Below are 115,343 nucleotides of genomic sequence, written 5' to 3'. Positions count from 1 at the left end.
ATGAAAGGTGAGCACCACCTGTTCAAAAGGAGAGGTGTGCTCATTTCGAAGGAGATAATCGATAAGGGCCGCATCTTCCCGATAGGTTTTTGTTCCAGCCCCATAAGAAACCCGGGCTGCCTGGACTACCCGTTCATCACTACCAAGATAATCTACCAGGCGGACAAAACCTTTATCCAATACAGGGAATTCCTTATCCAAAATCTTTTCTGCCGCTTCCACAAAACAATGGGCCACTCTTACCTCCAGAAAATTTGTATGTTATTCTAAATGGAGTATACTATTTTTATATCAACTATTAAAAGTGAGTTAAAAGGAGTTGAATTGAAGGATGACAGATCAAAACCCCTTTTATGAAAACCTGCTTGAGTATTATGACGAAATTTTCCCCGTTACTCAACAGCGCATCGATTTTATTGTTTCTCATCTACCACCTCGTTCCTATCCCCAACGAATCCTCGACGTGGGCTGTGCCACCGGCGGAACCGCCATAGCCCTTGCTCGAAGGGGGCTAGAAGTAACAGGGATTGATAGCGACTGGGCGATGATTCAAAGTGCTAACCGAAAAAACCCAGAACCTAAAAGCAATGCCCGGTTTCTTTGCATGGATATGCGGGAAGTGGATTCCTGGTTTCCTCCTCGTTCGTTTGATACGCTCCTTTGTCTCGGTAACACGTTGGTACATCTGGATTCTCTGGGGACTATCGATACCTTTTTTGGCTCCATGGTGCGTCTGTGTCAGACCCCCGCAACGGTGATTTTACAGTTTGTGAATTATAAGGAGATACTTAAAACTCAGAATCCCCACTTGCCTCCTATTAAAACCTCCCGCTGCAGGTTCGAACGGCAATACCAGAAACTGTCCAATGGGAAAATTCTTTTTGAAGGACGCCTCTATTCTTCCACCGAAGAAATGGTATTCGAAGGGAGCAACGAACTGTATCCCCTCTTGTTGGATGATTGTATTCCTCTGCTCGAAAAACATTCTTTTACGAATATTAAAGTATATGAAGATTTTACGGGTGCTCCCTATCGGGATGATGGTCTCGGCGTGCTTGTGGTGGCTCACCTTATGAAATAGACTCTTTTTTCTTAAAGAGATACGGGACTAGTGGCTGTACCTTAGGGGACACCGCCGAAAAGATGCGGTCTTTGGTATAGGGTAAAAGCTTTGGCGAAAGGGGAAAAGCCCCTGGAGAGGAAATGTCCCCTTTCTGTGAATTAAGCGACGGGCTCTCCTTTTATGTTCCAGCGGTTTTCAACCTTCTCGAATACCTCTAAGGGTAACTGGACCAGTCTCCCGTCGTCGGCGGTGAGTTTGATTGTTTCTGCTATGGGATTTACTTCGGTAACCTTCCAGATGCTTCCCTGGTACGATACCTTGCACCCTTCCTGGGGCATCTGGCGGCGCTGCTCACTGTAGAAACCATATTCATAGGCAAGACAGCACAGAAGACGCCCGCAGGGACCGGAAATCTTCATCGAGTTAAGGGAAATGTTTTGGTCCTTTGCCATCTTGATAGAGACCGGTTTTAATTTGTCTGAAACGCTGTGACAACAGTAGGGTCGTCCACAGACCCCCAGCCCACCAATAACCCGCGATTCATCTCGAACACCGATTTGACGCAGTTCGATGCGGGTTTTAAAAACACCTACTAGATCTTTCACCAATTCCCGAAAATCAACCCGGTTCTCGGCAGTAAAGAAGAAAAGAATTTTAGAGTCTTCGAGAAGATAGTGGACCGCCACGAGCTTCATTTCTAGATTGTGGGCGGCAATTTTTTCTTTGCAAATCCGGTACGCTTCCTGTTCCTTCGCTTTGTCCTGTTCTGCCTTTTGGATATCCCGTAACTGGGCAATTCGATCGATCTGGACCACCTCTGCGGTCGTATAGCTCCCTGTGTTAGTAATGGGCCCGATGATCTGGGCCAGATCTTTCCCGTAACGGGTAGGGACCACAACCATCATCCCCGTAGATAAAGAAACCGATTTATCGTACATGGCAATAAATGTCTCGTGGGAGTAGGGAAGACGGGCCCGATAGAGGGGCACCGATGGCTCTATAGGTTTTGTCTCCCCTGTTATGGGTGTGGCAATGCTTATGGTTTCTTCAAAATGATCCTCCGGCGGAAGGTCATCGAAAACTGTATCTCCTTGCATTATAGCTACTCCTGATCTAACAAATGTCTCATTACCTCTATCGCCCCGGCTCCTGTGCCGGGATATTAGTTTCTACTCTAATAAATTTATTAATAAGCCCTTTATTTCATCTAGCTGGGCTAGAATCTGGATTTGAGATATTTGTCCAGAAAGAATTCCTGCTGCTAGTTGTTCTAATCGGGTATCGATTACTTTTAAAAGGGTGTATTTTTTTCGTTTTAAAATATTAAAACCACTGGTTTTCTCTTCTATGTCAAAGCTATGGTGTACTACATAGTGCATAAAACGCCGAACCGCCTCTTTGTATGCTACTATTCGATCAAGGAGGGGCTTTTCTTTCAGGGCTTCCCCCGCCTGGGTGACTTCGTCAAGCAGTTCCTGAAGGGGTTTCTCCGTTTCGCCAGTTTCCAGCGCTTCCGTCGTCTTTTCTTCTTGGGCCTTATCAAGGGTTGTCTTGAAGAGCGGGGGCTTTTTCTTTATGCCCTCCTGTCGGGCCTTACGGGCTTCTCCCTGGGCAACTCCATAGGTGTGGGGATTCAGTGAAAGGCTTCCTTCTGGTACTTCAACCCTGGTCATATACCGCTTCTGCTGGCTTCACGGATGCTCTGGGCATCCCGATAGGTAGTAACCCGTTCTTCCCAATCCTCCGGGCTGCTACTTCCTACGATAGCCCCCTTTATGATAGCTCCATCCTCAATTTTGATTTTTTTTGTATATACAGTACCGATAAGTATCCCTGTGGAAAGAATGACAACTCCCTCCGGGGCTAGAATGTCTCCTATAACTACGCCTCCGAGGGTACAGGCTGTGCACTGAATGTCTCCTTTAATACGGCCACTTTCTCCTATAACAAGTCTCCCTTTCACGGTAAGATCGCCTCGAATACTACCATCGATGCGGGAAAAACCACCGGCTGTTACAGTCCCCTGAATAAAGCTACCACTTCCGATAATAGTATTAACAATGAGGTCATTCCCTGTCTGTCGTGCCATGATGTTATTTTACCGTGTTTCGGGCTAAGGTAGACCGAATGTTAAGATATTTCATGGGATCCACCACATCGGAACCTATATGAACTTCGTAATGGAGGTGAGGACCCGTAGAAAGCCCCGTATTGCCAATATATCCAATTACCTGTCCTTGCTGAACCTTTTGTCCCTTTTGTACCCTAAATGCCTGGAGGTGGGCATAGCGGGTATAAAAACCATGTTTGTGCTTTATAATGATATAATTGCCGAAGCCACCTATATCATAATCTACCGTGACCACCTGGCCATCCGCTGCAGCTACCACTGGATCCCCCTGTCGATAGGTGGAAAGATCTACCCCTTTGTGAATATACCATTGGCCGGTGAAGGGATTGATGTTTTGACCAAAGTACATTGATATATGGCCGATTCCTCCTTGAATAGGCCATATACTGGGGATATCGGTCAGAAGCGTATTCTGGGAATCCAGGAGATTGCCTATCTCTTTCAGCGGATCCACCGCAGAGGAAAGATAGCCTGATAAGCGACGCAATTCGCTCACCTCTTTTAAGGTCCCCTGGGCGGTTTCTTTTATCTCAAAAAAAGAACTGAGATCTCCCTGCTGCGCAGAACTGGTAGTAGCAGGTTTAGAAGTAAGCCCCAGCGTAGAAAGGGTAGAAGAAAGGGCCGCTTCAAAACTCTTGGCAGATCGCAGAAGATTGGCCGTTTCGTCCCGCAGCATATCAAGGTTGGCCTGGGCTTCCTTTAATTTACTTTCGTTTTCAACCAGGGCCCCCCGGGTGCCGCTATACAACGCCCCATACCAGAAAAAGGCCCCCACAATTCCTGCTAACACCAGAAGAACCAGGGCAAAGGAAAAGATACTTATCTGTAAATTGTATACCCGCTTTTCCGAATGAGGTACGACGACAATTGAATACTTCTTTCTCCCAAAATGAAAAAAAGCGCGCAGTGCATCTCCAATACTTCTCCCTAGCCGAACGAAGAAACGCCCTGTTTTTTTGAACAGGGAGTTTTCTAATTTTTTATAACGATGCACCGAAGCCACTCTCTTGCTCCCTTCTAATAACATTATGTACTTAATAAAATCCTGCTTATTATACCAGTTAATTTAAAAATATGTCAAATCATCCATTGTCTCTCCATAGTAATTTTTATTTTTCGTTGACGATTAAAAACTCTTGTGGTATAGTAATAGTATCCAGTTTGGAAGCCCCCTATCATAACACTTTTGGACTAAGCCATGCAGTATTTTGATACTCACGCCCATATAGGGCTCATCTATGATGACCCTATTGAACAACTTATTGTTATTCAAGAAGCCCGGCAAGCTTCGGTGACCCGGATTGTTTCGATTTGTAATAGTTTGCACGACTTTGTCCAGGTATACGAAAACCTGAAATCGGCGACGAATGTCTACCACGCGGTAGGGGTTTCTCCGTCGGAGGTGCAAAATCCAGGTAAAAACTGGATTCAAACAATCGAACAGAGCGTGCGACTCCCGCGGGTGGTCGCGATCGGAGAGATTGGGCTGGATTATTATCGAAAATTTGGGGATAAGAAGTCTCAGATTGAGCTTTTTATCACCCAGCTTGAACTGGCGGCAAAATTAGATTTGCCGGTGATCATCCACAATCGAGAGGCCGGTCAAGATGTGCTGGAGATTTTGCGGGACCGCCTTCCTCCAAAAGGAGGGGTGCTCCATTGTTATTCAGAGGATGCGGCCTATGCGGAAAAGGCCCTGGATCTCAATGTTTATTTTAGTTTTGCAGGGAATCTTACGTATCGCAATGCGAGGAACCTCCACGAGACGGTGAGGATCTTGCCGCTGGATCGAATTTTGATAGAATCGGAAAGTCCCTTTATGGTGCCCGCCGAGTTCCGGGGGAAGCGCAACATGCCGAAGTACCTTCCCAGCACGGCCCGTTACCTTGCGACGATGCTCGATATGGATGAGGAAGAATTAGCGGCTATTCTCTGGGAGAATTCAAACCGCTTCTTTGGTTTGCCCGCATAACGTCCCGGGAAGGGTATGTTTTTTCACTATGGGTGAATGCTTGTACCGTCCCCTGCGGATTGGCTCGGTGAATCTGGAGGGAAATCTTTTTCTTGCTCCTGTCGCCGGTTATACGGACCGGGCCTTCCGTTCTATCTGTGTGGAAGCGGGGGCGAACCTTACCTGTACTGAACTGATTTCTGCGGAGGGCCTTGTGCGGGACTCAAAAAAGACTGCCCAGATGCTCCTCAGGGCCCCCAATGAGCGTTGCTATGTGGTTCAGTTGTTTGGTTCCGACCCCGCTACCATGGCCCGGGCAGTAGCGCTTCTTGAGCCCTATCAACCAGCAATGGTGGATATCAATTGTGGTTGCCCTGTTCCTAAGGTAGTAAAAAGTGGGGCAGGGGCTGCCCTGTTGCGGGATCCAGATCGGCTTGCAAGGGTGGTGGAATCGGTAGTCCTGGCTACTCAAAAATATCTGGGAGGGGTCCCGGTAACGATAAAAATTCGTTCAGGATGGGACGAAGCATCGATAAATTATCCCCTCGTGGCTCAACGAGCACTAGAGGCGGGGGCAGCAGCGATAGGTTTCCACGCGAGAACCCGAGCGCAGGGATATTCAGGAAAGGCGAATTGGGAGTATATTGCTCATCTTGTAAGTCTTGTACCCATCCCCGTTATCGGTTCAGGGGACCTGTTTACCCCAGAAGACGGGAAACGCATGCTTGAATATACGGGCTGCGCGGCCATCATGTTTGCCCGTGGGGCTATGGGAAACCCCTTTATCTTTACCGAGACCCGACAGCTTTTAGAAAAGGGCTATTACGACCCTGTTCCGGTAGAACAACGGCTTCAATGGGCCCTTCGTCAGCTAGAACTGAGGGTTCTGGATGTAGGGGAAGATATAGCATGCCGGGAAATGCGCAAGCAGTTTTGTGCGTACGCTAAAGGCATGCCCGGGGCATCCCATCTGCGAAATGCCGTTGTTCAAGCCAGAACTATAGAAGAATATCGGCAAATTGTAGCTCAGGCCTTCCCACACATGCATTTTTAACTAAAAAATGGTTTCAGACCCTTGCATTTTATTAAAAAATGGAGATAACTGTATAGTAAAATTTTGTACTTTCTAAAAAGGGGTGATATAATAGGGACCATGAATAAATCCGATTCGTCCCAGGAGCTCCCCGCTGAACTAGTGGAACATGTGTATGAGCCCTTCTATGTGGATTACGAGAAACAGATTTATGATTTGAAGCAGCTCCTGGAAATCTCTAAAAGTTTGAATTCTACCCTAGATTACGCGATTCTTATCGATTCTATCCTCTTTATATGTATGGCTCAAATGAAGGTTATTCGGGCGGCTATCTTTGCAAAAAAGAATCTGGACGCTACAGCTTTTTCCTTGCAGCGTAATTACAAAGGCTTTGATGTGGATCACTCTCTTGATTATTCAATCCCGGAAGATCATAAGCTTATCACCTTCTTTTCTCAAAAGTATGGCTGTTATACCCTGGATGATATTCATCGAGAACTGGGGCCCTTAGAAGGTCTTGAGCACATCGAACGGCTGGAACCCAGTTTGCTGGTTCCCTTAAAGGCAAAGGGGCAGATCAATGGTATCCTTATGCTCGGGGAACGGATCGATGATAGTGATTTTGATCCCTATGAGCGGGAATATCTCTTAAACATTGCCACCCTTGCGGCTATTTCAATAAACAACGCCTTCCTGTTTGAAATGACCACCACCGATATGATGACTAAGCTCCGCATGAAGCATTACCTGTTTACGGTGCTTCAGGAACGGTTCAATAATTTTGAAAATCCCCTCCGTAATTTTGGCATAATCATGTTTGATATCGATTTCTTTAAAAAATTCAATGATACCTATGGCCATACCTGTGGAGATTATGTGCTTGTTCAAGCGGCCCATATCATTGCCGACCATATTCGTTCTACTGATATTGCCGCTCGTTTTGGAGGAGAAGAATTTGTAGTATTAGTGGTGGAAGAAAATCCTTCTGCGGAGATTCAAAAGATATCTTTTCAGATTGCCGAACGAATTCGGCAAGCCATAGAACAGGCGCCCCTGGAATTTGAAGGACAGAAACTCCATATCACTATCTCCGGTGGCATCGCTTGTTATGATCCGCTGGTGGATGCATCCCCAAAACAGGTGGTGGATCGGGCTGACCGCGCCTTGTACCGTTCTAAACAAGAAGGGAGGAATCGGATTTCCATCGATGTGCCCCGGAACTGAAAAGCTCCCTGGGATAGCAGCTTCTTAATTAAGGGACAATTTTTTGTTGACCTGAAAAGCGTTCTTGCCGTATCTTTGTATCATGCTTGTTCAGTTTATCCGGAAACCGCTGCGCTATCGATATGATAATGTGGTGTTAATCCTTATCGGAATTAACCTGCTTGTTTTTTTGGTACAGAATCTGATTGCTCAGGCAACTTCGTACCTCGCATTAAATCCCGTGGCGATGGTGCGCTTTGGTATGTTCTGGCAGCCCCTGACGTACATGTTTACCCACGGGAGTATTTCTCATCTCCTTTTTAATATGCTGGGCCTTTTCTTCTTTGGAATCCCCATGGAACGCCATGTGGGCTCCAAGGAGTTTCTGCTCTATTATCTTGTTACGGGTATTCTGGCGGGGCTTTTTTCGTTCGGGGTTTTTTTGCTCACCGGTTCTTATTTTACCTATCTAGTAGGGGCTTCCGGCGCAATTTTTGCCGTGCAATTGGCCTATGCGACCTTTTTCCCTGATTCGGTGGTTTTTCTCTGGGGTATCCTTCCCCTGCGGGCGCCGGTGATGGTCCTTGGTTTTACCGCCCTGGAACTTTTTTCTGCCATTACGGGAACCCAGAATGGAGTAGCCCATGTAACCCATCTGGCGGGTTTCTTGTTTGGCTGGCTGTATTTCCTGGTCCGTTTTGGGGTTAATCCCTGGAGATATCTGGTGCGCCGCTCCTAGAATGTTGAATGGGAATAGAGGGAGTGAGCGGGGGCGTTGAGTCTAAAAACGAGCTACCCCGCTGAGTCCCCAAAAATTGGGTAGGCGCGATAAATACACAGGGCGGGGTAAAAAGCGAAAGATGGTACTCCTCTTTATAGTTTTTTTTGCTTTAATTTTTTCTTCCCCTATAAATGCCCAAGCGGTGGTGCGGGGCGAGGTCCGTATCGATTTAGAACCGGTATATCTTTCGTTTTTAGAGGAACATGGTCCATTAGATACGACCGTTGCGCACCAGCGAGCCCTGGAAGAGGCCTTTCTGAATGTTTCTGCCCACATTTATGGCTGGCGCTTTGCCTATGAGATAGGCGAGCGGGCCCGACAGATTGAAGAAAAGCTCGAGCTATTCTCGGAGGGCACTATCCGCTGGGGGGACCCCCGCTTTTCTGTGACCGATGCGCGGGTAGAGGGATCTACCTTTGCCATCTGGGTAGAGTACCGACCAACCCCCGAAGAAGAGCGCCGGCTTGCTTTCTGGAAATCAGGGCAGATCCTTCTTTTACAAGGGGTGGGGACCGGAGCTCTTTCGGGGCCCGGCCCTGCAGGGGCAGAGGCTGCTCCCAATGGAGGTGGCTTGCCCACAGTACCGGGGGCTTCTCCCGGCGAGGAGGGGGATAACTCTTTGAGGAAAGGCCGCTCCACCGGCGGGGCTAGTTCCGATTCCCCGGAGAAAAGCGCCCTTCCTTCTCAAGATGGGCTTGCCGCCGGAGGTTGGGCGCCCGTTCCGGGACCCTGGTACGACGGTAAGCGCCGGGCCCTGGAGGATGCGGCCCGGGCCGCCATTCGGGCCTACCTGCGAAAGACCGAGCGGAACCGCCCAAAGGAAGCCCACGGATACATTGCCCTCGCTTCCTTTCCCCGCTATTGGATACAGGCGGGACGCTGGACATGCCAGGCCCGCTTCCGGGTTATTATTACCGATGTGGTTCCCTTCGCGGTGCATTAATGGCGCGAGAGACGTAAAGAGGTGGAACTACTCTTCTTTTGGGGCCTGTCGGATTATTCCCCAATGATTTTTACCAGCACCCGTTTTCGGCGCTGACCATCAAATTCACCATAAAAGATTTGTTCCCAGGGGCCAAGATGCAATCTTCCCTGGGTAATGGCGACGACTACCTCTCGTCCCATAATTTGCCGCTTCATGTGGGCATCGGCGTTATCTTCTCCCCGGTTGTGGTAATACGACGAAACGGGCTCATGGGGGGCTAGTTTTTCAAGCCAGATATCAAAGTCGCGATGGAGTCCACTTTCGTCATCGTTAATAAAGACACTTGCTGTGATGTGCATGGCGTTTACCAAGCACAGCCCTTCCTGAACCCCCGAGGCCGCAACGAGGGCTTCCACCTGGTCTGTTATGTTGATAAATTCCCGGCGTTGTTTTGTCTCAAACCACAATTCCTTCGTTAAGCTCTTCATAGGGTAACTATAAAACGCAAGTCCTTAAATGAAAAGCGGCTCCTTGCTTGGCGCGTGGCGGATTAACAGAACCGGGGTTGCCTAGTCTCCAACACCGATTCAGGAGGTGAGGGATGATACTGTGGGGATGAGGTAAGCTGTATCAGGAGGGAGTAAAGCTCCAGGTGGGCTTTCTTCTTCCTCTCTTTACAGAGGCGCCCTTCTAGGATACGTTAGATGGTATAGCACATTGGTACGGGAGTTCTCATGGATATCCAGAACACGGTAAAGAACCTGCATCCCCTGGAGGTGCGGATTATTCGGCACTACAAAAGAGGGGATGAATTAAGTATCGAAAAAGTAGAGGCAGAGCTACAGTTTAAGCCGGGCAATGGGAATCAGGCCCTTTCGTGGCTCCTGGGAAAAGGCTTGATTCAGGAAATCCGGCGGGAACCACTTGTGTTTTTTGAGTTAACCGAATTGGGGGAACTCTGGGCCCGAGAGGGAACTCCGGAGGAACGAATTCTGCGCCTTCTTGCCCAGGAAGGGGCCCTGACGATGGGAGAACTTGCCCAGCGCTTGAAGCTGGAAAACAAGGATGTGGGAAGCGCCTATGGCCTTTTGTCAAAGGCAAACCTGGTAGTAATGGATGAACAGAAGCGGGTTTGCCTTGCTCCAGGCTGTAGCCTCGGGGCGGATGGTTTACCAACCGCAGGACCCGGAAGCCAGCGACTCCGGCTGATTCGGGGGCTCCTCGAGCGGGCGCTAAAGCTCCGGGAGGGAACCGGCAAAGGCGAAGACAGCAGTGGTTTGCTAAAGGAAGAGAACCTCTCGCCGGAAGAGCGGGAACTTATGAAAAGTATCGCCAAAAAGCGGGGGGCCGCCGATAGCGCTTTCCGCATTGTGGAACGGGAAAAGGTGATTTACACCTTTACGGAACAGTGGCAGGCGGTGTTCCAGGCCCTGCAAGAGGCGGGAATCACGGGAGATGAAATTGGCGCCCTCACCCCTGAACTGTTAGCCAGTGGGGCCTGGAAAAATGGCCGATTCCGTTCATATAACATTCAGGTGCCTCCTACCCGTCTTTTAGTGGGCCGCTCTAACCCCTACGCGCGATTCCTGGAAGATGTAAAGGACAAGCTGGTTTCCCTGGGTTTTGAAGAATTTGATGGATCCCTGGTGGAAACGGAATTCTGGAATTCCGATGCCCTTTTTATGCCCCAGTTCCATTCTGCCCGGGATATCCATGATGTGTACTATGTGGCGGAACCACAGAAGGCCCAGTATATCGAAGAGCCCTGGTTAAGCCGGGTTGCGGCGGCCCATGAGAACGGCGGTGATACGGGAAGCCGGGGCTGGCGCTATACCTTTGACCGGGAATTTACCCGCAGGCTTATTTTGCGAAGCCAGGGAACGGTCCTCTCTGCCCGGCAACTTCCCAAAGCGAAAATTCCGGGGAAATATTTTGGTATTGTGCGCTGTTTCCGCTATGACCGGGTAGATGCGACCCACCTTTCGGATTTTTATCAAACCGAAGGGATAGTTCTGGGAGAGGATGTAAATCTCCGCACCCTTCTGGGGATGCTCGAGATGTTTGCCACAGAAGTAGCCGGAGCCAAGGAAGTAAAGTATGTGCCGGGCTATTTCCCCTTTACGGAGCCATCGGTGGAGGTTCATATCAAGCATCCCGTCCTCGGTTGGTTTGAGTTAGGGGGGTCCGGGATTTTCCGTCCCGAGGTAACCCAGTCGCTGGGAGTGAACGTGCCCGTAGCGGCCTGGGGTATCGGTATCGATCGGATGGCCCTGATGGCCCTGGGCCTCAACGATCTACGGGAACTCTTTAGTTATGATATCGAAGCGGTACGGCTGCGCCGGACGAAGGAAAGCCTCTAATCCTCAGGAGTTACTGGTATGCCAAAGATAGAAGTACATGAACAGTTGTTGTATTCCCTCATAGGATATCGATGGGAAGGTCGGGAGGCCTTTGAAGAAGCCCTTACCTGTGCCAAGGCGGAATTGGATGAAGACTCTGACAAGAGCCTTCCCGAATCTGCGCGCATTCTTAAAATTGAATTGAACGATACGAACCGCCCCGATCTCTGGTCCACCGCGGGACTTGCCCGGCAACTCAGGTTGTACCATCGATCGGCGCCGATCCCTGCCTATCCCTTTTTTAGCCGTCCGGGGCAGGCCTTACCCACCACCTATCGGGTGATAGTGGATGGGGCCCTGAAGGATATTCGTCCCTATATCGGTGCCTTTGTGGTAAAGGGTAAAAAGATTGATGAGGCCCAACTGAAAGACGTAATCCAGACCCAGGAAAAGCTCTGCTGGAATTTTGGCCGCAAACGGCGTTCCATTGCCATGGGGGTGTATCGGACTGCCCTCATTCAGTGGCCCGTGCGGTATGTGGCGGCAGACCCCGATGCTACCCGCTTTGTTCCCCTGGGAATGGAAGAAAAACTTTCCCTTCGCGAAATCTGTCAGAAGCATCCAAAAGGCATAGAATACGGCCATATCGTTGCGGGCTTCCCCCGCTTTCCCTACCTTACCGATTCGGCGGGCGAGACCCTCTCGTTTCCACCGGTGATCAACAGCGCCCGCATTGGGGCCGTGGAGGTGGGGGACGATGAACTCTTTGTGGAAATGACGGGTACCGATATGGAGTCCCTGGCCCTGGCTATCAGCATCACCGCCTGCGATTTTGCTGATGCGGGCTGGACGGTTCAGCCGGTGCTGGTGGAGTATCCCTACGATACCCCCTTTGGCCAGCAGGTGACCTTCCCCTACTATTTCCAGGAGACCCTCTTTTGTTCCCTGAGCCGGATCTATCGTTTCCTGGGAGAGGCCCTGGACCAGGAGGCCTGTCTTGGGGCGCTCCGTCGGATGGGGGTGCGGGCCGAGGCCGCAGAGGATCGAGAGGCCCGGGAAGCTCGTTCCGAGCCGGGGATTCGGGTGTATCCGCCGGAGTATCGTAACGACTTTCTCCACGCCGCCGATGTGGTAGAAGAGGTGATGATTGGCCGGGGGCTTAACAATTTTATGCCCCTTAAGCCTCAGGATTTTACCATTGGCCGGCTTACGCCGATAACCCTTTTTAGCCGCAAGGTGAAGGAACTCATGATTGGCCTGGGATACCAGGAGATGATTTATAACTATCTGGGTTCGAAAAAAGACTTTATCGAAAAGATGTGCCGGGATGGCTCTTCCATTGTACGGATCAGTAATCCCATGACGGAAAACTACGAGTATGTCCGGGATTCGGTGCTCCCTTCTCTACTCATGTCCGAATCTGTTTCGGGTCATGCGGTGTATCCCCACAGAATATTCGAGGTAGGCAAGGTGGCCTATCGGGATAGTTCGGAGAACTATGGGGTTGCCACCCGGCAGTACCTGGGCTTTTTGCATGCCGCTCCGGAGGCTAACTTTAATGTGGTAGCCAGTCAGATCCAGGCTTTGTTCTATTACCTTAATCGGTCCTACGAAGTGGCAGAAGTTACGGACAGTCGCTTTATCCCGGGCCGGGTTGCGGCGGTGCTCTGTGGAGGAGTAAAAGTAGGAGTATACGGGGAACTCCACCCTCAGGTGCTTGAGAACTGGGGTATTACGGTACCCTGTACGGCCGCCGAACTAGACCTGGATGTGCTTAAAGATAGTCATTAAGCAGTGGAAGACAGGGGGTGTTCCCCTGGTCATCGCTGGAAGGAGGTTCCTATGGCCCTTTCTTTTGAAGTAGTATCCCTACCGGTCCCGCAGGATAAAAACGTGATTGTGGGACAGGCCCATTTTATTAAGACCGTGGAAGATATAGGCGAAATTCTTGCCGCTTCAGTGCCAGGCATCCAGTATGGGCTTGCCTTTAATGAAGCCTCCGGCCCCTGCCTTATCCGTACCGAGGGGAACGATGAAACCCTGGTTCAGGCCGCCGTGGCCTGTGCCCAGGCGGTGGGGGCGGGACACACCTTTTATCTCATCCTGGGGAATGCCTATCCTATCAATGTGCTGGATAGAATAAAGGCCTGTCCCGAGGTGTGCCGAATTTTCTGCGCCACCGCGAATCCGGTGCAGGTCGTGGTGGGGGTGACTGAACAGGGCCGGGGTATCATGGGAGTAATCGATGGTTCAAGCCCGAAGGGGGTGGAAGAGGCCCATCATAAAAAGGAACGGAAGGAATTACTCCGTCGCTTTGGCTACAAGTTCGCCTAGGAGGTGCTTTTTATGGATGAAAAAACGATTCGATGGGCGGCGATTGCGGCCCAGAAAACGGAACTGACCGAATACTATGTGTACACAAAACTGGCAGATATGGTGCAGGATCCCCATAATGCCCAGGTCCTTCGGGACATTGGGGCGGCGGAGAAGCGGCACTCCGAGTACTGGCAGGGTAAGACGGGGGTAACCGTAAAACCGAATCGATGGAAAATCTGGAGGACCCTTTTTATGGCCCGCCTGTTTGGGCTTACCTTCGTGCTCAAACGGATGGAAAAAAATGAGGGAACCGCCTCTAAACGGTACGAAATCCTTGCCCAGGCCTATCCGGAAGTGCGTCAGATTATGAACGATGAGGCGGAGCACGAAAAAAGTCTCCTCAACCTGTTGGATGAGAAACTCTTACAGTATGTGGGATCCATTGTTTTAGGACTGAACGATGCTCTGGTGGAATTGACGGGAGCCCTGGCGGGTTTTACCCTTGCCCTGGGAAACACTAAAACGATTTCCCTGGCAGGACTGGTGACGGGCGTTTCGGCGGCCTTCTCGATGGCCGCCTCGGATTATCTTTCGTCGAAGGCCGAAGGGGATAGTCGGGCGGCCACCTCTGCCATTTACACGGGGGTAGCCTACCTTATTACGGTCATTTTGATGATTCTTCCCTACCTGCTCCTGGACGCTAAATTTATAAGCCTCGGACTAACCCTGGCCATTGTCATTCTTATCATCATGTTGTTCAATTATTATCTTTCCGTTGCGAAGGACCTGGATTTTAAGCGGCGCTTCTTTGAAATGGCCTTTATCAGTTTGGGAGTGGCGGCCTTTTCCTTTGGTCTGGGGTATGTGCTTAAAATCTGGCTTGGCGTGGATGTGGAGTAAAGCTTAGGAATCAACATGGGTCGTCCTGTTTGGGTTGGTTGATAGGGTAAGGCGCCCAAACAACGAAGACCCACAAAAAGCCCCGAAGCTTAATAAGGGGGGAGCATTTTGAATCTTTTAGAGTTGAAACAGGTTTCTCTTATAAAAGGGGGAAAGGCCCTGTTACGGGATGTTTCGGTGGATATCTGGGAAGGATATGTTCACGCGGTGATTGGCCCTAATGGGGCAGGAAAATCAACCCTTGCCCAGACCATAATGGGCCTTTCAGGATATCGGGATATTGAAGGGGATATTCGTTTCCAGGGAGAGTCTATTAAAGGCCTGTCGGTGGATGAGCGGGCCCGCCGGGGCATTACCCTGGTGTTTCAAGAACCCGCCCGGTTTGAAGGGCTGGGAGTAGTGGACTTTATCCTCGCCGGGGCAAAAAAGAAAGAGCGCCCTGTGGTAGAAGAGGCCCTTTCGATAGTGGGGCTTGACCCGGCTCGCTATATGGGCCGGGCGGTGGATCGTACCCTGTCCGGGGGCGAACGCAAGCGAATAGAGCTTGCATCGGTGTATGCCATGCAGCCCCGTCTCTTGCTGATGGACGAACCCGATAGTGGGGTAGATATCGATTCAATCCAGCATATTTTTACGGTGATTCAAAAATTAAAGGAACAGGGAACAACGGTCCTTCTTATCACCCATAGTCCTGATGTGCTTAAACAGGCCGACCATGCCTTTTTGTTATGTGCCGGGATGGTGGTGGATAAGGGCCCCATGGAACGGATGTATGAATACTTTAACGGGAAGTGTACTCCCTGTACCCATATAGGGTTTCCAGAGGTAGATAAGAATTAGGGGCGAGGTCTCGCCGGTGGGTAAAATATGGCAAATACGGAATTAGTAGCAGAACTTTTAGCGTCCATAAAACAGCATCACTATGGTCCCGATGTGGCCCATGTGGAAATTCATGGGAATGAAGTGCTGGGGGTCCACCTGGTCCCGGGCCTTGAAGTTTCGTCCCGGAGCCTCCCCGATGGGGTGGCGGTGGAAATTCGGGTGCAGCGGGGAGTTCATATTAAAAACCCCGTTCATTTTTGTTTTGGCCTGCTACCGAATCAGGGAGTCCAGAGAATCCTTTCCCACACCGTGATAGAAGAAGGGGCCTCTGCCCGGTTCATCGCCCACTGCACGTTTCCCAATGCGGTGGATGTACAACACCGTATGGAGGCGGAAATCCACATTGGGAAGGGGGCTTTCCTGGGATATTTTGAACGGCATGTCCATGGCCCCCGGGGTGGGGTGCTTATTGTACCTAAGACAAAGGTATACCTGGAAGAAGATGCCCGGTATACAACCGAATTCGAACTTATCGAAGGGGCCGCCGGCACAGTGAAACTCGATTATGAGGGGGTGTGTAAGGCCGGTGCCACATTGGACATGAAGGCCCGCCTCTATGGCCGACTGGAGGATACTATCCACATTCGGGAGGCGGTGCGGCTTGAGGGGGAAGGTTCCACCGGCGTTCTCACAAGTCACATCGCCTTAAAGGACCGAGCCCAGGCCACTATAGAAAACGAGATAATCGCAGAGGCCCCCTTTGCTCGGGGCCATGTGGACTGTAAGGAGATTGTCCAGGGAGAAGCCCAGGCCCGGGCCATTCCTATCGTGTTTGTAAAGGACCACCGGGCCCATGTTACCCACGAAGCGGCCATTGGCTCAGTGGATTCTAAGCAGCTGGAAACCCTCTTAAGCCGGGGCCTTACCGAAGATGAGGCAACGGACCTGATTATTAAGGGACTTCTCAGTTAAGAAAGTGCCCCGCCCAGCGCTGCCTCTTTGAGGGCTCCGTTGGGGCATGAAAGAGAAGGGGCCGCTGTGGGAGCCCTTATCTTGCCATTACGATATGCGAAAAAAGGCAGAACTTTTCACCTTTTTAAGGCTCTTTCAAAATCTAAAAGAAAAAGAGACACCCTGGCGCCTCCCCTGGGTGTCCCTTCGATTCCGATACACGCCCGTGCAATGTCCTTCTGCACCAGCGCTTTTGCCGAAGAAAACCTTTTAGCGAAGAGGAAAGAACTCCTCACACGAATGGGAGCCCTTAACTTGTTTGTGGAGAACAAGGCAGTTCCCCGTCCGGCCCACATCTACTTTGATAAGTTGTTTATCCGCATAATAGGTGCGCTGCCCTTCCCACTGAATACAGGCATAACACCGTTTCATTCCCGCTTTTTTAAGATCCTGTTCCATAGAGAGCTCCTTACTTTTTCGTTTTCCCGAGGTGCTTCGCTGACGTATACTGCCGTGAAGGCCTCTCTTTTCCCCAACGGGGACCCTTAATAAAAAGGGTTATCTTTCTTTGTTGTAACACGCTTTTACCACTTTGGCAATGAATTTTTGAAAGACCCGCTATGGGGAATAAAAGAAGAAAAGAAAAAGATTACCCTCACCTCGTCAGCACTTTGAATTATAGCTCCTGGAGACTGCGGCAGAAGCGGCGGTAGTGGGGGCCCAACAACACCTTATCAGCACTTTGAACTATAGCTCCTGGAAGAACGGCGGGGCCCTTCTGTGATATGCCTTTTATAAAATTTGTATCACCAGGTTTTTCCCATGGGCATCTTTTCTAGCGGCTCCTATCGATAAGTTCATCTAAACGATCATCCTGACGGGGACGATTTTCTTTTCGTCGTTTTCGTTCCACATAGTGGAGAGCCTCTTGGGCGGCAATCTGGGCATGTTCGTACCAGATGGAATAGAGTTCATTATTGATGTTACTGGGGTAGGGGGCCCCTTGAAGGGCTGACACAAGCTGGACGATGATGTCACTTGCTTTTTTACGCATGGGTGGCTCCCATAAGTCTTAGTTAGGTCTTCTGTACTTAATCTTACTACGGTTTTTGTCTTTTTGCAAAAGAACGCTCTGTGAGAACGGTGCATCACAAAAAAAGGCGCTTTCCTGATAAAAGATTTTTTAAAGTCTGGAGGTTATGGATTGCTACTAGGAAGGGTGCCCAGAAAAGGGCAGGGCCCTCTCCAGGGGCTGGTGCCCCGTTTTTCTCTTCCATTTTCAGAGGAAAGGGGGTATACTCATTTTTATGAAGGTCCTTTTTATTGGTGGAACGGGGAATCTTTCCTACGATTGTACCCTTCGGGCCCTTGAGATGGGCTATAAAGTTACCCATCTGAACCGGGGTAAAAGGGTGGACAAACAGCTGGCTCAGGTAGAGCTTATCCAGGCGGATGTGCAGAATGAAGCTCATGTCAAAGATGAGCTTGCCCATCGAACCTTTGATGCGGTGGTGGATTTTATCGCCTATAACCCCGACGAGGTAGAACGGGATATCCGGCTTTTTGCAGGCAAGACCGCCCAGTATGTGTTTATTTCCACCGCTTCGGCCTATCGTAAGCCGCCCCTCCATCCAGTGATTACCGAATCTACGCCGCTGTGGAACCCCTATTGGGAATATTCGCAGAAAAAAATTATCTGTGAAGAAATTCTGTGGCGGGCCTGGCGGGATAAAGCTTTCCCCATGACCATAGTTCGGCCATCTCATACCTATTGCCGGGAGTGGATTCCCACCGCGTGGACCAGTTCTGACTTTACGGTGGCCGCCCGCATGCTCCAGGGCAAAGAGGTGGTGGTTCAGGGAGATGGAACGTCCCTGTGGACCCTTACCCATAGCCGGGATTTTGCGGTAGGGTTGGTTGGCCTTTTAGGGCAACCCGCCGCAATCGGTGAAGCCTTTACCATTACGGGGGACGAAGCCCTTTCCTGGGATATGATTCATCACAATCTGGCGGCCGCCTTAGGGGTGGAACCGCGGATTGTTCATGTTCCTAGTGAGTTCATAGCCCGGGTAAGTCCAGAGTTGGGGCCCCACTTTCTGGGTGATAAAAGTCATAGTGTGTTGTTTAATAATTCTAAGATTAAACGCCTGGTGCCCCAGTTTAAAACGACGATTCCCTTTGCCCAGGGAATTCGTGAATCGGTGGCCTGGTACCTGGAGAATCCAGAGCGGCAGCGAGTTAATTCCCAGATTGATGAGATAATAGAAGAAGTGCTGCGCCGTTGGAAACGAGCCATGGAAGCGGCGTTTTCAATGTAAGGAAAGAGACCGGAAGGGCCTTTAGATGTCTTGGTAGGGGTCAGGCGGGGTTTCTTGAAAAAAATCAACAAACCCCATCTTTTTCTCTTGAAATAATTATCAAATGTATAGTATCCTAAGGGCCTTATGAAAAAATTCGGTCCCTTATCGTTTTATCGAGAAGCGCTCCATATTGCTTTGCCGGTGATGCTCCAGCAACTTATCATGAGCCTGGTATCGCTGGTGGATAATTTTATGGTGGCCGGCCTGGGTGATATTAAAATGGCCGCCGTCAATGTGGCAAATCAGGTGAATTTTGTGTATCTCGTGGCGACCTGGACCCTCTGTGGGGCGGGGGGAATCTACCTTGCCCAGTATCGAGGCGCTCGGGATAGGGCAGGGATGCAGCAGGCCTACCGGTTCAAGGTGATTATGACCTTCCTGGTAACCCTGGTATACATGGTCCTGGTGTGGACCATCCCCGAAAAGCTCATCGCCCTCATGACCAACGGCAATGCGGCCCAGGACGAAATCATTGTGTATGCCGTTCAATACCTTAAACTCGTGTCTTTCACCTTTATTCCTATGGCCCTTTCTACTTCTATCGGGACGTCCTTTCGGGAAGTAGGGCTGCCCACAATCCCGCTGGTCATATCGGTGCTTTCCACCTTAGTGAACACCTTTGGCAACTGGGTTTTTATCTATGGAAACCTGGGGGCCCCCCGACTCGAGGTCGCCGGCGCGGCCTATGCAACTATCATAGCTCGCCTTGTGGAACTTACGGCTTTTTTAACCTATAGCCGATGGAAGCGGGCGGAATTCTTTGTTTCCCTGTGGCATATCTGGCGGGTAAAAATGAGCCTTATGGTTACCATTTTAGGGAAATCGCTGATGATGATTGTTTCGGAACTCAACTGGGTGCTTTCTGAAACGGTCGTTACCGCCCTCTACAATAGCCGGGGTGGCGCGGAGGTCGTGGCTGGTATGGCCGCAGGCTGGACCATCGCGAATATCTTTTTCTTAGTGTTTAATGGCATTCATGCCGCTACTGCGGTGGTGGTAGGTGGGGTCCTGGGGGCCGGACGCCTTGAGGAGGCCCGCAATAGGGCCCGCTGGCTGTTAAGCGGTTCTTTAGTGGCCGGTGTCGTGGTGGGAGTGGGGGCAATCATAGCTACCGGTCTTATCCCCCTCGTTTTTGCCAATTTAACCCCCTCTGCCCGCTCGGTAACCTCTGGTCTGGTGCTTGTTATTGCCCTGTACATGCCCCTCTGGACGGTGTTAAACGCCCAATTTGCCATAAGCCGAGCGGGGGGAGACACTGCCCTGGGAATGTATGTGGATGTCTCGGTGAATACCCTGTTGTTTGTTCCAGGGGCAATTGCGCTTACCCTTTTTACACCCCTTGGTCCGGTCCTCATGTTTGGTATTATTAAAACCACCGACATCGTAAAGTATCTTATCGCCCGATGGTATCTTAAAAAAGAACGCTGGGTACGGAATCTTACGGTTCAGGAACAATAAGAGCCACAGAATAGGTGGACTTGAGGCACAAGAAGGCTAACCAGGCAGGACCCAGTTTGATATATATTCGACGAGGGGCCCTGCGGCCCCATCGCCCGCATCGGCTGTCGAGTAGTAGCTACCCTGTCTTCATAGTTGAAAGACCCGCTTTCTATACATTTCTCCGAGCCGTCTAAGGGTTTCCGGTACAGGCTCGTTATTTGTGCGATGACGGGCCAGATCGATGGTAAATTGATTCATTGAAAAGTGGCGAAAGAGAAACAGCCGGCTATAGGAAAACGGGTCCTGTTCATAAAACCGCAACAGGTGCTCCGTATAGGGCCAGAATAGTTTGCCCTTGCTCATTTCAGAATATCCGATAATCCACAGGGGAATTGCGGGGAAAATTGTCTGGGCCCGATAGGCAAATTCTGCCATTTTTCGAAGGCCTTCGATTAAAAGCGACGCCACGGCGGGTTCTCGGTTCAAAAATTTTAAATCCGTGGTCCGGGGCGTATGAATAGGGGTTTTATTCAAAATAAGAATTTGTTTACGGCTTTGAACACCTAATTCGGGGTGTTTCTGAAAAAACCGTTCTAGAATTTTCCCCGAGGGCCCAATAAGATACCGTCGATTTTTGGCCTCCTGTTCCCGGCGGCCCGGATTGTCTGCTATCAAAATAAGACGAATATCATCCTGGGGGCCTATGTCATCCCATTCACGATTGTACACTACCGGTGTTTCGATAGGATACGCGCTTTCTCCCCGCTGGTCTATAAGTTCCTTTTGGAGAGAAAGAAGATGGGGCAGCCTTTCCTGTAAGGTTTTGCAGTAATTTTTAAAATCTTCCCGAAGTTGATGAAATGCGAGGAACGTTTTTTCGTCCATGGTTCAATATCCCGGGAAAGAATCTATCACGGGGAAAAGAAAAAAGTATAGAGAGGCTTCCCAATGGAAGTAAAAAATACCACTATGAGGTAACCATCCATGTGGAACCTGATACGAAGGAAGGGTGATTTTTTGCTCCCAATTATTGAGTGTCCGTAGAGGACCGTACTATACTACATACTATGGGCCAGGAAAATATCCATACTTATAAGAACGGAGAGATAATCTTTACCGAAGGAGACCCGGGAGAACATATGTACGTCCTGCTCCAGGGGGCGGTGGAGCTTCGCATTAAAGTGAATGGGGCCGAATCGGTAATCAAGGTGATCGAAGAACCCAATGATTTTTTCGGAGAAATGGCGCTTATTGACGGCAAGCCCCGATCTGCTACGGCTGTGGCGATAAAAAACACACGCCTTCTGGAAGTAAACCGGGAAGCCTTTGAAAACATGATTCTTACCAATGGGAAATTTGCCTTAAAGATCATCAAAATTCTGTCCGAACGGATCCGGCAAACCAATGAGCACATCGAAAATCTGTTGAACACTAACCCCCGGGATCGGATTAACCGGGGTATCGTGGATTATGCGCTCCGTGTTAACGAACGAATTCACGATGGAAGTTACAAAGTACGGGTCCTGGACTTAAAAAACTGGCTTAATACAAAATTGGGTATTACCCTGGACGAGATTGATAATCAGCTCTTTCGTCTTTTAAAGGCCCAGACTATTAGCTATGCCCCTACCAGCGCTCAATCGAAGGAATGTATTATTGTGCCGCCCGCTTTCGTGAAAGAATACGATCGCCGGACTTCGCAGGGGGTGCGGTAATGCTGTTGGGGCGGCCCCTTTCTTAGAAGGAGGGGGCCCTTTTTAGCATGAGGGATCCTTTTGCTTCCTTTCACTGAGGGCTTGTCTCGATGAACCATGGGGCGCCTTCCATTGGGAGAAATCCCTCTTTTTTTCGGGGAAGAAGGGCACCCCTTCCCGTGGGGAGAGGGGCCCCTCTCCTTTCGAGAAAGAAGGGCCCCCTTCTTGAAAGAGTCGGTTGCTACTTTTCTGCAAGAAGCTTGTTTATGGCCCGGGCGGCTTCTCGCCCTTCGCCCATGGCAAGGATCACCGTGGCAGAGCCCAGCACGATATCGCCCCCCGCATACACCCGGTCCAGGCTGGTTTTTTGGTCTTCCCCTACTAAGATGCGACCTTTTTTATCTACCGCCAGGCCTTCGGTGGTTTTTATCAAAAGCGGATTGGATTCGTTCCCCAGGGCAACGATGACGGTATCACACTCGAATACATATTCCGAGCCAGGAATAGCCACGGGGCTTCTTCTCCCGGAAGCATCGGGTTCCCCCAGTTCAAATTTCTGGAGTTCCATGGCCACCACTCGGCCCTGTTCGTTGCCAAGAATACGGGTAGGGTTCCGCAGGAAGTTAAATATCACCCCTTCTTCTATGGCGTGGGCCACCTCTTCGGCCCGGGCGGGCATTTCTTCCCGGGTACGGCGATATATTACGTGGACCTGTTCTGCCCCGAGGCGCAGGGCCATGCGGGCCGCATCCATGGCCACATTGCCCCCACCCACCACTGCTACGATGCGGGATTTGTAGATAGGGGTTGCGGCCCGGCTGGTGTCGTAGGCCTTCATAAGATTAGCCCGGGTAAGATACTCGTTGGCGCTGAAGACCCCCACGAGGTTTTCTCCGGGACATCCGAGGAATTTCGGCAACCCTGCCCCGACACCCACAAAGGCCGCATCAAAACCATCTTCTTCCAGAAGTTGCTGAAGGGTCCTGGTTCGTCCTACGAGAAAGTTGGTTTCTATCCGGACCCCCATTTTGGTAAGGAGTTCGATTTCGGCTTCCACAATCCTTTTGGGGAGTCGGAACTCGGGGATCCCATAGACCATCACTCCACCCGGTTTGTGGAAGGCCTCAAAGAGGACGACCTCATGGCCTTCTCGGGCCACGTCGGCCGCGACGGTGATGCCCGCGGGGCCGGAACCTATGACGGCTACCCGTTTGCCCGTCTTTGGCTTTACCGGCGGTGGTGTTACAAGTCCCTGTTCCCGTTCCCAATCGGCCACAAAACGCTCGAGCCGGCCGATAGAGACCGCTTTGTTAATGTCTTTAAGACTTTTGCCCACGGTACATTCAAGCTGGCACTGTTTTTCCTGGGGACATACCCGGCCACATACGGCGGGCAGAAGATTGGTCTCTTTTATTGCGTCAATGGCGGCCTTAAAGTTGCCCTTCTGGATTTCCCCAATAAACCGGGGAATAGGTACCTGCACAGGACAACCCTTCACACAGGGGGCATTCTTGCATTGGAGGCATCGTTCTGCTTCGAGCCTTGCCTGGGCTTCGGTGTACCCCAGGGCTACCTCTTCCACATTATGGGCCCGTTCATGGGGATCCTGAGAGGGCATTTCCTGGGGGGGGATGGCGAGCCGTTCCCGGGGAGTAAGGGTCCCCGCCTGTTTTTTAGCGAGCAGTTCCTGTAAAAGGGTCTGGGCCTGTCTATCTAATAGTTCTTTACTGTGATGTTCCATTAGCGGCTTCCTCCTGCCGGGAGTTGTTCAATCTGGAGTTCCAGATGGCATTTGTGATGATCCTGATCTTCCCTTTCTTTATATGCCCTCAGTCGCTGCATCATGTTATCAAAGTCCACGAGGTGCCCATCGAATTCGGGGCCATCCACACAAACGAATTTGGTTTCTCCCCCCACACTGACCCGGCACCCGCCGCACATGCCGGTTCCGTCGATCATGATAGTGTTAAGGGATACCACCGTGGGAACCTTGAAAGGCCGGGTTGTTTCGGCACAGAATTTCATCATGATAGGGGGCCCAATGGCCACCGCGAGATCGGGGGGCGGGCTTTTTTCGCAGTATTCCTTTAATGGCTCTGTGACCAGGGCTTTCCGCCCGTAGGAGCCATCATCGGTAACGATGATGAGTTCGTCTGCGATGGCCCGCATGCGGTCTTCGAAGATCACCAGGTCCTTTGTCCGGGCTCCGATAATCACTATCAGATAGTTCCCCGCGGCTTTCATTGCCTGGGCAATAGGGTGAAGGGGTGCCACCCCAATACCACCGCCCACGCATACCACCCGCCCAAACCGTTCAATATGGGTAGGGTTCCCCAGGGGCCCCAGGATGTTTTCCACAAAGTCTCCTTCCTGCTTGGCGCCCAGCCGATGGGTACTGGCTCCCACGGTCTGAAAAACCATGGTGATGGTGCCCCGTTTGGGGTCTGCGTCAGCAATCGTAAGGGGTATCCGTTCACCCCATTCGGAATCAATCTGAACAATCACAAACTGACCGGCCTTCCTGTTCTGAGCAATAAGAGGAGCTTCTACCTCAATTTCGAAGACCTCTGCCGAAAGTTGTTTTTTTCGGATAATCCTATTCAATGGAAACCTCCCCTTCATGGGTATATGTAATGCGTTGATGTTAAAAAACGCCTTTGTTCATGTAAGAATTGCCCGTTGGGTTTCCCGGGCTTTTATGTGAGCCATCTATAACGCCTCACTATATCAATCTTTCAATCATCAATAATAATAGATAACCGGTCGTCTTCGTTTTGGAAGGTATTTACGGATTCGGAAAAACCCATATAAGAATCCGCCAATGTGGGCTGCATAGGCTACGCCATCGCCTTCCATGCCTCCAAGGTATCCTAACCCATTGATGAGCTGAAAAATAAACCACATGCCAATTACTACTACCGCACTTACGGTGGTGGGTATGAAATTAAACAGGAGCACCCGGACCCGATTGCCGGGGAACAAGACGAGATAGGCCCCCATGATTCCTGAAATGGCCCCACTGGCGCCTAAGGTGGGGGTCAGGAGGGCGTCCTGGGTAAGCACACAGACCAGGATGTGGGCCGCCGCGGCAACCACCCCGCTTACCAGATAGAAAATAAGGTATCGGATATGCCCAAGCCGATCCTCCACGTTATCCCCAAAGATTGAAAGGAACAGAAGGTTCCCCGCGATATGGGCGATTCCTCCGTGCATAAACATGGAGATAAGAATCGTAAGATAGACGGGAACCGGTGTTGGGGCAAGTCCCGGAATGGTGTACCGTTCCCCCCGCCAACGGTCTACCACTACTTTGGGGGCGGTGACGATATCCCTACCGGTAAGAATTTCCTGAGGCACCATGGAGTAGGCCATGGTGGTTTCTACGTCAGTCCCAAAACCCTGAAAAAACACAAACATCCCGATATTGATGGCAATAAGAAGCCAGGTAATATAGGGAGTCCGAAAGCGGTAGGTGTTATCGTCCCCAATAGGAATCATGGTGCCCTCGACAAAAAAAGGTCTTTTGTAAAAGCATACTATACTGTTGGTCTTTTACTCAAGGGTCATCGACTCAGAAGAAAGTGATAAATTTGAAATATTGTTCCATTTATTTTTTGTTGTCTATATATTACAAAATTAGTAATATATAGACAACAGGATGTTGAAGGGAGGTTTATATGGCTTTTGTATTAGACCCATTACCCTATGCGTTCGATGCGTTAGAACCGTATATTGATGCAAAAACAATGGAAATCCACCATGACAAGCATCATGGTACGTATGTGGCAAAACTCAATGCGGCGCTAGAACAGGCTCCGGAACTCCAGGGGTGGACCATAGAAGAACTTCTACGCCGCCTGGATGCGGTTCCCGAAAAGATTCGTCAGGCGGTGCGTAATCATGGAGGGGGCCACCATAACCATAGCCTGTTCTGGAAAATCCTTACTCCCGGTGGCAGTAAGGAACCCAGCGGCGAGGTCGGTCGTCTAATAGAGAGAGACTTTGGGTCCTTTACCTCGTTTAAAGAACAGTTCTCCCAGGGAGCGGCCAACCTTTTTGGGAGTGGCTGGCAATGGCTGGTGCTCACCCCTGAAAGGGGGCTCAAGCTGGTATCCCTGCCTAATCAAGATTCGCCCCTTTCGTTAGGACTAACCCCGATTCTGGGGCTCGATGTATGGGAGCATGCGTACTACTTGAAATATCAAAATCGGCGAACCGAATACATCGATGCCTTCTGGCACGTGGTAAACTGGGAAAAGGTAGGGGAACTCCTGGAAAAGGCTGGATAAGGGACTGTAAGTAGGTTCTTTTGTGTCGGGTCTTTTTGTCAGAGAGGGCTGCCCCTCAGGCAGCCCCCTTGGAGTTCTGAGTAAATGCGGAATGCCCTCTCACAATTTTTATCAGAAAGGGGGGATTAAGGTTTCAACCTATCATCCCAAAGCCGAAACCGACCAGGGTGGATAGAAGCACCACCAGGCTTACGTAGGTAATCGTTTTTTTGGTCCCCAATTCTCCCCAGATAACGAGCATGGAAGGCAAAGAAAGGGATGGTCCCGCCAGGAGCAGGGCCAGGGCAGGCCCCTGGCCCATCCCGCTGCCTAACAGCCCCTGAACGATGGGAACCTCCGTAAGGGTTGCAAAATACATAAAGGCCCCTGCGAGGGCGGCGAAAAAATTGGCTAGCAGGGAATTTCCCCCCACCAGGCGATTTACCCACTGGGAAGGAATGAGCGCCTCATGGCCTGGTCGTCCCAATAAAAAGCCCGCGACGAGGACTCCCCCAAAGAGAAGGGGAAGAATCTGAAGGGCAAAATCCCGGGTTGCTACTACCCAGATGTGGAGATCATCCTTTGTGAACCACCGGATAAGAGCATACCCCAACATAAGGGCGAACCCTGCGGTTATCCAGTACTTAATTGAATAAATGAAATCCCAGAGGGGAGAATTCCCCTGGGAACTCGCCCAATTAACGAAAACAAGAATACCTATCATCGAGAGCATGTATACGGCCATTTGTCCAAGGCTGCGTTCACCATCGTCTCTGGTATAGGAAAACATCCGTTCATCCGCAAGACGGGCTTCATCTTCTTTTCGAAAGAAAAACTGCATGATAAGGCCTATCACGATTGAAAAGAGGATGGCCCCCACCATTCGGGCCAGGCCAAGTTTCCACCCAAAAACTTTATAGGACATCACAATGGCCAGAATATTAATCGCCGGGCCTGAATAGAGAAAGGCGATGGCAGGGCCGAGGCCGGCGCCCTTCTTGTAGATCCCCTTAAAAAGAGGAAGGACCGTGCAGGAACATACCGCAAGAATGGCCCCCGAAATCGAAGCAACTCCGTAGGCCAGGGGTTTAGGTGCCGAGGGACCTAGGTATCGAATTACCGAACGTTGATTCAGAAAGACCGTGATGGCCCCCGCAATAAAAAGGGCGGGTACCACGCAGAGTAGGACGTGCTGTTGGGCATAGTCACTTAACATGAGAAAGGCTTCCTGAATTGCGGTGACCACCCGGGGAGCGTCAAAGGGAATAAAATAAGCAAACAAAAACACCAGGACCATGTAGCCCAAGGCCCTGTTGGGGGAAAGATTTTTTTGTGCCATGAGAACCTCCAAAATAGGCTAACCGGGCTTTGAAGATGCAATCTCTTAGAGATATAAAAATCCCGTGAGGCACCCTTTTTATGGACTCTAGAAAGCCCTGCGTATATGTTGCAATATATTGCAACATTACAACAAAAGTCAAGGGATGGAACTAATAAACATAAAAGGATGAGTAGCATTCTAAGGTAGTCGCCACGGCCAAGGGGGGGATGTTCTTCATCAAATATTGGTAATTTTTTCATGAACCATTTACAATGAGCACAGATATTTTCTAGGAGATATCAATCTGTTCATAGGGTAAGGAGGAAGTCTATGAAATCGGTACCACGGTATAGCCTGCGGTGGTGGTTAGCTATTGTTTTCGTAGTATGTATCGGCTGTGCTTCAGGTCCCCAGCTGGGACAAAAGGAAGGAGGCCCAAGTAGTGGGTCAGTGGCAAGCACTAATCTTGATGCTAAACCCCTCAGCCTTTCTATCTTTCATGTGAACGATACCCACGCAAAATTGGAGAGCGCCTTTGTGGAATTCCGTATGGACTTGAACCCGGAACTCAAGGCAAAGCGCACCTTTATAGAATTAGGGGGCTTTCCCCGACTCTGGTCGGCGGTGGAAACTCTGCGGGCCCAAAAGCCAAACAGCCTTTTTCTCCATGCAGGAGATGCCTTCCAGGGGACCCTCTATTTTACCGAATTTAAGGGCCTGGCGGACGGAGATTTTTTGAATGCCATGAAGCTCGATGCCCTGGTGGTAGGGAATCATGAATTTGATAAGGGGCCCCAGGTGCTGGCAGATTTTATCAAAACGGTGAATTTCCCTGTTCTGGCCTGTAATGTGGATTTCTCTGCCGAATCAAGACTGAAGGATCTTATTAAGCCCTATGTGATTCGGGAGATTGGCGGAAGTCGGGTGGCTATCGTTGGCCTGGCCAATTCTTCAACCCCCGATATTTCGAGCCCCGGACCTACCATTAAATTCCTTGATTCTCGAAGCAGCCTTGAAAGGGTTATCAAAGAACTGGAAGAAATGGGGATCAACAAAATCATCGTTCTTTCCCACGAAGGTTTTGAACTTGATAAAGAACTGGCCCAGAAGGTCGCTGGCATTGACGTGATTGTGGGCGGCCATTCCCACTATCTGCTTGGGGAAACAAAAGATATAGGATTGAATGCTGTGGGGTCCTATCCTCTCGCGCTTACTACACCCCGAAATGAGCCAGTTCTGGTGACTACCAGTTGGCAATGGGCCTATGTTATTGGGGATCTGGATGTACGGTTTGATGAACGGGGGGTGATAACATCCTACCAGGGAACACCCCGTTTTGTGGCAGGGCTGGATCGATTCAGAGTGTATGATCTTCCCGATCAAGAGGGAAAATTAAAGCGGGTGCAATTCCAGCGAACCCCCGAGGGACGCTACATCTCTTTTGAGTACGATGGGAAAGCCTATAATCAGGAGCCTGCTGCCGCATCTCGCGATTCCTATGGAACTGTGATATCGGCTTTAGTGAACAAATTGACCGCCGATTCCCGCTTCCTATTGGTTTCCCCCAGAGCGGAGGGGCTTGAAAAACTTGCCCGTTATAGCCCTGCTATTAAGGCGCTCCAGGCAAAACTTGCTACCACTACCACGGAGGTGCTGAAACGGGGAAACAACCAGGGACCGGGCCCTATTATCGCAGATAGCATGCGCTGGAAAACCAAGGCCGATGTGGCAATTATGAATCCCGGTGGGGTGCGCATAGATCTCCCCGCGGGGGATATTTCGGTGGCCCAAATTTACGAACTCCAGCCCTTTGCTAACACCTTAGTGACGCTTACCATAACGGGCCAGGAACTGGTGAATATCCTGGAAGATATGGCCGATTTCTGTATTACCAGTTATACCAAAAGCCCTGAAACGGCTTACCTCTATGTGTCAGGTCTTCGCTTGCAATTGTTAGTAAACAATAGTAAGGGAAGCCGGGTGCGCGAAGTAGAGGTACTCTCCGCCGATGGTTCCTATAAGCCCCTTAATCTGGCTGGTTCCTACAGTCTTGTGGTGAATAACTTTATGGCCGATGGGGGCGACAGGAACGAAACCCTTAAGGCGATTCCTAAGGCCCGCAAATACGATACGGGTTTTGTAGATTCAGAAGTAATGCTTGATTATGTCCAGGGTAAGACCCTGCGAGAGACAAAAGAAGAGCGGGTTAAAAATATCCTCTAACTAAAAAATTCCCAGAAGAGGCGGCACCCTATCACAGGGACCTCGGGTACCCGGTGATGCAAGTAGTGCCGCCCCCCTTTCAGTCAGTAAACGTTGCATCCACCGGTGAGGGACTCTCTCCACCGTACCAAAATGTCGAGCCGTGATAGAAAATCTCCAATGTATCTATAATCTCTAGTATCTATAGTCTTGTATTGTAAAAATTTAGCAAAATTGTGTTGTGTATTTAAATATGTGTAAATGTCCTGTGAGGATGGAAAATAAAGCGTGAGAGGTGTTTGTATGAAGAGAAGCGTGATGTTATTCGTAAGTTTTGTGCTTGGGGGACTGCTGTTTGCTCAAGAAGTTAAAATGAGTTTCGGTCTTGCGGGGGGATTTTCGCCGGTGTGGCTCAAATATGAAAGTTCCTCATTAAAATGGGAGAGGACAGATAATACCGCCTCGGTAGGAGTCTTTTTTGATGCTACCTATGTCCAGTTGAGTGTGAGATATGCTTTTACGGTCGCAAAATCAAAAGCTACTGCTACATCGGGGGGAATTACTCTTGAATCGGAAGGGGAAGTGCAAGCGAATTGGTTGGATATCCAGGCCCTCGGAAAGTATCCCTTTAAAGTGATGGAAAATATCCAGGCTTTTCCTCTCGTGGGGATCGAATATTTGTATGCCCTTTCTCGGAAAGAAGAGAGTGTTACTTTCCCAGAAGATTCTTTAAAATACCTGCGGGATTGGTATCTCCTTGTGGGCGCTGGGGTGGATATAGGGCTCGCAAAGAATATTTATATTCGGCCCAGTGTTCTTTACGGAATTAACCTTACCGCGAAGGACGAAAATGTCCCCAGTAGTATTACAGCCAGCGGCTCTACCCTGAAGGTGAATTTAGCTTTTGGGTATACGTTATAAATACCCCTTTAGGGAAAGGTTTTTGGGTGTCTGTGAAGATGTCTCCATCGGCGTAAAAGATTTAATAAAGAGAGCATTTTTTAATAAACTTTAAAAAAGGGTTTCTATCTCATAAAGTTTTTAGAGCCCCGCCACCTTCTGAGGAAGGGTGTGGGGCTCTTCTTTTTAAGGGTTGATTCATCGAGTAAGGGAAGGCGGGGCCCTTTGAGAGAAAAGCTCGCTGAGATAAGGGTAAACCTAGGCGGCGAGGGAAAGGGCCTTTTCTCTAATGGCTCTTCCTAAAGGGCCCTGTGGCTCTGCCGGCACAACATTTTGGGGCCCGCTTTTTTATCTTTTTCTAAACAGCGTGACCTTCTTTCCCGATTGCCAAAAAGGTGTTTTCGGTTCATTATACAAGCATGAAACACACTTTTTTTAAAAGTTTATGGCTTTTCTTATTTTTCATGGCAGTGACGGCTGGCAGCTTTGCCCAGGAAACGGACTCCACGACGCCGGCGTCGCAGCAAAAACCCGATGCCCTGCGAAGCTACCGTATGGGCCGGGATTTAGAAGTACAGGGCCGAATAGATGAGGCCAATCAACGGTACGAAGAGGCGGTGCAAATCTGTAAGCAGGAAATAGCCCAGAACGCCACCAACATGGATTCCTATACGGTGCTTACCTGGGCGCTGTTGCGTCAAAAAAAATATAGCGAAGTACTGGAATGGGGGGCCCAGGGACTGCGGGTAAATCCCAACGATTATCGGGTGATTGAGACCATGGGAGAGGCCCATTTCTTTCTGCGCAATTACGATAAGTGCCTCCAGTTCATGCAACGATACATCAATGGGGCGCCCCAGGGAGAGCGGGTTTCGGTGGCCTATTTTTTCATGGGCGAGGTGTATCGGCTCCAGAAAAAGTGGAACCATGCGGATATGGCCTACTCTATGGCGGTTCGTTTAGAGCCGAACATGCCTATCTGGTGGTTCCGGCTGGGCTTTGTGCTGGAAGCCTTAAACGACTTTCCGAATGCCCAAAAGGCCTACGAACGGGCGGTAAAGTTAAATCCTACCTTTAAGGATGCGCTAGACGGACTGGAACGGATAAAACGACGGGGCTAGGGTGTCCCCCTCGTTGAGTTGTTTGAGTGTGCTGAAGGGCCCGACCCGGGAGATTCTTTCATAGAGGGCTACCATAGTAGGAGGCTACGAGAAAACGGCGCCCCGTTGGTTAGGTTTAAGAAGCTGGTTTTTGAGAAAGGCCCGGAAGAGGGGCTTCCTCTTTGTTCGTTATTTCCCTTTCTTACCAAAAAGGAAGGCCAGCATTTCAAGTGCAAGAGGAAGATAGGCGAGTACAATCGACATACTCAGCACGAGGTGGGAAGTGAATGGTGCAGGGGCTCCCCTGGCAGGGGGGGTAGCGGCGGGAGACGGCGTCTCCTGGGGGAGGGGCTCTTGTTGGTCTCCCTCTGAAAGGTCAAGCAAAAGCTGGTCCAAACTTTTTATGGGCGTGCGCCAGGATAGGTTTTTCCCCCTTTCCAGGAATTCTTCAAAATAATAGATTGATTGGCCTATCAGGGCCCCGAATTTGCCCGGGAATGCCAGATCCCGCTGGATGCTTGCCTTGGATAGAAATACGAGGGTTTCTAATAGAAGGGCCCGTTCCAGTCCCCGCTCCAGAGCTCCCTGGGTAAGAGGAAAGGCCCCTATCTCTATAAGCACTTTCCCCGTTGGAATGAGCAGATTGGCCCCCACGATGCCTGCCATCACCAGAAAGGTGATAAAAAACTTGTTCCGCTTACCCAATAGCCAGCTATATCCCAGGAAAAGGATCCATAAATAGAGACGGGCTTCCAGGGTGTGGACCAAAAATACCGCCGGCAAAGCTATAAGCCCTGCCCAAAAAAGCTGTCGGTTGCTAAAAGGTGGAGTTGCTTTCATGGGTGTCTCTTTTGATAAAAACCGCATGGTACCACCGGGAATGGGATATGAAGAATTCGCAGAACGTGCCGAGAGCAAAACCGGTGACAAGACCGAACAGAAGGACCGGCGGGGCAAGATACAAAGCGCTTTCCCCAAAAATAATGAAACGGGCCATGAAGAGTTGAACCCCATTCGATACGAGGGCCCCTACGGTGCTGATGCCGGTAAAACCCATCAAGGAAGGGGGAATCAATTTCCGGAGACCATACATGCAGAGGGCAGAAGAAAGGGTTCCCCCAACTGAAAAAAGGAATACATACGAAAAAAGACTTCCACTTATGACTGCCTGACCGAGTACTTTGAGAAACACCAGGAGCAAAAAATGGGGGAACGATAGTATATCGATGCCCAGCATAAGCGCCAGATTAGCAATCCCGAGCCGAATGAAAGGCAACGGTTTGGGAATCATATATTCAATTGTTGAAAGAAAATAACTTAATCCCGCAAGAAGAGCTAGCTCCGGGGACACCCTTTTTTCTTTACCAGCTTGAAGCATCAACTCCATCCTGCCGAACATTTCCCGCTATGCGAACAAAGATCCGATTGGGAAGGCAGGCCGCCCAATCACCTGCTTTTTTTAGTTTACCCATGGCCACGCAGAGTTTATCCGGACAGGGTGAATCGCTGATATACGCTTCTCCCTGGTGAATTTCTACAAACGTAGTCCCCAATGGCCCCGGGATAGCGAGATGTTGGATGCTCGAAAGCGGATATACCCACCGGGAACCGCTGGCCTCTATCACCACCTGCAGGTTGTCCTGGGCACCCTCGTAGACCGCCCAAAAAGCAAACCCAACCCCAATCACAGACAACAACACAACGAGCCCATCCAGGGGGCGCAGTAAAAAACGGGTCCGTGATTGTTTCATACTAAAGGATTAGTGACAACCTCCGCAGCCGCATCCGGGTCCGCAATCTTCGCCACAATCATCACCACAGGCATCATCAAAATCTTCGTGGGGATGTCCATGGGCAAGCTCTTCTTCGGTGGCAGGCCGGACAGAACGGATGGTTACCGCAAAGGTAAGGTCCACCCCTGCCAGGGGGTGATTGGCGTCTATGGTGGCCATACCATTGGCAACCCGGGTTACCGTGACGATGCGCGGACCCTCTGCTGTATCCGCCTGGAACTGCATCCCCGCTTCCACCACGTCTACTCCCTGAAAACGATCGAGGGGCACGTTGATAACGAGACTCTCATCCCGTTCTCCATAGGCTTCTGCGGCAGGCACGGTAACGGTAAAGGAATCCCCTTCCTTTTTCCCTTCCAGGGCTTTTTCAAGGCCGGGGATGATGTTATTACTGCCATGCAGATACGAAAGGGGTGCCGATCCCTGGGAGGTATCCAGTACCTGGCCTTCGGCATCGGTTAAGGTGTAGTCAAAGCTGACTACGCAATCTTTAGCTATATTCATACGTACTTGTACCATAAAAAGAGCGTTGGGTAAAGGGTAAAAAATGTGATGGACAAATTACAGTTCCCTCGGTTATACTACAGGATAGTTACATTCCAGTATTGCTTTGTAAAACAAGGAGTATGCCATGGATAACAGAACGAGTATGTTGTTTTTTATAGCCCTCGTGATTCTCTTTGCCTTTACCTTTGTGTTTGGGATCGATGCCCTTGCCCTTCCCAATGTCACCTACGGTATTCTCGCCCTGATTGGCTTTGTGGTTTGCATTAGCTTTAGCCTTTTTCAGTGGGCCCTGCTTAAAAAGGAACGGGGAGCCATGATGCCCTGGTTTATGACCTACGCGGTGGTTATTGGTATTATTTTCGTGTGGTACCTTACCCGCTGTGGTTCTGCCTTTAAGTGGTGGTAAAAGAATCGTATCAATCGAGCGTGTAGCGTTTTTGAAAAAATCGTGCCCCCGGAACAGCCCATGCGTTTTTGGGGGCTCCAGGGACCAGGGCTCCGGGGTATTGTGTGTGCAAGGCAACGTGGAAGGGAATAACCGTTGCTTTCTATAACAAAAGCTGAGTATATTTTTCATTATGAAAATCCCTGTATACCCTCAATTTGCTCCTATATCATTAGAGTTCAAAGATGACCTTTTGCCCCGCCTTAATCTTACCGTAGATGGGGTTTCCGAGTTCACCTTTTCAAATTTGTATCTTTTTAGGCATCGTTATCATTACCAGGTATCCCATGTGCCTAACACCACCGTTATTATTTCGGGGGAATTGGAAGGAAAACGTTTTTTTATGACCCCCTGCAATGTGCCGGAGCGAAGTGTCCTGGAAGACCTCTTTGCCCATCATGATTATTGGAAAAACATCTCCGATTCTCTCATGTGTCATCATTGTATAAATCTGAAAGAATGGGGCATCACTATAATTGAAGACCGGGATAACTTTGATTATCTGTACCTGAGAACTGACCTGGCAGAACTCAGCGGTAAGAAATACCATAAAAAGCGAAACCTCGTGAATGCGTTTATCAATTCCTACTCCTATGAGAAACGTCCCCTTACCAGAGACCTTATTCCCGATGCCCTCTATGTCCTCGAGGAGTGGAAAAAAGAAAAAGGTGTAGAAGGGGATTACCTGGCTGCCCGGGAAGCCCTGGAATTATTCGAAGATATTGGGCTCCGGGGCGCCATGTATTATGTGGATAATGAACCCGCAGGCTGGTGTCTGGGAGAACCAATTGCCAAGGGAAAGATGTTTGCTATTCATTTCGAAAAGGGACTGGAAAAGTACAAAGGAATTTATCAATTTATTAATCAGGCCTTTGCCCAGTCCCTTCCTAAACATATTCTCCATATTAATCGGGAACAGGATCTGGGAGACGAAGGGTTACGGCAGGCAAAGATGACCTATCGTCCTTGTGGCTTTGTCCGAAAATACCGGGGATATCTTGGAGTGCCGGCTCAGTCCTCTAACCCTTCGAGTCCCCTCTCTTTTGAGTAAAGGTACCCCCGCCCCACTTCTAGAATCTCGCACAAGGAATGGGGCGCCCTTTTTTCGAGGGAGGTCTTAAAGGGCCGGGGATCCAGGGAGTTATGGGGAAAAAGGTCATAGTGGGTTGGGATCACCAGACGGGGCTCCGCCGCCCCTGCAAGACAGGCCGCTTCCCAATGGGAAAGATTGCCATAACCGGCGTTGATGCACACCAGCATGAGATCCGGGCGCTGATGAGAAGCTTCTGCTGATGAAAGGGCCGCATGCTGTTCCCCTTTCCCTTCTTGCATAGCCTCTTGAGAGCCCGCCGCAGAATCTTCTTTTTGCCATCGCTGCACCGTTTCTCGCACATCCTTCCCGCCCAGTTCCAGAAGGTGCTCTGACCACGCCGTATCTCCCGTGTTCCAGAGGGTAATGCCCCCCGCAAAACGAATCAGAAAACCCATGTGGTTAAGGTCGGTCGTGTCGGTGGGAATGGCAAAGGTCCCCCGTACGAGCACGCCCTTATCGGCATTGCCGGAACGGAGTCGTTCTGCCGCTGCTAGGATGCCCGGTTTCTTAGAAAAGAAAACCTCTTCTCCCACCTGAATAAGACGGAGCTGTTCTAAGGGGATCCCCGCTTTTCGGGCCACTTCCAGGGCTAGCCGGGGTCCCGCTATACGGAGCCATCCCCCCTGGTGGAGTGGTTTTTTCTCTTTGCTTTGGGGGAGAGGGGCTACCGGATTCTTCGCCGGTGACTCCCCTTGTTTTTGCGATGCTTCAAAGGCATGAGAAAAGGACTGGGCCACCCCTTTCAATGTCTCGGGATCTGCGTGATCACAGTGGGAATGGGTAAGGAGAATGAGATCCACCGCTAATTCTTCCGGCAAAACCGGCGGAGGAAATTTCCGGCTTTTTTCGGTAGGCCCCGGAACTATCCCCCTGGTTGCACAGTAATCGCTGAGGTAAGGATCGATGGCCACCGTAAAGGACTGGCTGTCTTTGAAAATGAAAGAATTCTGCCCTAAAAACCAAATCCCCAGGTGGAACGGAGGGATATGGGCCCCCCGGATCTTTTCCATTAGTGAGGAACTTCCTTGGTGATAAGACGCTGTAGGTATCATAGGGATACGGTTATCATACTCCTTTTTTATGCCCCTGTCATGGGGGCGGAAGAGGGCAAAAAAAATTGATGAAAAGGGGTATACCGGCGGTTCTGCGCCTTTAGGTCCCCTTTTCTGTTTTTAGTTTTATTTAAATATCTTTATATATATTAAAGGCTATTTTTCCTTGCTTTTTTAAAAGAAGAGGGAGTATACTGAACCCTGATGACGTATACGATTCTGGTTATTAATCCCGGCTCTACCAGCACAAAGGTAGGGGTGTATCGCAACGAGGAGACCATTTTCAGTGCCACCGTGGCCCATCCTGTTTCTGAACTGCAGCAGTTTGACACCGTGGCGGATCAACTGGATTTTCGGGAAGGCGCCATTCTAAAGGTCCTGGAAGACCATGTGATAGATCTTAACGCCCTTGATTGTGTGGTTGCCCGGGGCGGTCTGGTGCGTCCTTTGCCCCATGGAATATACCGGGTTAATGAAAAAATGAAACAGGATCTCCGTACTGCCTGTTATGGGGGACATGCGTCAAACCTGGGAGCCCTGATTGCGGATAAACTGGCCACAAAGCTGGGAATCCCCGCGTATATCAGTGATCCGGTGGTGGTGGATGAACTGGATGAGGTAGCCCGTCTTACGGGCATAAAAGAGATAAAGCGACGATCTATCTTTCATGCCTTAAACCAGCGGGCGGTGGCCCTCCGGTATGCCCGGTCAAAGGGGGTACGCTACGAGGACCTGGTGTTAATCATCGCCCACATGGGAGGGGGTGTGACGGTGGGGCTCCATCGACGGGGACGGGTGGTCGATGTGAACAACGGGCTTGATGGCGAAGGGCCCTTTGCGCCTGAACGGGCGGGGACCATTCCCGCCGGAGACCTGGTGACCCTCTGTTTTTCAGGGAAATACACCGAGCATGAGATCCGGAAGCTGCTTACTGGTCAGGGGGGCTTTGTCAATCTGGCGGGCACCAACGATGTGCGGGAACTGGAACGGCGAGCCTCTAAGGGAGATGCGGAGGCGGAACTCCTGTTGCGGGCCTTTGTGTACCGGGTGGCGAAAGAAATCGGAGCCCTGGCGGCCGCTGCGGAAGGAAAGGTGGACGCCATTTTGCTTACCGGTGGTATTGCCCATGACGAAGCCCTGATGGCGGCCCTTACCCAGAGGGTTTCCTGGATTGCTCCGGTAACGGTGTATCCCGGTGAAGGGGAATTGGAAGCCCTGCGGGATGCGGGCCTACGGGTCTTGCGGGGAGAGGAAATTCCTGTAGAATATTGAACAAGTATCGATAAAGAAGGAAAAGGGAAGATAAATGTTACAAACAATAGAAAGTATCATCCAGGAAGCCCATCGGCTTGTGTCGATGAATCCTAGCGGCATGCCGGTGCTTGCCGTAGCCGCCGCCCAGGATAGGGAGGTCCTTGAAGCGGTAGAAACAGCTCGGAAAGAAGGCCTTGCCCGGGCAATCCTTGTGGGGGATACCCAAAGGATTGCAGAAGAGGCCCGGCACCTTGCCCTGCCCCTGGATGAATATGAGCTTATCCACGAAGAAAACGTAACCCAGGCGGCGGCTACGGCGGTGCGTCTGGTTCGGGAAAAACGTGCTTCGGTGGTGATGAAGGGGCTCCTGGATACGGCGGTTTTGCTCAAGGCGGTGCTGAACAAAGAAACGGGCCTCCATGCGGGGCGGCTCGTGAGCCACGTGGGGGTTATAGAATCACCGTACTATCATAAGCTACTCATCGTTACTGATGGGGCCATCAATATTGCCCCTTCACTAACAGAAAAGGTAGATATCATACGGAATGCCTGCGATTGTGCGATGGCCCTGGGGATAGCGCTGCCAAAGGTAGCTCTGCTTGCGGCCCTTGAAAAGATTAATAGTGAGAAGATGCCCTGTACTGCCGAAGCGGCGATTCTCTCCCAGATGAATCGCCGGGGGCAAATTCCAGGCTGTTATATCGATGGCCCCCTGGCCCTTGATAATGCCGTCAATAAAGAAGCGGCCCGCATCAAAGGTATTGAAAGTGATGTAGCCGGAGACGCGGATATCCTTGTAGCCCCCGATATTGAGGCAGGCAATGTTCTTTATAAGGCCCTTATCGATCTGGGAGGAGCCAAAGGGGCGGGCCTTGTGATGGGGGCCGCTGCGCCGGTGGTGCTTACCAGCCGTGCCGATACGGCGGAGGTGAAGCGGGCTTCTATTGCCCTGGCCTTACTGGTAGCTTTTGGGGCCAGAGAAAAGCAATAAAAGGATGATTTGCCTTTTAGGGAAGCCAATATCAGAGATTGCGGCTCTCCAGAGCACCATAATAGAGGAGTTAACTTTTAAAAATGCAAAAAGACCGATACATTAATGGTTAACTTCTTAGGAAAGTACATGATACAATGAATACAGGAGAATAGGATATGGCAAAACGGGGAAAGGTAATCATCGATCAAGAGGCCTGTAAGGGGTGTTACCTCTGTGTACGGGCCTGTCCGGTAAAGGTGCTCGAACCTGACACGAAGGTCAATTCCAGTGGAACCTATCCAGCGGTGGCCCGGTATGTGGAAAAATGTATTGCCTGTGGTAACTGTTATCAGGTGTGCCCTGATGTGTGTATAGAAGTGTACGAACTCGAAGCGGGAGAGACCCCATGAGGGGGTTCTTTCCCCCTGGCGGACAGGTGTAAGGGAAGAGCCTTTCCTTGCCAGGGGAACCTCCGTTGCAGAACCGTGTTTGTTCTTTGTTTCGGGGGAACGGGCGTTTACCCGAAATCTCCCGTAAGGAAGGGATGGAGATATGACTGAAGAAAAGCGTTTAATGAAAGGGAACGAGGCTATAGGCGAAGCGGCGATTCGGGCGGGTTGTACGGCCTATTTCGGCTATCCTATTACCCCTCAGAATGAATTAACCGCCTACATGGCCCAAAACATGCTCGATAAAGGGCGGATTTTTATTCAGGCGGAAAGTGAAGTGGCGGCCATCAACATGGTCTATGGGGCCAGTGCCGCCGGCGCCCGGGCAATGACCAGTTCTTCGAGCCCGGGGGTAAGCCTGAAGCAAGAGGGCCTTTCCTATGCGGCGGGGGCGGACATCCCCCTTGTCTTGGTGAATGTGGTGCGAGGCGGCCCCGGTCTTGGTTCTATCGCGCCGAGTCAGGCCGATTATTTCCAGGCGACCCGAGGTGGGGGCCACGGCGACTACTATACCATCGTGCTGGCCCCCAAAAGCGTCCAGGAAGCGGCGGACCTGACCTATCTTGCCTTTGACCTTGCGGATACCTGGCGAATGCCGGTTGTCGTGTTAGCCGATGGTATGATTGGGCAGATGATGGAGGGGGTGGTCTTACCCCCATCGCGGGATCTCGCAGATCTGCCGCGTCGAGACTGGACGGTGGGCCACATGCACGGCCGGGAGGCCCGGCACCTTACCTCCCTCGATCTGGTGCCCGAAAGCCTTGAGGCAAAGGTACGCCAGCGGTTCCAGCGATACGAAGAGATAAAGGCCCGGGAGGTTCGCTACGAAGCGGTGGATGTGGACCAGGCGGATCTCATCCTGGTGGCCTATGGCACAGCGGCCCGGGTGTGCCTGGGGGCTAAGAAACTTGCCGACGCAGCGGGCCTGCGGGTAGGGCTTTTTAGACCCATAACCCTCTGGCCCTTTCCTGAAAAGGCCCTGGCCCAGCTTGCCAAAAGGGGGAAGCCCTTCCTGACGGTGGAGATGAGCATGGGCCAGATGGTAGAGGATGTAAAGCTGAGTGTCCTCGGGCAGGCGCCGGTGCACCTTTTGGCTCACTGTGGTGGCGTAATTCCCACAGAAGAAGAAGTGTTTGAGGAAGCAAAACGGCTTCTGGGACGAGGGTAAGGAGGATTCCCATGAAGAAATTATACGGACATCCGGAAAGTCTGAAACGGGTAAGCACTAAGTACTGTGCCGGCTGTGGGCATGGAGTTATACATCGTATTATCACTGAAGTCATAGATGAAATGGGGCTCCGGGAACGGGCAATTATTACGAATCCCGTGGGTTGTTCTATCTGGGCGGATCTCTACTTTGATTTTGATTCGGTCCAACCACCCCATGGGCGGACCCCCGCGGCTGCCACGGGGATTAAACGGGTACTACCGGATCACCTTGTCATCTGTTACCAGGGTGATGGAGACCTGGCTGCTATTGGAACAGCCGAAATTATTCACGCCGCCAACCGGGCGGAAAAGTTTACTACCATTTTTGTGAACAATGCCATTTATGGGATGACCGGCGGGCAGATGGCGCCGACGACCCTGGTGGGCCAGAGGGCCACCACGGCCCCCTATGGCCGCGATCCTGAAGGGGCGGGAATGGGCTATCCTATTCGGGTGTTGGAACTGCTTGCTACCCTCGGGGGAACCCGTTATCTTGCCCGGGGGGCGGTTAATAACGCCGTGAATGTCCGAAAAACAAAGCAGTATATAAAAAAGGCTTTCCAGGCTCAAATGGAAGGGAAGGGTTTTACGATGGTAGAAATCCTTTCCCAGTGTCCCACCAACTGGCAGATGGATCCCCGGGAATCGGTCGAATGGCTTGAGAAAAACATGATTCCCTACTATGGCCTCGGGGAAATAAAGGATGAGCTTGCCGCGAATGAGGATGCGGCTGCCGCTCGTATCTATCAAGATGATGCAGTCGCATGCCGTGAGGTTGCCGAAGGGATGCCCGCCGGTGTTCGCCATGCAGAAGATGAGTCAAACGAACCTTTCGCGAAAAAGGGAGTAGCCTGATGACTGAAAAATCTTTTTTTGCTGGTTTTGGGGGCCAGGGAATCATTTCTCTCGGTCAACTGTGGGTCTATTTTGCTATGGAGGAAGGAAAGAACGTAACCTTTTTCCCCTTCTATGGAGCGGAAAAGCGGGGGGGCATCGCCCGGGCGGGGGTGATTGTCTCGGATGAGGAAATCGCAAGTCCCCTTGTTACCAGGGCCGATTCGGTGATTGTGATGAACACCGATTCCCTCTCCCTGTGCGAGAAAATTCTGCGTCCTGGCGGAATCATGCTCGTAAATAGCACGATTGTAAAACAAGATCCGGGCCGAAATGATATTCAATTGTATAAGGTCGACGCCCAGGCCATTGCAGAGAAGATTGGAGATCTTCGTATCGCTAACATGGTAGCCCTGGGCGCCCTGGCAAAATTAACGGGGGTATTACGCCTAACCGAGGCAGAAAAGATACTTAAGAAATTTTTCCCCGAGGGTAAGCATAAATTCATCCCTATGAATCTAGAAGCTATTCATGCGGGCTTCCGGGCGGTGTAGAGCTTCGTGAGCCCCTGGCCTCCACCCCGTCCGGGGCCCCCACCGCCGCATTTTAGTAGTAAGTTACAAGCTGGCCCGCACAGAAGGGGGCCCTTGTCTCAACGCAGCGGCTGGACCTTCCAGATGCGTTCTACCCGTTTGAGATTGTGCTGTGTTTTAAGGATCAGCTTGTAATCCCCTGCTTCGGTAAAGGTGATAGGGGATAAGGTGATGGTAGCCCCCTTCTGGAGGGTTACCCGTTCTTCCCGAATCGTTTTATTTTTGGCAGGGTCCAGGTCCATCTTATAGAAAAGCACCTGAAATATTCCGTCCGAACCGGTACCATTGGTGATCACAAATTGAATCGTCGAACCTACCTGGGCGGGGATTTTGTCGGTATAGACGATAACATCGTTGGTGATGGTAAAGCCGACAAACTCGAGGGAATCCCCTTTCTCTTCTCTTTCTTTAGTCTGAGACTTGTCCCCCGAAGCGCCCTGGTCCTTTGGCTTTTCTTCCACCGAGGTTGAACGGGCCCCAATGAATCGTCGTACCCCTAGAAAACGGGGAGAAAAGTAGGAATCCCCAAGGGGACTGATGATAACCCCTGTTTTGGGGCCCTGGGAAACGGCGTGGATCATCTGGTCATTGGGGAGAAGAATCGCCACATGGCTGGGAATATTCCCAAAGGTATTAAAAACGAGGATGTCTCCGGGGAGGGCCTTTTCGAGACTGAGGGGAAACCCTTTCATCCAGATAGCCTGAGACGACCGGGGAATGGCAAGGTTGGCCGCTTCCTGGTACACAAAGGAGGCAAAACCGGAACAGTCAAAGCCCTGGGGTGAAGCTGCCCCGTACACATAGGGAGCCCCGATATACTTCTGGGCGATTTGGACAATCCGCTGGCGTACGCTCTGTTCTTGTTCGGAAAGCCCCTGTTGCTGGCTGTACAGCGAGAATGCCCCGCCAATACCCAGCCCTAGCCATAAAAGAAAAAGAGCCTTATGGTTCATATGATAAAAGGTACTACAGCGGAGCAGTTTTCACAACGATAAGGGAAAAAATACCATCAACCATCATAAAAGAATTGGGGCGAGACGCTTTTACATTCCCATCCTTGAGGGTGGAAACATTTACTGGTATCCTGCAAGGAGAAACCTATGGCCGTATTAATTTCCAGTTTGGGTAATGTACCGGATATCATCCTGGAAGTTTTGGCTTTCACTAATATGGAAGCCATACCCCTGTACCAACATCATCCTGCGTTTAAGGAAATAAATGAAGCCTACCAACACCATTTTAAGCAGGATCCGGTAAAAACCGTGTGGATTTATTCCACCAAACAGAACAATATGGAAGACCTCTGTGGTGCGCTGGAACGCTGGAACCAGCGTATGGGGGATCTCTTTACTTTTTCATTTATCATTTTGCCCTTTGAGGACATTACTTCCCAATGGGAAGTGGAGTATTCCCGGGAAGTGGCCTTCAGGCTCGTAAAAAAGGCCCATGACAAATACAAAGAAAACCTCTACATCTCCATAGCGGCGGGCAGAAAAACCATTGTGAGCGATTTACAGGAGGCGGGCACTTTTTTCGGCTGCGATGCCTTTATCCATGTTTTGGATACCGCAAGAAGAGGGGCGCCAGGTAAATCAAACATTTCTGGGCACGTTTCCTTCCTGGAACGGGATATCTCAACCATTCCTCAGGATGAGATCGTCCCTATTGTTCCCATCTGGTATGGCAAAAGCAGGGCGAATCCCTTATCAAAATTGATTTCCCATCCCTTTGGTATTGCCGTTGAAGGTTCCCGGCAGTTTTTAACGCCCGATCAATTTGAGAGGGGCCAGCGGCTGGTGATGACCTGCAAGCAACTGATAGAGCAGGCGGGCAACACCTTCAGCCATCAACATGATCAGGTCCTGCTGGAAAACTTCCCTGTGCTGCAGCAACTTGATGAGGAACGGATCACCTCTTTTAAAGAGCGGGTCATCCGTTCAGAAGAGGATGTCCGCCCCTTGCCCAAGATCGATCTCCATTGTCATCTGGGTGGATGTCTTGAAGTAAAGGATACCGTGGCGGTTGCCCGGAAGGCCCTCGAAGAATACCCCGGGGAAAGGCCCTTTCCCGTGGAGCATGCCCGGGATGTGGTAAGCCAATGGAAAAAGGATTCCCCACGTATAAAGAACACCCCTTACAAAGAACGGCTTAAAACCCTGGCCGCCTTCGAGGGCCACGAAGAGGAACTGGAAAACCTCTGGTATGGTCCGTTCCTGGATGAACGAAACTTTGCATCCATCGGTTTTGACGCCTACGAACGGCTGGGGGACCTTCAGGGGTCGGGCCTGTTGCAAAACAAAAGAGCTATTGAAGAGACCGTGGTGCTCCTGCTTGAGAAAGCCCGGCGCGACGGCTGTATTGGCCTAGAGATCCGCTGTTCTCCCCAGAACTATACACAGGAGGGTTTGCAATATAAGGATGTTCTGGGAACCATCTTACAAAGCGTGCACCACCATCGGGGGCCTCTTATGGTGGGGGTTATCCTCATTGCTTCCCGCCACCGGAGGATGAGCGAAATTTATAAAAGTGTAGAAATGTATGAGGCCTTAGCGGAGGACCCGGATGGGGAATTTCAGGCCCTGTTCAAAGCCTACGTTAAGGGCTTCGATGTGGCAGGGGACGAAAGCGCCCGCGCTCCCCATGAAATGAGGAACGCCTTTATTCCGATTCTCCAGCAGTGCCTTTCTATTACGATCCATGCGGGAGAAAATCAAGAGGCGGATAAGATATGGGAGGCGGTGTACGAACTCAATTCGGACCGAATCGGCCATGGCTTGTCTCTTATTAATAGCGAAGCGCTGCTGAAAAAATTCGTAGATAGAAACATCGGGATTGAGCTCTGTCCTTCATCAAACTTTCAGATAATTGGATACCGCGATTATGAACTCCGTGCGGGAGGAGATAAGGAGTATCCGTTACGAAAGTACCTTGAGAGGGGAGTAAAAGTTACCCTTAACACGGATAACCGGGGCATTTCCCGCACCACCTTGTGTAGAGAGTTTGTCAAGGCTTCTCACATGACACCGGCCGGGCTCACTTTTTTAGAGGCCCTGCAGCTTTGCAAGAACAGCATCGATATCAGTTTTTTTGGTTACGAAGAAAAACGGCGCCTATACCAAGCTGCTCAGGAGCGACTAATAGAGTGGTTGAGGGTTAATTCGATTTTCTACTCTTGACATCTGCAAATATTGTATAATACAAGTATTGTATGAAGCAAGAAGAGGTGCTTGATACAGAAACGATCCGTGCGTTTAGGCGTTCATTGCGTGCATTGGAACGGGAAATAGGTCTCGTTCTAGAAAAGGAGACTGACTGCTGTGGGGTTACTGTAGCTCAATGTCATTTTCTTCTTGAGACAGAAGAAAGGAATAACACAAGCCTCACTGAACTTTCGCAGGCCCTGTCGCTCGATGTCAGTACTTTAAGCCGGACTGCAGATAGCCTGTATGAGGCTGGGTATATCAGACGGGAACCAGACCCGGAGAACCGGCGGAAAGTGTCTATCGGCTTAACGAAAACAGGGAAAGCAAAAGTCGATTCAATTCATAATTTATGTGACGATTCGTATCGCTCTCTGTTTGCATATATCGATAAAGAAAAATGGGCCTTGGTTCTCGAAGCCGTAAGTCTCCTGGCTGAGGCGATGCGCCGTAAAAGGCTGGAAGAAGGCGCTCCCTGTTGTTCGCATGAAAATCCCCCAAAACAACAAGGAGGCCGGTGATGAGCTTTGACTTGAGCAATGCGGTATTGCGGCCCCTATCGAATACAAAACAACAGAGTATACCGGTAGTTTCTACCAAGCTGAGTATGAGGGATATTATAGATGGATGGAAGGTGCGCTGGGGTTTTGGCCGTAATCGGTATTTGGTAAAACCGGGATTGTATGCATGCGGCAATCCCACAGCCAGCTCAATGGTTCTCGTATCCGCAAACTATAAACTCAGTTTTGATGCCCTCCGTAAGGAACTCAGCGGTATAGATGCATGGATTCTCGTGCTCGATACTAAGGGTGTCAATGTATGGTGTGCCGCTGGGAAAGGTACCTTTGGTACACAAGAGGTCATCCGCCAGGTTAAAAATGTTGGTTTGGCTTCCCTTGTTTCGCATCGGACCCTGATTTTGCCCCAGCTTGGAGCGCCCGGGGTGGCCGCCCATGAAGTTGCCAAAGCCACGGGATTCCGGGTTGTATATGGGCCGGTTCGGGCAAAGGATATTCCTGCGTTTCTTAAGGCTGGGATGAAAAAGACCGATGCGATGCGCCGGGTGGAATTCCGTCTCGCCGATAGGCTTGCGGTTGTACCGGTAGAACTCGTGCATGCCTGGCCCTTTGCGGTGGGAGCTCTGCTGGTGTCTGGGCTTTTCTGGTACCTTTCAGGCAATCTTACCCCTGCCGCGTATTTCCGCTATGCGGCGCTGTTCCTGTCTCCCCTCCTTGTAGGCTCCATTTTCTTTCCCTGCCTTCTGCCCCTCCTGCCCTTTAAGGCCTTTGCCCTCAAGGGCTGTGTTCTTGGTTCCTCCTGGAGCTTGTTTGCCATTGGAATATTTCGCCTTAACGGTATGGAAGCTGCTTCTTACTTTTTACTTTCCACAAGCCTAATATCTTTTATATCGATGAACTTTACCGGGTCCTCCACATTTACCAATTTAACAGGGGTAAAATGGGAAGTGAAAGTCGGTCTGCCAATTATGATAACGGCTGCTCTTGCAGGGATAGTTATTATAGCCGTCCGCTTGAGTATGTTTTTAATGAAGGGGTAGGTCAATGGAATTCCGATACATATTAGCCGGGCAAAGTCTTACGCTTGATACTGAAAAATGTATAGGCTGTCTTATGTGCTGTGAGGTCTGTCCCCATAATGTGTTTTCCTTTGCGGAAGGTAAGGCCCGTATCGCTGACCGTGGCCGCTGTATGGAATGCGGCGCCTGTGCCCGTAACTGCCCCGTCAGCGCACTCACCGTAACCAGTGGGGTCGGCTGCACCGCCGCAGTGATTGGCGGTTTATTAAAAGGCGGGGAACCAAACTGCGATTGCGATTGTGGAACTGCAAAGTCAAAAAAGGTTCGATGCTGCTGAATATGTATTCCTAACCTTCTTTATTTACAATTTTAATGTTCCTTTCAGGAACAGGTCTATCGTTTCCCAGGGACGACGTCCCTGGTTCCTATACCCGAGATGGGGCCTTTCATAGGTATACTCATGCAGCCACTGGTCGAGATCCTCTTGAAGGGATTCTACGCTTTCATAGAGCTTCTGTCGAAATACGATTCTAAAAAACTCATCAAGAACAGTCTGGTTGAAGCGCACAATGGAGTACTACTTGATGTATATAGTACCATTATCTACATAGATAACAACACCATTAACAGTTGATCCAATATATTCCTTTCCATTGGTTAGTATTTTAGTATAGTACTCCTCATCAATTTCCGCCTTGTAAGCCAGTGTCTTTCCATCGGGAGAAAAAGTTAACCAACCAACACCATCATAGGGGCCGGCTTTTTCCTTGCCAGCAAAAACACACCATTTGTTATCAATTTGTGCACCATAAGCCAGTGTTTTTCCATCGGGAGAAAAAGTTAACCTACCAACAACATCATAGGGACCAGCTTTTTCCTTGCCTATTGTGACATAATATTCAACAATTGTTGATATAAGTCCCTCTTTTATTGTTTTTGAAACATACACTGGAGTTTTTCCATCAATGACTCCAATTTGCAATATATCTTCCGTTGTTGTACCAACAATTTTTTGTGCATGCAGTGTAAGTGCAAACACAAATACGTGTAAAATCATCGCAGTCTTTTTCATAATTCCTCCTGAGGTATTAGTCAATCTGGTATGTATAAACATACATGGCCCCCTGGGCCTACCCCGATCCGACGGATGGAGGTAGAATGGTAATACAAACAAATCCTCTACAGGAGAACACCGTGTATACCATGAAGTATTATGGCTTTATCAAAACAAGTAAAGACCGGTATGAGGCACAACTTGAATTAGTGGAAGCCGTACTAACACACGGCATCAAACCCACCGCGAAATTGTATGGCACCACAAAGAAAACAGTGAGGAAATAGGTAAGATGATATGGCGCTGAGAAGAAAGAGGGGCTTGTGGAACAAAGCCGTAGACCACACAAAAGCCCTCGAACCAGGAAGCCATGGAGAATGGATACGATTTAAACTCATACCTGTGCGGTCAAGGAGCTTGAGCAGGCAAACGAAAAAGTACAATGCGGTTACAACGAGAATTAGGACTACCGGTGAGTGTAACAACAGTCTTGAAGATCCTTCGGTCTGAGGGGTCCCCTTGAGGCGATCTGCCCTTATGGGCTACCTGTATGGATGCGGCCTGCCAGGGGCAGGTTACCCGCCAGAGGCGGGTTCATCTTGTGGGCGCGGCCCGCCAGACGCGGGTAGCCGGAACAAAAATAGTCGGGTGTTTTATAGTTCTTTAGTCTGTCCGTTTAGTTATTGGTCGCATAGGTGATGTTATCCCCTGTTCTGTATTCACCGCTGTTCAAATCATCATCCCAGATTCCGTACCAGTCCCCAACAGTGGGTTGGGTAACGCTGCCATCGTGGTTGGTGTCTCCCATGACCGTATCATCCTTGTAGGAAGTGAATATGGTGCTGCTTGTGTTAAAGGTCCCCCTCCTTCATAGATGAATAATCATGTTTGCCCTGTTCAATAGCGGTTATGGTATTACGGTGAACACCTATCATACGGGATAATTCTTGAATAGAAAGCCCCCTTGCCAGGCGTTTTTTGTGGACTTCTTTCCCTTGTTCTATGAGGAAAGATTGTTTCCACCTTTGTATTTCTTTTGAATTGCTTATCATGAAAATAACTGTAATGCCTGGGGTATAAAATAACCAGCGACGGATAACCGCAAAAAAGGATGGGTTTTTTCATTATTGTCTTTTTTTGTTGGTCTTCTTATAGTATACCCATCATGAATCTTATCAACCTTTCTCTTATTCTCGTAGGCGGGGGTGTGGGTGCCCTTTTTCGTTTTGTGGTGTCCCGCTTTGTATCAGAACGAATTTTCACGGCCTTTCCCCTGGGAACCCTGGTCGTGAATGTGAGTGGTTCCCTGTTAATGGGCTTCTTTTTTACGGTTATCAATAGGGCCGCCCTTTCTCAAAACTATCGTTTCCTGATAACCATTGGGTTTATAGGAGCCTATACCACTTTTTCTACCTATGCGTTAGAAACGGTGACCCTTTTACAAAAGGGACAATATGGGGCCGCCTTCTGGAATTTCTTTCTGAACAATGTGGTAAGTTTTGCAGCCATTGTCCTTGGCATCCTCCTGGCCCAGGCAAACAGAATATAACGGATAAAGAACCTGTATGTGCCGGAAGGGGATAACTTTTGTAAGCCCATTGGCAGAGAATGGTGATATACTAGGGTAAATAAGGCGAGGGGGTAAGCAGTGCATTTTGAAGAAGATGATGTGCTCCTGAGAATTTATCTGGGCGAATCCGACATGTATCATGGGCGGCCCGTGTATGAACAGATAGTTCTTAAGGCACGGGAACTAAAGCTCTCGGGTGCTACGGTTTTACGGGGGATTATGGGCTTTGGTGCCCACAGCCATATGCATTCCGCGGGGATCCTTACCCTTTCGGGGGACCTCCCTATTGTAATTGAAATAGTCGACAAGGAAGAAAAGATAGACATGCTCCTCCCCTTCCTGGATGAAATTATGGGAGAAGGGCTGGTTACGAAAGAATCCATCCATGTGTATCGATACCGGAAGGAGAAATAGTTCTTCCTGAAAAAAAGGCCTTTGGGAATTGGGGATCTCTTCTAACGAAGAAAAGCCTCTGCGAAAATCTCTGCTCGCTGACGCGTTTTCCCGGGGCGCCACCATGCAGCATAAAATCTTGTATTTAGGATAAAGAAAAACAGGACCCCTTCTTTCTTGTTCGAAAAGATAGTTCGGGGTGTATGATGTATTTATTATATTATCAAAATAATATATATTTAAATCATGAATAGAACAGATAGCGTAATCCAACATAAAAAATGGCCCTCTGTCCTATCGGTTGTTTTTGTCGCAATAGTAAGTGTGGGCGGTTATTTTTTCCCTTTCTTGGGGTTTTTGGTGATCATGTTGATAATTCTGGCGGTGGGGCTTAGTTTTCGGTATACCCGTTATTTTTGCGGGAAGGTATGCCCTAATGGCACCTATCTTACGGCGGTTCTGGGGAAGGTTTCCAGAAAGCATCGGCTGCCACCGTGGTTGTATGCGCCAGAGCTTCGGAGAGCCCTTTGTGGGTTTATGTTTTTTTGTATGATAAACCTCATAGCCCGTTTTGGTCAGACATGGGCCCAGATTGGGCGGATTTTTTGGGCTATTTACATTCTCTCGGTAGGTATTAGTTCTCTACTGGGTTTTTTCTTTAAACCTCGCGCCTGGTGTGCCCTTTGCCCCATGGGGACCCTTCAAGAAACCCTGGGATCGATAAAGAAACAATAGGTTCTCTGAGAAAGAAGAGGCTCAATGCAGGGTCTCCAATTGGCACTTGGGAAGAAATCTCTTGCCTAAAGACTCCTTTGCCGGGTAATCTATGGGGTATGAAGTTTTCCCAAACCTTTATTCCGACCCTGCGGGAGGTTCCCGCCGATGCGGTTATTGCCAGCCATGTGTTGATGCTGCGGGCCGCCATGATGCGAAAGTTATCGAATGGTCTTTTTGCGTATTTGCCCCTGGGGCTCCGTTCGTTTCGAAAGGTAGAGCAAATTATTCGGGAAGAAATGGACGCTATTGGGGCCCTGGAGATAAAACCCCCCGTGGTGGTGCCGGGGGAAATATGGAAGGAATCGGGCCGCTGGGATACCATGGGCGAGGCCATGCTCCGGGTAAAAAACCGGCTCGGTGCTGATTTCGTGGTTTCCCCCACCGCAGAAGAGGCCTTTACTGCCCTGGTCCGGGACGAACTGAGCAGTTATCGCCAGCTCCCTCTGACGCTCTATCAGATTAACACTAAATATCGGGATGAAATCCGTCCCCGGTACGGCGTAATGCGGGGCCGGGAATTTACCATGAAGGATGCCTATTCGTTCCACACGAATGAACAAAGCCTGGATGAGGTATACCAGGCCATGGGGCGGGCCTATCGGCGTATATTTAAGCGTTGTGGGCTTACGGTTATCCCCGTAAAGGCTGACACCGGCGCCATGGGGGGAACCGGTTCTGAAGAATTCATGGTGGAAAGCGAGATAGGCGACAATACCCTTATCTTATGCAAAGGATGCGATTACGCGGCAAACGTAGAAAAAGCCACCTGTCAACGGGATTTTACCCTGCGAACGGTGGACGAAGCGAGGTCCCGGGCGGCTACCACGCCCCCCATTGAAAAGATAGAAACCCCTTCGGTACGCACCATCGAAGAACTCTGTTCATTCCTTAAAACCGATGCCACTAAATTTATCAAGACCCTCATATATCGGGCCCTGAATGTGGAACTCGATTTATCAAATGCCCCGGGCTGTGCCCACCTTCAGCCTCATCAGGCTGCGCCCGATGCGCCTAAGACCTATCCCGAGGCGTTCTTTGCGGTGGCTATTCGGGGCGACCTGGATGTAAACGAAACAAAACTGGCGGCAGTGCTCAAGGCCTCGGAAGTGCAACTGGCCAGCGATGGTGATGTGGAGCGCCTTACCGACGCGCCGGTAGGTTTTGCGGGTCCCGTGGGGCTTACCAAAGTACCTGTCGTGATTGATGAGAGTGTTACTGATATGCCCGATGCTATTACCGGAGCCCTCGCGAAGGACCTCCATTATGCCCATGTGGCCTATGGTCGGGATTTTACGGCCTGGCTGGTAGCGGATGTGCGGACAGTAAAGGCCGGCGATTGTTGTGTCCAGTGTGGCGGAACGCTTTACGAAAAGAAAGGGAACGAATTAGGCCATATCTTTAAGCTGGGGTACAAATATACGGTCAGCATGCACGTAACCTACCTGGATGAGGCCGGTAAAAGCCAGATTCCCCTGATGGGCTGTTACGGAATAGGGGTTGATCGAACCCTTGCCTCTATAATCGAAGAACACCACGATGATGATGGTATTATCTGGCCCATGTCGGTGGCGCCCTACCATGTGATTATCGTGCCCATCAAGTATGATGGCCAGGTCCAGACTATTACCGATGAGCTTGCCGCGAATCTTGAAAAAGTAGGGATAGAAGTCCTGGTGGATGATCGGGATGAACGGCCCGGGGTTAAGTTTAAGGATGCGGACCTTATCGGGATTCCTCTGCGGGTGGTGGTGGGCGAAAAGAACCTTCCCAGGGTAGAAGTAAAAATCCGGGGAGAAAAGGAGAATCGCCTCCTAGCCTTTGAGGAAGCCCAGAGCTTCCTGATTGACTATGTACGTTCAGAATTGGCCCGTCTAGCGAACTAAAAGCGAAGAAAAGAGGGGACGGCCCCCTGTGGGGGCGTTACCTTGGGGAAAAATCGCCATTTCCCTGAGGAAAGCCATGGGGCCTCTTTTGAAAGGAGCCGGCGATAGAAAAGAAGGAACCAAATGGTGGAGCCAACGATAGAAAAAAACGATACTGTTCCCACTATCCTTATCGCCGAAGACAGCAAGGTTCAGGCTCAGGCGTTGCGGTCCCTCCTGGAACATCGGGGTTTTCGGGTTTTTGCCGCTGAAAATGGGGCCCGGGCGCTTAAGATTCTGTTCCTTGAACCGGTACATCTGGTAATCAGTGATGTGGTGATGCCTGAAATGGATGGGTATGCCCTCTGCCGGGCTATAAAGAACGATGAAAAACTGCATCACATCCCCGTTATTCTGGTCACTGCCCTTTCTGAGCCAGAAGACATCATTCGGGGTATCGAGAGTGGAGCCGATAGCTTTATCCCCAAGCCATACAAAGAAGAATTCTTATTTGAACGGATTGAAGCCCATCTTCATAGGAAGGTTTTTGACCCGGCGGATCAACAAAATCAGGCATTTACGGTATCTATCGGTGGTACCCAATACCGATTGAATGCGAACAGGGCCCAGCTCTTTAACCTGCTTATTGCAAGTTATGAAGCCTCTTTGTACCGGGCACGGGAGCTAGAACGGATGTATCGGGAACTCCTAGAGGCCCAGCAGCGCATCGCAAGCCTGGAGGGAATCCTTCCCATGTGCAGCAACTGTAAGCGCATCCGGGATGAAAAAGGCCAGTGGTATCCTGTAGAAGAATTTATCGAAGCGAAGGAAGGGCAAAACGTGTCCCATGGACTTTGCCCTGATTGTGCAAAAAAGCTCTTAAGTTCGGAGTCGTAATTCAATAAAAGAAAGCTTTTGATATTTAAATGTTAAAGGGTGGTCTTCTAAAAATAAATAAAGATTGACAGATTAGGCGCTCTGGGGTAACATACTAGTATATTACAAAAGGAGGGTCTATGTATAAACAGAGTTTTGTATGGGTGCTCGGAGGATTGTTAATGATGAGTTGTATGACCACAGAAAAAGAAATTTCTGTCGGAGCGTCCCTTCAAAAAGGCCCGCCAAAACCTCTCCCTGGGGTCTGGCGTGGACTGGACGCCTATGAACTACGGGATGACCTGGCCTTAAAAGATGTGTTTGCTCCCTATTTCCTTATGGGAGCTGCCATCAATGGAATCTCTAATGAGACGGCGTCTATAACCCACGAAGGCATGGCCGCCCTGTTAAAAAAGCATTTCAATAGTACCACCCTGTCCAATTTGATGAAGCCTGTGTACTTGCTCGATGAAGGGGCCACTAAGAAGAATCCCGACGGACTGCCGGTATGTAAATTCGATACGGTGGAACCGGCTTTGCAGTTCTGTAAAGAGAATGCGATTAAAATGCGGGGGCATACGCTGGTCTGGCATGTCCAGACCCCCAGGTGGTTTTTTCATGTAAATTACGATGAGGCAAAACCCCTGGCCGATGCCAGCACCATGGAACGACGCCTGGAAAGCTATATTCAGCAGGTGCTAACCTACACCCAAAAAAAATATCCCGGTGTTATATATTGTTGGGATGTGGTAAACGAGGCTGTAGCGGATGGGGGAGGCCTTAGGGTTGATAGCCCCTGGTACCAGACGATGGGGGCAGGATATATTGAAAAGGCCTTTTTTTACGCCCGAAAATATGCCGATAAGAATGTAGCCCTTTTTTATAACGATTATAATGTTTTTGAACCACCGAAACGCTCTACTATATTGGAAGTAGTGGAATCATTAAAGCAAAAAGGATTAATCGATGGTATTGGTCTTCAGCCTACCGTAGGACTTGAGTATCCTGAATTAGATTCCACAAGCGCTCCGAACAGTTTTAGAAATACGCTGCAGATATTTGCCCGAACGGGTTTACAACTGCAGGTCACGGAACTTAACTTTAAGATTGATGGGCCCATAACGCCCCAACGGTTGCGACAACAGGCCCAGCGCTACCATGAAATGATGTATCTCCTTCTTAAGATGGATACGGATAACGGGGGACCGTGCAATATTACCAGTGTCACCGTTTTTGGCCTCTGTGATGACTATCCTCTGTATAAAGACTTTAAGCAGAACCTCTATTTGTGGGATAAAGACTGCCGTCCCAAAGAAGCCTTTTACGCCTACCTTCAGGCGGGACTCGATTGGAAAGAGAGTCAGCGCAAGTGACAAACAGCCTTTATTTCAAGATTCGACGAGGTGAATAGCCTTATCATGAAGAGAGGAGCCTGGGTACATAAAAACCCGGGCCCAGATTTTTATACCTCTTCTCCCGGTCGGTAGTACAGTCCATCTCCTGCATAGTGAAGCCGGAGTTTCCATGCGTCCTTTACCGCCCGGGCGCAGAGTACTTCCCCTGCCACCACCGCTATCGAACCTATCTGCTGAATTTGCAAAAGCCGGCACTCCAGATAGGCCGCCGCATCGGCGGGAAGGCGAATCTGTACCTTTTCTCCCCTTACCGTAGGAATATCAAAACGGTCATACTTATCCACCGTTTTGCCTGAAACGGAACCGGTCTGTTCCACAAGCTGTTTCTGGTTATACGTAGGAAGGGCCAGGGCAAATTCTTTTTGGTATTCAATGTTAAGAGTAGTTGCGTGGCCAGGGTCGAGCACGAGGAGCACCCGTGAGACGGGCTCATAATCGAGGGGACAGGACCAGGCAATGGGAGCAAGGTTATCGATACCCAGGGCATTCCTGGTACATACAAAGACAATGCCCCCCGGATTAAGGAGGGTATAGGCCTTCTCAGGTGGTATGCTGTGATAATCCATAGGGAAAGTATACAACCATGCAAAAGGGATGTGAATATGTTAAACGGAGAGTCCCCCAGAGGGTGTTGAGGTTACTTCCTCAGGGGAGAGAAGAAGGGGGGTGCGGGTGGGACCCCAAAATATGAGTTTTTACCTCATCATCATTGTTTGTTGATTCTTTCCCCGAGTCGTGGGGTTTTTCCCCTTTTCAAAATCTGACGGCGTTATTCCCAGTTCTTCTTTAAACACTCTATTAAAGGTGCTTTTAGAGGGGAACCCCGCTTCATAGGCGAGCTGGAGGATACTTTTATGCTCTAATGCCCCCTTTTTTACTTCCTCCTGAAAATACGAAAGCCGTTGCTGGTTTAATAATCTTCTAAAGGGAAGACGAAAGGTGTAGTTAATGGCCAGGGAAAGTCTGTTAGGATGCACCGCTAGCTGTTTTGCTAAAAGACGTTCAGAAATAGTGGGATTTTTGAAGATCCCCTGCTGCAGTTTATCCAGGGCCTGCTGGGCTAAATTCTTACACTCTTCTTCGAGGCAAGGAGAAACTCCTTTATACGAAAGGGGAATACCCCCTTCTTCGAGAAAAGCCGGCGAAAGAAGCACCAGAAAGGTAATTCCATATAATAAAAGGGCCATCGTTATGGCGAGAAACAGAAAGGGGAGGATATTCCCTGTGGTAAAATTCGCTGTTGCCTGGGGATGTAACGCTACGTAGGAGAAAAAAAGCAGGGTTATTCCAGAAGTAATGGTGAGCAGCCTTAGCCACAAACGATGAATCGAAGAAAGCCGCCTGCTTCTTTTCCCAAAGGAGAGAATGAGAGCGGCGCTCACATATGAGATGTTGAGCAACACCTTACTGCAGTTAAAAATCATCGCCCAGAGGGGAGGAGTCTTGTAAAATATTTGCTGGATAAATGCCTGGTATGTGTGGTTTGGGGTGAAGAAAATAAAGATTGAAAGACCAACCACACTTATACCGTAGGGAATAAAATGCACCCATAAACCAGGAAGGGTGGTTGTTTCATGTTCTCCGATAGAATAGACCGCCCACAGGAGAAGGGGCCCGAATAAGAAGGGCAGTGTTGTAAGGACCGGCCACAACCATCGATGCTCTGCCATAATCGATGCATTCCAGGTAGGGATGGTACCCAAACGAAGGGAAAAGAATAACACAAGAAGAGCCAGGGCAAAATTCTTAGGGTGTCGATATTTAGTCAAAATAAGCAGAAGAATGAGTACCCCTTGAAATGCCCCCGCAAAAGCTAAGGCAGTAATGAGTATCATACTGACAATTTTAATATGTTCTTTTTTTGTTTTTTAGTCCCATTTTTCATTTTAGGACGACAAAGCATGCCATACGACGTACATTTGTATTCAAAAATTTACAATACAGGAGGTTAATCATGCGATTCGGATGGTTAGTGGTAGGAATAGGCCTTATGGGTATTTTTATGGGAGCCTGTTCGGGAACCCCTGCCTCTTTCTCTATTAGGGTGGGGAATCCCCCCTCCCGGGAAGCAACACCACAAAACACGCAAAATCAAAAGGCCGCTCAGCCGGCAGAAAAACCTGCTTCGCCTGCGGTTGCCCCTGCACAAGCCCAAAAAGATGGTATCATTGTGTTTAATCAAGGCGGACCTCTCCCTGCGGGAGTTACGCCTCCCGAGGAAAATTACCTCCAACCAGAAGAAGTATTAGTCACTTATTATGCTCCGGACCGTTTTGAAGGTACCTATATTTTGGGGAAAATTCTTACCCCTCCCTCAGACAAAACTAAGGGAGAAGCGGAAATCCAGGAATTTTATAGCAATGGGAAATATTGGGTGCCGGGAACGTGGATAATCACCAAAAGTAGACCCGCCGTAGCGGAGGAGTTAAAACCCGACATGCTCGTCCTCTGTGGTAAAAAGGACGGGTATGGTCGCAGGAACTACGATAGCTGGTTTTTAGGGGTAGTTAAAAGCACCGACACCTTGTATAAGGGAGAAGTCACGCTAGAGCGATATCCCCATGACGCATTACCAGTTACTTTCCAGTATAAGGTGGAAAATATACGAATCATTCTGGAACCCCAGCTTAAGTTTAAAAAAGTAGGCTCTAACTACATGAAGGTGCGGTAAAACGACCGGCAAAAAACGATGGGGACAGAAAGTAAGACCCCATCGTTTTAGAAGGGTATTTCTTTAGTTGCCAGGTGAATGCTCCTGCCGGGCCTTCCCGCCGCGGTTCCCAGGGTTTCTGCCAGAGGGGCGGAAAGCCCCCCTTCTGGGGGTCGCCCCTTATCCTGCAAAATAGCGTATCCCCGCTTCAAAAATCCGCTGCTCCTTGTTGCCTGGAATATTCACATGGACAAAGGGGCCGCAGCGCTCCGAATGGCCCATTTTCCCCAGGATTTTGCCGTCAGGGCTGGTAAGTCCTTCGATAGCAAAGGCTGAACCGTTGGGATTCCAGGGCTCTGCCATGGTAGGGCGGCCCTCCTGGTCTACGTAACAGAATGGGACCTGCCCTGCCTGGAACAATGCCGCTCCCATCGATGCTTCCACGGCGAGGCGCCCTTCTCCATGGCTGACGGGAATAGTGTGGATGGTCCCGACGGGTTCTAATGCGAGCCAGGGGGAACGGTTAGACATCACCTTTGTGTAGACCATCCGGGACACATGGCGCCCAATCCGGTTAAAGGTAAGGGTGGGCATGCCTGCCGTGGCGTCCCGGTATTCACCATAGGGCAAAAGACCCACCTTAATCAGGGCCTGAAACCCATTACAAATGCCGATGATAAGCCCATCCTGCTTTTCTAGCAGATAAAGCACCGCCTCTCGTACCAGGGGGGAGCGTAGAGCATTGGCAATGAATTTGCCCGACCCTTCCGGTTCATCACCTGCGCTGAAGCCCCCTGAAAATGCAAGAATCTGGGCTTCTCGGATGGCGGCCGCTAGCTCCCGGCTTGATTCCACCACATCCTGTCGGTCCCGATTGCGGAAGAGGACCTGCTTGGTTCGGGCCCCGGCCCGACGAAAGGCCCGTTCCATGTCCCATTCACAATTTGTCCCCGGAAAAACCGGCAGGACCACCAGCGGTGCAAGCCCCCGCAGGGGATGGGCAGAAAATAGAGGCCCCTGTTGGTTCGACTTTTCCCTCTGCCATAGGGGAAGCTGAAGGGCCTCCGTTTCGCCTGCAGGTTCTACAGCGCTTGCGCCCCCTGAGGTCTGGGGATACACCTGCAACAGAGGATATTCATAGGCCCGTCTGAGACTTTCCAGGGACTCTTCAGCCACGAACCGTTCTGGGTTTTCTTCCTCAGAAAGGGATGCTTCATTGCCGGTATCGAGAATCAGGCGGAACAGGGCTTTAGGGAGGGTGCGTCCCACAACCTTTACGGAGGGGTGTTCCTCCAGAAGAGACTGAACCGCCGAAGCAGGACGTTCAAAGGCGCTCTGATCTATTTCAAGAAGCACCGAACCCTGATACCATCTTGCATCAGGAAGCAAAGCCGCTGCTGCCTGAACCTCCACTCCCGTCATGTTCCCAAAAGCCATAAGGGCAAGGCTTACGAGGACCCCACCGGCCTGGACGGGATAGGCGGCCCTAATCGCCCCCTGAGCGGTAAGGGCCTGAACGAGATCCATGTTCTTGCGAAAACACTCCCATTCATTTTCTGCTGTTTGATACAGCAACACCAGGAGATTCCCTTCTTCCCCCGAAAGAGCGCCGGATCGAACGAGGGATGCCTCGGTGGTCCCCGCCGCAAAGGCCACAAGGGTGGGGGGAACCTCAAGCTCAATGTGATTCCTGGGGTCCCGGTAGGTACCGGACATGCTGTCTTTACCGCCAATGGCGGGAACCCGTAATTCGAGCTGAGCCTCGAGGGCCCCCAACAGGGCTGCCAGGGGCTTCCCCCACTTTTCAGGGGTTTCACAGCGGGGAAAATATTCCTGCAGGGAAAGGCGGGCCTGCCAGGGATTTCCCCCGAGACAGGTAAATTTTGCCAGGGCTTCCCGGATTGCCCCCTTTGCTCCTTCGTAGGGACTTTGTTCCGCCAGATAGGGATCGTATCCAAAGGTGAAAAGACTCGCGGTCCGGCTTTCTTTTTCTAATGAAGGAAGCAGGGCCGCCATACCGCATTCCGGTGTTCCCTGTTCTTTCCCACCCCAGGGGAAAAGAACTGAAGCGGCTCCGATAGATCCATCAAAGCGTTCCTGAAGCCCCCGGCGGCTTCCACTCCGCAGGGACCGCAGTTCCCGTTCAAGGGCGTCGAGTAGGGCCCGGGCGGTGTATGTCCCTGGCTGAGCCCTGAGGAGCCCCTCAGGACGGTCCCAGAAAAGGGGGCTCCCCTGCAAATGTCTGGTTTTCCCTGTCAAAGAGGGAGATATCTGTTCTCCAGATGGGGATTGCTGGAGGCCTGTTGCGGTGGGGGTATGGGGTACCCCCTGCTGCGGAGAATCTGCCGGCGCCGGGCCTTTCCCGGGGCGGGTGGAGGAAGACGCCGGTTGTGGGGAAGATTCTTGTCCTTCCGATCCGGAGCCCGGTGGGACGCGATGCTCCTCTTTCTCTGAGAGAGGAGGGGCGCCCCGTACCCTGGTCGACCGGGGCGCCCCGTTCGTATCAAGGAAGGACCGTTCTATGTCTACAATGGTTTTCCCCTGCCAGTACATCCGAAGGCACGGCTCTGCTGTTACGGTAGCCACCGGTACGGCCAAAAGGTTTTCTGCCGCTGCGGCCTGAATAAAAGGCTCCGTCTGCTCCGGGGCCACTACCACGGCCATCCGTTCCTGAGACTCAGAAATGGCAAGCTCAATCCCGTTCAGGCCTTCGTATTTTTTGGGAACCCGGTCAAGGTCGATGGAAAGGCCCGGGGCCAATTCTCCGATGGCCACCGAGACCCCGCCGGCGCCGAAGTCATTACAGCGCTTTATCATCCGGGTTACTGCCGGATTTCGGAAAAGGCGCTGCAGTTTACGTTCTTCCACGGGGTTTCCCTTCTGGACTTCGGCGCCGGCGGTCTCCACAGAACTATCCGTGTGGGCCCGGGAAGAGCCGGTGGCTCCCCCAATGCCGTCGCGACCGGTCTTCCCTCCCACCAGGAGCACCACATCCCCTGGTTGGGGGTCCTCTCGCCGGACCCATGCCCGGGGAGCCGCCCCAATCACGGCGCCGAGTTCCATTCGTTTCGCAAGAAAGCCGGGATGATAGAATTCCGCTACCTGACCGGTGGCAAGCCCTATCTGGTTCCCATAAGAAGAGTACCCCGCCGCCGCTTCCCGGGCTATCTTCAGTTGGGGGAGCTTCCCTGGAAGGGTTTTCTGCAGGGGTGTCCGGGGATCCCCGCCGCCGCTTATTCGCATCGCCTGATGCACATAAGCCCGCCCTGAAAGGGGATCCCGGATGGCTCCTCCAAGACAGGTGGCGGCCCCCCCGAAGGGTTCTATTTCGGTAGGATGATTGTGGGTTTCGTTCTTAAACATGAGGAGCCAGGGTTCTGCGGTCCCATCGGTAAAGCGGGCGGTTACATGAATAGAGCAGGCGTTGATTTCAGGGGACTCTTCCTGATCCTGGAGCAACCCCTGTTTCTTTAAGTACCGAGCCCCGATGGTGGCTATATCCATTAACGTTGGAGGTCGCCGGGTATCAGCAGCTTCTCCGTACAGTTCTTTTCTAAGTTCCGTATAGCGGTGCCACATGTGCTGGAGTTTTTCGTTTTCCGCTCCTTCACTAAAGGTGACCTCTTCTAAAATGGTAGTGAAGGTGGTGTGTCGACAATGGTCTGACCAATAGGTGTCTAACACCCGTAGTTCCGCCAGGGTAGGATCCCGTTTGATAGAAGAAAAGTACCGTTGACAAAACTGAAGGTCCGCCAGAGACATGGCTAATTCATAACGGGAAAGGACGGCTTTTAGTTCATCATCCTTCATGGTGATAAACCCCACTATTTCAGGCACATCGGATGGTTCGGTTGTCGTTTCATCCAGGGTTGGCGGTAGCTCTAAGGGAGCCTCTCGGGAATCTACCGGATTGATAAGGTATCGCTTTATGGCCCTGAGGGCCTCTGTCGAGAGGGGGCCCTGGGGGCCCCGAAAAACAAAAATTCGGGCGCAGCGAACCCGGGGGCGGACCCCTACGGCAAGTTCTACACATTGTTCTGCCGAATCGGCCCGCTGGTCGTACTGACCCGGGAGGTATTCAATGCCGAACACGCTGGCCCCTTCTGCATGGGGTACCCTTTCTTGAATGAAAAAGGAGTCACACTGGGGTTCCGCAAAGACCAATGAGCAGGCCCTGTGGAAGTCCTCATCCGTAAGGTGTGCCACATCGTACCGATGGAGAATCCGTACTTCCTGGAGCTGGGTTAGTTCAGGGTATTGGACTCCAAGAAAGTGGGCCACATCCTGGCGCAGATGACGGGCTTCTATGTCAAAACCTGATCTTTTTTCGACATATACTCGTTTGATAGGTGTGTCTGCCATGGGTATCCCTCAGGGTTCAAGATCTGTGATGGTTTCACCGATGGTATGGGGCCCGCCTCTGCCGATATACCGGCGTGGCGGATAGCCTGAGTGTACCGGTTTTAGCCGGTAAGGACAAGGGTAGAGCAGAGGGTCTCATTGACAGCGTAACTCATTGCGGGGTATAACACTCCTGTCTGATCCGGTAGCTCAGTAGGATAGAGCAGCTGCCTCCTAAGCAGCAGGTCGGCCGTTCGAATCGGCTCCGGGTCAGTTTTTTCGTTTTGTCTGGTCTCCCTCCCCTTGGGGTAAAAGATAGAAACAAGGTAATCTGTGTTGGTGCAGAATCATCGTGCAGAATGGGGCCATCAATCTAAAAAATCCTCCCATACGTTGCATCGCTTTCTTCTCCCTGATACAATAACCTGTTATGGCAGTGGACGGCGCAAATCCTCTTATTGTTCAAAGTGATGGGACCCTGCTCCTGGATGTGCATGCCGAAAGGGCTGAGGAAGCCCGGGCGGCGATCCTTCCCTTTGCGGAGCTTGAAAAATCCCCTGAGCATATTCATACCTATCGCATCACCCCCCTTTCTTTATGGAATGGGGCAAGCGCCGGCCTTTCTGCGGAAGATGTGGTCACTACCCTGCAGCGCTATTCCCGCTATCCCCTTCCGCCCCAGAGTCTTTTCTTTTATCAGGACCTGATGGCCCGGTATGGGAAACTCCGTCTGCAAAAACCTGAGGATGCTTCATTCCCGCCCGATACGCTTCTCCTGACCTGTGCAGATAGGGCCATCTGGACGGAGCTTGCCGCCTCTCGAAGCCTGGCAAAATACCTTTCTCCCTTGCCGGAACGGCAGGCCTTCTCGTTATCGATGCTCCATCGGGGGGTGGTAAAACAGGAATGCATCCGCCTTCTCTGGCCCGTCTGTGATGAGGCTCCTCTTACCGAGGGGGCCCCGCTGGAGATTGCTTTACGGAATACAAGCCGGGAAGGAAAGCCCTTTGCGCCCCGGGAATACCAGCTTGAAGCCGCCCGGGCCGTTTTAGGGACGGGGGCCCCCGGCAGCGGCTATGGGGTGGTGGTGCTTCCCTGCGGTGCGGGGAAGACCATCGTGGGAATGGTGGTAATGGCCCAGCTTAAAACCAATACCCTTATTCTGACCACCAATGTGGCGGCGGTCCATCAGTGGATTGATGAACTGCTTGATAAGACAAGCCTGACAGAACAGGACATTGCCGAATATACGGGAGACGCAAAACAGGTAGCCCCCGTTACGGTGGCGACCTATCAGATTCTTACCTGGCGACCCCGGAAGGAAGAGGACTTTCCCCATTTTAGGATTTTTCGCCAGCGGCCCTGGGGCCTTATCATCTATGATGAGGTCCACCTGTTGCCTGCGCCGGTTTTTCGGGTCACGGCGGAGCTTCAGGCGGTGCGGCGACTGGGGCTTACGGCCACGTTGGTGCGAGAGGATGGCAACGAAGATAGCGTTTTTAGCCTGGTTGGTCCCAAACGCTACGATGTGCCCTGGAAGGACCTGGAACAACGGGGGTGGATTGCCGAGGCCCGGTGTATCGAAATTCGTATCGATTTGCCCGAAGACCTGCGGATTCCCTACGCCATTGCCCAGGGCCGGGCTAAGTATCGACTGGCCAGTGAAAATCCCTTAAAAATCCCCGCGGTGATGCAGTTGGTGGACAATCATCCAGAGGATTACATCCTTATAATTGGACAGTATATCAGTCAACTCGAAGCCCTCGCCCGGGCCCTGAAGGTGCCCCTTATCACGGGGCAGACCCCCAATAAGGAGCGAGAAGTTCTGTATGAGGCCTTTAAACGGGGGGAACGGCGAATCCTCGTGGTTTCTAAGGTGGCCAATTTTGCTATCGATTTGCCGGATGCTTCCGTGGCTATCCAGGTCTCCGGTTCCTTTGGTTCCCGACAGGAAGAGGCCCAACGGCTGGGGCGCATCCTGCGGCCCAAGCAACGGAACGCCTATTTTTACAGCCTTGTTTCTCGTTATACGGTGGAAGAAGAATATGCCGCTCATCGCCAGCAATTCTTAACAGAGCAGGGGTATCGTTATTCAATCCAGTACTGGTCCGAAGAAGAACTGACCTATCTGGGGACTCCAGGTTTTCAACCCATTCCGGGGCAGGGGCAAACAGAGCAAAAGCGCCGCACAAAGGGCGCCGAACTGAAGACGGGTACAGAATCCCCTGTTTCTGCGTCATCCCACGGGGTTTCTCATGGCTGAACAGGCTTCATGGAACTACTCGTTCCCTTCTGTAGAAAAATGGAAAGAGGCTCTCCTGGCGTTACCGGATGGGACCTTTTTGCAACTTATCCGGGCCTATCTGGGTCCCGTCAAAACCCCCTATAATAAGTCCCGGCTGGTGGAAGACCTTCAGAGTTTTTTAAGCCAGGATGAGGTACAACGGGCGGTAGAAATTTATCTGGATCCCTTTGATTGGCAGTGTGTGGCGGCGATTCTGTTCCTGGGTGAACCGGAGCTGGCCGATGTGCTCTACTTTTTTGAGGCCGAATATTCCCTGGGCATACTACACGAACGGCTCGTGAACCTGGAAGAACGGCTTATTGTGTTTCGATGTACCGATGAGGGGGGGGCGCGACTTGCGGTGAATCCCCTTTTTCGTTCGATTATAGAGAAGCGTCTGAGCCCGGCTCTGCTCTTTTCTTCCTCTGGGGATACACAAAAAATCCCTCCAGAGTCTGGTTCGGCCCCTCGGAATATTGGTTCTTTGCCGTCATCACGCTTCACTGCAAAAGAGGATTCCGCTGCCCAAGCGGTACGGGAAGGATTCGGCGGAAATGAACCTGGGTGTCCAGGCCCTGTTTTTGTTCCCTGGACGGATCTTACATTTGGGGCCCTCCTGGTGTTTCTGTGGCATGGGGAGGATCTCTTTAAAAAGGACGGAACCTTTACCAAAAAGGCCCTTGCGCAGGTAAGCCGGTTGTTTCCTCAGCGGGATGTAGCCCGGGAAATTCTTCCTATGATTGGGGCCTGCGAGGCCCTGGGGCTCCTTTCTCTGGAAGAGGGCGTTCTTTCCTGGAACGAGCCGGCCTTAGAAGAATTTGCTCGTCTTGAAAGCCCTCTCCGTTTAAGTTACCTCATCGTGGGACTGTGGCTCCGAAAGGAGGAAAAACCTTCTTTTTTTGAGCGCCGTCGTCGTTTTCACTATTTGCTTCAGGTACTCCTTTCGTTTTTAAAAGCCCTTTCAGAGAATCGAAATTATTCTTCCCGGGACCTCCGCAAGGTGCTCATTCTCGTAGAAAGGACGGTGCAACGAAGGGAGCGTCGCTGGGGCACAAACCCCCAGGAACCCCATCCTTTTTCCCGTCGTTCGGATTCATTGTGGGAGTACCTTGCCTGGTTTGGGTTTCTCTTGCCTGAAGGATCGGGGCAGTGGCGGCGGGTACACATGCTTTCTTCCTCAGAGGGGGAAAGAAAAATCCATGTTGAATCCGTCCAGAGCATCGTGGTGTTTCCTGGGATTACCTTCGCAGAATTCCTGAGTCTGGGGCGTTTCTGTCGCCTGGTGGGGATAGACCGGACATTCCATTTTGAACTTAACCGGGATGATGTGATACGGGCCTTTGATAGGGGCTGGAGCGCCACGGATATTAAAGAATTTCTGCGCCGCCTGTGCGACTATCCCATACCTGAAAACCTTTCGTATCTTCTGGATGAATGGGAGCGGCGCTATTACAGTGTGATGATTCATCAGGGGCCCGTGCTGGTTCTTGGAAAGGACCGGCAGTACCTGGCCGAAACAGAGCCGCTTAAATCGTATGTTTGGCGAGCCCTTGCGCCAGGGGTCTATCTTTTGAATGTGCGGGATCCTGCTCCGGTGCAGGGTGCCCTTAAAGCGGCGGGGGTAGATATTATCGCCCAGCCACCCCACCCTGAAAACGGTCCTGGTGGAGGCTTCCCGCTTTCTTCTATTAAGAAGATCCCCCAGGATAAAGAAAATGGCCCCCATTCTTCAAACAGGGGATGGCATTTTTTCCCCCTTCCCTCAACCGTGCCGGTAGTTCCCTTGGGGGAAGGGATGGGGGAGCCCCTGGTACAGGATGATACCAAAGACGAAGCGGCTCGCCTTCGTACAGGGTTGCAAGAAAAATTGGCCGAACTCTCCCTTGCCCCCGAGCAGGAAGAGGAATTTCGCAACCGGATAGAGCGCCGCATTATCCTTACCGAGGGCCAACTCATCCCCCAATCGGTTCGCTATGAACGGCTTGAGGCCCGGGGGCTTGACTATGTCGGTAAGGTCCGCCTGGTAGAACAGGCCCTTACCCATCATTCGTTATTGGAGGTACTCTGTCGGGGCCCCCATGGAGAGCCCCTTAAGTATGTAGGAGAGCCAAAAGCCTTAGAAAAAAAGCCCAGCGAGTTGTTTCTTGTTTTAAAAACCCATCCCCAGGGGGAGGAAAAATCTATCTCCCTGGGTAAAATAAGTTATATGCGAAGAATAAAGACATCACTTTTTGAGGAATCTTAAGAGGGGAGGCAGCTATGCCATTGTATCCATATCCTGGGCCGTCACAAAACGGCGGCCCCCATCAGGCTAAACTGGCGGTTCTTATCGATGCGGATAATACTCAGCCCGCCATTATTGAGGGGTTGTTGAATGAGGTGGCCAAGTATGGGGTGGCCAGCGTAAAGCGAATTTATGGGGATTGGACGAGTAATAACCTGCGTTCCTGGAAGGATAAACTCCTAGAGTATGCCATCCAGCCGATTCAACAGTTTTCGTATACCACCGGTAAGAATGCCACCGACAGCGCCATGATTATTGACGCCATGGACCTTTTGTATACCGAAAAGCTGGACGGGTTTTGCATCGTGTCCAGTGATTCGGATTTTACCCGTTTAGCGGCCCGCATTCGGGAAAGTGGGCTTATTGTCTATGGCTTTGGGGAAAAGAAGACCCCCAAGGCCTTTGTTGCAGCCTGTGACAAGTTTATTTATACGGAAATCCTTAAGGAACAGCAAGAAGAAGAGGATGAACTGGAATCGAAGCCAGCCCCAAAGCCAGGGCGAGATATAAAGGGTGATCGCCGTCTTATCTCGTTGCTCCGGAATGCGGTGGAAGACCTGGCGGATGAATCGGGCTGGGCCTATCTGGGGTCGGTGGGACAGAGTATCACCAATCGGTCCAGTGAATTTGACCCCCGCAACTATGGCTTTAAGAAACTGGGAGATCTGTTCCGGGCCCTTCCTCAATTTGAAATTGATGAACGACCCCAGGAAAATGGGCCGGGCCGCCAGGTGTACATCCGCTGGAAACGGCGAACGGACAAACGGTAGGGGCTTTTTATATTTGGTCTTCCCGGCGGGGGCGGGTCTTTTCTGCTTCCTGGTGCATCTGTTCAAGCATGTCCATGATCGCATCCACGGTGGCCTGCTTTTTGTCGGCCCCGTGCACTAGTTCTGCTTTGTGCTGGGCCTGTTCTCGAAAATCGTGGCATCGGATGACCGGTCCCGCGGTAATTTTCACCACATCCTGGCACACCAGGTCTTCGGCCATGTCCCCCGGTTGAATACGGAGTACATTCCCGTTAATGGCGATGGGGCAAAAATAATCGAAGGATTTGATGTAGGAGTCAATTTCCCGGACCCCCCGCTTGCTTTCTGGATCCCAGGGGCGATAGCGGGTTCCTGCGGGAAAAACGAGAATCAATTTTCCTTCCTTTTTTACTTTGTTTAATGTTTTCATCGCTGCCCGGTTAATGGCATTGCTTCGGGCAATTTCTTCCCGGTCCTTTTCGGGGTCAAGCCCTGCTAAAGAGCGACTCGGATAAATCACGATTCGCGTGTAGGCTTCGGTAAAGGCAGTAACGATAGGGTTGGATTCGTTTAGTTTGAGCCCCGCAATTGCCACAATGGCGTCGGCAATTTCTGCGCCCCTTTCGCTGTTTTTCCTTAAGAGATAGCTTATGACGGGTAAATCAAAATTACTGTAATGTTCTACCAAAAGAAGACAGGACGCTCCTTCCTTGGCCTTTTGGAGCAGTTCTTCTAGGTGTTCAAACCCATCTATTCCTGATTCGGGAAGTACCAGTTCATCCAAGATTCCATCTATATAGGGTAATAGCTCTTTATTTGCAATTTGATACACATTGTGTTCCGTAACCACTAATTGAAGATGGGCTTTTCCCACCATTTCCATGATTCGATTCCGATAGACATGACTGATTGGTTTCATAAAACCATAGTATAACGGCGAGTAAGAATCTCTGTCAATTGCGACAAACTATATATAAATGTCATTTATATACAAAAAAGTGTATATTTTTACAAAATAGACGCCTAAAATAGTTGCCTAAATAGGGGGAGCGGTGTATATATATTGAGTCATAGTAGAAGGGGGCTATTCTGGCCTCTTCTAGATTGTTTCAAGGAGGAAGCGGGTATGAAAAGATCGATTTTCTTTGGTGCCCTCGGTGTATTGGCATTGGCCCTTGTGGTAACCGCCTGTGGTCCAACTGCCGATAAGGCTGAATTTATCGTGAATAATGCGGCGGAGCCACAAACGCTTGATCCCTCTCTTATTCAGGGGGTTCCCGAGCATCGGATATACATGGCTCTCTTTGAAGGGCTTACTATTTATGATCCTAAAACATCAAAGGCTATTCCCGGTATTGCCGAATCCTGGACGATAAGCGAGGACGGAACGGTTGTAACCTTTAAGCTTCGTAAGAGTCAGTGGTCCGATGGAACTCCCCTTACGGCAAAGCATTTTGTCGATGGATGGATTCGGACGCTTAAGCCTGAAACGGCGGCAGAATATGCTTATATGATGTATATCATAAAGGGAGCGGAAGAATTTAACCAGGGTAAAACCACTGATCCTGCTACGGTGGGGGTAAAGGCCCTGGATGATTATACCCTGCAGGTAACCCTTGTGGGCCCTGCCGCGTATTTTGTAGATATGACGCCCCATTATGTGTTTTCTCCCCTGCCCATGCATGTGATTGAAAAGTATGGTGATCAGTGGGTAAAACCGGGAAACTTTGTGGGTAATGGTCCCTTTGTGCTTAAGGAATGGAAGCCCCAGGATTACATCTTTGTGGTAAAAAATCCTAAATATTGGGATATGCCAAGAATGTGAAGCTCAATTCGCTTAAGATCGTGGCTGTGACGGACGAAAAAACATCCTATAATATGTTCCTGAAGGGAGAAATCGACTGGGATACTCAGATTCCCACGGATCTGATTGATGAAGTAAAGCTTCAGCCCTACTATCAGGTAAATCCGCAGCTTGCCACGTATTATTACTGCTTTAACAATCAACGGGCCCCCTTCAATAACCCCCTCGTACGAAAGGCCCTTGCAGCAGCGGTAGATAAAAAAGCCCTGGTAGAAAAAGTTACTAAGGGAGGCCAGATCCCCACCGATGCCTTTACGCCTGCCATGCCTGGTTTTACTCCTCAGCCAGGGGTTGGTTACGATGTGGCGAAGGCAAAGGAATATCTTGCTCAGGCGGGATATCCAGATGGAAAGGGATTCCCTGTATTTACCATCCTGTATAACACTAACGAAGGACACAAGAAGATTGCCGAGTTTATCCAGGAACAGTGGAAAAATAACCTCGGGATTACCTGCAATCTTAAGAATGAAGAGTGGAAAACCTTCCTGGACACTCGTTCTAATTCTCATAACTTCGACGTAGCTCGCCATGGATGGGTGGCAGACTATATGGATCCCTCTAACTTCCTGGAACTCTTTATCACCGGTGGCGGTAATAACGATGGGCTTTACTCTAATCCACGATTTGACGAACTGGTAAAGAAAGCCGCTACCATGCCTGAGGGAGCAGAACGGAACAATGTTCTTATGGAAGCGGAAAAAATCTTTGCCGAAGACCAGGCTATGCTGCCTCTCTATTGGTATACCGATCTCGATCTTATCGATCTCTCTAAGTGGGATGGATGGTATGGGAATCCCCTTGGAGTTCATCACTGGAAATATATTTCCCGCAAGAAATAAGATTAAGAATGAATAAAATAATAGGGCTCTGTTAGAGGGACCCAACCAAAGGGGGCAACAGCCCCCTTTGTTATTTCTTTGATAGACCCTCTTGCTGTGAAAAAATCATCTCCGAGAAAAAAGATTTTTCAGAGCAAGTGGGTTTATAGAACCCGGTAACTTTATTGTGGAGGAAAGGATGCTTCGTTTTATCATCCGAAGGTTGCTGAGTATTATCCCAACGATGTTTGTTATCGTTACCCTCAGCTTTTTTCTTATCCGCTTTGCTCCAGGGGGACCCTTTTCTTCGGAAAAGAAGATCCCTGAGCAGGTGTTACAGAATATCCTAAAAAAATATCATATGGATTGGCCCCTTTATAAACAGTATGGTTATTATTTGTATGACCTTTTGCATGGTGATTTAGGACCTTCGTTTCGATACCAAGATCAGACGGTAAACGAACTGATTGCAGCCACCATGCCCGTTTCTATTACGTTGGGAACCCTTTCTTTGGGCTTGGCCGTGATTCTGGGGCTCCTTGCGGGGATCATCTCTGCCCTCAGGCAAAATCGTCTTTCTGATTACATCGCCATGTCCTTTGCAGTGATTGGTATCACGGTTCCCCTTTTTGTGATTGGTCCGGTTCTGCAACTGGTTTTTGCCATGCAATTAAATTGGCTTCCCGCTTCAGGCTGGCTTAATACTCGGGCAGGTTGGAAAACCCTAATTCTTCCTATGATCACCCTCGCATTCCCTTACTTTGCCTATATTGCCCGGCTTTCCCGTGGATCTATCCTCGAAGTGCTCCGTTCTGATTATATCCGTACGGCCAGAGCAAAGGGCCTCGCCGAGCCAGTAGTGATTTTTAAACACGTGCTTAAAGGCGCGTTGCTCCCCGTGGTTTCTTATCTGGGACCGGCCTTCTCGGGGATCATTACAGGGTCTGTAGTGGTGGAACAGGTCTTTAAGGTCCCCGGCGTGGGACAAATATTTATTCAATCGGCCCTTAATCGGGATTATACCCTTATCATGGGAGATATCATTATATATTCCCTTATTCTGGTGATTATGAACTTTGTAGTGGATATCGTATATGGCCTTCTGGATCCCCGGATAGCCTACAAATAGGAGTTACTGCGGTGGCGAACAAAAATTCTCATGTGGTCAATGAATTTAATCAACAGGTAAAACCCGTTTCCCTGTGGTACGATGCCTGGAAGCGACTACAAAAAAATCGTTTAGCCCTATTAGGGCTATATGTGGTGCTTTTATATCTCTTTATATCCCTTTTTGCACCAATCCTTCCGTTGTATGGCCCCAATGATCAAAATTTGTTGCATGCCAATTTACCCCCTTCTTTTTCCCCCGCTGGGGAACTGGCCCTTAAGAAAGTAGAGACTCGGATTCAACAACTGGAAACAGTTTTACAGCGTCAAGATCGGGAGGATCTTAAAAAAGAACTAGAATATCAAAAGACAGAACTCCAATTGTTGCGAGAAACGGTAGCTCATGATCCTGTGCATAAGCGGGTGTATATTTTAGGAACCGATTACTTGGGCCGCGATATGCTTGCCCGTATTATTTACGGCGGACGGATCTCGATCGGGATCGGTATTGTGGGAACCATTACGGCGGTACTTATTGGTATTGTGATTGGAGCAATTTCTGGATATGCCGGCGGCTGGGTCGATAATCTCCTTATGCGTTTTGTGGATGTTCTCTATGGGCTTCCGTATATGCTTATTGTCATTATTTTAATGTCCCTGGTTAAGGACAATGAGAATTCCATTTTTATTCTCTTTATTGCTATTGCAATGGTTTCATGGCTTACCATCGCCCGGGTGGTACGGGGGCAAATTATCAGTTTAAAGAATTCCGAATTTGTGGAAGCCGCCCGTTCTATGGGGGCAAGCCAGGGGCGGATCATCTTCAGGCACCTGTTACCGAATACCTTGGGGGTCATTATTATCTTTGCTACCCTTCAGATGCCCAGTTTTATCATGAATGAGTCCTTCCTTTCTTTCCTGGGGCTTGGTGTTTCTGCTCCGGCGGCTTCCTGGGGAACCCTCGTAGCCGATGGCGTAAAAGGCATGGAACTGTATCCGTGGCGACTTTTGTTCCCTGCTATTGCGATGACCATATTTCTTTTTGCGATGAACTTTTTGGGTGATGGACTTAGAGACGCCCTGGATCCCCAGAGCAAGAACCGGACCTGAAGTTCGATGGAGACATACGATGACCGATGAAGTAATACTACAGGTAAAGGACTTAAAAACCTATTTTTATGTGGATGAAGGTATAGTAAAGGCCGTTGATGGGGTTTCTTTTAATCTGCGGCAGGGAGAAACTATTGGTTTGGTGGGAGAGTCTGGTTCGGGCAAAAGCGTGACCAATCTTTCTATCATGAATTTGGTGCCCTTCCCCCCGGGGAAAATTATGGGGGGAGAGGTTTTGTATCGGGGGCAGGATCTCTTGAAAATGAGTCCCCGGGAAATTCGAAAAATCCGGGGCAATAAGATTTCTATGATTTTCCAGGACCCCATGACAAGCTTAAATCCCTTCTTAAAAATTTCTACCCAGATGGTAGAAACCTTACGGTTGCACCAGGGGCTCTCAAAAAAAGATGCCCTGGATAAGGCTATCGAGATGTTGAAGCTTGCGGGGATCCCTTCGCCAGAAAAACGGATTGATAACTATCCCCACCAGTTTTCGGGAGGGATGCGGCAGCGGGTAATGATAGCCATGGCTCTTTCCTGTAATCCCGATATTCTTATCGCCGATGAGCCTACCAGCGCCCTGGATGTGACTATCCAGGCCCAAATCCTCGACTTAATTCGGGAGTTAACGAGCCGTTTAGGAACGGCGGTTATCATGATTACCCATTCGTTGGGCGTGGTGGCAGGTCTTTGCGATACCGTATGTGTTATGTACGCAGGGCGTATTGTGGAACAGGGCCCGGTGGATGAGATTTTTGCTAATCCTAAACACCCGTATACCCAAGGCCTGATTCGCTCGGTCCCACGGCTTGATACGGTGGCTCATGAACGACTCCAATCTATTCAGGGACAACCCCCTAACGTCATAGACTTGCCGGAATGTTGCCCCTTCTATCCCCGGTGTGAGTTTGCAATGGAACAATGCAAGGTAAAATATCCACCGGCTGTCTCAGTAGGAACAGAGCATACGGCGTCGTGCTGGCTATATGAGGAGAATCGAGCATGAATCACGGTACAACCATACTAGAAGTACGGGACTTAAAGCTCCACTTTCCAACCGGAGGGGGGCCCTTTAGTTCTCATAAGGGGTTTATCCGGGCGGTGGATGGAATTAGTTTTTCAGTAAAAAAAGGGGAGACCCTTGGCCTGGTAGGTGAATCGGGGTGTGGGAAGTCCACAACAGCCCGAGCGGTGGCCCAGCTGTATCGTCCTACGGCGGGACAGGTAATCTTTCATGGCCAGGATCTCACAAAACTTTCTGCCAAGGGGCTTCTTAAGGCCCGCAAGAATATGCAGATGGTTTTTCAGGACCCCTATGCATCGTTGAATCCCCGCATGACCAGCGGGGAGATTATCATGGAGCCCCTGAGGATTTATCAGAATCGGGGCCTTATTTCCATGACAAAGCAGGAAATGGTTGAACGGGTGGAATTCCTTATGGAGAAGGTGGGACTTTCTCGTTTCTTCAGGAATCGCTATCCCCATGAGTTTTCTGGTGGACAACGGCAGCGGATAGGGATTGCCCGGGCGTTGGCCCTGAATCCGGATCTTATTCTCGCGGACGAACCGGTTTCTGCTCTGGATGTGTCGATTCAGGCCCAAATTCTCAACCTGTTTAAAGATCTCCAGCAAGAATTGGGACTTACCTATCTTTTTATTGCCCATGACCTCGCGGTGGTTCGCTATATTTCTCACCGGATTGCGGTAATGTATCTGGGGGTAATTGTAGAACTTGCGGATAGCAGGGCCCTTTTTGAAAAACCCCTTCATCCTTATACTCAGGCTCTCCTTTCAGCGGCTCCTGTGCCAGACCCGCAGGTGGAACGAAAACGAAAGCGAATTCTGTTATCAGGGGATGTGCCTTCTCCGGATAAAGAACGGTTTGGGTGTTATTTTTATGATCGCTGTCCCCGTCGCATGGAAAAGTGCCGGAATGCTATTCCCCAGTTAGTATCCGTAGACGAACACCACCAGGTGGCCTGTTTCTTGTATCATGATGCGGTTGTAAGAAAAGATGAGCATAATATAACAAAAAAATGAAAAACGTTGAAAATTTTTCTGTTTTATGTGCTTGACCTTTTTCCTAAAAGTTGCTATCTTATAGCCAGTTCCTGGCGATGCGTGATGGCACCAGGTTGTACATCTAGTCGCTTCTAGCGACCGATCGAATCCCCGCACCATATTCGATCGTCCATGGCGCAGCCAGGCGTGGCCTTCCGGGTTTTCTCACCTCCTTTTCCCGGAAGGCTTTTTTTGTTTTTTGCGATGATCCCCTTAGCGAGCCCTTTTTCATGTGATGAACTGGAAAAACAGAAGGGGCAAATTTTGACTATAGCAGTAAAATTTATAGCTTAATCCGCACCATTCAAGATTGACAAATTCACAATATATGTTACATTTAACTGAAATATGGTGGTAAGCCCTGAAAACTGAGTGTGCTGCATCCCGTATCTTTGGGCTCACTCCATAGAACTTTTCTTTTAAGGAGCCTCGTATGAGCCTTCAGTTAGAGCGAACCCTGCCCCTCATGTTTAAAGCTCGGGCAGAAAAGATGCCCCAGATTGTTGCCCAGTATGCTAAAGATGAAAAGGGGGTGTTTCAACCTAAAACCTATGCGGAGATGTATGAAGAGGTCTGTGAGATTGCCAGTGGCCTCCTCGAAATAGGGGTTCAACGGGGGGATCATGTAGGACTCATTTCGGATAACCGGCAGGAATGGCTTGTTACCGATTTTGCCATTCTTTCTCTTGGTGCGGCCGACGTACCCCGGGGCTGCGATTCCACAGACGCTGAAATTGCCTATATCCTGAGTTTTTCCGATTGTAAGGTGAGTTTTGCGGAAAATCAAAAACAGGTGGAAAAGATCCTGGTGAAAAAGGAGGGAATTCCGCTCCTCACCATTCTTATCACCTATGATCGAGTTTCAGAAGAAACGATCCAGGCCGCCAAAACAAAGGGTGTTCGGTTATATCATTACAGTGAAATTCGTTCTATAGGAAAAGAGCGACGTAAAAATAAACCCGGTGAGATAGAAGCGGAAATGGAAAAGGGCCAGCGGGACGACCTGGCGACGATTATTTATACCTCTGGTACGACAGGAGAACCTAAGGGGGTCATGCTAAGTCATGGCAATTTCCTCCATCAATTACCAAGCCTTCCGCTCATTGTGGATCTTAGACCTGGGCAGGTGTGGCTATCGGTGTTACCGGTGTGGCACAGCTTTGAACGGATCATGCAGTACGTGGCCCCCTGTTTTAATACGGCCATTGCCTACTCAAAACCGGTGGGCTCCATCATGCTGGCCGATTTTCAAGCGGTACGCCCCCACTGGATGGCTAGTGTCCCTCGAATCTGGGAATCGGTGCGGGACGGTATCTATCGGAATATTAAGCAGCAAGGGGGTATTAAAAAGCATCTCTTTGATTTCTTTGTGGCTGTGGGCACTGCCCACGCCTATATGCGGAACCTTACCTTTGGATTACTCCCTAATTTCCATGGAAGGATTAGAGCCTTAGACACTCTTATCGGTGTTATCCCCTGGCTCCTTTTAACTCCTTTTAAAGCGCTGGGGAATGTCTTAGTTTTTAACAAGATAAAGGCCAAGTTGGGAGGGCGTTTCCAGGCGGGTATTTCAGGAGGTGGCGCCCTTCCGGCCCAGGTAGATAGTTTCTTTAGCGCCGTGGGGATTCTCCTGCTTGAAGGATATGGACTTACAGAAACGGCCCCGGTGGTGGCAGTTCGGCGGTCCAGCAAACCCCGTCCTGGCTGTGTGGGGCAGATCATTCTGGATACGGAAGTAAAAGTTGTAGATGAAGAAGGACGTAGCCTTCCCCCGGGACACAAGGGGCTTATCATGGTGCGGGGTGGTCAGGTTATGAAGGGCTACTATAAGAAACCCGAGGCCACCGCAAAGGTGCTTTCCCCTGATGGGTGGCTTAATACGGGTGACCTGGGGATGCTGACCTACGATAACGAAATTAAGATAACCGGTCGGGCAAAGGACACCATCGTTCTCCGGGGAGGAGAAAACGTAGAACCCGCCCCCATAGAAGAAAAACTGCGGGAAAGCCAATGGATTGCCCAGTGTATGGTGGTTGGGCAGGACCAAAGGTATCTGGCGGCCCTCATTGTTCCCAAACAGGATGCCATCATGGCTTTTGCGCAGGAAAACAATATTCCCATTGTGGATTACGAAACCCTCTTACAACAGCCAGAAATATACGAACTTGTGGCTAACGATGTGGCAGACCTGGTAAGCCCCCGGAATGGGTTTAAACCCTTTGAGCGGGTGTTTAAGTTCACTTTGCTTCCCAAACCCTTTGAGGTAGGGCGAGAACTATCCCATAAACAGGAACTGATGCGTCATAAGGTAGTAGAGCTCTATGCAAAAGAAATAGCTGCCATGTTTGAGTCCTGATTACCAGATTGTGCCAGGGGTGGCCCCTGGCACAAAAACGAAGAAAGGCCGTTTTCAAATATCTCAAAAATTTCTAAAATCTCTAATAAGTCTTGTTTTTTAGAGGAAGTATCATATAGTATAAGGTATGGTTGACGAGAGTAAACGGCCCCACGTCTTGATTGTCGATGATGTTGTAGACAATGTGCGCCTTATCCATCATGCATTAAAAGAAGAGCCCTATTCTTTTGGAATTGCCGCATCGGTAGAAGAGCTTTTTATGCACCTGGAAAAGCGTATCCCTACCCTTATTTTGTTAGATGTGATGCTCCCCGATGGGGATGGTTTTGAGGCCGCCCGAAGAATCCTGGAACGGGAAGAATGGCAGGATATCCCTATTCTGTTTATTACCGCCCGTTCTGAACAGGAGGATATTCTTCGAGGATTTCAGTCGGGAGGAGTAGACTATATCACTAAACCCTTTGATAATAATGAGGTCCGTGCCCGGGTCCGGACCCATATACGATTGCGGCAGGCAATCGAAAAAGAACGTCTCCTTAATCGGGAGCTACAGGCTGCTATTGCCCGTATCCGTAAGTTGGAGGGGATAATTCCTATTTGCTCCCATTGTAAGAAAATTCGGGATGATGCGGGATACTGGACCCAGGTGGAAAAATATATTTCTGAACATACGGGGGTTATGTTTTCTCATAGTCTTTGTCCGGAATGTGCCGCTAAATTCTTCCCCCAGGACGTGTTGACCGATGAACCAGTGGCTACAAATACAAAAGGGTAAGACGAAAAAAAGGCATGTTGGATTAATAGGATTACTTTTCTTCTTTCAGGTGCTATACCCTGCGCAAGGAGGGGATTTACTTTTTCAGCGGATTGGTCGTGAGCAGGGCCTTCCCCATGAAGGAATTTCGAGTATTGTCCAGGATTCTCGGGGCTTTTTATGGTTTGGAACGAAAAATGGTCTTGCTCGCTATGATGGATATCAGTTTTTGGTGTTTCAAAACGAACCCTTTGAGCTTAATTCTCTTCCTCATAATCAGATCCAGACCATGTACCTTGATAAAAAAGAGGATATTCTCTGGATAGGCACCTATAAAGGACTTGCGCGTTTTGATATTAAAAACCGGAAGTTTACTTCCTATGTACGGGATGCCACCCGAAAGGATAGTCTCCCTCATGATATTGTAACGGCGATTACCCGGGATTCTCTGGGACGTTTATGGGTTGGAACCCTTGGGGGCCTTGCGATTCTTGAAGAAACTACCGGTTCTTTTCGGCCTTACGGGGAAGAACTTCCCCATCCTTCCATCCGGGCAATACAGGAAGGCCCTGATCACAGCCTCTGGGTTGGTACCTATGGGGGGCTTTTGAGGATTTTCCCTGATGGCCGTAGCCGGGTGTATCGTAAAGGAAAGGCCCAGCAGGGAACGGCTATCCTGCCCGCCGACTCGGTGATGGTTATCCAATTTGATAAGAATGGAACCCTCTGGTTGGGTAACTGGGGTGGGGGGCTTCTTCGCTTTGATTACATACACGAAAAAGTAGAAGTCTACCCTTTCCCAAATAATCAAATTTATGTTTTGGAAGTTTCAGACCCGGAGAAAATATATGTGGGAAGTTGGGGTGGGGGCCTTTATGTATTTGATAAGGCAACTCATACATATCAAACCTATCTCCCCGATCCAGAAAATAAGTATAGTCTTTCCCATCCTGTAGTGTATTCCCTGTATCGGGATAACTCTGGGCTTCTGTGGGTAGGAACGAACGGGGGTGGTCTTAATAAAACGGATCCCCGCCGAATCCCCCTTGAGATATTTCAACACAACCCAAAAGATGGAGCCTCCCTTGCGGCGGGTACAGTTTCCGCCATTTGTGAAGACCGTCGGGGTACCCTGTGGGTTGGTACCTTGAATGGCGGGGTTTCCCGGCGAGATAAGGGGAAAGAGCTATTTATTCATTATACAGACAGGAGTGATGAACGCCACCGAATTACCCATAATATGGTTAACGCCATTGTGGAAGATTATAGTGGGGCCCTGTGGATTGGTACGAATGAGGGCCTTAACCGTATCGATCCCCTCTCAGGGCAGATTGAGCGCCTGGACTTCGTGATGGATCGGCAAACGAATCCGATTCAAGATCCTACGGTGTATGCCCTGTATGCGGATCCCAGGGGATATCTGTATGTAGGGTATTTTCGGGAAGGCTTAGAACGCTGGAACCTTAAGACAGGAGAACGACAACGGTATGTTCATGACCCGGAGAATCCCGCAAGTTTGAGTAACAATCTGGTGTATGTGATTTACGAAGATTCCCGGGGTCGTATCTGGGTGGGAACCGGCGGCGGCCTGAATCGTCTTAATCCAGAAAAGGGTGATTTTGTCCGGTATGTCCATAATCCACGGGATCCTACGTCGCTTCCCGCAGACCCTGTTCGGTGTATCCTGGAAGATTCCCGGGGGCGAATATGGGTGGGGACCGCCTTTGGGGGGCTTTCTCTTCTGGATGAAAAAAGCGGCACCTTTCGGACCATCTCTAAAAAAGAGGGACTCAGTGATAGCTCGGTCCTGGCAATACAAGAAGATAAAGAGGGATACCTCTGGCTTGCTACCGCCTATGGCCTTAACCTGTATCATCCGGATACGGGCTTCCTTGTTCATCTTGAAATGCTCGATGGACTCCAGGATATGGAGTTTAGCGCAGCCTCTTTTAAAAACAAAGAGGGAACCCTCTTTTTTGGAGGGCCCGGGGGGCTTAATGTTATTCGCGAATTTTCCTATCGGTGGGATAAGGGGAACTTCCCTATTCGGTTAACGAATGTAAAAGTTTTGGGGTCCCCCTATAGGATTTCCCAGGATTCTGCTTTCCTGGAAGAGATACTTCTTTCCCCCGAGGAAAATCTCATTGAATTGGAATTTGCAACCCTTCAGTATAATACCCCTGTGGATATCCGCTATCAGTATCGATTGGATGGTATAGATCCTGACTGGGTAGATGCGGGGAACCGGCGCTTTGCCCTGTACTCAAACCTTCGGGGAGGACGCTATCTGTTTCAGGTCCGGACCTCTATTGGTGGAGGAGAATGGAGTAAGGCTCTTCTTTCTATCCCTATTATTAAGACTCCTTATTTCTGGGAGACTCCGGCCGCATATATATTTTATGTGATAACCTTTTTGGGAATCCTGTTTTTAGTGGGGTGGTGGTCTGCCCAGTTCCAGCGAATTCGACTTCAAGAAGAAGAGCTTAAATCCCGTATCCAGTACGAGGAAGAATTAACAAAGGCAAAGGAATCGGCGGAAAAGGCCTATGCGGTAAAAAGCGAATTTATTGCCAATTTAAGCCACGAAATCCGAACCCCTATTAATGCCATTATTGGATATGCAAGAATTTTGGTGCAGGCCTTAAGAAATTCGAGCCAGCACGTTACGGCCATCGCGATAGAACGGGCAAGTATTCAACTGTTACTCCTTATTAACGATGCGCTGGAACTTTCCCGTCTTGAGGCAGGTAAGGATACGGTGGAAATAACCGAAGGGAATATAAAAAAGGTGGTCCAGGATGTAACAGAAATGTTTAGTCTTTCCCTGGAATCAAAGGGAGTTTCCTGTCTTGTGATGGTAGAACCATCGGTTCCTTCTCTGATATGGACGGATTTTAAAAAGCTCCGGCATATTCTTATTAATTTGCTAGGAAATGCGGTGAAATTTACCAATCGGGGCTCTATTAAAGTTCAGGTGAGTCGAGAGGCGGAACAATTAAAAATAATAGTAGAAGATACGGGCATAGGCATTGCCCCCGAACATCTCCCCCATATCTTTGAAGCCTTTTACCAGGACCCTTCTTCTTCTCAGAGTGGCAGGGGAACAGGGTTAGGGCTTACCATCGTGAAACGTTATTGTGAGCAACTGGGAGGAACGATTTCTGTCCAGAGTACCCCTGGGGCGGGATCCTGTTTTACCGTTTTAATACCCCTGGTAAAATCGAGCGAAGATGTTGTAGAGGGTTGGCCCGAGATCCTTTCCCTTTCTGCTCAATCGTCAGAAAGTTGGGAACTGGAAGCGGGAAAACTCAAGGGCGAACTGGGAGAAGGCCCCTATTCCCTTTTTATTGAGGAAATACGCTCCCTTTTATGGGACCCTCTACAGGGAATGAAGGGGGTGTTTGTTCTGGATGAATGGCAACGGTTCATTATTCAGGCCCAGGCCCTGGCAGAAAAATGGAAGACCCCCTCCTTTAAAGAATGGGTGCAGGCGCTCCAGGAAGCGCTGGATATTCTGGATCGTCCATTGCTTGAGCGAATTGCGGCGTCCCTTGAAACGCTCATCTCCTCCCATCCGGAGACAAATCCCTGTCCGGGAATAGACGGCGAGGAGCCATCCGCTCAGACAGGGGAAGGCTTAAAAAATAAGGGGACCCTTTGAAGGCCCCCCTTGGCTCGCAGAAGGCCCGAGGAGTAAGGGGCCCTTTTAGGGACACCCCTCGTACTGAAGGAGTCCTGATGAATGAGATCCCTTTTTTACAACGGTGAGTTCGCCCTCTGCTGTTATAAGAATTCCTTCTGGAGTTCTCCCTTTATTTCGATGGTAACAGTTTTCCCATCGGCCATGGTTGCCACAATCGTCGGATCCCGAACAAGACCATCGAGATGGATAAGGGCGGGGGCGTCTTCATCATAATTATGGCCGATCGCAAAATGGCAGGTATGGAAGGCCTTTTCATCTTCCAGCATGTTCCCGCTGATGTGGGCCGCTGGATTTAAGCCTATCCCAAGCTCCCCGATGTTGCGGGCATTCTTGGCATAGGTAGCTCCATTGCCGGGTGCAAGTTTCCCCGTCTTTTCGTATTCGTAGGCATTGTATTCTGCTAGTTGAATAGTTTCCCGGAGCAGGGCCGCCTCTTCCCCTCCTTCTATAGAGGTGATGTAGCCCCGTTCAACCTGACAGCGGATAGGGCTATGAATCAGGATGTCCCCTTGATGGAGGCTTATGGACCCATCAAAGACGATAACTCCCTGGGCGGTGTCGTTTTCAGGGCTGATGAAGGTCTCCCCGGCGGGTAAATTACCCCCCGTTCCTGGTCTGGAAAAATCTCCATCGTCCAGGCGAGCTTGACGGCCCTTAAGTCCCAGGGTAATGTCGGTGCCTGCGGGGGCGGTAATGTGCACAGCCACCGCCGCATCCAGCACCTCTTTTATTTTTGCGCACCGCCGGCTCAGTATGGAGTAATCGATAGGCACCGTCCGAATAAAGGACTCGAGGGTGGTGCTGGGGGACCAAAAGGCCCGACAGGTTTTTTCCCCATACATCTGAAGGTGAAAAATGTGGTCAAACTGGATCCCTTCATGTTCGTAGGGGTGGGCAATGCCCTGTCGATCCTTACCCAGTTTCTCTGCGCTTAAAGAGATGAATACCTCCGGCTTTGCCTGAAAGGCCGCTAGAACCAGTTCTTCCGCAAAATCGAGCTGGGTCTTCACCGGTTGATACATCAGGACCGGCCGTCCCCCCGCATCAAGGGCACTGTCATACAGGGCCCGGGCAATAAGACTTACCTCATGATCTGGATTGGTTACAATTAGTACCTTTTCTTCTTGTTGAACCTTAAGGGCTTCACTGATTGCAATCTGGGCTGCTTTCTGTAGCGCCTCAGGAATAGGTTCCTGCTCCCTGAAATGGGGGAGGTGTGTTTTATTCTGTTTCATAGTCCCAGTATGGCAGGCTGGCCCCGGATGGTCAAGTGAAGAGGTTTTATGGTAGAAAAACTCTATGAATTTGGTGCTCTTTTCCCCCGATGAACTTGGTCGTCCCCTACCTCGGCGGGATCCCCGGACTATCCATCTCTGTAAAGTGCTCCATAAAAAGGTAGGCGATACCTTTGATGCGGGGGTCCTTGGTGGCTTGTGGGGAAGGGGCCGGATTGTGGCTATAGCGAATGATGGGAGCCTCACGGTAGAGCTTAACCTTGATACGGCTCCGCCACCTAAACATCCCCTCCGGATAGGGGTGGCCTTTGTTCGGCCCATTCAACTTCGACGCCTTTTGCGGGAATTGACCAGCCTGGGGCTCTCTCATATTGATATCCTTGGCTCCGATTTGGGAGAAAAGTCCTATCGGGACACCCACTTATTAGAAGATGGCGGGGCCCGGGAAGCCATGATAGAGGGCCTTATCCAGAGCCGGGACACGGTGTTTCCTCAGGTAGAGGTATTCGTGTCGCTGGATCACTGGCTTGCTATGGTGAACAAAAGGGAAGCCCCTGGTATTCTTCGTCTTGCTCCCGATAATGTGAATCCGGCGCTCTCCATAGGAGCAGTACCGCCGTTACAGAGGGTGGTAGTTCCCAATAAAGGAGCCGATGGAGAAACCATTTCTGGGTCGACCACAAGAAAAGACGGCTTGTCCTCTGGGGGGCAATTACCCTCGGGGGACTCTGTTCTGGCCTATGTGGTGATTGGCCCTGAGCGGGGCTGGTCGAGCCGGGAGCGATTGTTATTGGATCAATCTGGTTTCATCCGTTGTTCTATGGGGGAGCGGGCCCTGAGAACCGAAACGGCCGCTTTAGTCGCGGCCTCCCTTGCTCTGGAGAAAATGGGCGTTTTTTAGAATAGTAACGGTAGTAGAGAAAAAGAAGAAGAATGATGCAGAAAGGAGAAATACATCAATGAATCAGGACCAGGTGAAGGAACTTCTGTTACGGCTTGAGGAAGCGCCGCTTGATTTTTCGGTAATTTTTTCCGGTAAACAGAGTAAGAAAGTAAATGGCCTCTATAAACCGGAAAGTCGGGAAATAATCATCCATAACCGGAATTTTAATGACCCGAATCTTTTGCTTTATACGGCTATTCACGAATATGCCCATCATCTGCATGCCTGTGCCCGGGGAGGTTTGTTGAGTAGCCGATCCCATACCGCGGAGTTTTGGGCCATCTTCCATGAATTGCTGGAAAAAGCTGAAACTCTAGGAATTTACTCAAACGTTTTTGATACAAGTCCAGATCTGGTGGAACTCACCAAAAAAATAAAAAACGAGTATATTTACGCCAATGGCTCGTTAATCAAAGAATTAGGGAAGCTCCTTCTTAAGGCCCATGAGCTCTGCCAAAAGATTGGGGGCCGTTTTGAGGATTATATCGATCGGGTCCTGTGTCTTCCCCGCACGGCGGCCCGGGTGGCCATGAAAATGTATCAGTATAACCTTAATCCTTCACTTGGCGCAGAAAACATGCGGATGGTAGCGGGTATCCGGAACGAAGAACTACGGATGGCCGCGGAAAGTGCCTTGTTACAGGGGAAAAGTCCCGATGAAGTGCGTACCCGCATTATCCGGCAACCCCCAGCAGAAGACCCCCGTCAGCACCTGGAACGGGAAAAACAGCGCCTTGAGCGCACTATTCAGTTACTTCAAAAGAAGCTGGAAGAGGTAGAAAAAAAACTAGAAGAAATCGGGTAAACGGATGATGTGCTGGGGGTGGGGCAGAGTTAAGGTATCCCTTTCTCTTTAGGAGGATACCTCCTAAAGAGGGTGTTTTCAGTCTTCGGTATTATCGTTAAGATAAAAAGAAAAACAAAAAGCCCCCTTTAGAAACAACCGTTTCTCTGCCGATAGATACAGTACCATGGACTTCTTTCGATATGTTCAGGCATACAGTGCAATAATTTTATTGGGTATCGGGATGGGGAACTCTTTCCTTTTTGCTCAGACTGTTACGTCGGTGGTCCGGCAAGAAGGTTTCCCCGGTGGAATTCACACGAAAAAGGCGCCATTTCCCTTTTTTTATTACACCGAGGCGGTCCGTCAGCAAGAGCAAGAGGACCGGAGCCGACCGTACTGGGTTCCATCCGAAAAGGAATATTATGATCAACGGCGATCGGTAACGGATTATCAATCTATCCTCTTGAACGAGGATGTCCTGGCATTTTATGGACATCCCGGTTCCCGGCAGATGGGAATTTTAGGGGTATACCCGATTGAAGAATTGTATGCCCGGCTTGTGCAGCTTGGGCAGGAATATGAGGCGGTAAGCGGGGGGCGAAAGATTCGTCTTGCCTTTTATATTATCTATGGTACTGTTTGGCCAAAGGGCGAGATCGGTATCATTTCTGAAGGGCTCTTAAAAAAATATATCGATTTTGCGTTAGAAAAAAACATGCTCGTGTTTCTGGATCATCAGATTGGTCGTTACGATGTGATTGATTCTTTAAAAAAGATGTTACCCTATTTGCGGTATCCCCATGTGCATCTGGCGCTGGACCCCGAATGGCGTACCACCGTGCCTATGCAAGAGATTGGGTCTGTGACGGCCGATGAGATAAACCGGGCTCAACAGGTAATGGAGCAATACCTTATTGAACATGATATCCCCGGAGAGCGGATGCTGGTAATCCATCAATTTAATTGGAAGATGATACAAAACCGAGAGCAGGTGAGGGCGGATTTTAGTCGCGTTCGGCTGGTTCATTGTGCCGATGGTTTTGGCCCACCCGCCATGAAGCGGGCTACCTATCAATACAATGCCCTGGCAACCAATATGCCGGTGAAAGCTTTTAAGTTGTTTTTTAAATCCGGTATTCCCGGTGCAGGATTTGACGATCCCCTCCTGTCGCCTAAGGAAGTGTATGGTCTGAATCCTCGCCCTTATCTTATCATGTACCAATAAGGCAGGTTCTTTTTTAAAAAAGAGGACCCCTCTCGGCCCCTTAGGAGTATTCCTCTGCCAAATCCTCCTTAGAAGGGGCCTTCTAATCCAATGCTTTGCTTTCCCCCTAGTCCCTCTCTTGCCGGGTCGCAGAGAGGGGCTCTTCCAAAATGTTATTTCTGAGAGAAACTGAAGGGATTCAGTTTTACCCCCACATCGTAGGTATCTACCTCTTCTTTCTTTTTAAGAAAAGCTACGATTTTGTAAGTGGCGGGGGTCATGAGAATTTCTACGCCACACTTAAAAAGATAATTTGTGAGTACCAGGGTGATAAAGAGTTCCCAGCCAAATACGTTAAAGAGGGAAGCCACAAAAACAAACACGGTGGTATCCACCAATTCACCAACCAGGGTGCTTCCGATGGTCCGCATCCAAAGATGTTTTCCCTGCATAAGAACTTTCATTCGCGACAGGACAGCCGAGTTAGAGAATTCTCCTGCCCAGTAGCCCGCAAGACTTGCCAGGGCTATGCCCCCACTGCTCATGCCTCCCAGAATAGCATCGTACGCTGTAGAGCCCGCATACCCTTCCCAGGTAGCATCCGCAGGGAGCCGTTTTAAAACAAAAAAGATAAGGCTTGCTAGGGCAAGGCAGAAAAAGCCTGTCCAGATGACCCGACGGGATGCCCGGAATCCATAGACTTCGGTTAAGATATCCCCGAATATGTAAGAAAGTGGGAAGAGAAGGGTTCCTCCATCGAAGGCCATGGGAACTCCAAAAAGGGAAAAACCCAGGTCTACGATTTTTGCAGAGGATGCCACATTGCTAATAATGAGCACCGCCACAAAATAGGCCATTACCAGATCAAGGTACCGAAATGTGTTGGAAGGGATGCTTTTTTGTTGGGAATTTTGCACAAGAAACTCCTTGTTTTGATAAGGCGGGTAGCAGAGGAACGACCGCCGCGGCGTATTATATGGGCAAACAGCCTCCCCGCCGCTGGGAATAAAAAATCCCACCATCAGGAGGTCCACGGCGCAAAAAGACCCTACTGACCGTTGCTTCCTTCCGGACCTGGCGGGGTTGGGTAGAGCTTTTTCGCATGGTTCCTGATGATGGGAAGTAGCGGAGAGAGAGGGATTTGAACCCTCGGTACCCTTTAGGGGTACACACGACTTCCAATCGTGCACCTTCGGCCACTCGGTCATCTCTCCATAAAAAGATGCACTTTTATCTCAGCAGAATGAGGGGTTCGGCTCTAGTTACGTACATCCTGCACGTCCCTTCCGACCATCCTCTGCCTTCTGTCGGCGGCATCCTGCCGCCTTTTCCTTCCGTTGGTCGGCGAAGGTTTCGGTTCGAATCCCTCGCTTCCTTTACCAACGAAATACTCCAGCGGAGAGAGAGGGATTCGAACCCTCGGAACCCTTACGGGTTCAACGGTTTTCGAGACCGTCCGATTCAACCGCTCTCGCATCTCTCCAAAAGCCTGAGGCTGAGAGGATTCGAACCTCCGACCTTCAGATCCGCAATCTGAAGCTCTATCCAGCTGAGCTACAGCCTCATAAAAAAACTGGGTCTCTTTGGTTCCCCAGTTTTTCGGTCTGGTGCCGCTTTTTTATGGCACCAAATATGTTACGGCTCTATGCCGGTTCTTCGGAGCAGGGGGGATTCGGTTTTCGGTCATGGACGTCCTGTCCACTCCTTTCAACCCGCCTCCGCCTTCTGCCGGCAGCATCCTGCTGCCTTTTCCTCCCGCTGGTCGGCGAAGGCGTCGGTTCGAATCCCCCGGGGGGTAAGTCCTTCTGCCTCTCTCGGAAGGAAGTGTCATACGGCTCTATGCCGGTTCTTCGGAGCAGGGGGGATTCGAACCCCCGGTACCCTTTAGGGGTACAACTCCTTAGCAGGGAGCCCGATTCGGCCTCTCTCGCACCGCTCCACTAATTACCTTCTGTGGATTTCCTGGCGTTCCTGGAGGATCACCGGAGCAGGGGGATTCGGTTTTCGGTCATGGACGTCCTGTCCATTCCTTCTAACCCGCCTCCGCCTTCTGCCGGCAGCATCCTGTTGCCTTTTCCTCCCGCTGGTCGGCGAAGGCGTCGGTTCGAATCCCCCGGAGGGGGAACCCCTTCTGCCTCTCTTCGGAAGAAAGTACCATCCGGATCTATGCCGGCTCTCCGGAGCAGGGGGGATTCGAACCCCCGGAACCCTCGCAGGTTCAACGGTTTTCAAGACCGCCTCCTTAAACCGCTCGGACACCGCTCCACTAAAGGCTCTTAACATTATCCTACAAAAGGAAGCCCTGTCAAGGGCCCTCCGTACTTGGTTGGTTAAAGTACTAACACACTCCCTTATGCGGTTCTACCGGCGTGAAAAGACCGACTAAGCTAGACCTGGGTCGATGTTTTCCCTATCGGTGTAAACTGTCCAGCTCGCCTGCAGGCGTGGAAGTGATTCGAATTGGTAGAAAGGGGGACAAGCACAGGTTCTTCCTGATTCTTACACTCCTCGGTGGCATAGGGACAACGGGGATGGAAACGACAGCCCTCAGGAATATTCGACGGATTAGGGATTTCCCCACTTATGGGAAGTTCTTTTATGGTACTTACCCTCCCTGGAATAGGCTCAGGGACGGCTTGAATTAAAGCCTGCGTATACGGATGCTGAGGATTATCAATAATTTCGTCGGCCGGGCCGACTTCTACTATTCTCCCAAGGTACATAACGGCGATGCGATCGGCGAAATAGCGGGCCGTTGAAAGATCATGGGTGATATACAGATAACTGAGTCCTAAATCTTGCTGGACTTCCTTCATCATATGAAGGATCTCGGCCCGGGTAGAAAGATCTATCATTGATACAGGCTCATCTGCCACTAAGAGCAATGGTTGAAGGAGGAGGGTTCGGGCTGTCGCAACCCGTTGGCGTTGTCCCCCCGAAAGCATGTGGGGCCAGCGGTTCATAAATTCTTCAGGGGGGGTAAGCTTTACCTCTTGGAGTGCCTTGGCGATCAGGGCGTGCCGTTCTTTCCGGTGGGAACCTACTTTATGGATAATCAGGGGTTCTTCCATTACATCTCGAATACGGAAGCGGGGGTTCATGGATGCGTAGGGATCTTGAAAGATCATTTGAACCCGTTTCCGGTATTCAGCCAGCGCTTTTTTGGAAAGATGGGTGACATCCTGGCCGTTAAAGAAAATGCTGCCGCCGGTGGGGTCAAGGAGCTTCATAATGAGCTTCCCTGTGGTGGTTTTCCCTGAACCGGATTCGCCAATCAGGGCAAATATTTCTCCTTTGGTGATATCAAAAGATATATCATCCACCGCTTTAATAGGACGAACGGGAGTATTCTTGAGTACTGTTTGTACAAGATTTCTATGGGGTCTAAAATATTTTTTTAAATTTCTCACCGATAATACAATGTCATTCATACAAAAAGCTCCTTTCCATTACCTGTCTTATGGGATGACCAGTAGGAATAACCCGCAGAACGCCGAAGTCCCTTACCATGTATCCTCCTATTGTTGATGTAACCAGCAGGCGCAGAGGTGCCCCTCTTCAAGAGAAATGAGCGGTGGCTCTTCTTCATAACAACGGGAAAAAACCTTGTTGCATCGAGGCGCAAAACGGCACCCCTTAGGCGGCGCAATAAGGTCGGGAGGCGTACCGGGAATAAATTCCAGTTGTTTTGTTTTTCTAAAAAGAAGGGGCGTAGCATTCAATAATCGCTGGGTATATGGATGGGCTGGACCCTGGGACCCAAAAATTTGTTCATTGCTTCCCAATTCTACGATTTTCCCCGCATACATGACGCAGATACGATCCGCTATTTCCGCTTCTAGGGCTAAGTCGTGGGTGATAAAAATAAAAGAAAGATTGAATTGTTGTTTTAATCGTTTGAGCAGATTGATAATCTGGGCCTGGACAATCACATCGAGGGCTGTGGTGGGTTCGTCGAGTATCACCACCGAAGGTTTGAGAAAGAGGGCGCTCGCAATAACCACCCGCTGTTTCATACCCCCCGAAAGCTCGTGGGGATAGCGGTGCATCACCTCTTTTGATAGACCTACATACTGGAGATACTCGCTGATAAGGTCTTCTGCCTCTTTTCGGGGCATTGATAGGTGTTCATTCAGGGTTTCCAGCATTTGCTTCCCAATAGTGAACACAGGGGTAAGACAGTTCATCGCTCCCTGAAACACCATGGAAATACTTCGCCATCGGATGTTTTTTCGGATTTCCTTTTCTGAAAGGGGAATAATATTTTTGCCATTTAGAATAATTTCTCCCCCCAGATATTTTCCTGGTGGCGGCGGCATCCGGAGAAGGGATGTACCGAGGCTTGTTTTTCCACACCCCGATTCTCCCACAAGCCCCAGGGTTTCGCCCCGGAAAAGGTTAAAACTAATATCGTCTATTGCCCGCACCGCTCCATGGCTCGTCATATAATGCATTTGGAGGGATTTTACTTCGAGAATGCTTTCCATAGTGATATTACCTTGTTTTCAGTTTAGGATGCAGAATTTTATCCATGGAGAATCCCAGGAATGCAAAGGACATCCCCATGATGGAAATGAGCAGACCCGGAGGAAGTACCCACCACCAGATACCTTTTAAAATAGCCCCCGCCTGGATGGCGTCGTGAAGAATCTGTCCCCAGGTGACGATAGTGGCATCCCCTAAACCAAGGAGACTCACCGAGGATTCATAGACAATGGCACTGGGAACCGAAAGGGCCATGGAGGCAAAACTATACGGGATAAGGAGGGGAACCATATGTTTAAAGATGATGCGACGATGACCTGCACCCAGGGCGCGAGCCGCTTCAATGTAGGTTTCCTCCTTTATTTGAAGCGCCATAGAACGGACCGTCATCACCGAACCGGTCCAGAAGAAAAACACCATCACCCCAATGAGGGTATAAATATTTGGCTTAAAGATAGCGGAACTTACTATAAGGACCGGTAATACGGGAATCGAATTAAATACTTGATATATGAATTGCATGGCGGTATCGACCCATCCACCAAAATAAGCAGAGATGATGCCATACATCACTCCAATAAGAACCGAAATAGCGGAGGTTACTATCCCAATGGCGAGGGCCCACTTAAGACCCGCTAATAGGCCAGAAAAAAGGTCCCGTTTCTCCGAATCGGTTCCCAACAATCCTGAGACGTCGCCTGTTACAATCACATAGGGAGCCTTGATGCTACTTTCTTCATCTGTTCGATACATGGTAATTTTAAATTGATAAGTTCCCTTAAGGGGGGCAAACGCCTCGAGGCTCTTATCTGAAAGGGCCCCAAAAAATATGGAAGTGCTCTGGATGCTTCTGCTAGAGAGTTGTTCTACCACTTCTTCAGAGACATATTGCTTCAGTAATTCAAAGGCCGCATCTTTCCCGTCATTATTGAGAGAAAGACGAATATCCTGATCGAAGAGGCCTTCTTCATATATTTGGGCAAATGGTATGGTATTCCCATCGGGACGGACTATTTCACACACTAACGGGAAAGTCCCGTTGCCCATCATATGAAAAATGATATCCTGTGGAGAAGAATCGGTGTCATAATGATAGGTAAACGTATAGGTTTCTGAAACAAAACCTGCCTCATCATCATGAATTTCATGGGCGTATTCGTCGATACGGCTGGTAGGTGTTGCCTTCGTAGGAGTAAACCAATTGGTCCACACCGGGGGTGCACTGGGGGTGTTATCCTGCCAGTAATCAATGTTTCGCCATTTCGTGTTTGTATCTTTCCACGGAAGAAGAAGGGGCTCAAAGATAATTATCAACAGCGAAACGATTACTATTCCAAGACCAATAAGGCCTGTTTTTTCTTTTTTGAATTCCTTCCAGAAATCGCTGAGAGCACCAAAGAAGTCTTTCATGGCCGCTATTTCCCTCCAACCTTGATGCGAGGATCCATGAATCCATAGGTGAGATCCAAAAGTATAAGTCCGATTTGGTAAAGTCCGACGGTGATTGCCAGATTAGCCATGAGAACGGGGATATCGTTCTGTTGTACCGCTATCCAGTACAGATTTCCCAGGCCCGGCCAGGAAAAAATACCTTCAAAAATGATAGCCCCTGAAATGGAACTTAAGAGGGAAAGTATGGACATGGTGATAAGCGGCGGGGCGGCGGTCCGCAGGGTATGTTTAAAAAGCACCGACTGTTCCGGGATGCCCCGGGCGCGGGCGGCCATAATATAATCATCCTGTAAAATGCCGAGGACTATGTTGCGGACCACAAAGGCGATTCCCCAAAACCCGATAAGAACCAGGGTAAGCATGGGAAGTGCCATGTGCCAGAGCATATCGATAAAGTACATAATACCCTGAGGGGTAGGAATGCTATGAATACCACCTGAGGGAAATAATTTAAGTTGATACACAAAAAACATGATAAGGATCATGGCAAGCCAAAACGTGGGCATCCCATAGACGATCATGGTGATAAAACTAGAGGATCGATCAATAAAACCGCCGGGTTTCTGTGCTTTTTTAAGTCCTAGAATAATACCCACCACAATTTCAAAAAAAGCGGCCACGGTAAAAAGGAGCACTGTCCGGGGGATTGCTTCTCCTACGATGGTAAGCACCTCCCGATCTCCCCGGGAAGAACGGATACTGGTGGACTTACCAAAGTTAAACGTAATGGTATTCCAGGTGCGAAACATAATGCGTTCCAGCATGGGCCGATCGAGGCGGTATAACGAGATAAGCGCTTCTCTCCGCTGTTGCTGAAAATTTTGGAGCGCCTCGGGCTGGAGGTTTTTTAAACGAACCGATTCGGCACGGACCTGTTCTTCGATAGAGGCCCTCATAGTATTATCTACTACCGTGTTAAAAAGGGCCGAAAGGATAAACATGATAATCACATAGGTAATAACCCCTTTACCTATTCGTTTAAGGGCAAACCACTTATACATCCTTTACTTCCTTGATGATGTAGGTAGAATGATTTATATCGAATAGAGGGAAAAGAGCGAAACCAACCGAATTTGGTTAGTTTCGCTCTCGATCTCATATATTACTACCGTTGCTAAAAGACTACAAGATTAGCCGGTTGTACCGCAGGAGCTTCGTTTGCTAAGACCGACTGGATAACAATTGTGTAAGAACCTGGGCGCAAGGCTCCCAGATCTTTAGCGGGAATAGTAACCTGGAAATTCCCGTTACTTACAAAACGAGCGGTATAGACCGTTTCAGAATTGTCGGCTTTAATTAAGGTTAAGGTTACGTTCACCTTATTACTTGCAGCGCGGGCGGTATCTGCGGGGTATGCTACCTCGGAAACGGTAATATCGATTTTTGCATCCTCTGTTCGTTTAACACTGGCTGGAACCTTGATATTGTCGATCCGGGTCATGGTAGTAGCAAAGAGTTTGGGGAAATAATCGGATTTGTAGGGATAATCACGGAATGCGGAGAGTTCAATGTAGTTAGCATTGTAATCTACTTTACTGATAAAGAAGGGCCCGTTAGAAATATAGGCATGTCCATAGGTATCGATAAATTTGATGGCCGCATTGTATCGAGCCACCGCCTGATCTGCGGTGATCCATTGCTTGATTGAATCGGGAACATAGCGGGCTTTTACAAAGTCCTGGAGTTTTGCCTTGATGTCTGCGACGCATTTAGGATTGATGACGTCCACCTCGGTAACCGCTTCGTCGCTTGTAAATGAATAAACTGTACCGGATTGGGATCCTTCCGCCACCAATTTAGCCAGGGCCTCATAAATCTCGAAGGAAACCAGGGTTTGTCGACCAGGATTACCTGCTTTAGGACTTACTACACCACTTGCGGCAACCCGATCAAGGTCCATGGGCCAGTTAAAGTCATAGTAGGAAGTAAAGGTCCCATTACGATTAAGTACTATCCCTTTGGATGTGGCTATAGCCGGTTGATATTGAGCGGCCAAAGCTTCATCATAATAGGGATCGTTTTCGCCATCTTTGTTTGCCCATTCAGCCACAAAGGCAGAGGCATACATGATGTCCGCGATGGTAACCGGCTGTCCTGAATGCCATTTGCCATAGATGTATTCCACATCGGAAAGCTTGCTATATGCCGTGGGTTTTGCCTCTTTTACATAGTCATACTTACCCGGCTCTACTTCCTTATACACAATGCCGCTTTCCCACTTTTTAGTTCTCGAGTTGTACATAATTGCCGTGGGATCCACCGGAATAAGTCCCTCTGGTTTACCATCCTTCCCGGCCCGTATTTTAGTTTCCAGCTTCTTAAGGTCATACTTTACCCGCAGCGGTGTGTCTTTTGCATTGTGGGGAGCTTCAAACGTCGAAGGATCGGTACAGGCTTCTACAATAGCAGCGGAATAGACATCACTAAATCCATCGGTTCCGACCGGATCCCAGGAACTCATGAAAAGGCCACCCCGAGCCGAATACTGGGTAATGCGCAGAACCTTTTCTCCTTTGTTATCGGCTTTTACATCGGCAGAACGGACCGACCAGTTGTTAAGTCCATCCCCCATACCATAGAGCATACGGCTATTGAAGCGGTTCTTGTTTGCCACATAATACTGGGTTTGGCTTGCAATATAGATACGAATCGCCTCTTTCAGGGCCATTTCGGTAACCTTAAGGTTGTCCCCCCAGTATTCGTCGGCGGTTAAGAACCAGCCGTTATATAGTTTTTGTGCCATCTGATCAATGGTATCGTCTTTGTAATTCCAGAACCCTTCGGTTTTTCCGCCGGGCATATATCCGAAGTAGGGCGCGTACATCTGGCTAACCGAAACGTCCCACCAGGCCCGGGTAGCACCTGCACCCCAACCCTCGGTGTACATTGACCACTCCCAATCAGCGGGGTCGGAATAGTATGCAAGTTTACCCGCTTTCGAACGGTCGTATTCGAGGCGTTCTACCTTGATACCTGCCTTTTCAATTTGGTCAGCTACATATCGACCCATGGGGAGCCTTCCGGTAGGATCATCTACCCGGATCATAAACTTCACAGTGACGGGTTCCCCATTGTAGGTCCACCACTGGCCGCTTTTTACGAGTTTCCCTTTGTTAGCTGGTAAATTAGCCGCAGCCTGCATGGCCTTTTCAATATCATCGAGGGCCCGCTTTTCATTCCCCCGGGAGGTCATACCCAGCTTGGCAGGAATGAGATTGAATCGATAGGTCCCCGGCTGGCCAGGTGTCATGGCGGTGAACATAGGTTCTCCACCACCTTTTAGTACTTCATCCACGATTTTCTTACGATCGATCAGCCAGTTAAGGGCATAGCGAACTTCCTGAATTGCCAGGGGATTAAATATTTCTTTCCCATCTTTTGCCTTAAAGGTGTACGGAGCCTCGTTGGGAATAGGATTGAGTAAGAGAGACCAGGAACCGGAAGGAACCGCATACACAGAAAGTTTATCTAAGTCTGCCTTTGGGATACCGAAGAATGTCCCCGCATCTAGCCCGGTAAAAAATACATCGGTTTTACCTTCTGCAGTATCTTTAATCGCAATGGTTTGGTCCATTCGAACATCGTAGATAACTTTATCCACGATAGGGCCATTTTTTGCTTGACCGGAAATACTCATAGTGAGTGCTAGAGCTGTAATACTAGAAAAAAGCTTTCTTTTCATGATAGCTCCTCCTGAGCCTGAAAAGTTGTTATAGATAGAATAGACTGTTTCTATCTATAGAAGAATTATGGGTATTATGGCCGTAAAATTATATTCTGTAAATGGGAAAATATCAGTCTTTGGTCTTAAGAGGCCCTTCAAGGGAAATCTTCAAAACTTTCATGGATGCATCGAATTGATCAAATCGAATTAAGATACCCTGCGGTGGTGATGGTCCCAATCCTCACCTGAGGAGGTAATTTTTGTGCCTTTTCTTTAAAGGTAGTATATCCTCAAAAACTAAAAAAATAAACATTGTTTCTCATATTATCTGATATATATCGGTAAAAATGCTGATATCAGATAGGGTGAAAAGGGAATATTCTGATAGGAGGAGGAGAAAATTATGAAACTGCTAAAGAATTGGGGATTTCTGGGAATAGTAGGATGTTTAGCCATCTCCTGTGTTACCGACTATAGAGAAGGGATGAGAGCGACAGAACCGCAAATTCCTACCGAGGGGGTCGCAAAAGTGCCGGGGAATGGAAATCCCCTGATAAGCCATAAGTTTGGAGCCGATCCCTGGGCGCTGGTATATCATAATCGCGTGTACATCTATCTTACGAGCGATGTGCTCGAGTATGCAAACGATGGTTCGGTAAAAGAAAATAGTTACAGTAAAATTACCACCATTACCTGTATTTCTTCAGAGGATCTTCTTAACTGGACAGACCATGGGGAAATCCCTGTGGCTGGGCGCGAGGGTATCGCCACCTGGGCCCGCAACTCCTGGGCCCCTTCGGTAGTCTATAAAAAGATAGATGGTCTAGACCGCTTTTTTCTTTATTTTGCGGATAGCGCCAATGGGATTGGCGTTTTAGTAGGAGAAAGCCCTCTTGGCCCATGGAAAGATCCTCTGGGACGACCCCTGGTAAGTAAGAGTACGCCGGGTTTTGCGGATGTGCTCTGGTTATTTGACCCCGCCGTCCTCGTCGATGATGATGGAAAGGCCTATCTATATTGTGGCGGTGGGGTTCCTCCGGGGAAAGAAATAGACCCTGGCACTGCACGGGTGGTAAAGTTAGGGGATGACATGATTTCTCTGGATTTAGATGCAACGGGAGGAAAGGGTCTTCCATTGAATCCACCCTATCTTTTTGAAGATTCAGGCATTCATAAATATAAGGGGAAATATTATTACAGTTACTGTACGAATTTTTCTGGGGTCCATCCAAAAACTATCCCAACCGGGGCTATTGCGTATATGATTGGAGACACCCCTCTGGGACCCTTTAGTTTTGTAAAAACCGTCTTTGCCAATCCCTATCAATTTTTTGGTGTCGGGGGAAACAACCACCACGCTTTTTTTGAATTCCGCGGTGAGTGGTATATTGTCTATCACGCCCAAACCCTGGGAAAGGCCTTAGGAATCACCAAGGGATATCGGTCCCCCCACCTCAATAAAATGTATTTTGATGAAAACGCTCTTATCCAGGACATTGTGGGGGATTACAAGGGTGTTCCTCAGATAGCCTTCCTTAATCCCTATCAAAAAGTGGAGGCAGAAACGATGGCCTGGTCCGCAGGAATAGGCACAGAACCGTTAGAACAAAAAAAGCCCTTGACCAGCCCCGGGAACATGGTGGTGTGCGATATTGATACTGGAGATTGGATTGGCCTTTCTAAAGTAGATTTTGGGGAAGAGGGGGCCCAATCGATAACCTGTAACGTGTCGAGTACCTCAGAAGGGGGCTATATTGATATGTACCTGGATAGCTTAAACGGCCCTCGAGTAGGAACGGTGACAGTAAAAAATACGGGGGGCAATTGGGTGGAAAGAAGCACCCCTATTTCTCGGGTTACCGGAATACGGGATGTATACTTTTTGTTCAGGGGTGGAAAAGAACAGAAAAACCTTTTTAAACTCGATTGGTGGTCCTTCTCAAGAAAGAAGTAGGCCTTTCCCCTGGAGGGATGATGCCATGAAAAGCCCTGTTGCCGACCCCTGGGGAAGACCTTTGGATAGAAAATAAGAAGTACCATCAGAAGGGCTCTACCGACTCCCCCACAAAGGGGCGTCGGTAATTCATTGATGATTCTGAATTATTTGCATAATACTTTCAGGCGAAAGTACTTTTCCCATTTCTTTTACCTTTCCATCGATGGCAAGGGCGGGGGTCATCATGACTCCCATGTTCATGATATCGTCAATATTGCTTACCTTTTCAAAATCCGCCGTAATACCTAATTGAGCCACTGCCCGCCGGGCATTTTCTTCAAGCTGTTTACATTTGGGACAACCACTTCCAAGGATTTGAATCTTCATAGGTCGCTCCTTTCTCAGAGAGGGAGTGAACCCCCTACCCCCGAATCATAATGTTGCAATATTTTGCAATAATAAAATAAATGTGTCAAGGGGGAACTTTGAAAGAGACCCCTCTCTATGTACCAATCAAAGTGCATGGAGTACCATACCTGTTTGCCATACCATGTGTACGGACAGTGCCCTTGACAGGGTTGTCATGTTTTGCAACTCTTAAGGGGATGACTGAAGAAGAGAAAAAACGATGTGAACTCCGGGCGGAAATGTTTAAGGCCTTAAGCCATCCCCTGCGGATTTACATGCTGGAAAAGCTTAAAGAGCGTCCCCGGTGTGTCTGCGAACTTGCCCAGGAATTGGGGGTAGATAAATCAATCGTTTCCAAGTATCTGAGCCAGCTTAAAGAAGCGGGCTTAGTGGAAGATAGACGTCGGGGGGTGCTTGTGGAATATTCCCTGGTTGCCCCCTGTGTGCTCGAAATGGCGGCCTGTGCGGAAACCACCGTCCTCCTTAACCGGAAACGGCGCTTAGAATTGTGAATAGTGGTAAGGAGCCACTGAAAAACGATGACTATCATTGAGTCGCCCAACCTACCCATTTATAGCTGGGTAGCGGAGCTAGATACCCAAACCCTGGAACAGGCCCGGAACCTGGCATCCCTTACGGTGGCCTATCATCATGTGGCCCTTATGCCCGATGCCCACGTAGGATTCGGTATGCCAATTGGAGGGGTGGCCGCCATAGAGAATGCCATTATCCCTAACGCCGTCGGGGTTGATATTGGCTGTGGCATGAGGGCGGTAAAAACCGATAGGCCCGTGCCAGAGCCGGATATCCTTAAAAAGATTGTGGCCCGTATCCGACAACGGATCCCCCTGGGATTTGAACACCGGAAGGAACCTCGGAAATGGGAAGGTTTTTCTCGGCTTCCCGCAAGTCCTGTGATTAAAGAGGAACGAGATGCGGCCCCCTATCAATTGGGCACGCTTGGAGGTGGGAACCATTTTATTGAATTGCAACGGGATGCAGAGGGCTTCCTCTGGGTAATGATTCACTCGGGGTCTCGAAACTTTGGGCTTAAGATCGCCGAGTACTACCACCGCCGAGCCCGGCAGTTCTGTGAAGAGCATGCTATATCCCTGCCCAGTCGGGATCTGGCCTATTTCCCCTTTGAAACCAGGGAGGGACAAGAATACTTTGGGGCCATGCAGTATGCCCTGGAATTTGCCCGAGAAAATCGCCGGCAACTCATGGAAGAGGTGCTCCTGATTATTCAGGAAATTATGGGGGACCTTGCTATTCTTGATAGCCTGGATATTCACCATAACTATGCGGCGGAGGAACTCCATTTTGGTAAACCTGTCCTGGTGCATCGGAAGGGGGCTACCGCGGCCCGTTCGGGAGAACGGGGGATTATTCCGGGAAGCCAGGGAAGTGCAAGCTATATTGTGCTGGGCAAGGGAAAGGCCGAATCGTTCCAGTCTTCGAGCCACGGCGCCGGCCGCCGCATGGGCCGGGAACAGGCCCGTCAGCGCTTAAACCTGGAAGAAGAACGACAACGGCTTGAGCGCCAGGGGATTGTGCACAGCCTCCGTTCGCAGCGGGATCTGGATGAGGCGGCCGGCGCCTACAAGGACATCAACCAGGTAATGGAGGCTCAAAAGGACCTGGTAGATATCCTCGTGGAACTTCATCCGGTGGCGGTGGTAAAGGGGTAGCCCTTTACCACCTCTTTCGGCGCTTTTCCCGGTATTGGGTTTTCTTATTCTGCCCGGGTATCCTCGATAGTTATGAGAAGGCCTTCTAAATTGGGGTTCTCCGCAAGAAGCTGCTCCGGGACAGCATCAAGTTTTTCTATAGCGAAAGTTTTTAGGGACTTATTCCTCTTACCGAAGGTGGTATTTTCAAGGAACCAATCCTTGTACCCCTTATCTACGAAAAGAGTAATCTCGAAGTAATCAAATTCTCTCGTCGCGTATATATTTGCCACTAACGATGCGTCCCCAGCGTACATGTTTAACTCTACATCATCACCGGTCCGCTTTTCTTTCATAATGAAAGTGGGGGGAAAATATTGAATTTTCAAATCAAAATCGCTGTTTATATAGAGGGAACTCATAATGAGTTCATCTATATTTTTAGCTCCCTGAGTAACCGCTTGCGCTACCTGCAATATATTTTTTTTATATTTTTCTTCGACTGTGTCGTATGTTTCTTCGCCAGATTTTTGATGGTAAACGTTGTTCCCTGCAATATAGTAGTAGTGCTTATTAGATTGACTATAATTTTCTGACATAAAACAGATTACTTTATTGTCATTAAAATAGAAATTGTTTCTTGCGCCACCCAGGGTAGACCCTGAGGTATAGGCGTAGAGGGTGATTTTTTTGAGGGTATTCTTAGAATCAAAATAGGCGACTGCTTCAAGGAGTGCCGGTAAATATAAATCATCCTTATTTATGCCTAGTTTTGAGGTATCGATAATTTTTATGTCATAGTCATCCATGTTTGACTCTATTTCCGACACCATCGGTACTATCTTGCTTAGTTCTGCAATCTCGGCATCGCCGGATTGTTCTTTTGAAATAGCACTTCCTTCCTGCGATGGTTTTTCTTGACCCCCCTTTGATTTGTCTGAACAGGAGAGCAAGAGTAACACTAAAGAACGGAGCCTAACCTTTTTACCATACCTTCCTCCTTTTGAGTTTGATTATAGGGGCCCCTCTTGAATTGTCAATAATTCGATAAATTTTTTGCAGGATGATGATGCATCGTGCTCTAAGAAGGTATGGGGGAATGCCCTGGAGTGGGCAATCATATCCTTTTTGATAACCAACGCTTGTGGTGGACTGCTGGTACCACTCCTCTGTATCGGCGGACCCGAGGGTGTACCATCTCGTTTAATATCCCACAACTCGGGCTCCCCGCTGAGATGGTCCTCCTGTTTATCTATCGCCGGGCGCTGTGTTTCTCTGGACACAAAAAGCCTTCTCTCGTATATTAAAAAAACTGTGAAGAAAAAAACTTTCGGCCCCTTTGCATTGCTTGGCCCCTATCTCTGGCCTTATCGCTGGCACTATGGGGCGGGTTTAGTCTGTCTTATCCTTGTGGATGGCATGCAAATTCTGATTCCCCAGGTAAGCCGTTCCATAATCGATGCGGTAGTCAAGGGGAACCTCCCCGTACGGCAGCTTCTTTTGTATTTAGGCGCCCTCTTGCTGATTGCGGCGATCATGAGCGGGGGGCGTTTTTTGTGGCGCTATTTTATCTCCGGCTCCGCCCGGAAGATTGAGGCCCAGCTGCGACAGGACCTCTATGAGCATCTGTTAAAACTTTCATATGATTTTTATCAGCAACATAAGATAGGGGACCTGATGGCCCGCGCTACCAATGATTTACAGGCGGTGCGGCAATCCATCAGTATGGGGGTGGTTACCTTTATTGATGGAACCGTTATGGCTCTTGCTATTTTAACCATCCTGTTTATCCAGGAGCCGCGAACTTCTCTTGTGGCGGTACTTCCCCTTCCCCTCATCACCATATTGATTATAGCCTTTGGGAAACTTGTGGGGCAGCGGTTCAAGAAGGTTCAGGAACTCTATTCCCGTCTCAGTGAGGTGGTGCAGGAAAGTTTTGCGGGAAGCCGGGTAGTAAAGTCCTTTGTAAAGGAAGGCTGGTTCTTGCGGAAATTTAAGGATGTGAACGAAGAGTACATTCAGGCAAACATGGGGGTAACCACCATGTTCGGTCTATTTTTCCCCCTCGTGGGCTTCCTTTCCGGGATTACCTCCTTAGTTGTGGTGCTGGTTGGGGGGCGACGGGTAATTATGGGGGAACTTTCGGTGGGAACCCTGGTGGCGGTGTTTAGCTACGTACAGATGCTCATCTGGCCGATGCTTGGTGCGGGCTTTACCATCAACCTGATCCAGCGGGGAGCCGCAAGCCTTGAACGGATTGGGGAGATTTTTCATACTCCGCCAACCATTGTATCTCCGTCGCAGCCTGGCCGGCCACTGGTTGGGAAAAGCCCCGTAGTGATACGGATCAAGAACCTTCACTTTGCCTATCCCCAGGGAGAGGAGGTGCTGAAAGGCATAGACCTCGATATTCCCCGGGGGAGTCTTGTGGGGATCCTTGGGAAAACCGGTTCGGGAAAGACAACCCTGCTTAAGACCCTCTGTCGACTGGTGGATCCGCCGGAAGGAACGGTGTTCCTGGAGGATCTGGATGTCCGGCAGTGGGATCTGGCTCAATTACGATCCTGTTTTGGCATGACCCCCCAGGATGCCTTTCTGTTTTCTGATTCAGTCAAGAATAACGCCCTCTATGGGCTGGAATCGCCTTCTCGAGAGGAATTACTGCCTGCCCTGGCTATTCACGCGGGACTTGTCCGGGACCTTGAGGAATTTACCCAGGGATGGGATACGGTGATCGGCGAGCGGGGGGTGAGCCTTTCAGGGGGGCAAAAGCAGCGGGTTTCCTATGCCCGGGCTATTGTACGGGACCCGGATATTCTTCTGCTGGATGATGCCTTTTCTGCGGTAGATGCGGAAACGGAAAAACATATCCTCACCCATCTGTTAAAGACACGAAAAGGAAAGGAGAAGACCACTATCATTGTTTCCCATCGAATTTCTACCCTTCAACAGGCGGACCTGGTGGTGGTTCTGGACAAAGGACGGATCCAGGAACTGGGGGCTCCCCGGGACCTGGCACGGCAGAAAGGGTATTATGCCACCATTGCGCAACTGCAGAGGATAAGCCATGGCTGATTTTTTTGACGCCGACGTGATTGTTAAAGAATATGATAGCCGTATTGCGGCTCGAATCCTTTCGTATCTGAAGCCCTATTGGTTTCTTGCTGTAGTGGCCTTCTTTGCCCTCGTGCTCTCCACGGTGGGAGAACTGGCGGTGCCGGTCATCCTCCGGCGCCTTATGGATGGGGTGCTCTTAAATGAGCATATCTCGGTGGCCCAGCGTTTTACCGCCCTGTGGCAGGGGGTCCTTCGAATTTTGGGCCTTCTTCTGGTGGTGTTTCTGGCGAACTTTGGACAAACCTATTGGACGGCCCTGATTGCCCAGCGCATTATGCGGGATATCCGTTTGGCCCTTTTTGAAAAAACCATTCATCAATCTTCTGCCTTCCTCAGCCGTCACCCTGTGGGACGGCTTGTAACCCGTTTAACCGGGGATGTGGAAACCATCAACGAGTTTTTTACCTCTGTTCTCGGGGCCTTCTTAAAGGATTTTTCTATCATGGCGGGGGTGATTGTCACCATGTTTCTGTTGTCGGTGCCCCTGGCCCTTGTTACCTGTGGGATCCTTCCCCTGGTGGCCCTGGTTTCTGCCTATAATCGCATTAAGGCCCGGGATGCTTTCCGTCGTCAGCGGCAAGCTTCGAGTGCCCTGAACGCCTACCTCTCGGAACACCTTTCGGGCATCCACATTGTGCAGCTTTTTGCCCAGGAACGACGGAGTGGCCGGGAGTTTTCCCATAAAAATCAGGATCTTCTGGCGGCGGGTATAAATGAAATGTATGTGTATGCCACCTTTCGACCCCTGATTGATTTCCTGGCCCAAACTGCGTTAGCGGTGATTCTCTTTTTTGGAACCCAATGGATCAGCGGAGGGGTTCTTTCGGTGGGGGTTCTGGTGGCCTTTATCAGTTTGATCAACATGTTCTTTATGCCGGTCCAGGATCTGGCGGAAAAATATACCCTGCTTCAGCAGGCCATGGCTGGAGGGGAACGGGTGTTTACCCTGATGGATGTGGACGAGCACATCCCCGATACAGGCCGGGTCCGGCTCTGTACCGAAGAGGGACCCTTTGCAAAACCCCGTTGTAGGGGAAAGATAGAATTTCGGCATGTTCAGTTTTCCTATGTTCCCCATGAGCCGGTTTTGCAGGACGTTAGTTTTGTGGTAGAGCCAGGGACCATGGTGGCGGTAGTGGGGTATACCGGAGCAGGGAAAACCACCCTGACCAATGTGCTCACCCGCCTGTGGGATATTCAGGGTGGCGAAATTCTTTTAGACGATGTTCCGATTACGGATATCGCCCTTTCGGATTTGCGCCGGGCGGTGGTTCCGGTGCTTCAGGAGGTGTTTCTTTTTTCAGGCACTATCCATGATAATATCGCCCTGGGGCTCCCCTTGAGTCGGGAAGAGGTTATCCGCTGTGCCAGGGCGGTCCATGCCCATGAGTTTATCGAACGCCTTCCCCAGGGGTATGACACGATTCTTTCTGAGGGGGCTACCAATATCTCCGCGGGGCAGCGGCAGCTTATCAGCTTTGCCCGTCTTGTGGCCCATGATCCCCGGGTCATTGTGCTTGATGAGGCCACCAGCAATATCGATACCGAAACGGAGCACCTTATTCAGTTAGGACTGGCAGAGGTTCTCAGGAATCGCACCTCTATTGTTATCGCCCATCGACTTTCTACCATTCGTCATGCCCATCGGATTATTGTGCTTTCGGAAGGGCGGGTGGTAGAAGAAGGAACCCACGAAGTGTTGATGACCCAGGGCGGCCTTTATGCAACCCTGTATCGATTGCAATACGAAGAAAATCTAATCTAAGGAAGATACGCAAAGGGGTAATCTTGCCTCAGGGAGGCTTCCTTATCTCTTTTCAAGATGCAGCAACACCGATATTTCGGTGATATCGCAATATCGGTGTGCATACAAGATGGCAGGCCTGTCGATAAATCAATAAATCTCTGTATTGTAATATAATAAGATCTGGCATGATATATGATATTCAATATTTGACTAAAATAGTATATTATTGATGAGGGATAGGTGTATGAAACAGAACGAAATTGTACCAGGTATTTTTCGGTTATCCGCTCCGGTGCAGGAACCCCTATTTGAAAGTATGTGGCCTATTCCAGGGGGTATGGCAATGAATTCGTATATTGTGAGGGGAGCTGAAACTGCGATTATCGATGGGGTCTGTGGATGGGATGGGGTCCCCGAAACACTTTTTGCTCAATTAGATGCCATGAAGATTCGCCCCCAGGATATTCGATATGTGGTAGTAAATCACCTGGAGCCCGATCATAGTGGATGGCTCGAAGAACTGATGCGAGCCACCGGTTCTTTTACGGTGCTGGCCACCGAAAAGGGGCTTCGGTTGGGGGACGCCTTTTTCAATATATCCTCCCGTTTTGCAACTAAGGCGGTAAAGACGGGGGATACCCTTGATTTAGGGGAAGGCAAAAGACTTGTGTTTGTGGAGATTCCCAATGTACATTGGCCAGAAACGATGGCCACCTATGAGACTTCTTCAGGAACCCTTTTCCCCTGTGATGCCTTCGGTTCCTTTGGTTCGGTTCCTGAGGATCGGTTTACCGATGCGGATTTTACAGAAGAAGAATTGCAAATGTATGAAAAAGAGGCCCTGCGTTATTACGCGAACATTGTAGCCGCTTTCTCACCGGCGGTGCTGTCGGCCATTAAGGCGCTTGCTTCTGTAGAGGTCCGACTTATTGCGCCAGGCCATGGTATTGTATGGAAAAAGGATCCACAACGGATTATTCGTTTATATGAACAATTTGCAACCTGGAGCCGGGGGACCGCCCTGCCAGAGATTACTCTTATATGGGGGAGCATGTACGGCATGACTGCCAAGGCGGTAGAAGCGGCTGTGCAGGGTGTGAGGGATGAGGGCCTTCCTATTCGGGTGTTTCGCAGCCCCCAGGATCATGTATCAGATATTCTGGCGTCTTGTCTTCGTTCCCAGGGGATCATCCTTGGTGTTCCCACGTACGAATATCGTATGTTTCCCCCTATCGCTCATGTGCTGGATGATCTCGGAAGGAAAAGGATCCTTAATCGTAGGGCTTTCTGTTTTGGGAGTTATGGTTGGTCGGGTGGAGCCCTTAAAGAACTGGAAGAAATTATCGCAAAATACAAAATGGAATGGAACTTTTTGGAACCGGTAAGTTTTAATGGACAACCCCAAAAGGAAGATTTAGAAAAAGTATATAACCGTGCAAAAGCCCTTGCCCGCTCTTTAAAAGAATAATACGTGGATATCCCCGCCTCCCTTATGCGGGGGGCGGGGAAAGAGGTTTCTTTTTTTTGAACAAAAAAGACGTTTTTTTATAGCTTCATTTAAACTAAATTCCTAACATACTATTTTTCTAAGAAAGATCAAAAATTTTAATATCATCTTTTTTAGAAGGGGGTAATATGAAAAGACCTAGATTTTCTAATGTTTACTTGATAGTAGGGATATTCTTTGTTTTTTATTCATGTGTTCACATTTCTTCTAAGGATCCAACAATGGCAGATAAAATATCGATAAAACGAGGTTTGGTCGTTATTGAGACAAGTAAGGGAATTTATTTGCAATGGCGTTCATTTAGCAATGATCCAATAGATATCCAATATATTATCTATAGAAATGATAAAAAGATTGGAATGACGAATAAGACTAATTATGTGGATTCTAGTGGAACGAAAGATAATAATTATAAAATAGGAGTATTAGTTAATGGGAATGAATTAGTTTATGAAAAACCAGTTCTGCCAATGTTCCCACTTAATAAAGGGAAAAATGGAAATTTCCTAGAATATACATTGGTACGGCCTAATCCAAAGCCAACAATTAAGTTTAGGAATCCGAGAGAAGATCTTTTTAATGCTACAGGTAAATATTATTATATGCCCATTGACCTAAGTAGAATGAATAGTCTTCAAGAAATTGTAAAGAAGAAACAAAAAGGAACTATTTCTCTTGATGAATATGATAGAGCTTTGAAATCTTTTAAAAGCTATGTTGATACTTTAGGGCTAGATGCAACAGGGGGAAAGGGGCCTACGCTCCGATCTCTGGGATATAACGAATCAGGTAAAGTTCCTTATCGGATAAAAGATGGAAAATTAGTATATGAAATGGCGACTTATACTGTAAATGATATAGCTCCTGGAGATCTAGATGGTGATGGTAATGATGAACTAATTGTAAAATGGGATCCTTCTAATTCTCTTGACTCCATGTATTCTTATAAGACTTCTGCTCCTTGTATTATCGACGCTTATAAAATAGAAGATGCACAGGCTCATCTTCTGTGGCGAATTGATATGGGATATAATATTCGCGCTGGTGCTCATGATACTCAGATTCTGGTTTATGATTTTGATAAAGACGGAAAAGATGAGGTTGTATTAAGAACTGCGGATGGAACAACTTCCGGATCTGTCGAAAATGGGAAATATAGTCCAAAATATTTTGTAGGAGAAAAAAATGCCGCATTTATTGAAGACTATATATTGAATAACAATATTCAAATGTTAGAAAAATATACGTATAAAATACTTAATGGTTATTCTATTTGTTGGGAAGATCCTGTATATAATAATAATCAAGGAGAAGCTGGTGAAGATGGTTACATTACTACCGGTAGCTATAAAGGGAATATTTTGGACCAAACCTGGTGTAAAGTATATACTTATGGACCTGCAACGGGTTCTGGAAAAGAATATATAACAGTTTTTGATGGAATGACAGGGGCTATAGTTGATAGTATAGAATATAAATTTGCTATTACAGAATCTATGTGGGGCATTAATCCTGTCTGTAGAAGAGGTGCAAGTTGTTCCTCTCTTATTTATAATTCTGATAAAATAAATAAAGAAAAGGATCCTGGATATATAGAACAGTATTTCTGGGTAGATCGCAATAATGATGTGGGCAATACTTACATGATGTTTGGGGATTCTATAGGTAACAGGGCAGGGAGATTTCTTGGAGCTATTGCTTTATTGAATGGAGAAAAGAATTCCCCTGCAGCAATAATTGGTAGAGGATATTACGAAAGAACGACCCTAGCTGCTTATGTTTTAAAAGAAATAGAAGGCAAGAAACGGTTAGTAATGGACTCATATTTTGATTCTGCGGAATATCAAAATCATTCAGATTACGAATGTAGAGGGAATCACAATCTTGCAGTAGGTGATGTGGATAATGATGGAAAAGATGAAATCCTTTATGGTTCCATAGCTTTTGAAAAAGAAAATAATAATGATAAATTTATTAAGGTAAAATATGTTGTTGGAGTTGCTCTTCCCAAAGGAGAGAACCCTCCTCCAAAAGATGTTCCTCTTAGAATAGAAGAAGGATATGATGAAAAAGGTAGAATAAAAGAGGGGTATAAATTTACGTACTTGTATCATGGAGATGCTATTCATTTATTACCTTTAGATAAAAGTAATAGACTAGTTTTATTTACACCCCATGAAGATTCTGGGGATGCTAACCGTGGGTGGGCCCTTGCAATGCATGCTCATGATGCTGAAACTGGAAGAGTTTTAGTTGCATCATACAGGCCAGGAGATCAGGGAAGAGGTGTGGCTGGTAATGTTAACCCCACTATTCCTGATAGAATTGTGTATTCCGCTAATATTTCTATAGATTCAAAAACGAACAATCTGGTGAAGATTGGAGCAGGAACAAATGGTCTTATTTATTGGACAGGTTCTCTGGTAAGACAACTTATGGATGATAAAATAACTCAAATCTCAAAAAGAGGAGATTCTTATGAAACAGTAATGGAATTCCCGGGAGTTTCTTTTAACAATGGAACTAAGCGGAATCCTTGCTTGCAGGCGGATCTCTTTGGTGATTGGAGAGAAGAACTAATACTTAGGAAAAATGAAGATAGTATAAGAATATATATTACAAATATGCCTACAGAATATACTATTCCCTGGTTAATGCAGGACCATCATTATCGGCTAGGAGTAGCTCATCAGAATATTGCCTATAATCAGCCCCCACATCTTGGATTCTTTTTGGGATATGATACCTCCACCGAAGAAGCTAATGTGCTGCCAGGTCTTGAGGATACAATAATAGGAACTATTGTTCCAAAAGGTAATCCTATAATTCAGAAAAAATAATTTTCTTTCTTAGTTCTTCTAAAGTTCTTCTATGCCACCCAGAAGAAAGGGTGGCTTTTTTCATTTTATTGTTAAGAGATTAAATTTTGTGAATTATTTTTTCTAATTTTTATACAAGAAAGACGTTTTTTTATAGTATGCATTATTTATTCCTGAAAAGATAATTTACTTGTATACGGAAACTAATAAAGGAGGTGAGAAAGAAATTATTTCTCTAGTAATTATAATCTTATTAAAAAGAAGGAGGGTTTTTATGTTCTTCAAAAAAATTTTATTTTTTATGGGGATTTTTTTTATTCTTAGTTCATGCGTATCATTATCAGAACGAGTAGACGTAAAAAAAGATAATAGTGAGCAAAGGATTCAGAATATAGTATCTAATAAAACATCTTTCTTCTTTGATTTTCAACCAGCTAATACAGAAACTAGTTCATATGTTACTGCTGATGGATATGTAGCAGTAACGGTAGATGCTACTGCGAATTCCCCCAGACCTTGTACTGTTTATTCTCCTGAACGGGGGTATGGTTTTGTTATTGATCCGTCAGCTACTAATAAATCTTTGAATGCTAGAGACCGTGGAACTTCTTTATCTAATGATGCCGCTCTCAGAGATTTCGTTAGTGGTAATTATGATTATACTTTTAAGGTTGATCTTGAGAATGGGGATTATACTATTACTGCTTACGTGGGGGATAGTGCAGATAGTAGAACTACAAGAATAACCATTACGGATTCAAAAAAAGAAATAGCAGTTTTAGATCTTTCAGCAGCAAGCGGTGTTATTGATAAGAAATCTGTGGATGTAAAGGTTTCTAATAAAACCTTAGAATTTATAGTCTCTGATAAAAACAATATCCGTGTTCTGAATTCTCTTTCTATTGTAAAGAAATAAATACATAAGGAGGATTAAGCCATGAAATTTGAAAGATTCTTCTTTTTAATTCTTTCTCTCTTAATATTCTTTTCTTGTGAACAGGTTACAACTGTTTCCCAAACTAGTAGTGGTTCTTCTGGGGATAGCGGGAGTACGGATGGAGGTTCTGTTGTAAAAAGAAGCTATAAATTTGATTTCCAACCAGCAGATACTTCTTCTGCTAGTTATTATACTGCAGATGGATATACTGCTATTACTGTTGATGCTACAGCTACAGCCCCTAGACCCTGTACTGAATATACAACAGAAAGAGGTTACGGTTTTATTACTTCATCGATGTCTTCTAGTAAAACTCTTAATGCAAGGGATCGTGGGGCTACTTTATCTTCAGATTATGCATTACGTGATCTAGTAACAGGAAACTTTGATTATACTTTTAAAGTTGATGTCATAAATGGGGATTATACTATTACTGCGTGGGTTGGAGACACTTCTGCAAGAACTACAACCATAACCATAACGGACGGTAATGCTACTTTAGGAACACTTTCTCTTTCTTCTGCAGCTAACTCTTTTGATAATAAGTCTCTAGATGTTGCTGTAACGACCGGAACTCTAGAGTTTACTATTTCTGACTCAGCAAATGTAAGAGCTCTTAATGCGATTACTATTGTGGAAAAATAAGGTAGATAACCTTATTAAATAAACTTGATTCTAGGAGGATAAAAAATGAAAAGAAGGAATGTGGCTTTTTTAAGCATCTTTTTTAGTATTACTGTTTCGCTTTTTGCTGCAAAGGAAAATGTATTATTAAGGATGGCTTGGGGAACTTTAACTGATTTTGATTCTACAAATAGTAATGATACTGTTGCTGGTTTTGAAGGTTATATTGATTTTGATCTAGAAGATGAATTTAATTTGGCGAGAATTAGTCTAAAATATTCTGGAGTGAGTTCTACAAGTACTTCTTCTTCTGCCTTTTCTGTTGCTGAAATGTGGCTCAAAACGGATATGGCTAAATTTTTCAAAATAAATTCGAATGGCTTCATATTAAAAAATACAATTGGTTTTGGACAGGATAAGGATGGTTTGCCTACAAAAGGTTTATCTGCAGGAGCCTTTAACTTTAGCGATGTCGGTTTTTTAGGATTTGCTCGTTTTGATAATCGAATAGGAAGTATAACCAGTACTGGCTTAACTACTAGTTCTTCTTATGGGTATCCTCCTGTTATTTCTTTAGATATGGGGTTCCCCTTCGCTGTATTACGAAGTGCGGCAATTCCTGGTTCCTGGGTTGATAATAGTGATTCAACCTCCGAAGGACGAAAAAAATGGAAGATGCCATATATGATCGGAATAGGAGGGATTTTAGAATCTTTTAAATATGAGACTTTTTATACTATGAAAGGAAATAACGAGCAAGTATTGTTATCGGATTTATCCTATGAAATTAAGATTACAGACTTAAATCTGAAATTAGGTGGTGGAATAGCTCTAGATGTTGATGGGAAAACCAGTTCTGGTGGTACGAATGGAAATTGGTTGTATTGGGGAATTGATACTGTTTTATCTTATAAGTTTATATATACATATTATTTAAATTGGGGTTTAAGAGGTAATATAAAGAATGGAGAAGAAGTTAGCGTAACCGGTGGGGCTTTTCAATGTGAAACTCCATGGGTAACAGCAAAAACTCAGATTATTCTTGATACAAGGGCATATTCTCCTAATATTTTCAATCTCCTGGGGTTTGGTATTGAGAAAAACATAAACGGTGTTATTCTTGGTCTCGGGTATATTATTAGAGGGAATAACGCAGAAAAATTATCTACATTAAATATTACTCAAGATTGGATGACCGCAGTTAATATAGATGCAAGCTTAAATTCATTTTATTTGCTTGCAAAATTTAATTTGAAATAAAGAGGTTTCATATGAAAAGGTTGATATTTATAATATTATTACCTCTTTTTTCTTTGGTGTTAGTTTATGCTCAAACAGAATTATCAGGAAGGATTTATTTCTTGACTATTGAAGATTTTGATCCAACTAACACTAAAGATAGTAGTTTGGGTGGGGGATTCGCTGATGGTAGGTCTGCGCTACAGGGCATTGTATATTTTGATAATAAAAGTGATTATCATGTGGCACATGCAATGTTAGAGGCTGATAAAGCAAGTCTAATGTATGCGTATGAGGCTTATCTTACCGGGAAAATGGGGAAATTATTGAATTTGAGGGATTTTAAACTTGATATAACAGCAACTACTGGTGCTGGCACAAACAAAACTAGTAGGATCGGGTATCTACAATTTAGTCGTATCTATGATAGAGTCGGTAGTAATATAACAACAGGTATTGGGACTAATAATAATGGTATTCCATTTGTTGTTTCATCTGACATTGGTGTGAAGGAGTTTTCTGCCAGAATAGCAATATCTCCTGGATATTGGACGAGTACTACCGAAACAAGTGGAACAGAAACAATTACTCGAAAAGCAATACCATTCTTTGCTGGTTTCTATGGGAATGTATGGGGAATAAATTATGAAACATACTACACTTATAATGGTTCAAAGCTTCAGGGGGTTATATTTGATGGAACATATAATTTATCCTTTTCAAAGGAGAATTATGTAACTATTGGTTTTGGTTTAAATACAGATGTTGATGGTTATACAAGTACAGGAGATCGGACTAGTGATTGGCTTTATTATGGAATTGATCTTCTGTTTAGATTTAAAGCTCTAGGTTTAACGGTAGAAACCGGAGGAAGAGGAAATGTTAAAGAGGGAGAAAATCTTGTTTGTACTGGCCTTGCAATTGCTTATGGTATTCCGGTTATTGATACTGGTTTAAAATTAATGGGGGTTTTTGATACTCGAAAAAATTATAGTTATAATGTGGTAAATGTTATTGGTATGGGTTTTCAGAAGAAGATTGGTGCTGTAACTTATGATGTAGGATATTATTATAGGCCTTCAAATGCTGCTTCTATGGGAGATTTAGGTATTGAGCGGACTTTCTTAACAGTTCTAAAAGGAATAGATGCTTATTCCAGTGCATTCTATTTTGCTCTTTCTTATGGATTTTGAAATGGAGAAAAGGGCAACGTTAAATTTCTGTTTCTTTAACGTTGCCTGAAAAAAAGGAGAGAATATTATGCGGTTTAAATATTATTTATTATTAGAATTAATTCCTTCTATTCTCTTTTTTTCTTGTACTCATTTTGGAGATTCTATGAAAAAACAAGAATTAAAAGAACAAGTAAGAACAACAGAAAATTTATCTAATAATAATTCTGGTGTATCTTTGTCTAATAATAAAGTAGAAATAAAAAAAATAAAACTGTTTATCGTTGGAGATTCCACAGCCGCAAATGGTACTCCAGATGCAGTTGGATGGGGTAAAAAAATAATACAATATTTTGATCCTGATAAAATAACAATAGTGAATAATGCTAGAGGAGGACGAAGCAGCAAAACCTTTATTCTCGAAGGTTTGTGGGAAAAAACTATTTCTGAAGTGTATCCTGGTGATTATGTTCTTGTACAATTTGGTCATAATGATAGTGATTCTGTTTTTAAAGGAAAAGCTCGTGGTTCTCTCCCAGGAACTGGGTTAGAATATGAAGATGGTTTGCTAGATGATGGTACAAGTCAAAGAGCACGTACTTTTGGATACTATATAGATAGAATGGTTCATGAGGTAATGATTAGAGGAGCGACTCCTATACTATTATCGTTAACTATAAGAAATATATGGAAAGATGGTCAAATTGAAGAAGGAAATGTTTTGTATAATAATTGGATAAAAGAAATAGCTGTAAAAAGAGGTGTAGCTTTTATTGATTTAAGTCTGATGATTCGAAAAGTTTATCAGGAGCTTGGTTATGAGAAGGTTTCAAAATTGTTTCCTAAAGACTATGTTCATACAGGAGATGAAGGAGCAGATATAAATGCGAGTCTTGTGATCTCTGGCCTTAAAGCCTTAGAAGGGAATATTTTTGAAAATTATCTTTCTGATAAAGGAAAGAATGTTGTTCCTACAGATAGTTCATTGGTAATAAATGCTCAAATATCGAAATTAAGACCCCTTCCAGAACCTCAATATCCGGAATTACCAAATTTGATTATAGTCGGAGACTCAACGGTAAGGAACGACTGGGGTGTTGGTCAGAATGGCCAGTGGGGATGGGGGGATATAATAACACAATATTTTGATGAAAAAAAGATAAATATTGTTAACCGTGCTTTGGGCGGTACGAGTAGTAGAACATATATTACGTTAGGTTATTGGGAAAAAACCTTAGATCTATTAAAAAAAGGTGATTTCTTAATTATTCAGTTTGGACATAATGATTCAGGGCCAATAAATGATAATTCTAGAGCGAGAGGTACCTTAAAAGGGAATGGCGAAGAGATGGAAGAAATTGATAATTTATTAACCAAGCAAAAAGAGATAGTACATACTTACGGCTGGTATTTAAGAAAATATATAAAGGATGCTAAAGCAAAAGGTTGTATACCAATTGTATGTAGCCCTGTACCACGAGCGAGATTTAATAATGGAAAGATAACTTCTTCTGAATATGCACAATGGGCACAAGAGGCTGCAAATCAAGAAAAAGTTCCTTTTATAAACTTAAATAATATAATTGGGAATCTTTATAACAAATTGGGAGAAAACAGAGTTCTTAGTGAGTTCTTTCCTCAAAAAGAAACAACTCATACTAATCTGAATGGGGCAACTCTCAATGCCGAATGTGTAATTTATGGAATAAAGACGCTTTCTTTAAGTAACCTTGAGAAATTCCTAAAAAATAAAGATTTGGAATTGCTAAGAAATTATAAATAGGGAGGCCATTAATGAAAATCCCTGGTATAAAATTGACTGCTATTTTGCAAACATTTATTCTTTTGACTGGTTGTGTTGTTCTAACAAGTTTCGAAATGGAATCTTCAATAGCTCGTCAAATGGAAAGATTGAATAGATGTCTGGTAGCTATAAAAGTTGATAATGGTGTTTTTCTTAGTTGGCGTATTATGGCTTATGAATATTCTAATAACATTGGATTCAATGTTTATCGTAATGGAGAAAGAATAAATTCTAGTCCATTGTTAACGGGAAATTATTTGGATAAAAATGGAAATATTAACTCATTGTATTATGTGACAAGTATTGAGAATAATATCGAAAAAGATATTTCAAACCCTGTGACAGTATTCGCTAATAATTATGTTTCTATTCCTATTGTTCAACCATCAGGGGGAACTTCTCCTGATGGTGTTTCGTACAATTATAATGCAAATGATTGTAGTATTGGTGATCTCGATGGAGATGGAGAATACGAGATTGTTCTAAAATGGGATCCATCTAATTCAAAAGATAATTCTCAGTCTGGATACACAGGAGAAGTATTTCTTGATGCTTATAAATTAAATGGTAACTTTTTATGGAGAATAAATCTTGGTAAGAATATTCGGGCTGGGGCTCATTATACGCAATTTATTGTTTATGATCTGGATGGTGATGGAAGATCAGAAATAGCATGTAAGATTGCCGATGGTACAATAGATGGTACGGGGGGCGTATTTGGTGATAGTACAGTAGATTATAGAAATTCTAAAGGATATATACTGGAAGGTCCTGAATACTTAGGTGTTTTTTCCGGATTAAATGGGAAATTACTTGCATATACTAATTATATACCTGAGAGAGGAAATGTTAGCGACTGGGGAGATAGTTATGGGAATAGAGTGGATAGGTTTTTAGCATGTGTTGCCTATCTGGATGGTAAAAAACCTAGCCTTGTTACTTGTAGAGGATATTATACTCGTTCTGTTTTAGTTGCCTGGGATTATCGAAGTGGATCTATAGTAAAAAGGTGGATATTTGATTCAAACGATTCGGGTAATAGTGATTATTCTTGTCAAGGGAACCATAACCTTAGCGTAGCAGACGTTGATGGAGATGGAAAAGATGAAATTATATATGGTTCATGTACAATCGATGATAACGGAAAAGGTTTATATGCTACAGGCTTGGGACATGGAGACGCCTTGCATGTAGGTGATCTTAATCCTCAAAGAAATGGATTAGAGATTTGGCAATGTCATGAGACAGGTAGTGGGGCGACTCTTAGAGATGCTAGGACAGGAAATATTTTATTCCAATGGCTGAATTCAAAAGATGTCGGCAGAGCTTGTTCAGCAGATTTACTTGAATCTTATCCTGGAGAAGAAATCTGGGCGACAGGTTCTTCTTTGTTCAATCAGGATGGTATTGTTGTTGGGGCCAGTCCCTCTTCTTGTAATTTTGTGATATGGTGGGATGGTGATGAGTTAAGGGAATTGTTAGATGACATTATCATTAGTAAATATGGTAAAGGAACTTTATTACAGGCAATTGGATGTTCTTCGAATAATGGAACAAAGAAAACTCCCTGTTTAGTAGCTGATATTTTTGGTGATTGGAGAGAAGAAGTAATCTGGAGAACTGAAGATAATAATTATCTCAGAATTTATACAACAACAGATATTACAAACCGAAGAATATATACATTGATGCATGACCCTATGTATAGGTTAAGTATCGTATGGCAAAATGTAGGATATAATCAACCTCCACACCCAAGTTTTTTTATTGGAGCAGGGATGTCTGATCCTCCTAAACCTGTTATTTACTTAGTTCCTTAACAACATATTTAAATAACGTGAGCGCGCTCTGCCATAATAGTTGTCACCTAGAACAAGATGGAACAGGAGGTGACCTATGGCTCGGTATAGCGCCCAGATACGGAAA

General features: G+C 48.4%; 103 protein-coding genes, 6 tRNA genes, 1 other RNA gene and 1 pseudogene (1 of these 111 running past the window's edge). 68 read left to right on the top strand and 43 right to left on the bottom strand.

Going from position 1 to position 115,343, the window contains the following annotated elements; genetic code table 11:
• Window positions 1-237: the beginning of an FAD-dependent thymidylate synthase gene (thyX, locus tag C5O22_RS04070; RefSeq protein WP_132779918.1), read on the bottom strand. It extends 681 nt beyond the left edge of the window; the window shows 237 of its 918 coding nt (coding positions 1-237); it begins with the start codon at window positions 235-237; its stop codon lies off the left edge, out of view.
• A 94-nt stretch (window positions 238-331) separates the two neighbouring features.
• Between thyX and C5O22_RS04065 the strand changes: the two genes are divergently transcribed.
• The gene (locus C5O22_RS04065; protein WP_132779917.1) at window positions 332-1,081 is read left to right on the top strand and encodes a class I SAM-dependent methyltransferase; all 750 of its coding nucleotides are present in this window, start codon (window positions 332-334) and stop codon (window positions 1,079-1,081) included.
• A gap of 140 nt (window positions 1,082-1,221) precedes the next feature.
• On the opposite strand, the gene C5O22_RS04060 is transcribed toward C5O22_RS04065, so the two are convergent.
• The 4 genes from C5O22_RS04060 to C5O22_RS04045 form a co-directional block, all read right to left on the bottom strand.
• Complete coding sequence (locus C5O22_RS04060) at window positions 1,222-2,160, bottom strand: PSP1 domain-containing protein (protein ID WP_132779916.1); 939 nt, start codon at window positions 2,158-2,160, stop codon at window positions 1,222-1,224.
• A 72-nt stretch (window positions 2,161-2,232) separates the two neighbouring features.
• Entirely contained in the window at window positions 2,233-2,736 is a 504-nt protein-coding gene (locus tag C5O22_RS04055) for a YaaR family protein (RefSeq protein WP_132779915.1), read from the bottom strand.
• A complete protein-coding gene (locus C5O22_RS04050; protein ID WP_132779914.1) occupies window positions 2,733-3,152 on the bottom strand; it encodes a bactofilin family protein in 420 nt (139 codons plus the stop codon). Before C5O22_RS04050 ends, C5O22_RS04055 begins: the two co-directional genes overlap by 4 nt.
• 4 nt (window positions 3,153-3,156) lie before the next feature.
• Window positions 3,157-4,197, bottom strand: a complete 1,041-nt coding sequence (locus tag C5O22_RS04045; protein WP_207895344.1) for a M23 family metallopeptidase — start codon at window positions 4,195-4,197, stop codon at window positions 3,157-3,159.
• Between the two features lie 195 nt (window positions 4,198-4,392).
• Here C5O22_RS04045 and C5O22_RS04040 point away from each other — a divergent pair, with 195 nt between their 5' ends.
• The 5 genes from C5O22_RS04040 to C5O22_RS04020 all read left to right on the top strand — a co-directional run bounded on the left by C5O22_RS04040 (window position 4,393) and on the right by C5O22_RS04020 (window position 9,105).
• Complete coding sequence (locus C5O22_RS04040; RefSeq protein WP_132779912.1) at window positions 4,393-5,166, top strand: TatD family hydrolase; 774 nt, start codon at window positions 4,393-4,395, stop codon at window positions 5,164-5,166.
• A gap of 28 nt (window positions 5,167-5,194) precedes the next feature.
• On the top strand, window positions 5,195-6,199 hold the full coding sequence (gene dusB / locus C5O22_RS04035; RefSeq protein ID WP_132779911.1) for a tRNA dihydrouridine synthase DusB: 1,005 nt from the start codon (window positions 5,195-5,197) through the stop codon (window positions 6,197-6,199).
• Window positions 6,200-6,298: 99 nt separating this feature from the next.
• On the top strand, window positions 6,299-7,402 hold the full coding sequence (gene dgcA, locus C5O22_RS04030; RefSeq protein WP_132779910.1) for a diguanylate cyclase DgcA: 1,104 nt from the start codon (window positions 6,299-6,301) through the stop codon (window positions 7,400-7,402).
• 82 nt (window positions 7,403-7,484) lie between these two features.
• Entirely contained in the window at window positions 7,485-8,120 is a 636-nt protein-coding gene (locus C5O22_RS04025; RefSeq protein WP_207895343.1) for a rhomboid family intramembrane serine protease, read from the top strand.
• 121 nt (window positions 8,121-8,241) lie between these two features.
• A complete protein-coding gene (locus C5O22_RS04020) occupies window positions 8,242-9,105 on the top strand; it encodes a hypothetical protein (protein ID WP_132779909.1) in 864 nt (287 codons plus the stop codon).
• A gap of 53 nt (window positions 9,106-9,158) precedes the next feature.
• Here C5O22_RS04020 and C5O22_RS04015 read toward each other — a convergent pair whose 3' ends face one another.
• The gene (locus C5O22_RS04015) at window positions 9,159-9,575 is read right to left on the bottom strand and encodes a secondary thiamine-phosphate synthase enzyme YjbQ (RefSeq protein WP_132779908.1); all 417 of its coding nucleotides are present in this window, start codon (window positions 9,573-9,575) and stop codon (window positions 9,159-9,161) included.
• Window positions 9,576-9,821: 246 nt separating this feature from the next.
• Between C5O22_RS04015 and pheS the strand changes: the two genes are divergently transcribed.
• The 6 genes from pheS to C5O22_RS03985 all read left to right on the top strand — a co-directional run bounded on the left by pheS (window position 9,822) and on the right by C5O22_RS03985 (window position 16,436).
• Window positions 9,822-11,447, top strand: coding sequence for a phenylalanine--tRNA ligase subunit alpha (gene pheS / locus C5O22_RS04010; RefSeq protein ID WP_132779907.1), 1,626 nt, complete (start codon window positions 9,822-9,824; stop codon window positions 11,445-11,447).
• A gap of 18 nt (window positions 11,448-11,465) precedes the next feature.
• The gene (gene pheT, locus C5O22_RS04005; protein WP_132779906.1) at window positions 11,466-13,217 is read left to right on the top strand and encodes a phenylalanine--tRNA ligase subunit beta; all 1,752 of its coding nucleotides are present in this window, start codon (window positions 11,466-11,468) and stop codon (window positions 13,215-13,217) included.
• Window positions 13,218-13,268: 51 nt separating this feature from the next.
• On the top strand, window positions 13,269-13,760 hold the full coding sequence (locus C5O22_RS04000) for an adenosine-specific kinase (RefSeq protein WP_132779905.1): 492 nt from the start codon (window positions 13,269-13,271) through the stop codon (window positions 13,758-13,760).
• A gap of 12 nt (window positions 13,761-13,772) precedes the next feature.
• On the top strand, window positions 13,773-14,642 hold the full coding sequence (locus C5O22_RS03995) for a VIT1/CCC1 transporter family protein (protein ID WP_132779904.1): 870 nt from the start codon (window positions 13,773-13,775) through the stop codon (window positions 14,640-14,642).
• Window positions 14,643-14,750: 108 nt separating this feature from the next.
• Window positions 14,751-15,482, top strand: coding sequence for an ATP-binding cassette domain-containing protein (locus tag C5O22_RS03990; protein ID WP_132779903.1), 732 nt, complete (start codon window positions 14,751-14,753; stop codon window positions 15,480-15,482).
• Window positions 15,483-15,509: 27 nt separating this feature from the next.
• The gene (locus C5O22_RS03985; protein WP_132779902.1) at window positions 15,510-16,436 is read left to right on the top strand and encodes a SufB/SufD family protein; all 927 of its coding nucleotides are present in this window, start codon (window positions 15,510-15,512) and stop codon (window positions 16,434-16,436) included.
• A gap of 249 nt (window positions 16,437-16,685) precedes the next feature.
• Here C5O22_RS03985 and C5O22_RS03980 read toward each other — a convergent pair whose 3' ends face one another.
• Entirely contained in the window at window positions 16,686-16,874 is a 189-nt protein-coding gene (locus tag C5O22_RS03980; protein ID WP_132779901.1) for a hypothetical protein, read from the bottom strand.
• 376 nt (window positions 16,875-17,250) lie between these two features.
• Window positions 17,251-17,469, bottom strand: a complete 219-nt coding sequence (locus tag C5O22_RS03975; RefSeq protein ID WP_132779900.1) for a hypothetical protein — start codon at window positions 17,467-17,469, stop codon at window positions 17,251-17,253.
• A 253-nt stretch (window positions 17,470-17,722) separates the two neighbouring features.
• Between C5O22_RS03975 and C5O22_RS03970 the strand changes: the two genes are divergently transcribed.
• Window positions 17,723-18,733 (top strand): SDR family oxidoreductase, encoded by a 1,011-nt coding sequence (locus tag C5O22_RS03970; protein WP_132779899.1) that lies wholly within the window; start codon window positions 17,723-17,725, stop codon window positions 18,731-18,733.
• A gap of 126 nt (window positions 18,734-18,859) precedes the next feature.
• Window positions 18,860-20,233 carry an MATE family efflux transporter gene (locus C5O22_RS03965; RefSeq protein ID WP_132779898.1) on the top strand — a complete coding sequence of 458 codons (1,374 nt, stop codon included), beginning with the start codon at window positions 18,860-18,862 and terminating at the stop codon, window positions 20,231-20,233.
• Window positions 20,234-20,362: 129 nt separating this feature from the next.
• Here C5O22_RS03965 and C5O22_RS03960 read toward each other — a convergent pair whose 3' ends face one another.
• A complete protein-coding gene (locus tag C5O22_RS03960; RefSeq protein ID WP_132779897.1) occupies window positions 20,363-21,100 on the bottom strand; it encodes a hypothetical protein in 738 nt (245 codons plus the stop codon).
• Window positions 21,101-21,282: 182 nt separating this feature from the next.
• Between C5O22_RS03960 and C5O22_RS03955 the strand changes: the two genes are divergently transcribed.
• Window positions 21,283-21,930 (top strand): Crp/Fnr family transcriptional regulator, encoded by a 648-nt coding sequence (locus C5O22_RS03955; protein ID WP_132779896.1) that lies wholly within the window; start codon window positions 21,283-21,285, stop codon window positions 21,928-21,930.
• A gap of 220 nt (window positions 21,931-22,150) precedes the next feature.
• On the opposite strand, the gene gltA is transcribed toward C5O22_RS03955, so the two are convergent.
• The 3 genes from gltA to C5O22_RS03940 all read right to left on the bottom strand — a co-directional run bounded on the left by gltA (window position 22,151) and on the right by C5O22_RS03940 (window position 25,407).
• Complete coding sequence (gene gltA / locus C5O22_RS03950; RefSeq protein ID WP_132779895.1) at window positions 22,151-23,650, bottom strand: NADPH-dependent glutamate synthase; 1,500 nt, start codon at window positions 23,648-23,650, stop codon at window positions 22,151-22,153.
• Window positions 23,650-24,513 (bottom strand): sulfide/dihydroorotate dehydrogenase-like FAD/NAD-binding protein, encoded by an 864-nt coding sequence (locus C5O22_RS03945; protein WP_132779894.1) that lies wholly within the window; start codon window positions 24,511-24,513, stop codon window positions 23,650-23,652. The genes gltA and C5O22_RS03945 overlap by 1 nt, the downstream gene beginning before the upstream one ends.
• A gap of 138 nt (window positions 24,514-24,651) precedes the next feature.
• Window positions 24,652-25,407 (bottom strand): rhomboid family intramembrane serine protease, encoded by a 756-nt coding sequence (locus C5O22_RS03940; protein ID WP_132779893.1) that lies wholly within the window; start codon window positions 25,405-25,407, stop codon window positions 24,652-24,654.
• Window positions 25,408-25,586: 179 nt separating this feature from the next.
• Between C5O22_RS03940 and C5O22_RS03935 the strand changes: the two genes are divergently transcribed.
• The gene (locus C5O22_RS03935; protein WP_132779892.1) at window positions 25,587-26,198 is read left to right on the top strand and encodes a superoxide dismutase; all 612 of its coding nucleotides are present in this window, start codon (window positions 25,587-25,589) and stop codon (window positions 26,196-26,198) included.
• A 133-nt stretch (window positions 26,199-26,331) separates the two neighbouring features.
• Here the strand turns inward: C5O22_RS03935 and C5O22_RS03930 are convergent, their stop codons facing one another.
• A complete protein-coding gene (locus tag C5O22_RS03930; RefSeq protein ID WP_132779891.1) occupies window positions 26,332-27,516 on the bottom strand; it encodes a permease in 1,185 nt (394 codons plus the stop codon).
• Between the two features lie 312 nt (window positions 27,517-27,828).
• Between C5O22_RS03930 and C5O22_RS03925 the strand changes: the two genes are divergently transcribed.
• From C5O22_RS03925 to C5O22_RS03915, 3 genes are all read left to right on the top strand, one after another.
• The gene (locus C5O22_RS03925; protein WP_132779890.1) at window positions 27,829-29,721 is read left to right on the top strand and encodes a bifunctional metallophosphatase/5'-nucleotidase; all 1,893 of its coding nucleotides are present in this window, start codon (window positions 27,829-27,831) and stop codon (window positions 29,719-29,721) included.
• A 282-nt stretch (window positions 29,722-30,003) separates the two neighbouring features.
• On the top strand, window positions 30,004-30,621 hold the full coding sequence (locus tag C5O22_RS03920) for a porin family protein (protein ID WP_132779889.1): 618 nt from the start codon (window positions 30,004-30,006) through the stop codon (window positions 30,619-30,621).
• A gap of 398 nt (window positions 30,622-31,019) precedes the next feature.
• The gene (locus C5O22_RS03915; protein ID WP_243692859.1) at window positions 31,020-31,721 is read left to right on the top strand and encodes a tetratricopeptide repeat protein; all 702 of its coding nucleotides are present in this window, start codon (window positions 31,020-31,022) and stop codon (window positions 31,719-31,721) included.
• A gap of 168 nt (window positions 31,722-31,889) precedes the next feature.
• On the opposite strand, the gene C5O22_RS03910 is transcribed toward C5O22_RS03915, so the two are convergent.
• Genes C5O22_RS03910 through C5O22_RS03895 form a run of 4 tightly spaced genes read right to left on the bottom strand, consistent with a single transcriptional unit; the run spans window position 31,890 to window position 33,997 of the window.
• A complete protein-coding gene (locus C5O22_RS03910) occupies window positions 31,890-32,540 on the bottom strand; it encodes a hypothetical protein (protein ID WP_132779888.1) in 651 nt (216 codons plus the stop codon).
• Window positions 32,518-33,078 carry a Gx transporter family protein gene (locus tag C5O22_RS03905; protein ID WP_132779887.1) on the bottom strand — a complete coding sequence of 187 codons (561 nt, stop codon included), beginning with the start codon at window positions 33,076-33,078 and terminating at the stop codon, window positions 32,518-32,520. The genes C5O22_RS03910 and C5O22_RS03905 overlap by 23 nt, the downstream gene beginning before the upstream one ends.
• Window positions 33,062-33,451, bottom strand: coding sequence for a NusG domain II-containing protein (locus C5O22_RS03900; RefSeq protein WP_132779886.1), 390 nt, complete (start codon window positions 33,449-33,451; stop codon window positions 33,062-33,064). The genes C5O22_RS03905 and C5O22_RS03900 overlap by 17 nt, the downstream gene beginning before the upstream one ends.
• A gap of 9 nt (window positions 33,452-33,460) precedes the next feature.
• Window positions 33,461-33,997: an FKBP-type peptidyl-prolyl cis-trans isomerase gene (locus C5O22_RS03895; RefSeq protein ID WP_132779885.1), complete on the bottom strand. Its 537-nt coding sequence runs from the start codon at window positions 33,995-33,997 to the stop codon at window positions 33,461-33,463.
• Between the two features lie 127 nt (window positions 33,998-34,124).
• Here C5O22_RS03895 and C5O22_RS03890 point away from each other — a divergent pair, with 127 nt between their 5' ends.
• Both C5O22_RS03890 and C5O22_RS03885 read left to right on the top strand, forming a co-directional pair.
• On the top strand, window positions 34,125-34,406 hold the full coding sequence (locus C5O22_RS03890; RefSeq protein ID WP_132779884.1) for a hypothetical protein: 282 nt from the start codon (window positions 34,125-34,127) through the stop codon (window positions 34,404-34,406).
• A 172-nt stretch (window positions 34,407-34,578) separates the two neighbouring features.
• A complete protein-coding gene (locus tag C5O22_RS03885) occupies window positions 34,579-35,496 on the top strand; it encodes a DUF2156 domain-containing protein (RefSeq protein ID WP_132779883.1) in 918 nt (305 codons plus the stop codon).
• On the opposite strand, the gene C5O22_RS03880 is transcribed toward C5O22_RS03885, so the two are convergent.
• Window positions 35,457-36,548, bottom strand: a complete 1,092-nt coding sequence (locus C5O22_RS03880) for an MBL fold metallo-hydrolase (protein ID WP_165910393.1) — start codon at window positions 36,546-36,548, stop codon at window positions 35,457-35,459. The two genes, C5O22_RS03885 and C5O22_RS03880, sit on opposite strands and share 40 nt — an antisense overlap.
• 246 nt (window positions 36,549-36,794) lie before the next feature.
• Here C5O22_RS03880 and buk point away from each other — a divergent pair, with 246 nt between their 5' ends.
• The 6 genes from buk to C5O22_RS03850 all read left to right on the top strand — a co-directional run bounded on the left by buk (window position 36,795) and on the right by C5O22_RS03850 (window position 41,863).
• A complete protein-coding gene (gene buk / locus C5O22_RS03875) occupies window positions 36,795-37,862 on the top strand; it encodes a butyrate kinase (protein WP_132779881.1) in 1,068 nt (355 codons plus the stop codon).
• Window positions 37,863-37,896: 34 nt separating this feature from the next.
• Window positions 37,897-38,835, top strand: a complete 939-nt coding sequence (locus tag C5O22_RS03870) for a bifunctional enoyl-CoA hydratase/phosphate acetyltransferase (RefSeq protein ID WP_132779880.1) — start codon at window positions 37,897-37,899, stop codon at window positions 38,833-38,835.
• 158 nt (window positions 38,836-38,993) lie between these two features.
• The gene (locus tag C5O22_RS03865) at window positions 38,994-39,227 is read left to right on the top strand and encodes a 4Fe-4S dicluster domain-containing protein (RefSeq protein ID WP_132779879.1); all 234 of its coding nucleotides are present in this window, start codon (window positions 38,994-38,996) and stop codon (window positions 39,225-39,227) included.
• A 142-nt stretch (window positions 39,228-39,369) separates the two neighbouring features.
• Window positions 39,370-40,434, top strand: a complete 1,065-nt coding sequence (gene vorB, locus C5O22_RS03860) for a 3-methyl-2-oxobutanoate dehydrogenase subunit VorB (protein ID WP_132779878.1) — start codon at window positions 39,370-39,372, stop codon at window positions 40,432-40,434.
• A gap of 11 nt (window positions 40,435-40,445) precedes the next feature.
• Window positions 40,446-41,330, top strand: coding sequence for a thiamine pyrophosphate-dependent enzyme (locus C5O22_RS03855; RefSeq protein WP_132779877.1), 885 nt, complete (start codon window positions 40,446-40,448; stop codon window positions 41,328-41,330).
• The gene (locus C5O22_RS03850; RefSeq protein ID WP_132779876.1) at window positions 41,330-41,863 is read left to right on the top strand and encodes a 2-oxoacid:ferredoxin oxidoreductase subunit gamma family protein; all 534 of its coding nucleotides are present in this window, start codon (window positions 41,330-41,332) and stop codon (window positions 41,861-41,863) included. Before C5O22_RS03855 ends, C5O22_RS03850 begins: the two co-directional genes overlap by 1 nt.
• Before the next feature lie 98 nt (window positions 41,864-41,961).
• On the opposite strand, the gene C5O22_RS03845 is transcribed toward C5O22_RS03850, so the two are convergent.
• The gene (locus tag C5O22_RS03845) at window positions 41,962-42,855 is read right to left on the bottom strand and encodes a C40 family peptidase (RefSeq protein WP_132779875.1); all 894 of its coding nucleotides are present in this window, start codon (window positions 42,853-42,855) and stop codon (window positions 41,962-41,964) included.
• Window positions 42,856-43,002: 147 nt separating this feature from the next.
• On the opposite strand from C5O22_RS03845, the gene C5O22_RS03840 reads away from it, so the two are divergent.
• Genes C5O22_RS03840 through hgcB form a run of 4 tightly spaced genes read left to right on the top strand, consistent with a single transcriptional unit; the run spans window position 43,003 to window position 46,976 of the window.
• Window positions 43,003-45,078, top strand: coding sequence for an amidohydrolase family protein (locus tag C5O22_RS03840; protein WP_132779874.1), 2,076 nt, complete (start codon window positions 43,003-43,005; stop codon window positions 45,076-45,078).
• 32 nt (window positions 45,079-45,110) lie between these two features.
• Window positions 45,111-45,623, top strand: a complete 513-nt coding sequence (locus C5O22_RS03835; protein WP_132779873.1) for a MarR family winged helix-turn-helix transcriptional regulator — start codon at window positions 45,111-45,113, stop codon at window positions 45,621-45,623.
• Window positions 45,623-46,660 carry a mercury methylation corrinoid protein HgcA gene (gene hgcA, locus C5O22_RS03830; protein WP_132779872.1) on the top strand — a complete coding sequence of 346 codons (1,038 nt, stop codon included), beginning with the start codon at window positions 45,623-45,625 and terminating at the stop codon, window positions 46,658-46,660. Before C5O22_RS03835 ends, hgcA begins: the two co-directional genes overlap by 1 nt.
• Window positions 46,661-46,664: 4 nt before the next feature.
• Window positions 46,665-46,976, top strand: coding sequence for a mercury methylation ferredoxin HgcB (gene hgcB / locus C5O22_RS03825; RefSeq protein WP_132779871.1), 312 nt, complete (start codon window positions 46,665-46,667; stop codon window positions 46,974-46,976).
• 24 nt (window positions 46,977-47,000) lie between these two features.
• Here the strand turns inward: hgcB and C5O22_RS03820 are convergent.
• Together C5O22_RS03820 and C5O22_RS03815 are read right to left on the bottom strand one after the other, a co-directional pair.
• Window positions 47,001-47,210: pseudogene (locus C5O22_RS03820) on the bottom strand (integrase core domain-containing protein); the annotation flags it as partial.
• A gap of 6 nt (window positions 47,211-47,216) precedes the next feature.
• Window positions 47,217-47,711, bottom strand: coding sequence for a WD40 repeat domain-containing protein (locus tag C5O22_RS03815; protein WP_165910391.1), 495 nt, complete (start codon window positions 47,709-47,711; stop codon window positions 47,217-47,219).
• Window positions 47,712-47,797: 86 nt separating this feature from the next.
• Between C5O22_RS03815 and C5O22_RS03810 the strand changes: the two genes are divergently transcribed.
• Window positions 47,798-47,980 carry a hypothetical protein gene (locus tag C5O22_RS03810; RefSeq protein ID WP_132779868.1) on the top strand — a complete coding sequence of 61 codons (183 nt, stop codon included), beginning with the start codon at window positions 47,798-47,800 and terminating at the stop codon, window positions 47,978-47,980.
• Between the two features lie 389 nt (window positions 47,981-48,369).
• On the opposite strand, the gene C5O22_RS13730 is transcribed toward C5O22_RS03810, so the two are convergent.
• Both C5O22_RS13730 and C5O22_RS03805 read right to left on the bottom strand, forming a co-directional pair.
• Entirely contained in the window at window positions 48,370-48,501 is a 132-nt protein-coding gene (locus tag C5O22_RS13730; protein WP_279432188.1) for a hypothetical protein, read from the bottom strand.
• Window positions 48,502-48,544: 43 nt separating this feature from the next.
• Window positions 48,545-48,745 carry a helix-turn-helix transcriptional regulator gene (locus C5O22_RS03805; RefSeq protein WP_132779867.1) on the bottom strand — a complete coding sequence of 67 codons (201 nt, stop codon included), beginning with the start codon at window positions 48,743-48,745 and terminating at the stop codon, window positions 48,545-48,547.
• Window positions 48,746-48,858: 113 nt separating this feature from the next.
• On the opposite strand from C5O22_RS03805, the gene crcB reads away from it, so the two are divergent.
• The 6 genes from crcB (at window position 48,859) to C5O22_RS03775 (ending at window position 54,544) form a co-directional block, all read left to right on the top strand.
• Window positions 48,859-49,242: a fluoride efflux transporter CrcB gene (crcB, locus tag C5O22_RS03800; protein ID WP_165910390.1), complete on the top strand. Its 384-nt coding sequence runs from the start codon at window positions 48,859-48,861 to the stop codon at window positions 49,240-49,242.
• A gap of 99 nt (window positions 49,243-49,341) precedes the next feature.
• The gene (locus tag C5O22_RS03795; protein WP_132779865.1) at window positions 49,342-49,677 is read left to right on the top strand and encodes a DUF190 domain-containing protein; all 336 of its coding nucleotides are present in this window, start codon (window positions 49,342-49,344) and stop codon (window positions 49,675-49,677) included.
• A 225-nt stretch (window positions 49,678-49,902) separates the two neighbouring features.
• The gene (locus tag C5O22_RS03790; protein ID WP_132779864.1) at window positions 49,903-50,391 is read left to right on the top strand and encodes a 4Fe-4S binding protein; all 489 of its coding nucleotides are present in this window, start codon (window positions 49,903-49,905) and stop codon (window positions 50,389-50,391) included.
• A 98-nt stretch (window positions 50,392-50,489) separates the two neighbouring features.
• Entirely contained in the window at window positions 50,490-52,316 is a 1,827-nt protein-coding gene (locus tag C5O22_RS03785; protein WP_132779863.1) for a proline--tRNA ligase, read from the top strand.
• A 123-nt stretch (window positions 52,317-52,439) separates the two neighbouring features.
• Entirely contained in the window at window positions 52,440-53,192 is a 753-nt protein-coding gene (locus C5O22_RS03780; RefSeq protein ID WP_132779862.1) for a response regulator, read from the top strand.
• Between the two features lie 119 nt (window positions 53,193-53,311).
• Window positions 53,312-54,544: an endo-1,4-beta-xylanase gene (locus C5O22_RS03775; protein ID WP_132779861.1), complete on the top strand. Its 1,233-nt coding sequence runs from the start codon at window positions 53,312-53,314 to the stop codon at window positions 54,542-54,544.
• 89 nt (window positions 54,545-54,633) lie between these two features.
• On the opposite strand, the gene C5O22_RS03770 is transcribed toward C5O22_RS03775, so the two are convergent.
• Together C5O22_RS03770 and C5O22_RS03765 are read right to left on the bottom strand one after the other, a co-directional pair.
• Complete coding sequence (locus C5O22_RS03770; protein WP_132779860.1) at window positions 54,634-55,152, bottom strand: flavin reductase family protein; 519 nt, start codon at window positions 55,150-55,152, stop codon at window positions 54,634-54,636.
• A gap of 129 nt (window positions 55,153-55,281) precedes the next feature.
• A complete protein-coding gene (locus C5O22_RS03765) occupies window positions 55,282-56,421 on the bottom strand; it encodes a helix-turn-helix transcriptional regulator (RefSeq protein WP_132779859.1) in 1,140 nt (379 codons plus the stop codon).
• A 119-nt stretch (window positions 56,422-56,540) separates the two neighbouring features.
• On the opposite strand from C5O22_RS03765, the gene C5O22_RS03760 reads away from it, so the two are divergent.
• Window positions 56,541-57,257, top strand: a complete 717-nt coding sequence (locus C5O22_RS03760) for a hypothetical protein (protein WP_132779858.1) — start codon at window positions 56,541-56,543, stop codon at window positions 57,255-57,257.
• Between the two features lie 159 nt (window positions 57,258-57,416).
• Here the strand turns inward: C5O22_RS03760 and C5O22_RS03755 are convergent, their stop codons facing one another.
• On the bottom strand, window positions 57,417-61,598 hold the full coding sequence (locus C5O22_RS03755; RefSeq protein ID WP_132779857.1) for a phosphoribosylformylglycinamidine synthase subunit PurQ: 4,182 nt from the start codon (window positions 61,596-61,598) through the stop codon (window positions 57,417-57,419).
• Window positions 61,599-61,776: 178 nt separating this feature from the next.
• On the opposite strand from C5O22_RS03755, the gene C5O22_RS03750 reads away from it, so the two are divergent.
• From C5O22_RS03750 to C5O22_RS03735, 4 genes are all read left to right on the top strand, one after another.
• Window positions 61,777-61,850, top strand: a tRNA-Arg gene (locus C5O22_RS03750).
• Window positions 61,851-62,007: 157 nt separating this feature from the next.
• The gene (locus C5O22_RS03745; RefSeq protein WP_132779856.1) at window positions 62,008-63,840 is read left to right on the top strand and encodes a DNA repair helicase XPB; all 1,833 of its coding nucleotides are present in this window, start codon (window positions 62,008-62,010) and stop codon (window positions 63,838-63,840) included.
• Window positions 63,833-66,106, top strand: coding sequence for a helicase-associated domain-containing protein (locus C5O22_RS03740; RefSeq protein ID WP_132779855.1), 2,274 nt, complete (start codon window positions 63,833-63,835; stop codon window positions 66,104-66,106). The genes C5O22_RS03745 and C5O22_RS03740 overlap by 8 nt, the downstream gene beginning before the upstream one ends.
• 14 nt (window positions 66,107-66,120) lie before the next feature.
• Window positions 66,121-66,915, top strand: coding sequence for an NYN domain-containing protein (locus C5O22_RS03735; protein WP_132779854.1), 795 nt, complete (start codon window positions 66,121-66,123; stop codon window positions 66,913-66,915).
• Window positions 66,916-66,922: 7 nt separating this feature from the next.
• On the opposite strand, the gene C5O22_RS03730 is transcribed toward C5O22_RS03735, so the two are convergent.
• Window positions 66,923-67,813 carry a 1-acyl-sn-glycerol-3-phosphate acyltransferase gene (locus C5O22_RS03730; RefSeq protein WP_132779853.1) on the bottom strand — a complete coding sequence of 297 codons (891 nt, stop codon included), beginning with the start codon at window positions 67,811-67,813 and terminating at the stop codon, window positions 66,923-66,925.
• Between the two features lie 207 nt (window positions 67,814-68,020).
• Between C5O22_RS03730 and C5O22_RS13725 the strand changes: the two genes are divergently transcribed.
• From C5O22_RS13725 to C5O22_RS03690, 9 genes are all read left to right on the top strand, one after another.
• Window positions 68,021-68,719, top strand: a complete 699-nt coding sequence (locus C5O22_RS13725; RefSeq protein WP_279432187.1) for a peptide ABC transporter substrate-binding protein — start codon at window positions 68,021-68,023, stop codon at window positions 68,717-68,719.
• Window positions 68,716-69,597 carry a peptide ABC transporter substrate-binding protein gene (locus C5O22_RS13720; protein WP_279432186.1) on the top strand — a complete coding sequence of 294 codons (882 nt, stop codon included), beginning with the start codon at window positions 68,716-68,718 and terminating at the stop codon, window positions 69,595-69,597. The genes C5O22_RS13725 and C5O22_RS13720 overlap by 4 nt, the downstream gene beginning before the upstream one ends.
• Before the next feature lie 178 nt (window positions 69,598-69,775).
• Window positions 69,776-70,705 carry an oligopeptide ABC transporter permease OppB gene (oppB, locus tag C5O22_RS03720; protein WP_132779852.1) on the top strand — a complete coding sequence of 310 codons (930 nt, stop codon included), beginning with the start codon at window positions 69,776-69,778 and terminating at the stop codon, window positions 70,703-70,705.
• Window positions 70,706-70,737: 32 nt separating this feature from the next.
• A complete protein-coding gene (locus C5O22_RS03715) occupies window positions 70,738-71,793 on the top strand; it encodes an ABC transporter permease (RefSeq protein WP_165910400.1) in 1,056 nt (351 codons plus the stop codon).
• A gap of 19 nt (window positions 71,794-71,812) precedes the next feature.
• Window positions 71,813-72,799: an ABC transporter ATP-binding protein gene (locus C5O22_RS03710; RefSeq protein ID WP_132779850.1), complete on the top strand. Its 987-nt coding sequence runs from the start codon at window positions 71,813-71,815 to the stop codon at window positions 72,797-72,799.
• Window positions 72,796-73,833 (top strand): ABC transporter ATP-binding protein, encoded by a 1,038-nt coding sequence (locus C5O22_RS03705; protein ID WP_132779849.1) that lies wholly within the window; start codon window positions 72,796-72,798, stop codon window positions 73,831-73,833. Before C5O22_RS03710 ends, C5O22_RS03705 begins: the two co-directional genes overlap by 4 nt.
• A gap of 454 nt (window positions 73,834-74,287) precedes the next feature.
• Window positions 74,288-76,210: an AMP-dependent synthetase/ligase gene (locus tag C5O22_RS03700; protein WP_132779848.1), complete on the top strand. Its 1,923-nt coding sequence runs from the start codon at window positions 74,288-74,290 to the stop codon at window positions 76,208-76,210.
• Window positions 76,211-76,337: 127 nt separating this feature from the next.
• Window positions 76,338-76,985 (top strand): response regulator, encoded by a 648-nt coding sequence (locus C5O22_RS03695; protein ID WP_132779847.1) that lies wholly within the window; start codon window positions 76,338-76,340, stop codon window positions 76,983-76,985.
• A 49-nt stretch (window positions 76,986-77,034) separates the two neighbouring features.
• Window positions 77,035-80,625: a two-component regulator propeller domain-containing protein gene (locus C5O22_RS03690; protein ID WP_165910389.1), complete on the top strand. Its 3,591-nt coding sequence runs from the start codon at window positions 77,035-77,037 to the stop codon at window positions 80,623-80,625.
• Between the two features lie 122 nt (window positions 80,626-80,747).
• On the opposite strand, the gene C5O22_RS03685 is transcribed toward C5O22_RS03690, so the two are convergent.
• Window positions 80,748-81,902, bottom strand: a complete 1,155-nt coding sequence (locus C5O22_RS03685) for an aminopeptidase (RefSeq protein WP_132779845.1) — start codon at window positions 81,900-81,902, stop codon at window positions 80,748-80,750.
• Between the two features lie 64 nt (window positions 81,903-81,966).
• On the opposite strand from C5O22_RS03685, the gene C5O22_RS03680 reads away from it, so the two are divergent.
• The 3 genes from C5O22_RS03680 (at window position 81,967) to C5O22_RS03670 (ending at window position 84,857) form a co-directional block, all read left to right on the top strand.
• Window positions 81,967-82,803 (top strand): RsmE family RNA methyltransferase, encoded by an 837-nt coding sequence (locus C5O22_RS03680; protein WP_132779844.1) that lies wholly within the window; start codon window positions 81,967-81,969, stop codon window positions 82,801-82,803.
• A gap of 58 nt (window positions 82,804-82,861) precedes the next feature.
• Window positions 82,862-83,650 carry a hypothetical protein gene (locus C5O22_RS03675; RefSeq protein ID WP_132779843.1) on the top strand — a complete coding sequence of 263 codons (789 nt, stop codon included), beginning with the start codon at window positions 82,862-82,864 and terminating at the stop codon, window positions 83,648-83,650.
• 166 nt (window positions 83,651-83,816) lie between these two features.
• On the top strand, window positions 83,817-84,857 hold the full coding sequence (locus tag C5O22_RS03670) for a hypothetical protein (protein ID WP_207895342.1): 1,041 nt from the start codon (window positions 83,817-83,819) through the stop codon (window positions 84,855-84,857).
• Window positions 84,858-85,009: 152 nt separating this feature from the next.
• On the opposite strand, the gene C5O22_RS03665 is transcribed toward C5O22_RS03670, so the two are convergent.
• The 12 genes from C5O22_RS03665 to C5O22_RS03615 form a co-directional block, all read right to left on the bottom strand.
• Complete coding sequence (locus C5O22_RS03665; protein ID WP_243692858.1) at window positions 85,010-85,753, bottom strand: queuosine precursor transporter; 744 nt, start codon at window positions 85,751-85,753, stop codon at window positions 85,010-85,012.
• 99 nt (window positions 85,754-85,852) lie between these two features.
• Window positions 85,853-85,951: signal recognition particle sRNA small type (ffs, locus tag C5O22_RS03660), an RNA gene on the bottom strand.
• An 11-nt stretch (window positions 85,952-85,962) separates the two neighbouring features.
• Window positions 85,963-86,050, bottom strand: a tRNA-Ser gene (locus C5O22_RS03655).
• Between the two features lie 182 nt (window positions 86,051-86,232).
• Window positions 86,233-86,319, bottom strand: a tRNA-Ser gene (locus C5O22_RS03650).
• 7 nt (window positions 86,320-86,326) lie between these two features.
• Window positions 86,327-86,400 (bottom strand) — tRNA-Arg (locus C5O22_RS03645).
• Between the two features lie 287 nt (window positions 86,401-86,687).
• Window positions 86,688-86,775, bottom strand: a tRNA-Ser gene (locus C5O22_RS13460).
• A 239-nt stretch (window positions 86,776-87,014) separates the two neighbouring features.
• Window positions 87,015-87,101 (bottom strand) — tRNA-Ser (locus C5O22_RS03640).
• Between the two features lie 122 nt (window positions 87,102-87,223).
• Window positions 87,224-88,267: an ABC transporter ATP-binding protein gene (locus C5O22_RS03635; RefSeq protein ID WP_132779842.1), complete on the bottom strand. Its 1,044-nt coding sequence runs from the start codon at window positions 88,265-88,267 to the stop codon at window positions 87,224-87,226.
• An 87-nt stretch (window positions 88,268-88,354) separates the two neighbouring features.
• The gene (locus tag C5O22_RS03630; RefSeq protein WP_132779841.1) at window positions 88,355-89,323 is read right to left on the bottom strand and encodes an ABC transporter ATP-binding protein; all 969 of its coding nucleotides are present in this window, start codon (window positions 89,321-89,323) and stop codon (window positions 88,355-88,357) included.
• A gap of 7 nt (window positions 89,324-89,330) precedes the next feature.
• Window positions 89,331-90,731 carry an ABC transporter permease gene (locus C5O22_RS03625; RefSeq protein WP_132779840.1) on the bottom strand — a complete coding sequence of 467 codons (1,401 nt, stop codon included), beginning with the start codon at window positions 90,729-90,731 and terminating at the stop codon, window positions 89,331-89,333.
• Between the two features lie 5 nt (window positions 90,732-90,736).
• The gene (locus C5O22_RS03620; protein WP_132779839.1) at window positions 90,737-91,774 is read right to left on the bottom strand and encodes an ABC transporter permease; all 1,038 of its coding nucleotides are present in this window, start codon (window positions 91,772-91,774) and stop codon (window positions 90,737-90,739) included.
• Between the two features lie 113 nt (window positions 91,775-91,887).
• Window positions 91,888-94,455, bottom strand: a complete 2,568-nt coding sequence (locus C5O22_RS03615) for an ABC transporter substrate-binding protein (RefSeq protein WP_132779838.1) — start codon at window positions 94,453-94,455, stop codon at window positions 91,888-91,890.
• A gap of 385 nt (window positions 94,456-94,840) precedes the next feature.
• Here C5O22_RS03615 and C5O22_RS03610 point away from each other — a divergent pair, with 385 nt between their 5' ends.
• Window positions 94,841-96,391 carry a glycoside hydrolase family 43 protein gene (locus C5O22_RS03610; protein WP_132779837.1) on the top strand — a complete coding sequence of 517 codons (1,551 nt, stop codon included), beginning with the start codon at window positions 94,841-94,843 and terminating at the stop codon, window positions 96,389-96,391.
• 129 nt (window positions 96,392-96,520) lie between these two features.
• On the opposite strand, the gene C5O22_RS03605 is transcribed toward C5O22_RS03610, so the two are convergent.
• Window positions 96,521-96,760 (bottom strand): thioredoxin family protein, encoded by a 240-nt coding sequence (locus C5O22_RS03605; RefSeq protein WP_132779836.1) that lies wholly within the window; start codon window positions 96,758-96,760, stop codon window positions 96,521-96,523.
• Window positions 96,761-96,978: 218 nt separating this feature from the next.
• On the opposite strand from C5O22_RS03605, the gene C5O22_RS03600 reads away from it, so the two are divergent.
• Window positions 96,979-97,293 (top strand): ArsR/SmtB family transcription factor, encoded by a 315-nt coding sequence (locus C5O22_RS03600; RefSeq protein ID WP_132779835.1) that lies wholly within the window; start codon window positions 96,979-96,981, stop codon window positions 97,291-97,293.
• 27 nt (window positions 97,294-97,320) lie between these two features.
• A complete protein-coding gene (locus tag C5O22_RS03595; protein WP_132779834.1) occupies window positions 97,321-98,472 on the top strand; it encodes an RtcB family protein in 1,152 nt (383 codons plus the stop codon).
• A 44-nt stretch (window positions 98,473-98,516) separates the two neighbouring features.
• Here C5O22_RS03595 and C5O22_RS03590 read toward each other — a convergent pair whose 3' ends face one another.
• On the bottom strand, window positions 98,517-99,260 hold the full coding sequence (locus tag C5O22_RS03590; RefSeq protein ID WP_207895341.1) for a hypothetical protein: 744 nt from the start codon (window positions 99,258-99,260) through the stop codon (window positions 98,517-98,519).
• A 204-nt stretch (window positions 99,261-99,464) separates the two neighbouring features.
• Complete coding sequence (locus C5O22_RS03585) at window positions 99,465-99,734, bottom strand: hypothetical protein (protein WP_132779832.1); 270 nt, start codon at window positions 99,732-99,734, stop codon at window positions 99,465-99,467.
• Window positions 99,735-99,765: 31 nt separating this feature from the next.
• Here C5O22_RS03585 and C5O22_RS03580 point away from each other — a divergent pair, with 31 nt between their 5' ends.
• From C5O22_RS03580 to C5O22_RS03535, 10 genes are all read left to right on the top strand, one after another.
• The gene (locus C5O22_RS03580) at window positions 99,766-101,526 is read left to right on the top strand and encodes an ABC transporter ATP-binding protein (protein WP_243692857.1); all 1,761 of its coding nucleotides are present in this window, start codon (window positions 99,766-99,768) and stop codon (window positions 101,524-101,526) included.
• On the top strand, window positions 101,519-103,333 hold the full coding sequence (locus C5O22_RS03575; protein ID WP_132779831.1) for an ABC transporter ATP-binding protein: 1,815 nt from the start codon (window positions 101,519-101,521) through the stop codon (window positions 103,331-103,333). Before C5O22_RS03580 ends, C5O22_RS03575 begins: the two co-directional genes overlap by 8 nt.
• 226 nt (window positions 103,334-103,559) lie before the next feature.
• A complete protein-coding gene (locus tag C5O22_RS03570) occupies window positions 103,560-104,783 on the top strand; it encodes an FprA family A-type flavoprotein (protein WP_132779830.1) in 1,224 nt (407 codons plus the stop codon).
• Window positions 104,784-104,950: 167 nt separating this feature from the next.
• A complete protein-coding gene (locus C5O22_RS03565; protein ID WP_132779829.1) occupies window positions 104,951-107,662 on the top strand; it encodes a rhamnogalacturonan lyase family protein in 2,712 nt (903 codons plus the stop codon).
• Window positions 107,663-107,915: 253 nt separating this feature from the next.
• Entirely contained in the window at window positions 107,916-108,557 is a 642-nt protein-coding gene (locus C5O22_RS03560) for a hypothetical protein (protein ID WP_132779828.1), read from the top strand.
• Between the two features lie 21 nt (window positions 108,558-108,578).
• Window positions 108,579-109,223, top strand: a complete 645-nt coding sequence (locus C5O22_RS03555; RefSeq protein ID WP_132779827.1) for a hypothetical protein — start codon at window positions 108,579-108,581, stop codon at window positions 109,221-109,223.
• Window positions 109,224-109,268: 45 nt separating this feature from the next.
• Window positions 109,269-110,462: a hypothetical protein gene (locus tag C5O22_RS03550; protein WP_132779826.1), complete on the top strand. Its 1,194-nt coding sequence runs from the start codon at window positions 109,269-109,271 to the stop codon at window positions 110,460-110,462.
• A gap of 11 nt (window positions 110,463-110,473) precedes the next feature.
• Entirely contained in the window at window positions 110,474-111,634 is a 1,161-nt protein-coding gene (locus C5O22_RS03545) for a hypothetical protein (protein ID WP_132779825.1), read from the top strand.
• 67 nt (window positions 111,635-111,701) lie between these two features.
• Complete coding sequence (locus tag C5O22_RS03540; RefSeq protein ID WP_132779824.1) at window positions 111,702-113,396, top strand: rhamnogalacturonan acetylesterase; 1,695 nt, start codon at window positions 111,702-111,704, stop codon at window positions 113,394-113,396.
• Window positions 113,397-113,407: 11 nt separating this feature from the next.
• Complete coding sequence (locus C5O22_RS03535; RefSeq protein WP_165910388.1) at window positions 113,408-115,237, top strand: rhamnogalacturonan lyase; 1,830 nt, start codon at window positions 113,408-113,410, stop codon at window positions 115,235-115,237.
• The last annotated feature ends 106 nt before the right edge of the window (window positions 115,238-115,343 follow it).

The organism is Treponema sp. J25, assembly GCF_004343725.1.
Lineage (GTDB): Bacteria > Spirochaetota > Spirochaetia > Treponematales > Breznakiellaceae > J25.
The sequence above is the reverse complement of the archived record's forward strand: the minus strand, read 5'-3'. Positions and strand labels throughout refer to the sequence as shown.

Bases quoted from the DNA above. Each gene is read 5' to 3' on its own strand.
- C5O22_RS04065 (WP_132779917.1), top strand. From the start codon at position 332: ATGACAGATCAAAACCCCTTTTATGAAAACCTGCTTGAGTATTATGAC.
- C5O22_RS04060 (WP_132779916.1), bottom strand. From the start codon at position 2,160: ATGCAAGGAGATACAGTTTTCGATGACCTTCCGCCGGAGGATCATTTT.
- C5O22_RS04055 (WP_132779915.1), bottom strand. From the start codon at position 2,736: ATGACCAGGGTTGAAGTACCAGAAGGAAGCCTTTCACTGAATCCCCAC.
- C5O22_RS04050 (WP_132779914.1), bottom strand. From the start codon at position 3,152: ATGGCACGACAGACAGGGAATGACCTCATTGTTAATACTATTATCGGA.
- C5O22_RS04040 (WP_132779912.1), top strand. From the start codon at position 4,393: ATGCAGTATTTTGATACTCACGCCCATATAGGGCTCATCTATGATGAC.
- dusB (WP_132779911.1), top strand. From the start codon at position 5,195: ATGGGTGAATGCTTGTACCGTCCCCTGCGGATTGGCTCGGTGAATCTG.
- dgcA (WP_132779910.1), top strand. From the start codon at position 6,299: ATGAATAAATCCGATTCGTCCCAGGAGCTCCCCGCTGAACTAGTGGAA.
- C5O22_RS04025 (WP_207895343.1), top strand. From the start codon at position 7,485: ATGCTTGTTCAGTTTATCCGGAAACCGCTGCGCTATCGATATGATAAT.
- C5O22_RS04020 (WP_132779909.1), top strand. From the start codon at position 8,242: ATGGTACTCCTCTTTATAGTTTTTTTTGCTTTAATTTTTTCTTCCCCT.
- C5O22_RS04015 (WP_132779908.1), bottom strand. From the start codon at position 9,575: ATGAAGAGCTTAACGAAGGAATTGTGGTTTGAGACAAAACAACGCCGG.
- pheS (WP_132779907.1), top strand. From the start codon at position 9,822: ATGGATATCCAGAACACGGTAAAGAACCTGCATCCCCTGGAGGTGCGG.
- pheT (WP_132779906.1), top strand. From the start codon at position 11,466: ATGCCAAAGATAGAAGTACATGAACAGTTGTTGTATTCCCTCATAGGA.
- C5O22_RS04000 (WP_132779905.1), top strand. From the start codon at position 13,269: ATGGCCCTTTCTTTTGAAGTAGTATCCCTACCGGTCCCGCAGGATAAA.
- C5O22_RS03995 (WP_132779904.1), top strand. From the start codon at position 13,773: ATGGATGAAAAAACGATTCGATGGGCGGCGATTGCGGCCCAGAAAACG.
- C5O22_RS03985 (WP_132779902.1), top strand. From the start codon at position 15,510: ATGGCAAATACGGAATTAGTAGCAGAACTTTTAGCGTCCATAAAACAG.
- C5O22_RS03980 (WP_132779901.1), bottom strand. From the start codon at position 16,874: ATGGAACAGGATCTTAAAAAAGCGGGAATGAAACGGTGTTATGCCTGT.
- C5O22_RS03975 (WP_132779900.1), bottom strand. From the start codon at position 17,469: ATGCGTAAAAAAGCAAGTGACATCATCGTCCAGCTTGTGTCAGCCCTT.
- C5O22_RS03970 (WP_132779899.1), top strand. From the start codon at position 17,723: ATGAAGGTCCTTTTTATTGGTGGAACGGGGAATCTTTCCTACGATTGT.
- C5O22_RS03965 (WP_132779898.1), top strand. From the start codon at position 18,860: ATGAAAAAATTCGGTCCCTTATCGTTTTATCGAGAAGCGCTCCATATT.
- C5O22_RS03960 (WP_132779897.1), bottom strand. From the start codon at position 21,100: ATGGACGAAAAAACGTTCCTCGCATTTCATCAACTTCGGGAAGATTTT.
- C5O22_RS03955 (WP_132779896.1), top strand. From the start codon at position 21,283: ATGGGCCAGGAAAATATCCATACTTATAAGAACGGAGAGATAATCTTT.
- gltA (WP_132779895.1), bottom strand. From the start codon at position 23,650: ATGGAACATCACAGTAAAGAACTATTAGATAGACAGGCCCAGACCCTT.
- C5O22_RS03940 (WP_132779893.1), bottom strand. From the start codon at position 25,407: ATGATTCCTATTGGGGACGATAACACCTACCGCTTTCGGACTCCCTAT.
- C5O22_RS03935 (WP_132779892.1), top strand. From the start codon at position 25,587: ATGGCTTTTGTATTAGACCCATTACCCTATGCGTTCGATGCGTTAGAA.
- C5O22_RS03930 (WP_132779891.1), bottom strand. From the start codon at position 27,516: ATGGCACAAAAAAATCTTTCCCCCAACAGGGCCTTGGGCTACATGGTC.
- C5O22_RS03925 (WP_132779890.1), top strand. From the start codon at position 27,829: ATGAAATCGGTACCACGGTATAGCCTGCGGTGGTGGTTAGCTATTGTT.
- C5O22_RS03920 (WP_132779889.1), top strand. From the start codon at position 30,004: ATGAAGAGAAGCGTGATGTTATTCGTAAGTTTTGTGCTTGGGGGACTG.
- C5O22_RS03915 (WP_243692859.1), top strand. From the start codon at position 31,020: ATGAAACACACTTTTTTTAAAAGTTTATGGCTTTTCTTATTTTTCATG.
- C5O22_RS03910 (WP_132779888.1), bottom strand. From the start codon at position 32,540: ATGAAAGCAACTCCACCTTTTAGCAACCGACAGCTTTTTTGGGCAGGG.
- C5O22_RS03905 (WP_132779887.1), bottom strand. From the start codon at position 33,078: ATGCTTCAAGCTGGTAAAGAAAAAAGGGTGTCCCCGGAGCTAGCTCTT.
- C5O22_RS03900 (WP_132779886.1), bottom strand. From the start codon at position 33,451: ATGAAACAATCACGGACCCGTTTTTTACTGCGCCCCCTGGATGGGCTC.
- C5O22_RS03895 (WP_132779885.1), bottom strand. From the start codon at position 33,997: ATGAATATAGCTAAAGATTGCGTAGTCAGCTTTGACTACACCTTAACC.
- C5O22_RS03890 (WP_132779884.1), top strand. From the start codon at position 34,125: ATGGATAACAGAACGAGTATGTTGTTTTTTATAGCCCTCGTGATTCTC.
- C5O22_RS03885 (WP_132779883.1), top strand. From the start codon at position 34,579: ATGAAAATCCCTGTATACCCTCAATTTGCTCCTATATCATTAGAGTTC.
- C5O22_RS03880 (WP_165910393.1), bottom strand. From the start codon at position 36,548: ATGGAAAAGATCCGGGGGGCCCATATCCCTCCGTTCCACCTGGGGATT.
- buk (WP_132779881.1), top strand. From the start codon at position 36,795: ATGACGTATACGATTCTGGTTATTAATCCCGGCTCTACCAGCACAAAG.
- C5O22_RS03870 (WP_132779880.1), top strand. From the start codon at position 37,897: ATGTTACAAACAATAGAAAGTATCATCCAGGAAGCCCATCGGCTTGTG.
- C5O22_RS03865 (WP_132779879.1), top strand. From the start codon at position 38,994: ATGGCAAAACGGGGAAAGGTAATCATCGATCAAGAGGCCTGTAAGGGG.
- vorB (WP_132779878.1), top strand. From the start codon at position 39,370: ATGACTGAAGAAAAGCGTTTAATGAAAGGGAACGAGGCTATAGGCGAA.
- C5O22_RS03855 (WP_132779877.1), top strand. From the start codon at position 40,446: ATGAAGAAATTATACGGACATCCGGAAAGTCTGAAACGGGTAAGCACT.
- C5O22_RS03850 (WP_132779876.1), top strand. From the start codon at position 41,330: ATGACTGAAAAATCTTTTTTTGCTGGTTTTGGGGGCCAGGGAATCATT.
- C5O22_RS03845 (WP_132779875.1), bottom strand. From the start codon at position 42,855: ATGAACCATAAGGCTCTTTTTCTTTTATGGCTAGGGCTGGGTATTGGC.
- C5O22_RS03840 (WP_132779874.1), top strand. From the start codon at position 43,003: ATGGCCGTATTAATTTCCAGTTTGGGTAATGTACCGGATATCATCCTG.
- C5O22_RS03835 (WP_132779873.1), top strand. From the start codon at position 45,111: ATGAAGCAAGAAGAGGTGCTTGATACAGAAACGATCCGTGCGTTTAGG.
- hgcA (WP_132779872.1), top strand. From the start codon at position 45,623: ATGAGCTTTGACTTGAGCAATGCGGTATTGCGGCCCCTATCGAATACA.
- hgcB (WP_132779871.1), top strand. From the start codon at position 46,665: ATGGAATTCCGATACATATTAGCCGGGCAAAGTCTTACGCTTGATACT.
- C5O22_RS03815 (WP_165910391.1), bottom strand. From the start codon at position 47,711: ATGAAAAAGACTGCGATGATTTTACACGTATTTGTGTTTGCACTTACA.
- C5O22_RS03810 (WP_132779868.1), top strand. From the start codon at position 47,798: ATGGTAATACAAACAAATCCTCTACAGGAGAACACCGTGTATACCATG.
- C5O22_RS13730 (WP_279432188.1), bottom strand. From the start codon at position 48,501: ATGGGAGACACCAACCACGATGGCAGCGTTACCCAACCCACTGTTGGG.
- C5O22_RS03805 (WP_132779867.1), bottom strand. From the start codon at position 48,745: ATGATAAGCAATTCAAAAGAAATACAAAGGTGGAAACAATCTTTCCTC.
- crcB (WP_165910390.1), top strand. From the start codon at position 48,859: ATGAATCTTATCAACCTTTCTCTTATTCTCGTAGGCGGGGGTGTGGGT.
- C5O22_RS03790 (WP_132779864.1), top strand. From the start codon at position 49,903: ATGAATAGAACAGATAGCGTAATCCAACATAAAAAATGGCCCTCTGTC.
- C5O22_RS03785 (WP_132779863.1), top strand. From the start codon at position 50,490: ATGAAGTTTTCCCAAACCTTTATTCCGACCCTGCGGGAGGTTCCCGCC.
- C5O22_RS03780 (WP_132779862.1), top strand. From the start codon at position 52,440: ATGGTGGAGCCAACGATAGAAAAAAACGATACTGTTCCCACTATCCTT.
- C5O22_RS03775 (WP_132779861.1), top strand. From the start codon at position 53,312: ATGTATAAACAGAGTTTTGTATGGGTGCTCGGAGGATTGTTAATGATG.
- C5O22_RS03770 (WP_132779860.1), bottom strand. From the start codon at position 55,152: ATGGATTATCACAGCATACCACCTGAGAAGGCCTATACCCTCCTTAAT.
- C5O22_RS03765 (WP_132779859.1), bottom strand. From the start codon at position 56,421: ATGATACTCATTACTGCCTTAGCTTTTGCGGGGGCATTTCAAGGGGTA.
- C5O22_RS03760 (WP_132779858.1), top strand. From the start codon at position 56,541: ATGCGATTCGGATGGTTAGTGGTAGGAATAGGCCTTATGGGTATTTTT.
- C5O22_RS03755 (WP_132779857.1), bottom strand. From the start codon at position 61,598: ATGGCAGACACACCTATCAAACGAGTATATGTCGAAAAAAGATCAGGT.
- C5O22_RS03745 (WP_132779856.1), top strand. From the start codon at position 62,008: ATGGCAGTGGACGGCGCAAATCCTCTTATTGTTCAAAGTGATGGGACC.
- C5O22_RS03740 (WP_132779855.1), top strand. From the start codon at position 63,833: ATGGCTGAACAGGCTTCATGGAACTACTCGTTCCCTTCTGTAGAAAAA.
- C5O22_RS03735 (WP_132779854.1), top strand. From the start codon at position 66,121: ATGCCATTGTATCCATATCCTGGGCCGTCACAAAACGGCGGCCCCCAT.
- C5O22_RS03730 (WP_132779853.1), bottom strand. From the start codon at position 67,813: ATGAAACCAATCAGTCATGTCTATCGGAATCGAATCATGGAAATGGTG.
- C5O22_RS13725 (WP_279432187.1), top strand. From the start codon at position 68,021: ATGAAAAGATCGATTTTCTTTGGTGCCCTCGGTGTATTGGCATTGGCC.
- oppB (WP_132779852.1), top strand. From the start codon at position 69,776: ATGCTTCGTTTTATCATCCGAAGGTTGCTGAGTATTATCCCAACGATG.
- C5O22_RS03710 (WP_132779850.1), top strand. From the start codon at position 71,813: ATGACCGATGAAGTAATACTACAGGTAAAGGACTTAAAAACCTATTTT.
- C5O22_RS03705 (WP_132779849.1), top strand. From the start codon at position 72,796: ATGAATCACGGTACAACCATACTAGAAGTACGGGACTTAAAGCTCCAC.
- C5O22_RS03700 (WP_132779848.1), top strand. From the start codon at position 74,288: ATGAGCCTTCAGTTAGAGCGAACCCTGCCCCTCATGTTTAAAGCTCGG.
- C5O22_RS03695 (WP_132779847.1), top strand. From the start codon at position 76,338: ATGGTTGACGAGAGTAAACGGCCCCACGTCTTGATTGTCGATGATGTT.
- C5O22_RS03685 (WP_132779845.1), bottom strand. From the start codon at position 81,902: ATGAAACAGAATAAAACACACCTCCCCCATTTCAGGGAGCAGGAACCT.
- C5O22_RS03680 (WP_132779844.1), top strand. From the start codon at position 81,967: ATGAATTTGGTGCTCTTTTCCCCCGATGAACTTGGTCGTCCCCTACCT.
- C5O22_RS03675 (WP_132779843.1), top strand. From the start codon at position 82,862: ATGAATCAGGACCAGGTGAAGGAACTTCTGTTACGGCTTGAGGAAGCG.
- C5O22_RS03670 (WP_207895342.1), top strand. From the start codon at position 83,817: ATGGACTTCTTTCGATATGTTCAGGCATACAGTGCAATAATTTTATTG.
- C5O22_RS03635 (WP_132779842.1), bottom strand. From the start codon at position 88,267: ATGAATGACATTGTATTATCGGTGAGAAATTTAAAAAAATATTTTAGA.
- C5O22_RS03630 (WP_132779841.1), bottom strand. From the start codon at position 89,323: ATGGAAAGCATTCTCGAAGTAAAATCCCTCCAAATGCATTATATGACG.
- C5O22_RS03625 (WP_132779840.1), bottom strand. From the start codon at position 90,731: ATGAAAGACTTCTTTGGTGCTCTCAGCGATTTCTGGAAGGAATTCAAA.
- C5O22_RS03620 (WP_132779839.1), bottom strand. From the start codon at position 91,774: ATGTATAAGTGGTTTGCCCTTAAACGAATAGGTAAAGGGGTTATTACC.
- C5O22_RS03615 (WP_132779838.1), bottom strand. From the start codon at position 94,455: ATGAAAAGAAAGCTTTTTTCTAGTATTACAGCTCTAGCACTCACTATG.
- C5O22_RS03610 (WP_132779837.1), top strand. From the start codon at position 94,841: ATGAAACTGCTAAAGAATTGGGGATTTCTGGGAATAGTAGGATGTTTA.
- C5O22_RS03605 (WP_132779836.1), bottom strand. From the start codon at position 96,760: ATGAAGATTCAAATCCTTGGAAGTGGTTGTCCCAAATGTAAACAGCTT.
- C5O22_RS03600 (WP_132779835.1), top strand. From the start codon at position 96,979: ATGACTGAAGAAGAGAAAAAACGATGTGAACTCCGGGCGGAAATGTTT.
- C5O22_RS03595 (WP_132779834.1), top strand. From the start codon at position 97,321: ATGACTATCATTGAGTCGCCCAACCTACCCATTTATAGCTGGGTAGCG.
- C5O22_RS03590 (WP_207895341.1), bottom strand. From the start codon at position 99,260: ATGGATGACTATGACATAAAAATTATCGATACCTCAAAACTAGGCATA.
- C5O22_RS03575 (WP_132779831.1), top strand. From the start codon at position 101,519: ATGGCTGATTTTTTTGACGCCGACGTGATTGTTAAAGAATATGATAGC.
- C5O22_RS03570 (WP_132779830.1), top strand. From the start codon at position 103,560: ATGAAACAGAACGAAATTGTACCAGGTATTTTTCGGTTATCCGCTCCG.
- C5O22_RS03565 (WP_132779829.1), top strand. From the start codon at position 104,951: ATGAAAAGACCTAGATTTTCTAATGTTTACTTGATAGTAGGGATATTC.
- C5O22_RS03560 (WP_132779828.1), top strand. From the start codon at position 107,916: ATGTTCTTCAAAAAAATTTTATTTTTTATGGGGATTTTTTTTATTCTT.
- C5O22_RS03555 (WP_132779827.1), top strand. From the start codon at position 108,579: ATGAAATTTGAAAGATTCTTCTTTTTAATTCTTTCTCTCTTAATATTC.
- C5O22_RS03550 (WP_132779826.1), top strand. From the start codon at position 109,269: ATGAAAAGAAGGAATGTGGCTTTTTTAAGCATCTTTTTTAGTATTACT.
- C5O22_RS03545 (WP_132779825.1), top strand. From the start codon at position 110,474: ATGAAAAGGTTGATATTTATAATATTATTACCTCTTTTTTCTTTGGTG.
- C5O22_RS03540 (WP_132779824.1), top strand. From the start codon at position 111,702: ATGCGGTTTAAATATTATTTATTATTAGAATTAATTCCTTCTATTCTC.
- C5O22_RS03535 (WP_165910388.1), top strand. From the start codon at position 113,408: ATGAAAATCCCTGGTATAAAATTGACTGCTATTTTGCAAACATTTATT.